Annotated in this window: 102 protein-coding genes (2 of these 102 cut by a window edge); 40 read left to right on the forward strand and 62 right to left on the reverse strand. The window is 41.1% G+C overall.

What is annotated here, in order from left to right:
• The 4 genes from PROVRUST_RS16200 to rbsK all read right to left on the reverse strand — a co-directional run.
• On the reverse strand, positions 1-906 hold the 5' portion of the coding sequence (locus tag PROVRUST_RS16200; protein ID WP_006815975.1) for a mechanosensitive ion channel family protein. 108 nt of this gene lie to the left of the window's left edge; 906 of the gene's 1,014 nt are visible here — the first part of the coding sequence; it begins with the start codon at positions 904-906; its stop codon lies off the left edge, out of view.
• Positions 907-1,133: 227 nt separating this feature from the next.
• A complete protein-coding gene (locus tag PROVRUST_RS16205; protein ID WP_039855794.1) occupies positions 1,134-2,150 on the reverse strand; it encodes an aldose 1-epimerase family protein in 1,017 nt (338 codons plus the stop codon).
• Between the two features lie 63 nt (positions 2,151-2,213).
• Positions 2,214-3,521: an L-fucose:H+ symporter permease gene (fucP, locus tag PROVRUST_RS16210; protein ID WP_006815977.1), complete on the reverse strand. Its 1,308-nt coding sequence runs from the start codon at positions 3,519-3,521 to the stop codon at positions 2,214-2,216.
• A gap of 162 nt (positions 3,522-3,683) precedes the next feature.
• Entirely contained in the window at positions 3,684-4,604 is a 921-nt protein-coding gene (gene rbsK / locus PROVRUST_RS16215; protein WP_039855726.1) for a ribokinase, read from the reverse strand.
• A gap of 183 nt (positions 4,605-4,787) precedes the next feature.
• Between rbsK and deoC the strand changes: the two genes are divergently transcribed.
• Together deoC and PROVRUST_RS16225 are read left to right on the forward strand one after the other, a co-directional pair.
• Entirely contained in the window at positions 4,788-5,456 is a 669-nt protein-coding gene (gene deoC / locus PROVRUST_RS16220; protein ID WP_006815981.1) for a deoxyribose-phosphate aldolase, read from the forward strand.
• A 46-nt stretch (positions 5,457-5,502) separates the two neighbouring features.
• Positions 5,503-6,285, forward strand: a complete 783-nt coding sequence (locus PROVRUST_RS16225; RefSeq protein ID WP_039855728.1) for a DeoR family transcriptional regulator — start codon at positions 5,503-5,505, stop codon at positions 6,283-6,285.
• A 50-nt stretch (positions 6,286-6,335) separates the two neighbouring features.
• Here the strand turns inward: PROVRUST_RS16225 and rnz are convergent, their stop codons facing one another.
• Together rnz and PROVRUST_RS16235 are read right to left on the reverse strand one after the other, a co-directional pair.
• Positions 6,336-7,250 carry a ribonuclease Z gene (gene rnz, locus PROVRUST_RS16230; protein ID WP_039855730.1) on the reverse strand — a complete coding sequence of 305 codons (915 nt, stop codon included), beginning with the start codon at positions 7,248-7,250 and terminating at the stop codon, positions 6,336-6,338.
• Between the two features lie 173 nt (positions 7,251-7,423).
• The gene (locus PROVRUST_RS16235; RefSeq protein WP_006815984.1) at positions 7,424-7,846 is read right to left on the reverse strand and encodes a DoxX family protein; all 423 of its coding nucleotides are present in this window, start codon (positions 7,844-7,846) and stop codon (positions 7,424-7,426) included.
• Positions 7,847-8,548: 702 nt separating this feature from the next.
• On the opposite strand from PROVRUST_RS16235, the gene PROVRUST_RS16240 reads away from it, so the two are divergent.
• From PROVRUST_RS16240 to PROVRUST_RS16265, 6 genes are all read left to right on the forward strand, one after another.
• A complete protein-coding gene (locus PROVRUST_RS16240) occupies positions 8,549-9,142 on the forward strand; it encodes a fimbrial protein (RefSeq protein ID WP_006815985.1) in 594 nt (197 codons plus the stop codon).
• Between the two features lie 54 nt (positions 9,143-9,196).
• Positions 9,197-9,889, forward strand: a complete 693-nt coding sequence (locus PROVRUST_RS16245) for a fimbrial biogenesis chaperone (RefSeq protein ID WP_006815986.1) — start codon at positions 9,197-9,199, stop codon at positions 9,887-9,889.
• 14 nt (positions 9,890-9,903) lie between these two features.
• Positions 9,904-12,408, forward strand: a complete 2,505-nt coding sequence (locus PROVRUST_RS16250) for a fimbria/pilus outer membrane usher protein (RefSeq protein ID WP_006815987.1) — start codon at positions 9,904-9,906, stop codon at positions 12,406-12,408.
• A gap of 11 nt (positions 12,409-12,419) precedes the next feature.
• Entirely contained in the window at positions 12,420-13,496 is a 1,077-nt protein-coding gene (locus PROVRUST_RS16255) for a fimbrial protein (protein ID WP_039855733.1), read from the forward strand.
• An 11-nt stretch (positions 13,497-13,507) separates the two neighbouring features.
• Positions 13,508-14,215, forward strand: a complete 708-nt coding sequence (locus PROVRUST_RS16260) for a fimbrial biogenesis chaperone (protein ID WP_006815989.1) — start codon at positions 13,508-13,510, stop codon at positions 14,213-14,215.
• A gap of 119 nt (positions 14,216-14,334) precedes the next feature.
• The gene (locus PROVRUST_RS16265; protein WP_039855796.1) at positions 14,335-15,132 is read left to right on the forward strand and encodes an AraC family transcriptional regulator; all 798 of its coding nucleotides are present in this window, start codon (positions 14,335-14,337) and stop codon (positions 15,130-15,132) included.
• Here PROVRUST_RS16265 and PROVRUST_RS16270 read toward each other — a convergent pair.
• From PROVRUST_RS16270 to PROVRUST_RS16310, 9 genes are all read right to left on the reverse strand, one after another.
• Positions 15,112-16,176, reverse strand: a complete 1,065-nt coding sequence (locus PROVRUST_RS16270) for a hypothetical protein (RefSeq protein ID WP_006815991.1) — start codon at positions 16,174-16,176, stop codon at positions 15,112-15,114. The genes PROVRUST_RS16265 and PROVRUST_RS16270 overlap by 21 nt on opposite strands.
• Positions 16,177-16,189: 13 nt before the next feature.
• Entirely contained in the window at positions 16,190-16,723 is a 534-nt protein-coding gene (locus tag PROVRUST_RS16275) for a fimbrial protein (protein WP_006815992.1), read from the reverse strand.
• Positions 16,723-17,256 (reverse strand): fimbrial protein, encoded by a 534-nt coding sequence (locus PROVRUST_RS16280; protein ID WP_006815993.1) that lies wholly within the window; start codon positions 17,254-17,256, stop codon positions 16,723-16,725. The genes PROVRUST_RS16275 and PROVRUST_RS16280 overlap by 1 nt, the downstream gene beginning before the upstream one ends.
• A complete protein-coding gene (locus PROVRUST_RS16285) occupies positions 17,249-17,656 on the reverse strand; it encodes a hypothetical protein (protein WP_039855736.1) in 408 nt (135 codons plus the stop codon). The genes PROVRUST_RS16280 and PROVRUST_RS16285 overlap by 8 nt, the downstream gene beginning before the upstream one ends.
• A 17-nt stretch (positions 17,657-17,673) precedes the next feature.
• Positions 17,674-18,393 carry a fimbrial biogenesis chaperone gene (locus tag PROVRUST_RS16290; protein ID WP_039855738.1) on the reverse strand — a complete coding sequence of 240 codons (720 nt, stop codon included), beginning with the start codon at positions 18,391-18,393 and terminating at the stop codon, positions 17,674-17,676.
• Between the two features lie 35 nt (positions 18,394-18,428).
• Positions 18,429-20,930 carry a fimbria/pilus outer membrane usher protein gene (locus tag PROVRUST_RS16295; protein ID WP_006815996.1) on the reverse strand — a complete coding sequence of 834 codons (2,502 nt, stop codon included), beginning with the start codon at positions 20,928-20,930 and terminating at the stop codon, positions 18,429-18,431.
• A gap of 72 nt (positions 20,931-21,002) precedes the next feature.
• Positions 21,003-21,623 (reverse strand): fimbrial protein, encoded by a 621-nt coding sequence (locus PROVRUST_RS16300; protein ID WP_006815997.1) that lies wholly within the window; start codon positions 21,621-21,623, stop codon positions 21,003-21,005.
• A 24-nt stretch (positions 21,624-21,647) separates the two neighbouring features.
• Positions 21,648-22,199 carry a fimbrial protein gene (locus PROVRUST_RS16305; RefSeq protein ID WP_006815998.1) on the reverse strand — a complete coding sequence of 184 codons (552 nt, stop codon included), beginning with the start codon at positions 22,197-22,199 and terminating at the stop codon, positions 21,648-21,650.
• Positions 22,200-22,319: 120 nt separating this feature from the next.
• Positions 22,320-22,664 (reverse strand): helix-turn-helix domain-containing protein, encoded by a 345-nt coding sequence (locus tag PROVRUST_RS16310; protein WP_006815999.1) that lies wholly within the window; start codon positions 22,662-22,664, stop codon positions 22,320-22,322.
• A gap of 752 nt (positions 22,665-23,416) precedes the next feature.
• Between PROVRUST_RS16310 and PROVRUST_RS16315 the strand changes: the two genes are divergently transcribed.
• From PROVRUST_RS16315 to PROVRUST_RS16325, 3 genes are all read left to right on the forward strand, one after another.
• On the forward strand, positions 23,417-24,037 hold the full coding sequence (locus tag PROVRUST_RS16315) for a flavin reductase family protein (RefSeq protein ID WP_006816000.1): 621 nt from the start codon (positions 23,417-23,419) through the stop codon (positions 24,035-24,037).
• A 190-nt stretch (positions 24,038-24,227) separates the two neighbouring features.
• Entirely contained in the window at positions 24,228-24,689 is a 462-nt protein-coding gene (locus tag PROVRUST_RS16320; RefSeq protein WP_006816001.1) for a helix-turn-helix domain-containing protein, read from the forward strand.
• 200 nt (positions 24,690-24,889) lie between these two features.
• Positions 24,890-25,264 carry a VapC50 family PIN domain-containing toxin gene (locus tag PROVRUST_RS16325; RefSeq protein WP_006816003.1) on the forward strand — a complete coding sequence of 125 codons (375 nt, stop codon included), beginning with the start codon at positions 24,890-24,892 and terminating at the stop codon, positions 25,262-25,264.
• Positions 25,265-25,266: 2 nt separating this feature from the next.
• Here PROVRUST_RS16325 and PROVRUST_RS16330 read toward each other — a convergent pair whose 3' ends face one another.
• The 10 genes from PROVRUST_RS16330 to PROVRUST_RS16375 form a co-directional block, all read right to left on the reverse strand.
• The gene (locus tag PROVRUST_RS16330; protein WP_006816004.1) at positions 25,267-26,913 is read right to left on the reverse strand and encodes a Na+/H+ antiporter; all 1,647 of its coding nucleotides are present in this window, start codon (positions 26,911-26,913) and stop codon (positions 25,267-25,269) included.
• A gap of 276 nt (positions 26,914-27,189) precedes the next feature.
• A complete protein-coding gene (locus PROVRUST_RS16335) occupies positions 27,190-27,642 on the reverse strand; it encodes a MarR family winged helix-turn-helix transcriptional regulator (protein WP_039855745.1) in 453 nt (150 codons plus the stop codon).
• 85 nt (positions 27,643-27,727) lie between these two features.
• Positions 27,728-28,483 carry a maleate cis-trans isomerase family protein gene (locus PROVRUST_RS16340; protein WP_006816006.1) on the reverse strand — a complete coding sequence of 252 codons (756 nt, stop codon included), beginning with the start codon at positions 28,481-28,483 and terminating at the stop codon, positions 27,728-27,730.
• On the reverse strand, positions 28,480-29,511 hold the full coding sequence (locus PROVRUST_RS16345) for a carbon-nitrogen hydrolase family protein (protein WP_006816007.1): 1,032 nt from the start codon (positions 29,509-29,511) through the stop codon (positions 28,480-28,482). The genes PROVRUST_RS16340 and PROVRUST_RS16345 overlap by 4 nt, the downstream gene beginning before the upstream one ends.
• A gap of 18 nt (positions 29,512-29,529) precedes the next feature.
• Positions 29,530-30,441: a fumarylacetoacetate hydrolase family protein gene (locus PROVRUST_RS16350; protein ID WP_006816008.1), complete on the reverse strand. Its 912-nt coding sequence runs from the start codon at positions 30,439-30,441 to the stop codon at positions 29,530-29,532.
• A gap of 68 nt (positions 30,442-30,509) precedes the next feature.
• Positions 30,510-31,637: a cupin domain-containing protein gene (locus tag PROVRUST_RS16355; protein ID WP_006816009.1), complete on the reverse strand. Its 1,128-nt coding sequence runs from the start codon at positions 31,635-31,637 to the stop codon at positions 30,510-30,512.
• A 29-nt stretch (positions 31,638-31,666) separates the two neighbouring features.
• Complete coding sequence (locus PROVRUST_RS16360; protein ID WP_006816010.1) at positions 31,667-33,982, reverse strand: bifunctional salicylyl-CoA 5-hydroxylase/oxidoreductase; 2,316 nt, start codon at positions 33,980-33,982, stop codon at positions 31,667-31,669.
• Positions 33,983-34,011: 29 nt separating this feature from the next.
• Entirely contained in the window at positions 34,012-34,434 is a 423-nt protein-coding gene (locus PROVRUST_RS16365; protein ID WP_039855749.1) for an acyl-CoA thioesterase, read from the reverse strand.
• Between the two features lie 10 nt (positions 34,435-34,444).
• Entirely contained in the window at positions 34,445-35,953 is a 1,509-nt protein-coding gene (locus PROVRUST_RS16370; RefSeq protein WP_006816012.1) for an indolepyruvate oxidoreductase subunit beta family protein, read from the reverse strand.
• A 10-nt stretch (positions 35,954-35,963) separates the two neighbouring features.
• Complete coding sequence (locus PROVRUST_RS16375; RefSeq protein ID WP_006816013.1) at positions 35,964-38,162, reverse strand: thiamine pyrophosphate-dependent enzyme; 2,199 nt, start codon at positions 38,160-38,162, stop codon at positions 35,964-35,966.
• Between the two features lie 721 nt (positions 38,163-38,883).
• Between PROVRUST_RS16375 and PROVRUST_RS16380 the strand changes: the two genes are divergently transcribed.
• Positions 38,884-39,891 carry an AraC family transcriptional regulator gene (locus PROVRUST_RS16380; RefSeq protein ID WP_039855752.1) on the forward strand — a complete coding sequence of 336 codons (1,008 nt, stop codon included), beginning with the start codon at positions 38,884-38,886 and terminating at the stop codon, positions 39,889-39,891.
• Positions 39,892-39,957: 66 nt separating this feature from the next.
• Here the strand turns inward: PROVRUST_RS16380 and PROVRUST_RS16385 are convergent, their stop codons facing one another.
• The 8 genes from PROVRUST_RS16385 to soxR form a co-directional block, all read right to left on the reverse strand.
• The gene (locus PROVRUST_RS16385; RefSeq protein WP_039855755.1) at positions 39,958-40,257 is read right to left on the reverse strand and encodes a helix-turn-helix domain-containing protein; all 300 of its coding nucleotides are present in this window, start codon (positions 40,255-40,257) and stop codon (positions 39,958-39,960) included.
• A 119-nt stretch (positions 40,258-40,376) separates the two neighbouring features.
• The gene (locus PROVRUST_RS16390) at positions 40,377-41,273 is read right to left on the reverse strand and encodes a SphA family protein (RefSeq protein WP_006816016.1); all 897 of its coding nucleotides are present in this window, start codon (positions 41,271-41,273) and stop codon (positions 40,377-40,379) included.
• A gap of 93 nt (positions 41,274-41,366) precedes the next feature.
• Positions 41,367-42,980 carry a phytoene desaturase family protein gene (locus PROVRUST_RS16395; protein ID WP_006816017.1) on the reverse strand — a complete coding sequence of 538 codons (1,614 nt, stop codon included), beginning with the start codon at positions 42,978-42,980 and terminating at the stop codon, positions 41,367-41,369.
• 3 nt (positions 42,981-42,983) lie between these two features.
• Complete coding sequence (locus tag PROVRUST_RS20585) at positions 42,984-43,766, reverse strand: cyclase family protein (RefSeq protein ID WP_006816018.1); 783 nt, start codon at positions 43,764-43,766, stop codon at positions 42,984-42,986.
• A gap of 14 nt (positions 43,767-43,780) precedes the next feature.
• A complete protein-coding gene (locus PROVRUST_RS16405) occupies positions 43,781-44,317 on the reverse strand; it encodes a flavin reductase family protein (protein WP_223844753.1) in 537 nt (178 codons plus the stop codon).
• A gap of 10 nt (positions 44,318-44,327) precedes the next feature.
• Positions 44,328-45,575, reverse strand: a complete 1,248-nt coding sequence (locus tag PROVRUST_RS16410; protein WP_006816020.1) for a styrene monooxygenase/indole monooxygenase family protein — start codon at positions 45,573-45,575, stop codon at positions 44,328-44,330.
• A gap of 35 nt (positions 45,576-45,610) precedes the next feature.
• Positions 45,611-46,396 carry an SDR family oxidoreductase gene (locus PROVRUST_RS16415; RefSeq protein WP_039855798.1) on the reverse strand — a complete coding sequence of 262 codons (786 nt, stop codon included), beginning with the start codon at positions 46,394-46,396 and terminating at the stop codon, positions 45,611-45,613.
• Positions 46,397-46,591: 195 nt separating this feature from the next.
• On the reverse strand, positions 46,592-47,089 hold the full coding sequence (gene soxR, locus PROVRUST_RS16420) for a redox-sensitive transcriptional activator SoxR (RefSeq protein ID WP_006816022.1): 498 nt from the start codon (positions 47,087-47,089) through the stop codon (positions 46,592-46,594).
• 84 nt (positions 47,090-47,173) lie between these two features.
• Here soxR and PROVRUST_RS16425 point away from each other — a divergent pair, with 84 nt between their 5' ends.
• From PROVRUST_RS16425 to PROVRUST_RS16435, 3 genes are read left to right on the forward strand one after another with little or no spacing between them, the layout of a single operon-like run.
• Entirely contained in the window at positions 47,174-48,283 is a 1,110-nt protein-coding gene (locus tag PROVRUST_RS16425; RefSeq protein WP_039855799.1) for an efflux RND transporter periplasmic adaptor subunit, read from the forward strand.
• 11 nt (positions 48,284-48,294) lie between these two features.
• Entirely contained in the window at positions 48,295-51,393 is a 3,099-nt protein-coding gene (locus PROVRUST_RS16430) for a MexW/MexI family multidrug efflux RND transporter permease subunit (protein WP_006816024.1), read from the forward strand.
• On the forward strand, positions 51,390-51,575 hold the full coding sequence (locus tag PROVRUST_RS16435) for a hypothetical protein (RefSeq protein ID WP_006816025.1): 186 nt from the start codon (positions 51,390-51,392) through the stop codon (positions 51,573-51,575). The genes PROVRUST_RS16430 and PROVRUST_RS16435 overlap by 4 nt, the downstream gene beginning before the upstream one ends.
• A gap of 63 nt (positions 51,576-51,638) precedes the next feature.
• Here the strand turns inward: PROVRUST_RS16435 and arnT are convergent, their stop codons facing one another.
• The 7 genes from arnT to PROVRUST_RS16470 all read right to left on the reverse strand — a co-directional run bounded on the left by arnT (position 51,639) and on the right by PROVRUST_RS16470 (position 61,966).
• On the reverse strand, positions 51,639-53,285 hold the full coding sequence (gene arnT / locus PROVRUST_RS16440) for a lipid IV(A) 4-amino-4-deoxy-L-arabinosyltransferase (RefSeq protein WP_006816026.1): 1,647 nt from the start codon (positions 53,283-53,285) through the stop codon (positions 51,639-51,641).
• A 418-nt stretch (positions 53,286-53,703) separates the two neighbouring features.
• Positions 53,704-54,978: a bifunctional O-acetylhomoserine aminocarboxypropyltransferase/cysteine synthase gene (locus PROVRUST_RS16445; RefSeq protein WP_006816027.1), complete on the reverse strand. Its 1,275-nt coding sequence runs from the start codon at positions 54,976-54,978 to the stop codon at positions 53,704-53,706.
• A gap of 228 nt (positions 54,979-55,206) precedes the next feature.
• Positions 55,207-56,466: an aromatic amino acid transport family protein gene (locus PROVRUST_RS16450; protein ID WP_006816028.1), complete on the reverse strand. Its 1,260-nt coding sequence runs from the start codon at positions 56,464-56,466 to the stop codon at positions 55,207-55,209.
• A 312-nt stretch (positions 56,467-56,778) separates the two neighbouring features.
• Positions 56,779-58,137, reverse strand: coding sequence for an anaerobic C4-dicarboxylate transporter DcuC (gene dcuC, locus PROVRUST_RS16455; RefSeq protein WP_006816029.1), 1,359 nt, complete (start codon positions 58,135-58,137; stop codon positions 56,779-56,781).
• Between the two features lie 213 nt (positions 58,138-58,350).
• On the reverse strand, positions 58,351-59,769 hold the full coding sequence (locus tag PROVRUST_RS16460) for a carbohydrate porin (protein WP_006816030.1): 1,419 nt from the start codon (positions 59,767-59,769) through the stop codon (positions 58,351-58,353).
• A 236-nt stretch (positions 59,770-60,005) separates the two neighbouring features.
• Positions 60,006-60,461 (reverse strand): regulatory protein RecX, encoded by a 456-nt coding sequence (locus PROVRUST_RS16465; RefSeq protein ID WP_006816031.1) that lies wholly within the window; start codon positions 60,459-60,461, stop codon positions 60,006-60,008.
• 53 nt (positions 60,462-60,514) lie between these two features.
• A complete protein-coding gene (locus tag PROVRUST_RS16470) occupies positions 60,515-61,966 on the reverse strand; it encodes a DUF4026 domain-containing protein (protein ID WP_006816032.1) in 1,452 nt (483 codons plus the stop codon).
• 253 nt (positions 61,967-62,219) lie between these two features.
• Between PROVRUST_RS16470 and PROVRUST_RS16475 the strand changes: the two genes are divergently transcribed.
• The 8 genes from PROVRUST_RS16475 (at position 62,220) to PROVRUST_RS16510 (ending at position 71,362) form a co-directional block, all read left to right on the forward strand.
• Entirely contained in the window at positions 62,220-62,402 is a 183-nt protein-coding gene (locus PROVRUST_RS16475; protein ID WP_006816033.1) for a hypothetical protein, read from the forward strand.
• A 243-nt stretch (positions 62,403-62,645) separates the two neighbouring features.
• Positions 62,646-63,632 carry a hypothetical protein gene (locus PROVRUST_RS16480; RefSeq protein WP_039855757.1) on the forward strand — a complete coding sequence of 329 codons (987 nt, stop codon included), beginning with the start codon at positions 62,646-62,648 and terminating at the stop codon, positions 63,630-63,632.
• Complete coding sequence (locus tag PROVRUST_RS16485; RefSeq protein ID WP_006816035.1) at positions 63,632-64,777, forward strand: BamA/TamA family outer membrane protein; 1,146 nt, start codon at positions 63,632-63,634, stop codon at positions 64,775-64,777. Before PROVRUST_RS16480 ends, PROVRUST_RS16485 begins: the two co-directional genes overlap by 1 nt.
• Complete coding sequence (locus tag PROVRUST_RS16490; protein WP_006816036.1) at positions 64,777-65,928, forward strand: DUF4056 domain-containing protein; 1,152 nt, start codon at positions 64,777-64,779, stop codon at positions 65,926-65,928. The genes PROVRUST_RS16485 and PROVRUST_RS16490 overlap by 1 nt, the downstream gene beginning before the upstream one ends.
• Positions 65,929-66,399: 471 nt before the next feature.
• Positions 66,400-67,206 (forward strand): protein bax, encoded by an 807-nt coding sequence (locus PROVRUST_RS16495; protein WP_039855758.1) that lies wholly within the window; start codon positions 66,400-66,402, stop codon positions 67,204-67,206.
• A gap of 389 nt (positions 67,207-67,595) precedes the next feature.
• Positions 67,596-69,014, forward strand: a complete 1,419-nt coding sequence (locus tag PROVRUST_RS16500; protein WP_006816039.1) for an MBOAT family O-acyltransferase — start codon at positions 67,596-67,598, stop codon at positions 69,012-69,014.
• Positions 69,001-70,185, forward strand: a complete 1,185-nt coding sequence (locus PROVRUST_RS16505; protein ID WP_039855800.1) for an SGNH/GDSL hydrolase family protein — start codon at positions 69,001-69,003, stop codon at positions 70,183-70,185. Before PROVRUST_RS16500 ends, PROVRUST_RS16505 begins: the two co-directional genes overlap by 14 nt.
• On the forward strand, positions 70,136-71,362 hold the full coding sequence (locus tag PROVRUST_RS16510) for an SGNH/GDSL hydrolase family protein (protein ID WP_039855759.1): 1,227 nt from the start codon (positions 70,136-70,138) through the stop codon (positions 71,360-71,362). The genes PROVRUST_RS16505 and PROVRUST_RS16510 overlap by 50 nt, the downstream gene beginning before the upstream one ends.
• A gap of 100 nt (positions 71,363-71,462) precedes the next feature.
• Here PROVRUST_RS16510 and gntU read toward each other — a convergent pair whose 3' ends face one another.
• The 3 genes from gntU to gntR all read right to left on the reverse strand — a co-directional run bounded on the left by gntU (position 71,463) and on the right by gntR (position 74,544).
• Positions 71,463-72,821: a gluconate transporter gene (gene gntU, locus PROVRUST_RS16515; RefSeq protein WP_006816042.1), complete on the reverse strand. Its 1,359-nt coding sequence runs from the start codon at positions 72,819-72,821 to the stop codon at positions 71,463-71,465.
• Entirely contained in the window at positions 72,818-73,360 is a 543-nt protein-coding gene (gene gntK, locus PROVRUST_RS16520; protein ID WP_006816043.1) for a gluconokinase, read from the reverse strand. Before gntK ends, gntU begins: the two co-directional genes overlap by 4 nt.
• A 188-nt stretch (positions 73,361-73,548) precedes the next feature.
• Positions 73,549-74,544, reverse strand: a complete 996-nt coding sequence (gene gntR, locus PROVRUST_RS16525) for a gluconate operon transcriptional repressor GntR (RefSeq protein ID WP_039855762.1) — start codon at positions 74,542-74,544, stop codon at positions 73,549-73,551.
• 193 nt (positions 74,545-74,737) lie between these two features.
• Between gntR and PROVRUST_RS16530 the strand changes: the two genes are divergently transcribed.
• The 8 genes from PROVRUST_RS16530 to PROVRUST_RS16565 all read left to right on the forward strand — a co-directional run bounded on the left by PROVRUST_RS16530 (position 74,738) and on the right by PROVRUST_RS16565 (position 83,253).
• The gene (locus tag PROVRUST_RS16530) at positions 74,738-75,769 is read left to right on the forward strand and encodes an ABC transporter substrate-binding protein (RefSeq protein WP_006816045.1); all 1,032 of its coding nucleotides are present in this window, start codon (positions 74,738-74,740) and stop codon (positions 75,767-75,769) included.
• Positions 75,766-76,770, forward strand: coding sequence for a FecCD family ABC transporter permease (locus tag PROVRUST_RS16535; protein ID WP_006816046.1), 1,005 nt, complete (start codon positions 75,766-75,768; stop codon positions 76,768-76,770). Before PROVRUST_RS16530 ends, PROVRUST_RS16535 begins: the two co-directional genes overlap by 4 nt.
• A complete protein-coding gene (locus tag PROVRUST_RS16540) occupies positions 76,767-77,534 on the forward strand; it encodes an ABC transporter ATP-binding protein (protein ID WP_006816047.1) in 768 nt (255 codons plus the stop codon). The genes PROVRUST_RS16535 and PROVRUST_RS16540 overlap by 4 nt, the downstream gene beginning before the upstream one ends.
• An 11-nt stretch (positions 77,535-77,545) precedes the next feature.
• Positions 77,546-78,364, forward strand: coding sequence for a class I SAM-dependent methyltransferase (locus PROVRUST_RS16545; protein ID WP_006816048.1), 819 nt, complete (start codon positions 77,546-77,548; stop codon positions 78,362-78,364).
• Positions 78,361-79,206, forward strand: a complete 846-nt coding sequence (modD, locus tag PROVRUST_RS16550) for a ModD protein (RefSeq protein WP_006816049.1) — start codon at positions 78,361-78,363, stop codon at positions 79,204-79,206. Before PROVRUST_RS16545 ends, modD begins: the two co-directional genes overlap by 4 nt.
• Positions 79,207-79,344: 138 nt before the next feature.
• A complete protein-coding gene (locus PROVRUST_RS16555) occupies positions 79,345-81,357 on the forward strand; it encodes a TonB-dependent receptor plug domain-containing protein (protein ID WP_039855765.1) in 2,013 nt (670 codons plus the stop codon).
• A gap of 450 nt (positions 81,358-81,807) precedes the next feature.
• On the forward strand, positions 81,808-82,776 hold the full coding sequence (locus PROVRUST_RS16560; protein WP_006816051.1) for a winged helix-turn-helix domain-containing protein: 969 nt from the start codon (positions 81,808-81,810) through the stop codon (positions 82,774-82,776).
• Positions 82,777-83,253 carry a FidL-like protein gene (locus PROVRUST_RS16565; protein WP_006816052.1) on the forward strand — a complete coding sequence of 159 codons (477 nt, stop codon included), beginning with the start codon at positions 82,777-82,779 and terminating at the stop codon, positions 83,251-83,253. It begins immediately after the preceding gene.
• A gap of 123 nt (positions 83,254-83,376) precedes the next feature.
• Here the strand turns inward: PROVRUST_RS16565 and PROVRUST_RS16570 are convergent, their stop codons facing one another.
• The 9 genes from PROVRUST_RS16570 to PROVRUST_RS16610 form a co-directional block, all read right to left on the reverse strand.
• Positions 83,377-84,438 carry an isoaspartyl peptidase/L-asparaginase family protein gene (locus tag PROVRUST_RS16570; RefSeq protein ID WP_006816053.1) on the reverse strand — a complete coding sequence of 354 codons (1,062 nt, stop codon included), beginning with the start codon at positions 84,436-84,438 and terminating at the stop codon, positions 83,377-83,379.
• A 91-nt stretch (positions 84,439-84,529) separates the two neighbouring features.
• The gene (locus tag PROVRUST_RS16575; RefSeq protein WP_006816054.1) at positions 84,530-85,306 is read right to left on the reverse strand and encodes a fimbrial biogenesis chaperone; all 777 of its coding nucleotides are present in this window, start codon (positions 85,304-85,306) and stop codon (positions 84,530-84,532) included.
• 38 nt (positions 85,307-85,344) lie between these two features.
• Complete coding sequence (locus tag PROVRUST_RS16580) at positions 85,345-86,553, reverse strand: hypothetical protein (protein ID WP_006816055.1); 1,209 nt, start codon at positions 86,551-86,553, stop codon at positions 85,345-85,347.
• A 52-nt stretch (positions 86,554-86,605) separates the two neighbouring features.
• Positions 86,606-89,161, reverse strand: a complete 2,556-nt coding sequence (locus tag PROVRUST_RS16585) for a fimbria/pilus outer membrane usher protein (protein WP_039855768.1) — start codon at positions 89,159-89,161, stop codon at positions 86,606-86,608.
• A 94-nt stretch (positions 89,162-89,255) separates the two neighbouring features.
• A complete protein-coding gene (locus PROVRUST_RS16590; RefSeq protein ID WP_050767651.1) occupies positions 89,256-89,978 on the reverse strand; it encodes a fimbrial biogenesis chaperone in 723 nt (240 codons plus the stop codon).
• Positions 89,979-89,988: 10 nt separating this feature from the next.
• Positions 89,989-90,552 (reverse strand): fimbrial protein, encoded by a 564-nt coding sequence (locus PROVRUST_RS16595; RefSeq protein ID WP_006816058.1) that lies wholly within the window; start codon positions 90,550-90,552, stop codon positions 89,989-89,991.
• Between the two features lie 15 nt (positions 90,553-90,567).
• Positions 90,568-91,146 (reverse strand): fimbrial protein, encoded by a 579-nt coding sequence (locus PROVRUST_RS16600; protein WP_006816059.1) that lies wholly within the window; start codon positions 91,144-91,146, stop codon positions 90,568-90,570.
• Positions 91,121-91,849 (reverse strand): fimbrial biogenesis chaperone, encoded by a 729-nt coding sequence (locus PROVRUST_RS16605; RefSeq protein ID WP_039855769.1) that lies wholly within the window; start codon positions 91,847-91,849, stop codon positions 91,121-91,123. Before PROVRUST_RS16605 ends, PROVRUST_RS16600 begins: the two co-directional genes overlap by 26 nt.
• A gap of 72 nt (positions 91,850-91,921) precedes the next feature.
• Positions 91,922-92,479: a fimbrial protein gene (locus PROVRUST_RS16610; RefSeq protein WP_039855771.1), complete on the reverse strand. Its 558-nt coding sequence runs from the start codon at positions 92,477-92,479 to the stop codon at positions 91,922-91,924.
• A gap of 1,068 nt (positions 92,480-93,547) precedes the next feature.
• On the opposite strand from PROVRUST_RS16610, the gene zur reads away from it, so the two are divergent.
• The gene (zur, locus tag PROVRUST_RS16615; protein ID WP_006816062.1) at positions 93,548-94,063 is read left to right on the forward strand and encodes a zinc uptake transcriptional repressor Zur; all 516 of its coding nucleotides are present in this window, start codon (positions 93,548-93,550) and stop codon (positions 94,061-94,063) included.
• 117 nt (positions 94,064-94,180) lie between these two features.
• Here the strand turns inward: zur and lexA are convergent, their stop codons facing one another.
• Positions 94,181-94,798, reverse strand: a complete 618-nt coding sequence (lexA, locus tag PROVRUST_RS16620; RefSeq protein ID WP_006816063.1) for a transcriptional repressor LexA — start codon at positions 94,796-94,798, stop codon at positions 94,181-94,183.
• Between the two features lie 118 nt (positions 94,799-94,916).
• A complete protein-coding gene (locus tag PROVRUST_RS16625; RefSeq protein WP_006816064.1) occupies positions 94,917-95,291 on the reverse strand; it encodes a diacylglycerol kinase in 375 nt (124 codons plus the stop codon).
• Between the two features lie 125 nt (positions 95,292-95,416).
• On the opposite strand from PROVRUST_RS16625, the gene plsB reads away from it, so the two are divergent.
• Positions 95,417-97,921 carry a glycerol-3-phosphate 1-O-acyltransferase PlsB gene (plsB, locus tag PROVRUST_RS16630; RefSeq protein WP_039855773.1) on the forward strand — a complete coding sequence of 835 codons (2,505 nt, stop codon included), beginning with the start codon at positions 95,417-95,419 and terminating at the stop codon, positions 97,919-97,921.
• Between the two features lie 82 nt (positions 97,922-98,003).
• On the opposite strand, the gene ubiA is transcribed toward plsB, so the two are convergent.
• From ubiA to pgi, 3 genes are all read right to left on the reverse strand, one after another.
• Complete coding sequence (ubiA, locus tag PROVRUST_RS16635; RefSeq protein WP_006816066.1) at positions 98,004-98,858, reverse strand: 4-hydroxybenzoate octaprenyltransferase; 855 nt, start codon at positions 98,856-98,858, stop codon at positions 98,004-98,006.
• 73 nt (positions 98,859-98,931) lie between these two features.
• Complete coding sequence (ubiC, locus tag PROVRUST_RS16640; RefSeq protein WP_006816067.1) at positions 98,932-99,435, reverse strand: chorismate lyase; 504 nt, start codon at positions 99,433-99,435, stop codon at positions 98,932-98,934.
• A 290-nt stretch (positions 99,436-99,725) separates the two neighbouring features.
• Positions 99,726-101,372 carry a glucose-6-phosphate isomerase gene (gene pgi / locus PROVRUST_RS16645; RefSeq protein WP_006816068.1) on the reverse strand — a complete coding sequence of 549 codons (1,647 nt, stop codon included), beginning with the start codon at positions 101,370-101,372 and terminating at the stop codon, positions 99,726-99,728.
• 441 nt (positions 101,373-101,813) lie between these two features.
• Between pgi and lysC the strand changes: the two genes are divergently transcribed.
• A complete protein-coding gene (gene lysC, locus PROVRUST_RS16650; protein WP_006816069.1) occupies positions 101,814-103,181 on the forward strand; it encodes a lysine-sensitive aspartokinase 3 in 1,368 nt (455 codons plus the stop codon).
• An 88-nt stretch (positions 103,182-103,269) separates the two neighbouring features.
• Here lysC and PROVRUST_RS16655 read toward each other — a convergent pair whose 3' ends face one another.
• The 4 genes from PROVRUST_RS16655 to metH form a co-directional block, all read right to left on the reverse strand.
• Positions 103,270-103,503: a hypothetical protein gene (locus PROVRUST_RS16655; RefSeq protein WP_006816070.1), complete on the reverse strand. Its 234-nt coding sequence runs from the start codon at positions 103,501-103,503 to the stop codon at positions 103,270-103,272.
• A gap of 347 nt (positions 103,504-103,850) precedes the next feature.
• The gene (locus PROVRUST_RS16660; protein WP_006816071.1) at positions 103,851-105,413 is read right to left on the reverse strand and encodes an SEL1-like repeat protein; all 1,563 of its coding nucleotides are present in this window, start codon (positions 105,411-105,413) and stop codon (positions 103,851-103,853) included.
• A gap of 194 nt (positions 105,414-105,607) precedes the next feature.
• Positions 105,608-106,198, reverse strand: coding sequence for a hypothetical protein (locus tag PROVRUST_RS16665; RefSeq protein ID WP_006816072.1), 591 nt, complete (start codon positions 106,196-106,198; stop codon positions 105,608-105,610).
• 51 nt (positions 106,199-106,249) lie between these two features.
• Positions 106,250-109,933, reverse strand: coding sequence for a methionine synthase (metH, locus tag PROVRUST_RS16670; RefSeq protein WP_006816073.1), 3,684 nt, complete (start codon positions 109,931-109,933; stop codon positions 106,250-106,252).
• A 256-nt stretch (positions 109,934-110,189) separates the two neighbouring features.
• On the opposite strand from metH, the gene iclR reads away from it, so the two are divergent.
• Positions 110,190-111,020 carry a glyoxylate bypass operon transcriptional repressor IclR gene (gene iclR / locus PROVRUST_RS16675; protein ID WP_006816074.1) on the forward strand — a complete coding sequence of 277 codons (831 nt, stop codon included), beginning with the start codon at positions 110,190-110,192 and terminating at the stop codon, positions 111,018-111,020.
• 104 nt (positions 111,021-111,124) lie between these two features.
• On the opposite strand, the gene PROVRUST_RS16680 is transcribed toward iclR, so the two are convergent.
• Entirely contained in the window at positions 111,125-112,003 is an 879-nt protein-coding gene (locus PROVRUST_RS16680; RefSeq protein WP_006816075.1) for a helix-turn-helix domain-containing protein, read from the reverse strand.
• A gap of 331 nt (positions 112,004-112,334) precedes the next feature.
• On the opposite strand from PROVRUST_RS16680, the gene PROVRUST_RS20380 reads away from it, so the two are divergent.
• From PROVRUST_RS20380 to pefC, 5 genes are all read left to right on the forward strand, one after another.
• Entirely contained in the window at positions 112,335-112,607 is a 273-nt protein-coding gene (locus PROVRUST_RS20380) for a PapB/FocB family fimbrial expression transcriptional regulator (RefSeq protein WP_006816076.1), read from the forward strand.
• A gap of 1,068 nt (positions 112,608-113,675) precedes the next feature.
• On the forward strand, positions 113,676-113,957 hold the full coding sequence (locus tag PROVRUST_RS16690; protein ID WP_006816077.1) for a PapB/FocB family fimbrial expression transcriptional regulator: 282 nt from the start codon (positions 113,676-113,678) through the stop codon (positions 113,955-113,957).
• A gap of 214 nt (positions 113,958-114,171) precedes the next feature.
• Entirely contained in the window at positions 114,172-114,438 is a 267-nt protein-coding gene (locus tag PROVRUST_RS16695; protein WP_006816078.1) for a PapB/FocB family fimbrial expression transcriptional regulator, read from the forward strand.
• A 133-nt stretch (positions 114,439-114,571) separates the two neighbouring features.
• Complete coding sequence (locus tag PROVRUST_RS16700; RefSeq protein WP_039855782.1) at positions 114,572-115,105, forward strand: fimbrial protein; 534 nt, start codon at positions 114,572-114,574, stop codon at positions 115,103-115,105.
• Positions 115,106-115,164: 59 nt separating this feature from the next.
• Positions 115,165-115,343, forward strand: partial view of a PefC/AfrB family outer membrane usher protein gene (gene pefC / locus PROVRUST_RS16705; RefSeq protein WP_039855785.1) — the 5' end (the start) only. It continues 2,173 nt past the right edge of the window; the window shows 179 of its 2,352 coding nt (coding positions 1-179); its start codon is at positions 115,165-115,167; the stop codon falls past the right edge of the window.

Raw genomic sequence — 115,343 nt, forward strand, 5'->3', positions numbered from 1 at the left:
CCACTCAGCCCACACAGTTGTTTTGGTAAAACAGTACACCATAATATTCAATGATGAATCTGCAAAAGCATCAAAATAAACCAATAACGTTTGCCCTGTATCGATATTTTCATCTTGTTTCAGCATCGTGCGGATATCATCCACTATGGCACTAATTTTGTCAGAATCTTCATAGCGTAAACCAATTTCCGTTTTAATTCGTCGGTTGGTCATGCGCCCAGGATTTTCTACGCTAATTGATGAAAATAACGAGTTGGGAATATATAAAGGACGATGGTCAAAAGTGACTATTTTGGTCAACCGCCAGCCAATTTCGACTACTGTACCTTCAATATTTCTATCTGGAGAACTCACCCAGTCCCCAATATTAAAGGGGCGATCAAAGTAGAGCATAATCCCAGAGAAAAAGTTACTCAGGATATCTTTACCCGCCATACCAATCGCGATACCACCTAACCCACCAAATGCCATTAAGCCTGAGAGGCTCATGCCAAAGTGTTCACCAAACAATAGGACGATGATGACAAAAACGGTGGTTTTAAATATACGAGCGATAATTCGTGCTGAAGTTGGGTCACTACCTTTTTTAATTTGTTGTTTTTCAAGGCGGTTTGCTAACTGAAACAGCTTTCGCATAATAATTAATGTAATCGCCGATATCGCCACTAAATTAATTAATGGTGTAGAAATAAAGCTGAGCTCGAAATCACTGGCTGCCATATCCACGGTCTGAGCAATGGCTAAAACAATCACACACAACACAATAGTTTGGATTACATGAACCAGAATACTTTTTCTTTTATGTTTATGTCTTTTATGTAAAATCTCGAAAATTAAATACACAACCAAACAGACGGTAATGATAGTCATACCGACAGCATATTTTTCGAGTAGTGTTTGAATCATGGTTTATTGCCCTAAAATCAACTTGCTGTATGAAAAATAACACTCTAAATTATGAGTGAATAATCGCTAAGATAGCAATTATTCACTTAAGTTTCCTAATAATTATCAATTACTTTTCATATAGTCCAATAATGAATTATTCATGACAAACAATACTGAGTATTGCCGTTATTCAGCAATAAAAAAGGCTACTAATCAGCAGCCTTCACGAAAAGAATAATTAAAAATTACTTTTCTACACCCGTCGTCACTGTAAATTGACGATTTTCCCCCGCATCTAACCAAATCAATGTTTGGTTATTTTTTGCAGCAAGAAACCCCTCAGGACGGCATGTTGCTGGTAGTACAAACGCCCCAACCTTTTGGTCGCCATTATATAAAATCCAGCGAGTCGCATAATTAAGTTCATTTGATTTAAAGCGAGTCACAAAAGTATTACCCGCAGGAGATGTCATTCTAAACTCTGGATTAGCCGTATATTGGCTCAAATTATCCATAAAGAAGACAATTTCCGGGTCGCACATTTGTGGCTGGTTAAGCTGATTCAAGGTGATTTCGCCTGATTTCAATGCTTGATTGAAATCGAGCCATTTTTGGGTTGGATGGACATGTCCAGGAATAGACTCACGTAGCTTGATAGCTTGCTCTGGGATGTTTTGCGTCAGTGTTGCATTATCCACATAGGCATAATTCATATGGCACATATATTGAAGCGGCATTGGCACCGATGCTAAATTCGTCACCGACATATGAATATCAAATAGCGAGCTGCCAGCATGTAATTGCACGGAAGGTGCTGCGCGATAGTGATGACCAAACCCCATCACATACTCATATTCGCCACACACTTTCAGACTATTTTCAGTCAGTTCAAGCCATGCGCTATCCATGGATGCACAAGGCATTTCTCCATGTAATGGATGATTATCCTCTGGTGATGGGCAGCCATTACTGATTAAGCCGGAATGGAATGCAAAACATCCATACGTTTCAATCACGGTGGGGACGGGTTTAGGCTCTGAAAACATATTTTCCATTTTCAGGTTTTGCCCACAAAACTCCGCATCCCAAATCATCTGCCCTAAAAATGGCAAAATTGTCAGGTGACCTTGCTGGTTTTCAACGCGTAAACCTTGAACCCCAGAGTGATAAACAAATGCGGAAACGGAAAACTGGCTATTTTTAACGATTAATGTCGGTTTTTCCGTAAATAAGCTTTTATGTAACGGGATCATTGTGTTCATGGTCATACTCACGGTTTGATAATGAGAATTGGGCAGGCAAGCCTACCCAATATACTTTTTGGTTTATTTAGCGGCTTGTTTTGCTTTGAAGCGGCGTTCACCAACGAAGTAAATACCCACATATACAAAGCACAACATAGAAACTAAGAAAGAAAGCTGGAGTGAATGAGTGAGGTCTGCAACATAGCCTTGAATCGCTGGAACCACTGCCGCGCCGACTATCGCCATCACAATCACCGCTCCCGCCATTTCAGTATGTTCGTTATCAACAGTCTCGAGGGTTCCTGCATAGATAGTTGCCCAACATGGTCCGAACAAAATACTCACTAATACAGCAGCGTAAACAGCGGTAAAGCTTGGCATAAAGGCGACATACACTAAGAACAGCACGCCGATAATAGAATAGATAATTAGCACTTTATCTGCATTGAAACGGGTCATCAGAATGTTGGCAATAAATTTACCAATAAAGAAGCAAGCGAAGCTGTACACCATAAAGTTAGAGGCATCACGCTCGTTGATATCGCCCATTTCAAGCGCTAAACGAATGGTGAATGACCAAACCGCAACTTGCATCCCCACATATAAGAACTGAGCGATAATGCCTTTTCTGAAACGACTGTTTTTCGCTAAGTATTTCAGAGTATCCATCGCTGATGGACGTTTATGTTCCACCGTTTCAGCCACTTTACATTTTGGAAATTTAGTCACTAAAAACAGAATCATTACCACGACCAACACCATAATCATATAACGGTAAGGTTCGAGGGTATTTTCTAACATTGCCAGACGGAATTCATGAAGCTGCGTCGCATCCATACCCGCCATTTGATTTTGTAAGCTTTCACCTTCTGAGAACACTAAATATTTACCCAGCAAGATCCCGCCAGCGGCACCGATTGGGTAGAAAGTTTGGCTGATGTTCAAACGCAAGGTCGCATACTGTTTTGGACCAATCATCGAACTGTAGGTATTCGCTGCGGTTTCCAAGAAGCTTAGACCGATTGCGATCGCAAAGATCGCCGCTAAGAACATGGTGTAGGTTGCCATGTGTGAAGCTGGGAAGAACATGGTGCAACCCACGATATACAAGATCAATCCAATCATGATCGCATATTTATAGCTGGTTTTTTTGATCACGAGTGAAGCCGGGATCGCAATCAAAAAGTAGCCACCATAGAACGCACTTTGCACTAATGCTGACGCAAAGTTACTGAGTTCAAAAACGCTTTTAAACTGTGTGATTAAAATGTCATTAAGTGCAGCTGCACATCCCCATAACGGGAATAAGCAGGAAAGTAGGATAAATTGAAATAGAGGTGTCTTATTCAGGTACCCATCAGGTAACTGAGTGATGTTCTTAATGTTCATGGTAACCCTTAATAATTTTTATAATATTTTTAACCGGTTAAACGTTGCTTTATCGCTCTATTGGCGGCATTCATTTCAACCGGTCATGCTCAACATCATTCAAATTCAGAGCAAATATTGCGGGTACAGGCAATGCATCTGGTGCTTGAAAGACGATAAGGACTAATTACTTAACTGAACAAATTCACTAAATTGCTCAATACTCGGATAAGAGGATTGAGTACCTTTGCCTGTTACGCTAAATGCAGAAAACAGAACGGCTTTTTTCATTGCTTCTTCGATATTTCCGGTGTGAACATAGTAATGGGAGAAGCAACCGATGAAGGCATCACCTGCACCGCTGGTGTCGATAGCATTCACTTTGATTGCAGGGATTAACAACTCACTGTCACGAGTCATCCATAGCGCGCCTTTATCACCTAATGTAACAATCAGGTTTTTCAGTCCCTTATCTAATAAAGATTGGGCTGCGCGACGAACATTATCCAAGGTATCTACTGGCATATTGGTGAGAATTTCCAGCTCCGTTTCGTTCGGTACAAAGAAGTCACAACGACACGCAAAATCTAAGTCCAATGAACGCTGAGCTGGGGCTGGGTTAAGCAACACAGGAATGTTATGCTTATTCCCGAATGCAATTGCGTGATACACCGTTTCCAGCTGTACTTCTAATTGCAGTACGATCAACTTACATTTTTTCAGATCTTCAGCAGCGCGATCGATATCTTCTGGAGATAAGAATTTATTCGCACCTTTGACGATCAAAATACTGTTAGAGGAGTTTTGATTCACAAAAATTGGCGCAACCCCACTGGATGTACAAGGCACTTTTTCTACATAACGGGTATTGATGCCATAAGACTCAAGATTACGAATGGTATTATCAGCAAAGATATCGTCACCGACTTTGGTTAACATAATCACTTTTGAGTTCAGTTTTGCCGCCGCGACCGCTTGGTTAGCACCTTTACCGCCACAACCAATTTTGAACGCTGGCGCTTCGAGGGTTTCCCCCTCTTTTGGCATTTGATCGATGTAAGTGATCAAATCGACCATATTTGAACCTATAACTGCTATATCCATAATGTCCCTCGTGTTAAATAAATCACATAATGATATAATACTAACATTATCATGTTGCAAAAATATCATTTGTGATTAGGATCTCGAATAACGAATGATCAAGTGTTATATCTGCCACATTTCCTCATTCTTTGTTACCTAACCCACGTTTATCCTAATTCACATCATATAGGAAGGTTTAAAATGCAAGATTTAGCGAAATATATTGATCACACCTTACTCGCAGCAAACGCAACTGTTAATGATATCAAAACGTTATGTGCAGAAGCTGCACAATATCACTTTGCCTCTGTTTGTGTTAATACAGGCTATGTGCCTCTTGCAAGTGAATGCCTAAAAGACAGTGATGTAAAAGTTTGCTGTGTGGTAGGCTTTCCTTTAGGCGCATGCTTAACAGAAGCAAAAGCATTTGAAGCAGCAGAAGCTGTTCGCCGTGGTGCCGATGAAGTCGATATGGTTATCAACGTTGGTATGCTTAAAAGTGGTGATTTAGAATTCGTTCGCCGTGATATTGAAGCTGTATTTGCCGCTTGCGGAAATGCCACTTTGAAAGTTATTTTAGAGAATTGCCTGTTAACTGATGAAGAAATCACACAAGTTTGTGAAATTTGCCGCACAATGAAAGTTGGTTTTGTGAAAACTTCAACAGGATTCAGTACAATGGGTGCAACTGAGCATCATGTCGCATTGATGCGTAAAGTCGTTGGTAACGAAATCGGCGTCAAAGCCTCTGGCGGTGTTCGTACTCGTGAAACAGCGATTAAAATGATTGAAGCCGGTGCTAACCGTGTTGGCGCAAGCGCAAGTGTCTCAATTGTGACTGGAGATGAAACCACTCCAAGTGAGTACTAAACAACGGGGCGCGGTTCGTCCGCGCCATTATAAAAAGGATTGTAGGGTGATAGAAACTAAACAAAAAGAACGCCTTCGCCGCTTAAGTGAATGTATCAAACGTTCAGGACGCATTCATCTCAAAGAAGCCGCTAGAATACTTGAAGTCTCTGAAATGACCATTCGCCGAGATCTCAATGCGGATACTGAAGGCCCGATCCCTATGTCACTGCTTGGTGGCTACATTGTTTCTGTCACTCAACCTACTTCCCACCTATCACCAACCGAACACCACGCTGATATTTTCACGCCCGATCAAACAGAAGAACTCTACATCCCTAATCTCGCCGCCAGTATGGTCAGTGAAGACGATGTGATCTTTTTTGATAATGGGATCGAAATGGCAACCTTGATTTCCCTAATCCCCGAAGAGATCAGTTTCACCGGAATTTGTTATTCCCATAACGTTTTTCTTGCTCTGAGCCAGAAAAAAAATGCTACTGCACTGCTCTGTGGTGGGGAATATCGTCCTAAAAGTGACTCTTTTTATAGCCCAACACTGCCTTCATTACTGGATTCGATTAATCCCAAAAAAGCCTTTATGTCCGCCACTGGAGTCCACAGCACCTATGGCGTGACTTGCTACAATATCGATGATTTGCCGATGAAAAAGAAAGGAATGGAAAAATCTATCCGGAAGATTTTGTTGGCGCCTTATAATTTGTTCGATGAAGTTGCGACAGCCAATATGGGGGAGTTATCCCAGTTTGATGTGATTGTGACTAATCGACAACTTACTGATGAGTATGAAACGTATTGCCGAAATGGGTTTGTGAAGGTGATTTATTAAAATGGGATTTCCTTATGTGTCGATTTTGATAACAAAAATCGACACTTTTTTCAGATTTTAATCGTCAGATAATCTTCCGCTATTTCTGTCGCCGGAAATTCAGCTTGGCATTCGGCTAATAATCTGGGGATGTCTTGAGGCCCATAACGTGCACTTATATGGGTGGCGATAAAGCGTTTTACTCCTGCCTGCCTAGCAAGCAATGCTGCTTGGCGAGTTGTTGAATGCCCACGCTCATTGGCTTTATCTTCAAATTCAGCCTCTAAGGTTGTTTCATGGACCATGACATCCGCATCTTTGGCCAACAGTAAGGCATTCGGCGTTGGGATAGTATCTCCAAAAATGGCAACGACTTTACCTTTTCTTGGTTCCTCCAGATAATCGGTGCCATTAACCTCTCGCCCATCATCTAATTGAATCTGCTTCCCTTGCTTCAACGCCAGCATCCATGGCCCTCGGGGGATATTATCTCGAGCCAGTTTGTCAGCATTTAGAGCTCCTAGTTTCGCGTATTCCTCAATGCGATAGCCATAACATTCCACCCGATGATCGAGAGAATATGCCGTCACAATCAGTTTTCCATCATCAAATAACTGCCCCTCTTCGATTTCAATAATCTCAAGAGGATAAGTCATATAGGAGCTACTGAGCGACAATGCGGTTTCTATATACTGTTTCAATCCTTTAGGCCCATAAATCGTCAATGGGTCAGTTGATCCCCCCATAGAGCGACTGCATAGCAACCCCGGTAGCCCAAAAATATGGTCACCATGTAAGTGTGTAATAAAGATTTTTTCAATTTTTGAGGGTTTAAATGGACTGTTTAAAATTCGGTACTGAGTTCCTTCCCCACAATCAAATACCCAATAATTTTTGCGAATTCCAATCAAATCCAGCAGCATGCTGGTGACATTTCGATCTTTTGTCGGTACACCCGCGCTGGTTCCTAGAAACGTTAATTCCATTCCCATTCCTTATTTATATTGTTCTTTTTATTAGATATGCCCCCAATCTAACCCGAACTTCACCAACTAGTTACGTAATCGATCAGCATCATTAGGCTGTCTTTACGGCTGCCGAGAAACAGTAAAATAGGGCATCAAGATTGATGCCCTATGCATTCTTTATCGATCAATGCCTACCGCCAGCATTCATTTTTCATAACAGAATATTTTCCTGCCCCCATTAGTGCGATAGCAATCGCACTAACAAAGAAATACACAATACTTTCAATTGCCCATGCACCCGTTTTATCGAGTATAAACGTTTTATCTAGCCCAATCATTAGCCATGCAATAAACATTGTGAATGCGACCAGCAAAGCAGAAGGTCGGGTCAGAATCCCTAAAATAATAAAAATAGGCGCAATAACTTCACCGACAATTGTGCCGTAGGCAATGAATTCGGGCAAACCGTATGAGGCTAACAATCCTTTGATACCACTAGCCCCCGTTAATAGCTTACTCATTCCGTGAAATAGCATTAATCCACCCACAGCTAAGCGCAATAGCAATTTTCCTGCATCTTCATGTGACAAACAACGGTTGAATAGTCCGATCATTTTATACCCGCCCTATTAAGTTACGTTATTTATCATTATGACCGAGAAGTTCAAAATGAGAATTATTTTAATTTAGATTTACCACATCTATATCAAGGTTATTTCAATAATAAAAAAATCATAACCACTTATTCAAAAATAGCGTTTATTAATTCGATATATAAACAAAAAAACTGAACAAGTCTCAATTTTTAAAATTATCACTAAAAACTAATAAGCAATTTTATCCTTAAATTTAAATATTCAGTATTAAATTGCACTATATTGGTGCCTTTAAAATGTTTTTCATGAAACTGTAACGTTAGTTAAATTAGATCTGATGAAATCATTTTCATGATAATTAATGTTATTAATCGTTTTGATTATTATTTTAATTTTAAATTAATTTATTCTAAAAATAGAAATAGCGGCAGTTTAAAAAACAAGCAGCGGAGGTGAATATTTTTCATAAACAATATAAAACTTATATCTTAATAATTTTATTTATTATTTTTATCTTTACTAGATATACCTGACAATATCACTAGCATCTTTAATCTTTTATTCTTTTACTCCCTTTTTTATTGGATAAATATTCTATTAAATTAAATAAGATTAATCTTGAAGTTCTTAATTCATTAACTACGCTTAACAAAGCTAAGTAATTCTACTAGCTAAATCGCATCTGTATTTTACTAATACATAACCTCAATGGGATTAATTATGCCTAGACATATACTTTCTCTGTCGATATTTTCTTTATCTATGATATCGGGTTCAGTACTTGCAGCAACGAATAGCCCTGGAGGCATTATTTCTTTCTCAGGTGCTATTAGTGATACTACCTGCACGATTAATGGTGGTAATAGTGCTGACATGGCGATCGCATTAGATCCAATTGTCCCAGCTGATGCTGGTACATCGGCTAATACGGTGATAACTAAAAACCAAAAAACGTTTGCTCTTACATTTTCAAATTGCGCACTTGTTGGTGCAGGAACACCAACTGGCACATTAAAACTGCATTTCTCATCAAGTACTATTTCTCCCTCTGGTTTGTATTTAATGAATACAACCGCAAATGAAAACGACCCATCAGTCGCACGAAACGTTGGTTTCAGCCTGTCACAAACAACGACACCAACCGTTGCGATTCCATTAAATTCAACCTTTGACACTCAGTTAACCGCTGCAAATACAACATCAGCCGCGGGTTCAACCTTAAGCTTAATCGCTAGCTACTACAAAACAAATGCTACTGCTGCCCAAGTTGGAGCTTTGCAATCAAACGTAATTTATACCGTTTCATATCTATAACAACTAATGAATAAAGCTAGGCTCTCTGAGCCTAGCTTTTAGTGAGAAATTACGATGAAAATAATACTCTTATTCTTACTTGCTTTATCATTTCCATTAAAAACATTTTCAAATGTAATTATCACGGGTACTCGAGTTATATATCCAGAAGCAGCTGATAGCATGGTAGTTCAATTAACCAATAACAGTACATCACCTTCATTAATTCAGTCATGGATTGATAGTGGAGATATAAATTCAACACCAGAAAATTCAAATGCCCCTTTTTATCTTTATCCTCCCATAGTCAAAGTAGATGGTTTACAAGGGCAGCAATTGAAAATTAAAAAAACTGATATAAAACTTCCTAATAATGTTGAAAGCGTTTTCTATTTAAATATTTTAGATATTCCTAAAACACCTGATTCAATGATAGGAAAAAATACGATTCAATTAGCTACACGTTCAAGAATTAAAATATTTTATCGTCCAAAAGCCTTAACTGAAAGATCCGAAGATATTACGGAAAAAATCAGTTATCAAATAAATAGCAATAATGTATTAGTTAAAAACAACTCACAATACCATTTTACTATTGTGACGATAACAACACCTGAAGATAAAAACCTAGCTCTTGTTGATTCAGAAATGATCCCGCCTTTATCATCAAAAGAGTTACCTTTAAAAGGAAAGTTAAAAAATCACAATCTCATACTCAGCTATGTTGACGACTATGGTGTTTTCAGATCTAAAAATATTCAGCCTTAATAGAAGAAATCATCATGAAAAGAGAAAACTATTTCTACATCCTGATCTTAATAGGGCTACAAACATATTCAAAAAACTCACTTTCAGATGAATTTGATACCTCTTTATTGGTGGGTGAATCTGGAAAAGGGGATATTTCTCGATTCTACGCTGAAGGGAAAATACCATCAGGAAAACAATTGGCAGATGTCTATGTTAATCAGGTTTGGCGAGGGCAATTTGAAATTGGCATCGAAGATAATGGTAAAAAAATCAGTATTCCACAAAGCGATATCACCAAATTAGGCTTGAAACCATCACCGAGAAACATTGAGCCAGTACAAGATAATCACTATGTATTAATTGATTCACTCGCATCTAATATTCATTACAAATTCAAAATCAACGAATTACGTTTAGATATGATGGTTCCACAAGCATCGCTCAAACAATCTGAATCAGGTTACGTTGACCCTAGCTTATGGAACTACGGTGTTCCTGCTATTATTTTTTCTTATAATACAAACTATTACAGCTATAAAGAAAAACAAAATGAGAAGCGTAATAATGACAGTTTTTATGCAACATTAAACTCGGGCATCAACTTAGGTGCATGGCAATTTCGTGATGAATCCAGCTATCGCTATACTTCCCACAGCGCTCAAAAATGGACAAATAACACTCGCTATGGCTATCGCCCCATCAGCCAAATTAATTCGGGCTTGAAAGTGGGTGACTTCTATACCCCCAGTGCTTTATTTAACAGTATTCGCATTCGAGGCATGATGTTAGCAACTGAAATGGGGATGCTCCCCAATTCCAGCCAGAATTTTGTGCCGATTATTCGAGGAGTGGCGCAGACTAACGCCCTCGTTACCGTTTACCAAAATGGCTATTTAGTCTTTCAGGAAAATGTTCCTCCTGGTGAATTTTCATTTAATGATATTCAACCCAGTGCAGGGAGCGGTGATTTATTGGTGGTTATTCAAGAAGCTAATGGCAGAAAAGAGACTTTTACAGTCCCATACTCAACGGTACCAAATATGCTCAAAGAGGGGATTTACAATTACAACCTTTTAGCTGGGCAATCAAAAATTGATAATACATCCTATCAACCTAAATTTGTGCAAGGTGAAATTAACTACGGGCTAAATAATCTTGTCACTCTCTATTCCGGTATTTTGTTTAGTGAAAAGTATCGTTCTGCTGTGATCGGCAGTGGATGGAATTTTCGTTTTGGGGCTATCTCTGCGGATATTACCCATGCAAATACCACTCTCGATAGTGGCGATAAAAGTGGGCAAAGCTATCGGCTAACCTATAGTAAATTTATTAATTCAACCTCAACCAATTTAACCCTTGCCACTTATCGTTATTCAACCAGTGGCTATTATAGCTTTACTGATTCTATTTATTCCCATGATAACTACCAAGCATGGAAAAGATATCAAGATGAAAACTCAAATCAAATTGGTAATAACAATAATTCAGATATCTCATTAAGTACGTTCGATGCACTACGTGGTTCCCGAGCTAAAAATACCTTTACCATAAACTTGAATCAGCAACTGGGTGAAAATTTTGGCTCCATTTTCGTCTCCGGTACCCATCGCGATTACTGGAATACCAACGGTAATAGCCGCGAGTATCAAGTCGGTTATTCAAACAACTATCATGATATTTCCTACAGTGTCTCCGTATCACGTATTCGTAATTATGATAACAATGAAGAAACTCGCTTATACATGAATGTTAGCGTCCCTATTCAGTTATTTGAAAAACGCGCAAACATCAGTATGGGCAGTTACTTTACCGATTCACGCTATCAACAAGCCACACTGAGTGTTAGTGGTATTGCAGGGGAAAATAATCAAACTAATTATACTGTTAATGGTACCAATCAATCTGGTGGTAATAATTTAATCGGTGGAAATGTCAGCTATAAACACCCTGATACAACCCTGTCCGGATCTTATACCGAAGCCAATGATTATCGCCAAGCTGGATTAGGTATGAGAGGCACGATTGTGGCAATCCCCGGACATATTGCCTTATCCGGCGATACCGGGCAGACCTACACCATCATTGATGCCCCAATGGCGAATAATATGATGGTTAACTCGGATAAAACAGCGCTAACTAATCAACAAGGTGTAGTCCTGCTGACTAACACCACGCCATACAGAGCAAATACTTATACCCTATCTGATACCGAAAAAACCTCTGGAGCTGAAGTCATTGGTAATATGGCCAATATCAGTCCATACCAAGGCGCCGTTAATTATATCCAGCTAGAAACGGATACTCGACAAACCTTTATTTTACGCGGTGAACTCGCAGATGGAAAAAATCTACCGTTCGGCACTGAAATTATGGAGGCACAACAACAAAGCATTGGCTATGTCGGGCAATCAGGTGTGCTGTACCTAAAAAGCGATCAATTCCCATCGGCTATCTATATCAAACTTAAAGGGAATAAAACATGTGTTATCCACCATCCAGTGAATACGATGGATAAAAACAAAAATCTCTGCCGATAAAGGAAAAAATGATGAAAACAACGAAATTGGCATTATTGCTTTCAGCCTTACTAGCAACAAGTCAATATGCATCTGCAAATTGTCGGCAGGCCTCAACCGTGACAGCACCTGCGATTTCTTTTGATTTATCAACGGAACTAACCAGCACATCTACGCCTATATCGAAAGCGACTCGCACGACATATCCGGGTAATTTTACGTGTACCCCACGTGGCGTTTTCCCAAATACCGTTGGGATAGCATCACCGTTTCAAAACCGAACGGCAACCGTAGGGTTCAATGGCGGAAAGCAGTTTGTGTCTATTACAGTAACCGCTTTGGAAAAAAATAATGTGTCTAATATTACTACGGGGTCACATCCTGCGTCAGATCTTGATGCTAATTTTACGATGCAATTTACTTTAGTTGATAGCAAGCCTGCGACAAATTATATTGAAGTGCCAGGTAGTACCACCACAATTACCCCTGTCGTTTTTGCTTCTGATGCTTCAACACTCGGGCTCGTTGAATGGCTCATTGACGTTGTTGCAAGGCTTCTTGCATTTTTACTGGGATTTGTATGGACAACCCAACCCGATGATATTTTCTTACAACCTGTCCAAATTACCTATAATCCCATACTAACCACCTGTAATTTTTCTAACCAAGGTTTGGTTGTGTCTCTTCCTCCAGTTAGTATCAATACAGTAAAAAATACCCCTCGAGCGGGTTATACCCCATTCAATCTTAACTTTGCCTGCAAAGATTTCCTTGCGGGTGGTAATGCCTCACGGGATATTTCTATATTTTTATCCAGTAATAGCTTACTCGCGGGCGATAAAACAGTATTAAATAACACAGCAAATCAAGGTGCGGCGGGTGTTGGTTTTAGGCTCGTTACAGCAAGCAATATCAATACACCATTAACCTTGTCTAATAGTACCTCAGCTCAAAGTAATGCCACTTCAATTTTTAGTGTGAACAAAGGCAACCCAATAGCCCCTTCATTTTCCATCAACATGGGGGCTTATTATTATCCTTATAACGCGAACAGCGTCACTCAAGGCGCCGTTTCTAGCACTGCGACTGTTGTCATGTCATATAATTGAGGGTTAACATCATGAGGCATATCCAGAAAATCATCTACAGCTTAGTGCTACTCTTGTTGAGCCATCAAACCCACGCAAGTTTAATCTTAAAAGGCACTCGAATTATTTATCCAGGCGACAAGGAACGGATTAGCATTCAAACGGTTAATGATAGCGAGCAAGCCAGTTTGATTCAGAGTTGGATTGATGAAGGCGATATTCATTCAACACCAGAAACAACAAAAGCGCCGTTTATTGTCACCCCACCCGTTGCCAAGATTGCGGCCAATGAAGGGGCTCAACTGCGCATTCAATATATTGGAGAAGATCTCCCGCAAGATAGGGAGTCCGTATTTTACTTGAACGTTCTCGATATTTCTCCCAAACCCCAAAATAAACAGGGTATGAATCTGATACAGCTCGCATTACAAATACGCATTAAACTTTTTTACCGCCCCACAATACTCTCGGGTAACATTGAATCTGTTATTGACCTCGTGAAACTTTCATCTTCTGATAAACAACTCATTATTGAAAATCCAACGCCTTATTTTTTAAATATTTCAGAAGTTTATTATGAAAAAAATCAACAGAACCCAATAGCAAAAAGCGTTATGGTTGCACCATTTTCGGAACAAAATATCCATGAAAATAACGAATACAAACAAGATATTGTGGTTGTATTTATTAATGACCAAGGAAACCTTATTAGCCATAAAATAAAAAGAGCGTCTCTCTGATAAACTTTGCCGTCCGTAAAACCTGTGAATTATGTTGATCTAATATTAAGAACGGCCCTGAATTGCCAAACTTCAAAAAATAGATAATGATGTTTGAATCTCAGCCAAGTAGAACCCACATGCGAAATATTTCACTGAACACAATTGATGCTGTGCCTCGTGATGTTTTAGCCATCGGTACAGATTACCCCCCGAATGTGCTATTAAGTGCTCACGAACATCGCAGAGCGCAATTTTTATATGGGGCTACTGGGCTTATAGAGGTCAGTACTGCTGATGGAGAATGGGTTATTCCCCCTGATTGTGGCGTGTGGATACCGGCTCAAACACTCCATGAAACACGTATGCTCAACGTCAGTACTCGCAGCTTATATATTGAACCTACTGTCGCACCTCGCCAAAGCCGTAAGTGTGAAGTTCTGCGGGTTTCTAGGCTACTGCGTCAATTATTGCTGGAAGCTGTCGATATTCCTTTGGAATACGACCTTCATGGGCGAGAAGGAATTTTAATTCAGTTAATATTACATGAGGTAGCACGAGCCAAACCGCTGCCTTTCTTTGCTCCCATTCCCCGTGATACGCATTTAGCAACACTGTGTCGTGAGTTTTTAACGGCTCCGCATATCACGTCCCTTCCCCAAGAATGGGCAAAAAAACTGCATAAAAGTGAGCGCTCATTTAGCCGTTTTTTTAGCGCGCAGACAGGCTTATCTTTCTCCAATTGGCGACAGCAAGCCTGCCTATTAAACGCCATTACAAATATATCTGCGGGCAAATCAATAACCGAAGTCGCCTTTGATCTCGGTTATTGTAACGTGGGTTCGTTCTCAACCATGTTCAAAAAATGGTTAGGACAACCCCCATCAAGCTTTATCCAGCAAATTGATGAGTCATCCCTACTCATAGGTTGCAATTAACCACGCAGACCCATGATAATCACCGGCTGCGGCATTTTCCCCTTGTAGGTGGCTAATAATTTCAAATGTTTTGTTGGCATAAATTTCTGTCCTTAACTCTTGACCCGATTGACCGGTCTCCTGATCTATAATCGTGAGCGCGCTATAAATTTTATCATTGGCATTATTGGTCATTGGTAGCCGCTTTTGAGGATCTTCATCTGAAGCATAATCTAGGCGCAAACGCACTTTCGTTGAGGAGCTAAATAAGCAACTGTAAGTCACTTGTCCGTTAGTTCGACTGTCATAATTCAAACTGTTTAATTGCCCATGACGTAAGTTCAATACCGCTTTATCACCCGAGCTAGTACTGGTTGAGCACATGGCTCCCACATTGATTTGTGATGTTGCTAATCGCAGTGGCACTGAAACTTCATTCAGCGGCCAGCTATTAAAGGGTGGCGTCGACAAGGGATCGGTAAATGCACGCACATACCCCGCGAGATCCATACCATAAATCATCAACTGACCATCAATAATTCGCTCATTAATATAGAAAGTCATCGTAATGGGGAACTGACTATTAAACATAGGAACTTCGTACTTGGTATCTTCATAAGCCAGAGAACAAACCCCCGCACCTCGATTTGTCCACTGCATAATATCCGCTTCAACGGTCATCACTACGTTACTGTTAATGCGGTAAGTCTCTTTTCCACCAATGGAAATGCCAGTGGTTGGGACATACATAAATAATCGATGAAACGAATTGGTGGATAGAATTTGTGTACTGTTCCCCCCCCAGCGTCTCCCGACACATTTAACCATTCCCGACGCTTGAGCGGAGGTGCTATCTAAGGTAATTGGGTCTCCCACCTGATAATAATTTTGACCATCACTGCCTTTGTAGGGAGTCGGATCTACCGTACTATTGTTATCGACTTTAAGCACATACCCTGAGCTCGGATCAATAATCTGAGCGGCATAATCCGCATGTACCGTCATAGGTAATAATAGGCTCCCAGCTAAGTAAAATACTTTAGCTATGGGTTTAATCTTCAACATACCGGTGTTCTCACTAGTTGTAAGTGACTGAAATCATCATCGCAGATGTGAATTTCCCTACAGATAACTGGCTGACAGGCAAGGTATTAACCAACTGAGCCTGTAGATTAATTCGGTGCTCTGTCTCACTAATTAGCTCCGGATTGATCGGCTGAAGCTGATTAAGCCCCAGAGAATCTGTTTTTCCCCCAGTGACATCATAGAGATTAACGCCAAGCCCTTTTGTACTGGTGGATAGGATCTGCTTGCCACTGTATTCTTGAGTTCCATACCCTTTAGGATTTAGCAATATCGATAACCCCTTTCCACCATTGCACCCGCTGATATACACCGGAAAATCTTTTGCCAATGAAATTTCATTTAGATTGTGGGTCTCGATGGTTCCAAAATGGATTTGTAATGGAGAATTGCCGTCCTCACCACGGAGATTACAAGCCGGATCAACCATCGTAGCTGTCACATCCACCAGCACATCCCCGTATATCGCTGGGGAGTTCAGTAATAAAAAACCCCAGAGATATAGACTTATTCTATTGATTCTTTTCACTATTCATACTCCAGAGCAAAAGTCACCCAACCAGAAAAATCACCTTCTTTGACTAAACCAGATTGTGGTTTACGAGCAAATACACCAAAGAAAAGTTCTTGTTCACAATCCGCTTCGGTCACTTTTCCCACCTCCATCGGGGTATTCCACTCGATGGGTTTTTCGTCATGGGTCAATAGCCCTAAAACAACTCCACTTTCCCCTTGAGTCGCCACATAATCGTGCCCATCAATATTCACTAGCTGGGAACTGTGCCATGTCATTTTGATTAGCTTGTCCAAATCACTAGGCTGGCAATTATCGATGCCAATAGAAAAAGACGTAATTTCGCTACGGTCTTCTTGATTAAGAGTCTGTAACCGTAAGTTTTCTAAACGAACTTCTTTATTCACGGATGTCGAACTCACCCGGCAAGATAAATTGATCAGTTCTCCACCGAACTCGACATCAAGAACCTGAGCATTTGCTTCTCTTGAAAAGATCCACAAAATAGCCATCAACAAAGTGCTACAGAGGGTAAGCGACTTATTCATAGCTAACCTCCAATCTGAATTGATGGGATCTTTCGCTGATATTTGGCAGCTGAATAAGGTTATTGCCATTCATTAATGCCATTGGATAACGCACTACTTTTTGCCCAGTAGAAAGATCGACTACTTGCAAAATAATGGGAGTTTTAGCTGTATGGTTAAATGTTCCAACCTCACTAAAACTGGTACCAGCACCACAATTAGTCAGCATTAACTTTCCCGCCAACTGCAAATCACAGGGTGCATTAAATACCGTCGCATTGACCAATAACCATCCCGTTTGCGATGATTCATAGCGGGGTTCATTGATGGGTACGCTTCCCACAAACTCATCACCCACCACATTTACACTGGCTACTAGATTTATTGCGACTAACCCTAACCACAATGAGATATTTTTCATGTGCTTTCCCCTATCACTCACTGTTCCCCAGAAACGGTGCAAGTATCCCCTTGGCAACGAAATTCCAGTGTGGGTTTACCGCCATAGTCATTGATGTAGGTAAGATGGGGGGTATTAAGTGGATTTGATTTAATATCCAGCGTCGACTTCGGCGCAATCATCACCACCTCAAACGCACTCTCTTCAGACTGTTTACGATTATTTCCCACCCCAATAATCGTGAGATTAAATGGGGTAACATTGTTTAAACGATAGCCTTTTGGTGTTTTGACCAACGTGACTTTATGCGCCCATTTCGTTTCGGATTCGCCGATAATTTTAGCGGGACGATAAAACAGCTTTACACGGGATTGGAGGGCAATTTGTAGTGTATTTTCTTCCGTCGACTTCGGCGGAACTTCACGTAGATTAAAATAAAAAACTGATTCCCTATCATCGGGTAACTGACTAAATAAAGGCGTTTTACTCAGACGGACTAAACTGTGGCTATTAGGTTCAATACGCTGCAATGGTGGCGTTGCTAAAATGGCCCCTTTGGTTAATTTATTCCCCTGTAAATCCTCAATCCAGCTTTGGGCTAGATAGGCTTCTTCTGGATTATCATTGGATATGCGAATATTGATTGAATTCTCATTACCCGGAAAGATAATCCGAGTTCTATCCAGTGTTACTGCGCTATAAGATGCAAATGAAGTGATGGCAAGTAGCCCCATCAGTGATCTGCGAAAATTAGACATAATCAACCTCATAGAATGATTTATTGACGAAAAGATTATTGGCCACATGGCAGTAACAGCATGGAAGAAGAGGCATTCGGAGTGTCTGGCAGCATCAACTGACACTGTTTTTGATTACGCCAATACACCCACAAAGGCTCTTTTCCAGAAACGCCAACTAACCAAGTCACCCCATCTTCCCCAACGATCCCCAACTCTTGGTTAGCTTCATTACGAACGCTGGCACCAAATGGCGGTGTTTTACCTCCTTTCAGGGTGATCACGGCAAACACTTTTTCCCCTTTCATCACAGGGAAGCTGCGATAACCAATGGCACCTTTTGTCAGCGTGATATCACTGGTTGAACTCAACGCTTCAATATTTTCAGGTAACTTACTGGTATTGATAGTGGCTGTTGATTTTCGATAGCTATTCACATTCGGGATCACTGCGAGCCCAAATGCGTTAGTTTTGGTCACACCGTTATTCAAGGGAACGCCACCAATATCGGAGGTTTCTACCATTAAGCGCGTATCGCCATTCGCGGAACGGTGTAATGCAGCACCTTTACCCGTGACAGTAATACCGCTATTAATAGATGCCCCCACACTGCGATATTGATGAGGTACATAACTACCGTTGAATGAAACATTGGCATCCGAGAGATCGCGGGAATAGAAACCACTGAAACTGGTTTGGCTATCCATAGCCTGCCCATGGTTGTAACCCATAGTTAAGCTATAGCTATCATTATCTCCATAGCCGTTATAACCCACGTTATGGTTATATTGATTCTTTTTGGCTGACCGCGAATAAAGCTCGGAGAATGTCAGACTATGTCCGCTATACAGTGGAATCGTTAAGTACAAATTGATGGAATCATCTTCATAGCCGTTACTGCGCTCTGTACGTGTCGCGGATAACGCAATATTTCCGTTGTATTGAGAGAGAGATGGAAAACTCAAATTAGTATTGGCATATAAACCATATTGAGTTTGAGGATCATCCTGCCAATACGTACTGTATTGGTAATTGAGCGACACATTAAAATTATCAAAATACTTATTAAGGTAAACTTGGTAGTTTTCTTTGGTCGCTCTTGGCGTGGCGCCCGTTCTATCTTCATCCATATATTGCGTCAAAGTGCGGTACTCTTTATCCGCAAACCGATAGCCAGCAAAGGTAATATCTGTGCGTAAATCATCAAATGATTTAGCATAATTGACGCGATAAGAGCGCCCTTGTAAGCGGTCTTTATCATCTGAATAATCAGCAAAAGATTGAGTGACATCCACAGAAATCGCCCCGAGAGAAAACAGGTCTCGCCCAATACCGAGTGCTGCGCTTTGATAATAGGCATTGAGCTGAGCCCCCCCATAAAGCGACCATGCATTGGAGACACCGTATGACAATTCACCACTAATAACCGGCTCCCCCGTTAAATGTCGATTGTCATAACGTGTTTTACCTACTGCTGTCTTATAAACGACTCTTCCAGGACGCGTTAAATACGGTAATGAAGCGGTACTAAGGCTAAATTTATTCTCTTCACCATTTTCCTCTCGCACGATCACATCTAAAAGGCCTCGAACGCCACTATCTAACGTCTGGATACGAAATGGCCCCGGTGGCACTGAGGTTTCTGAAATGATCCGATCTTGACTGCGCACGATCACAATCGCATTCGTTTTAGCCACCCCAATAATTTCTGGTGCATAACCAACTAACTTAGGAGGCAACATGCGATCATCGCTTTCAATCGAGATCCCCGTGTATTGCCACGATTCAAAAACATCCGAATAAAAGTTATTTTCACCAAGAGTTAAGATCGCCGCAGAATCTTTTAGGGAACGAAAGGCATATAACCGACTGAAATCAAAATTATGCTTTTCTTGGTCATAATCCCCACCATGCTGCTTTTGATACGTGCCATTAAAATCACCACGTAAGCGCCATGCACCAATATTCACACCAGAAGTTCCATTGCCGGATAAATAGATACGCTTATTGCCTTCGCTTTCTTTAGTCGCCGAAATATTTGCGTTGTAATCTACAAATACTCCGTTGATACCGTCTTCCCATAACTTCGGAGGCACCCAATAAGGGTCCCGGTATTCCATCCACATCTGTGGAATGGTCATTTTGAGGGACATTGAGGGTAAATCGACTTTACTTTGTACCCCCGCAAGTGCTGAGAAATTTAAACATTTCCCATCATGAGATAAGGTTATTTTTTCTATTGATGATGGCTTAAAACCCATCAAATCCAGTAATTCCGGTGCGATACACACGAATTGAGACTGTATTTTCTGTACACTTTTATCTTCATAAACAGCCACATCTCGAGGTGCTCCTAAGCGCAGACCATTGACAAAAACGGTGAGAATATAATCGCCGGGAGGAACATACCCAGCAACGGAGAATTGGCTCATATCAATATTATTAATATCGCTAGCATCTAATACATCGGTATTAAATTCAGCGGCATACACATTTCCTATGCCCATACTCAGCGCTAACAAAACTGCCTGTCTTAGTTTGCTATGTTTGAACACCATGCTCTATACCATCCCAAATGCGACAAGTGTGCCCCTCTCGAAAATGATTTCGAGAGCATATATATTTGCAACCTATTGATAATCGATAAAAAACCGAATCAGCCCTTGATAACTACCCGCCTGAATCGGCTGTCCTGTCAGCTCTAACCGTAAGAAATAACGTAAGAAAAGTGCTTTTTCTGATTTGTCTTGTCGTAAGACATTATCTGACAAGAGGTAGTATTGACCCGGTATCAGCGTGTTTAAGTGATTATCGAGTACGGAAACAGCAAGCCCTTGAGATGCTCCCTGTAATACAAAGGCATCAATATGCTCAGCGGCTTGACCGACAAAACGAATTGACCAGGTTTTAGGATCGAGAGAAGAGTGCAAACTGCCACAATCACGAAGCTCAATAACAAAAGGTTGATTATGCTGCTCTCGCTGAATTTTAGTTCCTAGCATCGTTAATGCTAATGGAGAAAAATCAATAGATTGGAAACGATTCTCTATCACCACAGAACAAGGAGTAGCGACAACGATCCCTTTGAAGGTTGTACTCGCGTTAAGCTCAATTTTTTTATTACTGGTGGCACTCGATATCACAGGACACAGCAAAATCACTGTGGTTATCAATCGTGTTAATTGGCGAGCTAGCCGTTGATAAACAATCACAATTCCCTCCCTCAATTCGATCAGTGATACCGCCAGCACACTGCTGACGGTATCTCCACACTCTTATTGATAAGTAATTCGGAAATTCGTGATGGCGCTGAATTTACCTTCAGTGACATCTTTAGTTGTATCAATAGCCTTAGCTAGTGCTTTGAATGATAAAGTATTATCGCCTTTTTTATTGATGATACGTGACAAGATATCTTTGGCTTTACCAAATTCAAAGCCATCAATTGCAATACCTACATTATTGAGATTACCTGGCGAAGTTGAAAGTAATGTGTTCGTTGCATCGGCATAATTTTGCCCTGTAAACACAAGCTCCATTGATTTCACCACAGCAGGAGTACCGGCATCATCTTTAGTAAAGTCAGAAAAATCACAGCCCGTAAATTCAATATTAAAATCCACTTCGGCAGAGCGGCCATTTTCTAGCCCTCGACGAGATAGTTGCCCAAAATCTACGGTTTGTTTCAGTGATGATTGCCCAATATTACATGGCGACGTTACTACGGTTCCGATGAAATTAATTGTGCCTGTATTTTCTGCCATCACACCAAAAGATGTGACTGAGGCAGCCATAATTGTGGCTAATGCCAATGTATTTAGTTTCATAATATGACTTTCCTTTAATTTAAAAAATGAGGGAAACAAATATCACCATTAAAATAATTAATGGCATAAACAACATCTTAATAAAATAATTCAAGACATAACTGTTGAATAAAAAGCAAATTAAAATTCACTTATTGATCTTAATTTTAATTTTTCATAGTAAGAATATTTTGATTTTTTATCTTGAAATAAAAAATTATCCTGTCGCTTTATCTCTGCTATTTCATCAGAGTAATTAGCAATAACTTTAAAGAAAAATTCAGACCAATCTTTACCTAGCATATTTAGTAAAGCATCAAGATTTTCAATACTAATACTGGTGATCCCTCTTTCATATCGAGATACTTGCTGCTGGCTAATATGAAGCATTTTACCCAATTGCTCGCCCGTTAAAGAACTATTTACTCTAGCATCTCGTAAAAACAAACCCACTTCTTTACGTAATAAAATTTTATTTTTAATCATATTAAAACCAACGTTAGATAGCTTTAATTTTATTTATTCACAGAGAGTCCATAACAATGAATAAACAGCTCAATAAAAAATGGATATATCCGAATTGCAGGAAACATAATTTATTAAAATATAGATACAAGGAATAACACTGTAAATACGTTTATATCGATCGAATTTATATAATTCAATAGCTAATACCTATCGAATTAATTTATTTGTTTTCTATTGATTGATTTGAAAAAGAAAATATTCATTAATTACATATAATTAAATAGATTTCATGAAAACATATAATTAGCTAATTATGATTAATATCACGCACTATAAATTAAAAAATGAATAAAAATAACCTTATTTTTTTATTATTGAATTGAAACTATATTAAATCAAAAGAATAATATAATTAAATATAAAAAATTAATTAAACCAAAAAAAATAAAATAATAAAAACTATAAACCTTGTATTAGCCTAAAATTATCAATCAGTCTTAAATAACACACTTTAAGAGTATGCTAAAATTTCATTCGTAATTTTAAAAATAAATAGAATTAAACCTTAAAAATGAATTATCCATTTTAGTAGAGATCAAAAACTCATCAAAAATAGGTATTTAATAGTTACCAATAAAAATCATCATCCTTTTAAAATAATTCTTTTCTATCCATATCACGCTGAGATTATACAAATACTGCATTTTTCATTTGCTTACCTTACACCGAGAATATTTATCCGCTAGGATAGTGCTAAAAAGGAGCTAATTATGAAAAACCAGTTCTACAGCTACCAACCAAAACAAGGTCATGGACTTCCCCATGATCCAATCCCATCATTAATTGGTCCACGCCCAATTGGCTGGATTTCTACTTGTGATAAACAAGGAAGAACCAACCTCGCACCTTATAGCTTTTTTAATATTTTTAATTACTCGCCCCCAATTTTAGTATTTTCCAGTGTTGGAAAAAAAGACTCCGTCACCAATGCCATTGAAACCGGAGAATTTGTCTACAACCTCGCCACTCTCGATTTGGGAGAGCAAGTTAATTTGAGTAGCGCGACTTTAGCCTATGGAGAAAGCGAATTCGATTTAACGGCATTGTCTACCACGCCATCCACCTTAATAAAGCCACCGCGAATTGCACAAACCCCCGTCGCTATGGAGTGCATCGTCACTGAATATCAGCAATTAAAACGCGCTGATGGCACGCTATTGGATACATGGATGGTTATGGGCGAAGTTGTGATGGTGCATATTGCGGAGGAGACACTAGAAAATGGCTTATACAATAGTGCTCGACAAAAACCGCTGATGCGCGCAGGGGGACCTGCCGATTACTATTGGATAGAAGAGCAACAAAAACTGGAAATGTATCGTCCTAAATAACCTTTCTTTCAGTTAGCCTACGATAATAGTAGGCTATATCTCCACATTGAGTTTCGTTTATTTCGAATATTGAACATTTCGTTTATTTCGTTTACACTTATTAAAGCAGTGCAGGCGAATGTTTATGACTGCCAGTAATGAGCTGAAATGCTGAAAATAAAGTAATCAACCTTAATAGATAGGAACAGCAATGACATACTCAATTCTTAAAGGTATGAGCCTCCCGGCTCCAAAGGAGATTGAGGCGGCAGTTAAAGGACAAAGGGAACTTGCAACTTACTTGTCCACCAAATTAGAAACTCAAAAAATATCGATTAAAGATGCAGATAATAAAGTTCATCAAATTGAATTACCTACATCAGCATTAACATTACTCATGGCAATTTTAGGTGAGCTTGCCGCAGGTAATGCGGTACAAATTGTTCCAGTGCATGCTGAATTAACAACGCAGGAAGCGGCTAATATTCTTAATGTATCTCGCCCTCACTTGGTGAAACTTTTAGAAGCAGGCAGACTTCCTTTTCATAAAACAGGTCGTCATCGTCGTATTCTTTTCGCTGATTTAATGCAGTTCAAAGCTCAAAGAGAAGAAGAAAGTTTGCAAGCCATGCAAGCGTTGGCAGACCAAAGTCAGGAGCTTGGTCTTTACTGATGATCCATTCCCCTTTTCCTGTTGTATTAGATGCATGTGTTTTATACCCATCGCTTCTACGAGATTTACTCATGCATCTAGCAATAGCAGGTTTGTATCAAGCAAAATGGACAGATGTAATTCATAATGAATGACAACGTAATCTTCTAATTAATAGACCTGATTTATCTACAAGCCAATTAAATCGAACCAGTGCATTAATGAATATTGCTTTGCCCGATGCCAAAGTTGAACAATATGAACCATTGATTGATGGACTCGAATTACCAGACTTAGATGACCGACATGTTGTAGCGGCGGCAATAAAGAGCAATGCAAAAATTATCGTTACATTGAATTTGAAAGATTTTCCGAAAAAATATTTAAAGCGCCTAGATATGGAAGCGCTTCATCCTGATGAATTTATCTCAGATTTATTCGATTTAAATCATGCTCTAGCTTTATCAGCAGTTCGTAAACAACGAATCAACCTAAAAAAACCAAAGATAAATACTCGCGAGTACTTTGATGCATTACTACGGCAAGGGCTACCAATGACAGTCAAAGCACTCGAAAAATATCAATGTATGATTTAAAGCTAATGCTTCGAACTCTTATTATGGTTAAGGGTTTCTTCTTTAAGATCAAGCTCATCACGTAAACGGTGATACACTCGCTCATTAATATTCTTCCCTTTACGCATCTGATATAACGCATCTCGTTTCGCTTTCAATGCAGAGCCCGACATTGAGCGCTCCATCTCAATCATTCTATGTAAATCAAATACATCAGATTCAGTTTCATCAGAGTTATCTAAACGTCGACCATAAATCTCTAATAACTGAGCTCCCACTTCTGTACGCATCGCAATTTCATCAACATCTTCTGAAGGGTGGTTCATTAGCTCCCGAATATGTGCCATTGCGGCTTCATTCAGTGCCAGACGAGCACGAATTTCATCATTATCATAGGGTAAATCTTGCACTAAACCTTTAGTTAAAATCGGCAACGCAATGCTGGCAATAAGCAATGAACATAGAATAACCCCCATCGCAATGAAAATTGCCACGTCACGGTTAGGGAATATTGAGCCATTCGGCATCAATAATGGCAATGTCAAAATACCCGCTAGCGTAATCGCACCACGCACGCCTGCCGTTGCCATCACTGCCATCATACGAATACGAACTTCATCCGCCTGCTTACCACGACGACGATTATGGAATACCGTTAACGTCATCGAAATCCATACCCACGCAAAACGCAACGCGCCTAATGCCACGGTAATAATACCGACATAGACAAATAGCATCCACGGATGACTGGCTCCTGCCGCTTCTGCAACCTCCGGCATATTAGTCCACATTCCCGGTAGCTGCTCACCTAATAGAATAAAGATCATCCCATTTAAACCGGTTTGTACCGTATCCCATACTGCCTTGCTCTGCATCCGAGTTGCCGCTTGCATACGTCCTGCAATTTTCTCGTAGTGCATTGCAATACCCGCAACAACAGCAGCAAGAATACCGGAAACATGCAAATGTTCCGCTAACAAGTAAGCCGTAAATGGCATTAACAAGCTGATCATAATCTGAATCGAGGGTTCTTCACCGGTCCGTTTCACCAAAAATTGGTTAATCCAGCCAATCACCCATGCCACCAGTAAGCCAATCGCGATCCCGCCAAATGCCACCAAAACAAATTGCCCAGCGGCGGATGTCAGTGAAAATTCCCCTGTCAGCGCCGCAACAACTGCAAAACTAAAGCACACTAAACCCGTTGCATCGTTAAGCAGTGATTCACCTTCTAGAATATGCGCCATACGCGATGGTAAAGGTGAATTCACGGTCATTGCAGAAACCGATACGGGGTCTGTTGGCGATAAAATTGCTGCCAGCGCAAACGCCACCGCTAACGAAAATGTCGGAATTAACCAATGAATAAAGAAGCCCATCCCAATAACGGTGACGACGACTAACCCAATAGCTAGCGATATAATCGGTTTAATTTCTTGAAATAAGGCTTCTTTGGGAATTCGCCAGCCATCAAGAAATAGTAAAGGAGGAATAAATAGAAATAAGAATAAATGCGGTTCGAACTCTACCGTAAACCCATAAAACGATAAGGCTGCACCTAACGCTATTTGAATAATAGGTAACGGAATAATATCTTTAAGTAAGCGTGAAACAAAAACGCTCACTACCACTGCAAGTAAAAAAACGAGTACAAGTGTCACTACTGACATTGAGTGCTCCAGTATGGTTTATCTATTAGTTTTCTGTCTTGCAGTAAATAGATAAATCAAATCAATGTAAAGTAGCAATTTATAATCTTTTAAAAATAACCAGAAAATCAAAAACAACCATATCAATCATTGTGTTACAGGATATTACTCAATTTAAAATACGTCATAGAAATAATGAATATCTCAATGTTTTATAAGGCTTAAATAATAGCTTTACTGGCAAACGATTAAAACACATCAAAAACAGATAAATCCTACCATTTCATGGTGATTTACTTATTTAACTTCAGGGCTGTGTCTATCAATAAGCTCCTGCAAAATCTGTTTTAACATTTTACTTTTTCGTGTACCTAAAGGTGCTAATACTAATTTTTCATGCTCTTCAGCCGCCACTAATAATCCTTCCACTAAAGCAACTCCGCTTGATGTCACACTGACTAGTGTAACCCGGCGATCGCTGCCTGTATGGTTATTATGACGGATAACATGCCCCTGCTGTTCCAATCGTTGCAGCACTCGTGTGATAGTCGGTTGCTTACTGACAGTTTTTTGGGAAAGTTCAGTTATCCCCATCGACCCATTATTCGCCAACGTCGACAATACTCGCCACTCCAATACTGATAGCCCATGGGCTTCGACCACCGCATGAAATTCAGATGATACAAGCATCCACGCCTGCCCCAATAGGGCAGGCAGATAATTATCCACGAAAACTTTTGATTCAGGCATCAGTTCCTCATGTTTAGCTTCAAGTTTAATCACACTGGAAGCTAGCAGAGTAGCAGAAGGAAACCTAACTCTTAACATAATTTAACTAAAACTTTCCGCTAAGTAATGAACCGAAACCATCCACGCGGGTATCCAGCCCCAGCTTCTTCAACATCATGTAAGTGGTTGCTACCGATGATGATAAAACAGGTAGCCCGACTCTATCTTCAATTAATTGAATTGACGGCAAAGAGGGCATTTGGACACAAGCTGAGGCAACGATGACATCCACATTGGTATTGAGTTTTTTAGTGATCTCCACTGGCGCTAATGGATTTTGTCTTCCCACTTCAAGATTGTCAGGAATTTCGAGAGAAATACTGTCAACAACCTCAATACCTTCACTTTCAATGTAATCAATCACCAACTGAGTTAACGGCTTCATATATGGCGTTAGGATAGAGACTTTTTTCGCCCCAATCGCATGTAGCCCATCAACCAATGCCCCTGCACTGGTGACAACCGGAGCTGGATGACCATTATCGATGGTACGTTCGTGAAGGCGCTTTTCCGATATACGGTGATAACCTTTTCCCATACTCATGATCGCAACTAAGCAAGCGTAGCCTAAAACATCAACATCTGCATCAGAGAGCTCAATCGCACAGCGGTCACTGTCAAAATCCATTTTTGCCAGCTCATCTTTGGTCACTTTTTGCATACGCATACGACTGGAATGAAATGTAAAACGTTCGGCAAACATCGCTTCACGGGCACGTAAAATCGCCGGAATCTCTGTTTCCATTGTCGTGTTGGATGAAGGCACTATCTGCCCAATACGAAAAGTGCGCGCTAAAGTCATAGTCCTTTCTCCAAAGATTGCTCATCTGCTTCGGCAAATTGGTTCAATTCATCCACATTCTGCCCACTATCATGAAAACGAGCTGCAGTCAGTGGGCGACGATTAACCTGTAAATCAAAGATATCAAAGCGGTTATAATGCCCCGTAATATCGTGCATCTGACGTGGCTGAATACAGCGATTTAAATCAATTTCACCATAAACAATCCCTTCTTTATCTATCAGTGGTTCACCCACTACGCGTCCATCTGGACCGATAATGCCGGAAAATGCACTATTAGGACGCGCGAGCAATTCACGAGATTCCGGATGAGAATCTGCCATCGCCTCAATAATTTCATCAGAAACTGTTGAACAAGAAACAACGGTGAACACTTTCCCTTCAAAGCAGTGTGCCGACGCTCGTAGGCGAATGGCCTCTGCCATGTCGTAATCTTTTGGCGCAACGGGTAAAGCGATATAACTCGCGATATGCACCAACTCCCCTTGAGCCAATAATGAGAAACGTGCCAACGTATTGGTATTCTCCCCACAAGCCAGCGCGCCCAAAGGACCAATACTGGTTTGGTGGACTTTTAGTGACGACGCATCCCCATTTGCCCACGTTAATTTCTCAGCCCAAGTCGGAACTAATTTACGGTGGCGACCGAGAATTCGCCCTTCATCCGAGATAGTCACAAGGGTGTTGTACAAAGTAGCAATTCCGTTGGGATTACGTTCATTCACCCCAATCACCACATTAATATGGTGACGAGCCGCAGCTTGCGCAATGCGCTTAATTTCTGGCCCCGGAACTTCAATCGCTGATTTGCACAGTTTTTCAAACCATGGACTACCATCGATAGGGTTCATCACCCAGCTCCAATAAGGGTAACCAGAAACAAAAACCTCGGGAAATGCCACTAACTTAGCCCCGTTATCTGCCGCTTCTTCGATTAACCGGCACACTTTGTCAACCGTTGCATTGGTATCGAGGAAAACAGGCGCGGCTTGTACCGCCGCCGCCTTAAACTGAGGTAGATTTAACATACTTTTATCTCCCTTGGGTTATACCGCAACCACTGGATGACGTAGCTCACCAATTTTTTCCACGTAAGCTTCAATCACATCTCCTGGCCATACCCACTCTTGTGGAGAACGCCCAGCACCAACACCCTCAGGAGTTCCCGTAGCAATGATATCTCCCGGCTCTAACGTGATACCTTTGCTGATATCTGCAATTAATGCGTTAACATTGAACAGCATATGACGAGTATTGGAATCTTGTTTAGTCACGCCATTCACTTTCAGACTCAAATTAAGGGAATGAGGATCGGGAATTTCATCTGCGGTGACAATGCAAGGGCCAAACGGCGCATAGGTATCTTGCCCTTTCGAGTAAATCCATTGGCCTGCACGGCGGCAATCACGCGCACTCATATCGATCATGAGGCTATAACCAAACACATAATTCAGTGCGTCTGCTTCAGAAACCCCTTTTGCACGCGTTCCCATAATCACCGCTAATTCCACTTCCCAATCTAATTGCTGCGTGATCTGGCTGTTATGCTCAATCGCATCACCCGGCCCAATCACCGTTGTTGGCGGCTTAGAGAAAATAACAGGCTCTTTAGGTAATTCTTTCGAGGTATCCAAAGTACGGCTAGACTCAGCAACGTGTTCAACATAGTTCAGGCCGATCCCGAAAATATTTTTTCTTGGACGTGGAATTGGCGCTAAAATTTTTACGTTCTGTACTGGCCATGCAGTTCCCGCAGGGAATTGACCTTTATGTGCGTTTAATAATTCAGTACCTGCACGGATCCCTTGAGGGCCTAAATCAATAAATTCCAACATATTGTCTGGTAAATATTGGCCGTTTTCTTCAGCAAGTCTGGCTAAATCAACTACTTGGTTATCAACGATCGCACCTAAACGTGCTGCTGCGGTAACATCTGAACGGTAAGTAATAAGACGCATAATTCTTCTCCTTGTGTCAGGTCGATATGCCTGACTGAAATCTTCACGTAAATAGTTAGAATAAATAATTAGCCAATAACTTTTTGGTGCCCGTCATTTTCCACTAATGCCTCTTCATAATAGAGGCCAAGGGAGTTCATCACTGGCAGGTCGTTAAAACAGAATAAGCAAGCATCCTCACTTTGCGAGGTATTCACATGCTCATGGAACATCCATGACGGCACACAGAAAATATCCCGCTCTTGCCAGTCAAAGCGTTGCCCATTGATAACCGAATAACCCTTTCCTTTCGCTACTTGGTAAATAAAGCTGCCTGTATGGCGATGGGCTTTACCCACAAAACCTGGGCGCAGCAGCTGCATACTCGCCCCAATCGTTGGCATCACTGGTCCCCCGGTTAGCGGATTGGTGTAGTGCATCAGCACATCATCAAAGGGTGAGCCCTCACTAACTTTTACTGCACGTTGTAGCGCTTCATAAGTCGGTCCCCATTGATACTTGAACAGGGGTGAATAAGGCTTATCCCAACCAATATGCTGTGGGCGCAATGCCGTTCCGCCCCACATACCCACTGGGTAATCAACCGGACGAGTCTGTACTTGGTTTAAATCTGGATGCACTTTATAAAAGCCGGCTTCCATCGCATTGACTAGTGGAATGTCGAGCCCATCTTGCCAAATACACGGTAAGCCATCCTCTGCAACACCATGCTCATGCCAAGTTCCATTCGGTGTCAGCACAAAATCATTGGCTTCTAGCATCATTTTTTGCCCTTCCACAATGGTATAAGCTCCACGCCCTTCCATAATGAAACGCAATGCTGATGAAGAATGCGCATGTGCTGAGGCCGCTTCTCCTGGATGCATAACTTGTAATCCGGAATACAACCAACCCACCGCTGCCGCGACATCTTGACGACCAGGATTATTGAGATAGATAACCCGGCGGCCAGCTTTTTCTGGCGTCACTAAATCCACTGAACGTAAAACATGTTCCCGTAAATCTTGGTAGCGCCATAACACGGGCATCGACTGGGATTTTGGCTGCCATGGCTCAATCTTGTTAGCAACCGTCCATAACGCGCCGGTTTTTAATTCATCTAATTGCTTGTAATACGCCAACAATTCAGGAGTGTCGGCCACATCTGCGCGTCCTGCGACATTTTCTCTATACTGTTCATGGGACTGAGTTGTCATCGGTTTTAGCTCCTATATAGCTAGCGCAATTAGCGACTTTTCGATTGTTGGATCAATTGCTGGCGACCATATTCATATGGCGCAGGCCAATTTACGGTATTCCATCCAAAGCGAGCACATTCATGAAGTAACCAAGCAGGGTCAGCAAGCAATGGACGAGATAGAGCACAAAGGTCTGCACGCCCTGAAGCGATAATGCTGTTGACCTGATCCGCATCAGTGATTGCACCAACAGCAATCACTGGAACCGAACCTTCATTACGAATTCGATCTGCTATTGGAGTTTGGTACATGCGCCCATAAACAGGTTGTTGCAGAGGCGAAACTTCGCCCGACGAACAGTCAATGATGTCAGCACCAGCTTGGTGTAAAGCTTTCCCAATCAAGACCGCTTCATCAACCGTGGTGCCGCCCTCAACCCAATCGGTTGCAGAAATACGTACTGAAAGCGGCTTACCCTCTGGCCATACTTTTCTTACTGCACTCACCACTGCCAATGGGAAACGTAAGCGATTTTCCAATGAGCCACCGAAACCATCGGTACGTTGGTTCGTCAATGGCGAAATAAAGCTGGATAATAGATAACCGTGCCCTGCTTGCAGTTCCAACCAGTCAAATCCAGCCTGATCCGCGCGCTTTGCCGCCGCAACAAATTGGTCAATTATTATTGCCATTTGCGCTTCAGTCAGTTCCGCAGGCGTATCTGAAATGTTCGGTAAGTAAGGTAATGGTGAGGCAGAAACCAGTGGCCAATTACCGTGTTTCATTGGATGATTTTCTTGTTCCCAGCCACGTTGAGTGGAACCTCTACGCCCTGCATGACCGAGTTGAATTCCAATTTTTGCATCCGTTTTTTGATGCACAAACTGAGTCACATTTTTCCATGCAGCCACTTGCTCATCGTTCCAAATTCCTGGGCATCCCGTTGTCACCCGAGCCTCTGGAGAAATTGCAGTCATTTCAGTCATGATCAGGCTCGCACCGCCAAGAGCACGGCTCCCGATATGGACTAAATGGAAGTCACTGACAACCCCATCGGTTGCGCAATACAATAATGTTGGTGAGGCAATCACACGATTTTTCAATTCCAAATCACGCAAACGATAAGGCGTTAACATCGGGGCGATTTTTTGGTTAGTGACATTCGTAGGTAATCCTGATTTTTCGGCAAACCAGTTTTCGTAATCCGTTAACCAACTGCCATCGCGAACGCGTAAATTTTCGTGGGAAATACGCTGAGAGCGGGTCAATAATGAATAAGCAAATTGCTCTGGGTCGAGGTTTTCATAGCGCTGAACATTTTCAAACCACTCAGTTGAGTTACGTGCCGCATTTTGGATTTTCAATACTTCAACACTACGAACTTTTTGGTAATGCTCTAAGCCTTTGCGCAAATCACCCTGAGTGGTTTTTAAACTTTCACACAACTCGATAGCGTCTTCCAATGCAAGCTTAGTTCCTGAACCAATTGAGAAATGTGCGGTATGGGCAGCATCTCCCATCAGTACGACAGGTACGTCTTTGTTTTCAGCTGGTTGAGTCCAATGCACCCACTTATCACAAATAACACGAGGAAAACGGATCCAAATGGCGGCACCACGCAGATGAGCAGCATTAGCCATCAATTTTTCCCCATCAAGCCATGGCGCAAACAGTTTTTCACAGTAAGCGACGCCATCCTCTTGGGACATTTGGTCAATACCGGCTTTTAACCACGTTTCTTCCGTCGTTTCTACGATAAATGTAGAAAGTCCATCTTGGAATTGATAAGCATGAACTTGGAACCAACCATGTTCATTTTCAGCAAAAATAAAGGTAAATGCGTCGAAAATCTTTTTAGTTCCTAACCAAACAAAACGGCAACGACGCTGATCGATATCCGGTTTAAAGATATTTTCATAACGAGTGCGTACCGCGCTGTTGATCCCATCTGAAGCAATGACTAAATCGGCGTTATATTGGCGAGCAATTTCTTGGTCATCTGTCACTTGAGTTTCGAACACCAGTTCTACGCCCACTTCAAGACAACGATCTTGCAAAATATTGAGTAATTTTTTACGCCCGATCCCGATAAAACCGTGTCCACCACTGCGATTACAGCTACCTTTAAAATGAATGTCGATATCATCCCAATGGCTAAACTCTGCGCTGATAGTTTCTGCTGAAACAGGGTCTGCTTTGCGTAAATTGCTTAATGTGGCATCCGAGAACACCACACCCCAACCAAAGGTGTCATAAGGGCGGTTACGTTCAACCACCACAACACGATTTTCTGAGTTCTGTAATTTCATCAGCAACCCGAAGTAAAGCCCTGCGGGACCGCCGCCGATACAAACGATATTCATGGAATTTCTCCTTTAATGACGTTTTGCCATTACACAGGTTGCTGCTGGGTTAAGGCGCTATACAGTGCATCAGGAATAGGGATCGCCTGATGCGTGATAAGAGATGTCGTGACATAGGTTTGAGTCACTTGCATACGTAATTCACCGTCGAGGCTGATACAACGTTGGCACAGAGTCAGTGATTTACTTCCTATACGCTCAACTTGTAGCTCTAGCTGGACATCATCCCCCATACGGCTAATCGCTTTAAAATCGGCTTCTAAATGAACGGTTGGTAAACCAAAACGCTGGTCGAGAATGTAACCTGCAAATCCTTCAGGAAGCAGCTCATCGAACCAACGTTCAATCAAGTTGTTAAACATCACGAAATATTGTGGGTAAAACACGATCCCTGCGGGGTCACATTCTGAAAAATGAATCCGATGTTCCCGTGAAAATTTCAGTAAGCTCATGATGTTGTCCTTATTCCATCGCCAAACGCTGGCGACATTTTTGCAACTCTTTTCCGTGCTCATCCGCTAATGCGGCCTCACGTAATTCGCGCAGATTAATCGGGGCTAACTGGCTGCCTTGGCGCTCTACAATGTCCATCAATACTTGGAAGTTGCGCAATCCACGGGCATGAGTATCGCTGTAGCCCTTAACCACCCGCTGACATTGCGCAATTTCAGTCGCAAGAGCGGGATTATTTTTCGCCGCATCAACCACTGCCGCTAACCATTTTTCAATACGATTATTTTCAAGTTGATAACGTAATGTTGTGCGTCTTCCCCGTCGCCATGCTGCAAGCACGTATAACTGTAAGAAGCCCCATAAAGAACTGGTAGTGATCGTGCGCCCCTTTTGGGCAAATTTGCGAACGGCTTTGTGAACCCAATGTGGCTTCATCAACCAGTTACCTAAATTTTTGGGAAGCGTTTCGCAAATCTCTTCAATTCTCGGATGCATAAATTCATTGATGTCTAACAGTTGGCTATCTTTGGCTTGCACTTCATTGCGAACCCGAGCAAAGCGGCTATCACGGATTTTGAGATCTGCCACACGGATGGTGTCTTCATAAGACATCCATAACGCTAAGTGGCGTACCAAGGCACGTTGTAAGCGTGGGTCATCACCGCCTTTTTGCGCAAACAAACTCTCGAGCCGATCTAAATACTGCTCAGCATATGCAGGGTCTTGGTAGTCAATAAGGCGACGAACGCCTTCAGTTGCTAAGTAATGAACATGCTCAGGGAATTGGTTATCAATACGGGAAAGGAGTTCTATAACATGCTTATTTTGGGGTGTTTTTACTACATTTTCAGCCACTTCAGCTTGGTAAGCTTCTTCGGGCTGTGCAGCTTTTTCTGCCCCCAGAGAAAATGCCCGCAAGCTAGGTTTAACACCGACGCCGCCTCGCATAATGGTTTCTTCAAATTGTTCACGGCTAAATGGCAACACGCCGGAACCGAACAGGGCACCAAACAGAACTGCACTGATCACACTGCCACTGTCTTGAGCGGCTTGAGCCATATCAAAATGAATAAATTGGCGCGCTGCTTGCCCTGTATGGCGTATCAATGCTTGGCTATCAACACGTCCATCTCCCATTGCCGATTTTTCTGCAATGGAGTAAACCCGATGGGTCGAGCTCACCAACGTGGTGCGTTCAGGAGTCACAAAACCACGCTGTACCGCACGCCCCGCTTCCATCAATTCAGATGCTAAAACGATATCGACATCTCCCGGCATTGGCATTAATGCCAACACGGGCGCCGGAGTTTCTGGGTTATCAGCCCCGGGAAATAGCTCCACATAATAGATTGTTGCCCCTGTACGTTGAGCGACACCAGGGACCGACGTCGTTTGCGCAAAATAGCCGTTTTCTTCGCCAAGATTAACAATCCAATCGGCTAGAACGCCGCCACCTTCGCCACCCATGGCGAGAATGGCGATTTTTATCGGCTGTAATGCCATTAAAGGTTGTGTCATTTGCTGCCCCTTAGAAACTCAGTTGTTCACGGCGGCGTGCATCACGACGCTGTAAGAAGCCAATAAACCAGCCGCGAACACGGTGGCGCAATTTGTCCCAACCATTTGGATTGGTAATAATTTGAGCTTTGAAGAATGATGGACACAACACTGCGGCGTGGGAAACTTCACCGCACAAACCACACCCTACACAACTGTCCATCACCGTTGCGACAGGATCGGTACGCAGTGGATCTGGATTTGGCTTGATCGATAATGATGGGCAGCCCGATAAACGAATGCAGGAATGATCCCCAGTGCAGGTATCAGGATCAATGCCGAAACGTTCACGGACAACACGTTTACCCGTAGAAATATCATGACGAACTTTTTTCTTTTCACGACGCTGTTTATTCAACATACATTCGCTTTGCGCAATCAGAACTTTGGGGCCTTTTTCTGTAGTCGTCAGCGCTTCACGCAACGTCTTCGTCATCGTCTTTAAGTCATAGGTATGCTTAATCGTTTTTACCCAACTGACCCCCACACCTTTCACCGCATTTTCAATTTCATGACCTGTGCTACGCGTTGGATTCAGGGCTGTTGAAGAGAGAATATCTTGCCCACCCGTTGCTGACGTGTAGTTATTATCAATCACGATAGTTAAGTTATCGCTGCGGTTGAAAACACTATTGGCAATCCCGCTGGTTAAACCGTTATGCCAAAAACCACCATCGCCCATCACTGCAATTGCACGCTTTCCTGCATTGGCATTTAATGCAGCAGTTCCCGCACCACCTAAACCGTAGCCCATCGTAGTGTTGCCGAGATTAAATGGAGGAAGAATAGAGAACAGATGGCAGCCAATATCAGCGCTAATGTGATGTTCCCCTAATTCACGCTCAACCAGCTTCATGGCAGTAAAAATTGGTCGTTCAGGGCAACCCGTACAAAATCCGGGTGGGCGCGCATGTACAGTTTCATTTAAAGTGGGTTCTGCTGCGTTAATATATTCAGGCAAATCATCGTCAGCTTTTACTGCGGCCACATTAATGGTTGGAATACGAATTTGGTTTGTCGCAGCTTTAACTTGTGGTTCAATTTTTCCGTAGCGTTCAAAGAAGGAGCGCAGTCCCGCTAATACCGTCGCGGTATTGTATTCGCCCGCCAAAGGCAGCATATCTTTGCCATGAAGTGCGATATCAATATTCCGCTGGCGTAAGATGTTCGCCACATTCTGCTCAACAAAGTTTGGTTGCCCCTCTTCCAAAACTAAAATAGCTTTTTTATTGCGGCAAAAACGTTCGAATTCTTCGTCGACTAGTGGGTATGCCACATTCATGACATATAAGGGAATTTTGCTATTGCCAAACACATCAGCTAGTCCAACCTTATTCAGCGCACGAATTAAGGTGTTATAGCATCCTCCTTGCAAGGCGATGCCGACATCATCAGCACCTTCAGCAAAAAATTCATTAAGTTTACGATCTTGGATAAATTTAATCGCAGCTGGCCAACGCGCCTCTATCTTCTCTTTTTCATGCAAGAAACTGGCGGGAGGCAGTACGATACGGCTCACATCTCTGGTCGGATTTTCCAACGCATCCTTTATCGTAAATTTAGGATATTGGTTTTCTGAGCATGTAAATTGTCCGTGGACATGGCAAGAACGAATGCGCATTTGTAGCATAACGGGGGTGTTGCTGGCTTCAGACAGATCAAAACCATCTTTTACCGCCTGAACAATCGACGGTAAATTAGGGCGAGGATCGAGTAACCACATTTGGGATTTCATGGCAAAAGCATGACTGCGCTCTTGCATAATGGAGGAGCCTTCGCCGTAATCTTCACCGACGATGATCAAAGCCCCGCCTAGCACACCACCAGACGCTAAGTTTGCTAACGCATCGGAAGCGACGTTTGTCCCAACCGTGGCTTTGAACGTCACAGCACCGCGTAATGGGTAGTTAACTGAAGCCGCTAACGTTGCCGCTGCGGTTGCTTCACTGGCACTGTTTTCAAAACGGATGCCATATTCGGATAAAATATCTTGGGCGTCCGCAAGCACGTCCATTAGATGGGAAATCGGCGATCCTTGATATCCAGCAACGTAGGAAACACCAGATTCAAGTAATGCTTTAGTGACAGCAAGGATCCCTTCGCCACTGAAGATTTCACCTTCCCCTTGCCGTAATTTTTGAACTTCTTGAACAAACGAGCGCTCAGCCATTTTAACCTCACCAGTCAACGTCAGACCGTTTTTATCTTTTTTGTGTTTCTTTCTTGTATCCCATTTGTTAATAATTGGTCAATGCATGATTAATCATGGATATTAGATTTTTGCAGAGAGTGGATAGGAGATGCATGTAATGGACAAAATCATTGTAAAACAATGAAAAAATTATACACATGTCCCCAATTAACGGTGATTTAAGGCTAGATATAGCTGTTTAAATGAAAATTGAAAATTCGCATTTACTCTCAATAAATCCTTACAATGCAAGTGGATTTAGAGAATTATGCCAATAAAAAACGCAATAACCAGATAGAAATTGTCATGACTAACAAATAAGCAGATAAATACAGATAACAATATGAAAGATCATATATTTAGAGCTGAAATCAAAATAAAATCACTTTATTTTTTATATTGTTATGGAAATCACAATCAGTAAACTCTTTATAATTTTTTGCATTATCTGGATAGTTTTTGCACAAATATACCTAGGTAAGCCATTTTCTTTATGCTATGTTCGAAACACAATTAGTTACAGATAGTTTAATAAAATGTTAACAAATCGACCCGTATAAGAAGGTCGGAAATCATGAAAACAATAAGATATTTAAATATCCCGTAGATACCCTCACAAAGCACCATGAAATCGGTTAGTCCACACCGCCAATAACATGGTCAACCAAGGGTACTGTGTTTACTTTGGAGGCACCTCCTTATGTTGAGCAACTCATGGCCTTATACACCGGCACCTCAGATAGAGAATCAACTCTGCTCTTCTGAACGATTATTGTTTAGTTCTACGGATCCTGAAGAAATTAAATCTATGGTGGGAAGAGTGATGAAACCCCATGATTTTAAATTACTTAATCAACATCAAAGGCTTGATGCCCGAATGCATTACATTCCGATGGGGGATATTTCTCTCAGTCGGTTACGTTATGGTGCCGATGTCGCTATCACTCCGGGGCAACTCGAAGATTTTTTTCTCGTGCAAATGCCGCTATCCGGTAGTGCCACGATCGAAAGTGGCGGGAAAAGTATCGAATCTACGCCACACATGGCTTCTTTGCTCAGTCCTGAAGAGTCAACGGTGATGCGCTGGAATGGGGATAACGACCAGTTTATGTTGCGTATTTCGCGTTCTTTACTTGAACGTAGTTTAGTTGGCCAGCTTGGGCATACGTTAGATAAGCCTTTAGTTTTTGAATTGGGATTTGCGTGGCAATCTTGCATTGCGTGGCGCACCTTGATGAATTATCTGATTGAGTGCGCAACGAGAACCCCTGATTTGCTGCAACATAAATTGATTACCACCCAGGTTGAGCAGTTAGTTTCCGTGACCTTATTATCGACCCATCAACATAACTATCTAGAAGATTCTGGTATGCGCCGAGCCACGATCCGCCCACGTCATGTGCGCCGTGTTCAGGAATATTTAGAAGCACATGCTCATGAGCCCATTACGGTTGAGCAACTCGCTCATATTGCCGGTGTGAGTTTGCGCAGTTTATACGCTGGCTTTAAAGAGTTTTTGGATATCAGCCCAATGCAATATTTACGGGATTTGCGCATGGAGCGAGTCCGTTCTGAATTGATGTCAGGGGAAGCCACCAGCGTGACTGGCGTTGCGTTGCGTTGGGGATTTGCGCATATGGGCCGTTTTAGTGCGGAATATAAACAACGCTATGGGGAAACACCGAGCCAAAGTATGAAAAAGGCTTAGTGAACAACTATCATACACAGTCATTAAATCGACAGCGCTGGTTGTCTGCGCCCAGCGCTTTACTTTTCAGATATGAAAAACTCGGTCATCTCCAGTGGGTGGCTCTATCGTTAAACTCACTTTTCCCCCCATCGCTTCAATATAGCGCTTCAACGTTGAGAGTTTAATATCATTCCCTCTTTGCTCTATTTGCGTGATCGCAGGTTGAGACACGCCAAGATTATTTGCTAACGTTTTCTGTGAAATATTTAGCTCTTCCCTTAAAAGCTGTAATCCCGTCTCTAACATCAATGTATCAGTAAGATTTTTGATTCTGTCCTGACTTTCTTGAGAACGCTCAGCAATGGCTTGTTTTAACTTTTTCATTATTACCCTCATATAAGTTTTAGCTTATATGTCAAATTCAAAATGATAAAAAACGAATTTATAAGCTCGAACAACTCAAAAATCAGCAGCCTTTCGGCTGCCAATTAAAGATTGAGGGATTAAAACGGAATGGAGGCTTTGAGGTAAATCTGTGAACCTTCAGGGCGGTTTTCAACTGCAAAATCTTTTTCCCACTTGGCAGTAAATAACCAACCTTGTGGATTTGCGTAGCGAATTGACGGTCCGACGGCAAAGGCTTGTGCCTTGCCTTGTGCCGAGTTTGGCCCGCTATCATTGGTAGTTTGCATAAAACCATATCCACCAATCCCCGCGACCCAGCCATTACCGAACCCCCAGCCTAGGGCATAATCCGCATGGAAAGCTTGCCCCGAACGTGTATCCGTATCGTTATTGCGGAAGTTAAAGTCATACATCATTTTTAAATCCGCATTCACACCCACAGGTGGAATATAGCTAATCGCCCACACCGGCTGTAATGCCCAGTAATTCTTACCTAAACTTGATGGGTCAGTTTTACTGTATTTTCCTGTTGGCGCATAGGCATCCAATCCCACCACATAATGTAAGTCAGCAGAAGGATGAAAACCTAAAGCGGGACCGAATGTGATATCCCCTAATCCTCGGCTAGTTTCTTTATTTCCAGCGGCTTTTGCCGTGACATCCAGTAAAGGAATAATGGTATGAAAGGCAAGATCGCCACCAAACACTTTTTGATCGGTAACCCAGATAAGGCGTGGTGCTAATACGTTAACATTGACGCTAAATCCGGGAATAGGAATTTTGTCACCTTTATTATCACGAACGCTGTCGTAATGGGCATTTCCACCGTACATCAGGACATGCACACCCTGCGGTGGCAGCGCCCCTGACATAAAGTTTTCCAACCCATCAGGGTAGATCCCAAGACCGCCCCCTTCCGTTGCGACAGCACCAAATGACAGTGCACCTAAGCACGAGCCGACGAGAAGCTTATTGACCATTTCTTTATTCATCATGTTACCTGCCGCTATTGTTGTTTTTATGGTAGTTATTTTTATGGTTAAAAATGTATTACTGTGTTTGTCTTGCCAATGATGTTGTAACGCCCATTACCGCTTTTTTTTCGCTGCTAATTTCTCAGCAACTAAATACCCTGAACCCCCGCCAAGGCCGGGACCCGGATGCGTTGAAGCTCCAATATGGAATAAGTTTTTGACCGCGGTTTGATGGGCTTTGGTTTGCCCTGATGCCGCAAAAGGTCGTAACCAGAAGAATTGGTCAGGGGAACAGGTTCCTGAATAAGGATCACCACCAACCAAGTTACAGTTGTAATTTTCCAGATCCGCAGGGGAAATTGCCTTGCGACCGATAATTAATTGAGAAAAACCTGGCATCACCGTTTCCAGACGTCGCTGAATACGATCGGCTACTGCCTCACGAACCGTTTCATTCCAACGCCCATCTTCCGGAATTTCGATCTCTCCCGCTGCATCACCTTTTAAGCGACGTGGAAGTTCCTGCATTTGTATCCACAGAATCCATCCACCTTCAGGTGCGCGGCTCGGATCTAACGTTGTCGGCTGACCAATACCAAATGTCGGTTTATTGGGTAGATAGCCATTGTTGGCTTGAGTGACCGATAAGCAGACTTGCTCCATGCTTTCGGTAAAGTGAACTAATGGAACGTTGAGTAGTTCAGGGTTGCACCATGGTGGAGGCGCACTCAGCGCAAAATGAATTTGCATTCCGCCACGTCCATAGCGGTAGCCTTTCGCCCGTTGCTGAACTTGCGGAGAAACCTCATCGAGTAAAGATCCATATAATTGAGTCGGAGTCACATTGCACACCACACTTTCGTTGGCATGGATCACTTGCCCATTAACGCTAACACCGACAGCGCGGCTATTTTTGCCACTACCTTGGGTGATAATTTTTTCAACATGGGTTCCTGTGCGCAACTCTCCGCCATGTTGTTCAATGACCTTGGCAAAGGCTTCGACAATGCGATAGCTGCCGCCTTTCACCACCGGCATTCCACCAGCGACCACTGCCGCAAATGTCAGTTTGCCAATTAATGCGGAGCTGGCTTCATCAGGCCCTAATCCCGTATGTAATACCCATGGGGACATTAATGCGCGACTAAAATCATGTTGAAGTTCACGCTCAGACCAACGCCGAAAACTTTCCACACCCGATTTTGCGAAATCAAGCAGCCCATCGACCCCCCGTTTACGCCACTCAGAAAACAGTAATTTGAACATTCCACCGCTGTACGGGTTTTGTCCGAGTAAACCAAACGTCAGTGCCGCATCTTCGCTAAACAGTTTTTCTGCCATTTTGCGAAACACTAAACCGTCACCGGGAGCAATAGCATCCAGCTGTTTTGCGGCTTCGCCAATATCCCGTTTTAAGGCAATAGACTGACCATCTGGCTGCACTAATCCTGTGGAATAGTCACATTGTGCAAATTCCAGTCCATGGGGTTTTAAATATGGTTCTAACTCTTGATAACCCGGGCTACCAACAAACAGTGAATACCAACAGGAAAGGAGGTCGTGGGTATAACCGGCAAACAGTTCTTCGGTACGAATACAGCCGCCAAGGCGGTCATTACGTTCCAGTACCAATACTGATTTTCCGCGCACCGCTAATAAAGCGGCACACATCAGCGAATTCATCCCACTACCCACGACAATCACTTGGGGGTTAGATAAGGTTGCCATACCTCACCCCACCAGCGCTAGCACACGCAATGGGCTACCCGAACCACCTTCAATTTTCAGTGGTGCCGCGACAATCACGACCCCAGTGGCTGGTAATTTATCGAGATTTTTTAAGCATTGCAGACCATATTTATTATTACCATGCATCAAGGTGTGGCATGGATAGGGAATTGGCCAGCCATACGATTGACCAGCATCCGTATTGATTGTTTCAACGCCAAAACCTTTAACATTACGCTGATGAATCAGCCATTCCACCGCCTCTTGTGAAGGACCCGGAGTATGGGCACCATCTTCACGCATGTTCACATAGGCTTCTGGATTGTCAGATTTTTTAGACCAATCCGTGCGTAATAGTACCCATGCCGCTTGGGGAATTTTGCCGTGTTTTTCTTCCCACTTTTGTAAAAAATCCACCGTCAGTACCCAGTCTGGGTTTTGTGCCACTTCTTTACTCGCATCCACCACCACAGCAGGAGCGATGAAGTTTTTTAGCGGAATGGTATCTACCGTATTATTGGGTTGGTCTTTGCCACTAACCCAGTGAATAGGCGCATCAAAGTGGGTCCCAGTATGCTCTCCACAGCTAAAATTGTTCCAATACCAACCCGGACCATTTTCATCGTAGCGTGAGATTTGCTCCATCTTAAATGACCATACTTGCCCAAACTCAGCAGGTAGCTGTAACGCAGGAAATGAAGGCGATAAGGTTTGCGTCAGGTCAATAATTTGAATATTGCCTTTTTGTAACTCACTGGCGAATGACATCAAAGTTTGCTGTTCCATACTCTCTCCTGCGCTTATTGCGCTTCATGTAGAGCGGTAAATGAACCGCTGTGGAAAACTAAAGGCTTACCGGTTTCACTACCGATGCGACGAACATGACCCACCATCAATAAATGATCTCCGATATGATCTTGTTTGTGGTTTTCACAAACTAAGGTCACTAATGCCCCATGTAATGCGGGAATACCCTCTGGAGTGATGTGGATTGCCACATCGTCAAACTTGTTTTCAATGCGCGGGTTAGCAAAACGCATTGCAAGCTCTTGGTGATCTTTCCCCAAAATATTGATGGTGAAATGCTGGCAATCACGAAATACCGCAAGGTTTGGAGAGTGATTGACTAAGCTCCATAGCACCAACGGTGGATCCAAAGAGAGTGATGCAAATGAGTTGATGGTTAGCCCCACATCACGCCCGTCTGCCGTGCGCGTGGTTACAATTGCGACCCCAGTTGGGTAGCAACCCAATAAATTGCGTAAGGTTTTTGATTCAAATTCGGTATGACCCCATTCGCTATCACACATGAGCGTATCCTCTGCAATCATCGACATACTGATTCTCCTACGAAGCGCGAACTTCTTCTTGCATCAACGATTGAATATAAGTATCGCAGGCATGGGCATCGTGCCACCATGGCGCAAGTACGGGTGGGTAGTTAAAGGCGTTTGCGACAGTGTGAGCTAAAGCTGGTAATTGTTGCGCTGCACCTAACACGTTAAGAACATGGGGCTCTGGTGGTGCTAACAGTGCATTTGTCCACTCCACCACATGGCGACCGTATTTCCAGAATTGTTCGAATGTTTCGTTCATCCACTGTGCGGTATATGGCTTGTCGCCGTGGGCGAGTATCGCGTCATAGTAAACTTTGCAGGCTTTAGTGGCGTTGTTAGAACCTTGGCCCGTTAATGGATCATTGGTGACTAATGCATCGCCGAGTCCAAACACAATTTTGCCTGATGGCAGAGTCAATACGGGCTTGCGTACCGTTGGAGCAAAGCGTCCGGCTAAGATGCCATTTTCATCGGTTAATTCCACATGCTTGCAACGTTCAGCTTCCCACGGTAAATAGGTTTCAATGATCTTTTTGCTGTATGCCAGATGCTCTTGCGGTGTACGCGCCTCGCCCCATTGATCCATCGGTCCACCCGGTACACCTTCAAATACCATGATGTGACAATCGCCGCTGTTGGTCAGAGATGGGAAGACAAAGTATTCGCCAACACCTGGGATCAAGTTGAAGGAAACTTGGGAATATTCAGGGGTTGGCAACATGCCGTGAACATAGGTCAGAGCCAGAGCACGTTGGGGTTTATCATATGGCGAGCGAGAAGGATCGCGCTCTAGTAGCTTCACAATTTCCCCTTTACCACCCGCAAGGATCACCAAATCGTGGGTTTCTGCTAAACGTTCTAATTCGGCAACGCCAACATCTTCGATACGCAAATCACCGCCACGGGCAGCAAACAGCTCCATCCAATACGGCATTTTGATGCGCTGATCCACCGCTTGCGCATAGTTATCTAAACGGGAGCGCCAAGTAATGGCTTTTTCACCCGGTTTTTCTGGATGGGGAACCGTAAAACCAATCCCTTCGACAGGTGGACATTTGTCTTCCCAGAAGTTGATCCCTAAATCGCGCTCAAATTGTAGCGAGATATCAAACATGCATTGGCTGGACATCACGCGGCCATTTTTGACATCATCTGGGGTTCGATTGGTGGCAACAGTAACTTCATAGCCTTTATCTAATAGCCCTAATGCCAATGGCATACCCGCCTGACCACCACCTACGATTGCTATACGACGCATAGTTGTTTCCTCGATGAGATTAAAATAACGGTGTCTTATTCAGCAAGACGGGGAATTGCGGGTTTAGCCTGTTCAGGCCCCATAGCGGAATAACCGCCATCGACAGCGTAATCTGCGCCAGTCACGAAACTCGCCAGATCAGAAAGTAGGAATGCGACCACTTGAGCAACCTCTTCAGGGTCGCCAACACGTTGTAAAAGGTGATAATCCGCTGCGACGCGGTCAGTTTTTTGGCGGTCGCCGCCCGTAATTTCATCCATCACGCGAGACCATGTCCAGCCCGGAGAAACTGAGTTCACTCGGATGCCATCTGGCGCATAGTCCATGGCTTGGCTGCGAGTGACTTCCAACATGGTGGCTTTCGATGCGGGATAGAGCCAACGACCTGTTTGCGCAACCGATGAGGAGATACTGGTAAAGTTAACAATGGCGCCTTTTTCAGCATTGGCTAAATGCGGTTTAGCAAACTGCGCGGCCATTACTGCACTGACCACATTGATATTTAAAGCCGTTAACCAATCTTGACGTGAAGATGCTTGACCGTCATCCAGATAGGTCGCGGCCAGATTAACCAAAAAATCGAGTTGCCCATATTTTTGCGCAACGCGGTCAATTCCTTGTTTGAGCTGCTGATCATCGGTGATATCTACCGGTAAGAAATCGATATTAGGCTCTGACTGAGCCACCTTTTCACCGTTAACCTTATCGATATCGAAAATGGTAACTTTGACGCCATAAGAACATAATATTTTTGCCACTGTTGCGCCGATTTTAGTTGCGCCACCCGTGACAATGGCAATTTTGTTATTCAAACCTTTCATCGCTGTGCCCTCTTTGCTCACAATGCATTCACAAAAAATTAACATGAAGCATCATTACGCAAAACCAGCAAAAAGCTGTAGCCTATATGCGCAAAGATTATCCGCTCAGCGCGGCAATTTGAATAATAAGGTAATGATAATATTGGAGAAATAGCCACATTTTGCAGTGACTATCCAGATAATGAAAAGTGTGATTTAAGGACGTTCTAGGATCTGAGCTCCTGAGCCTTTATTGCCGAAGACATCTTCAGGGTTGCGCAAAGGGCAGTCACTAAGGGAAAGGCAGCCACAACCAATGCAGTGATCTAACTCATTGCGTAACCGAGTTAACTGTTTGATTCGCCTATCTAATGAACTTTTCCATTCTGTCGACATTCCTTTCCATTCCTCTGACGTTAACTTGCTATTCGCTGGGAATTTGCCTAATGCATCTTGGATCTCTTTGAGAGGGATTCCGGTGCTTTGTGCCACTTTTATAATTGCAATATAGCGTAAAACGACAGGCGGAAAACGGCGCTGATTTCCTTGAGTTCGAGCACTTTGAATCAGCCCTTTTGACTCGTAAAAATGCACCGTAGAGACCGGGACTCCTGAGCGTTTAGCGACCTCTCCCACCGTTAATGCGCGCGTAAAATCTATTTGTTCTTGTTTGATTTTACCCGTTTTTATCGTTTTCGTGCCTTTATCCGCCATTTTCACTTGTCCCTATTGACCTCAACTTAACTTAAGGTTTTATAGTGCCCGCCACAGTTTGTCAATTTAAGATGCTCAATGATAATGAATAAAAGACACCTCACTCTGCTATGTGCTGCGCTCATTGCAGTTGGCGGCGGCGCAGTGATTTACTCGACTTACGCCAACACTGATAATAAGCCACAGGCCGCTTATCAATATCCACCCGTGAAAGTGGCTCTAGCCCCTGTCACCCTCGATAATGCACCACGAACGTTTTATGGCGTCGGAGAATTAGAAGCCGGAAGCCAAGTGTTTGTAGCTGCGGAAACCAGCGGGAGGATCACTAAAATTGGTTTTGAATCTGGGCAACAGGTTAAAAAAGGGCAATTACTGGTTCAGCTCAATGACGCCGTAGAGCGTGCCGATCTCGCCCGTTATCAAGCCCAATACCGCAATGCATCTCGGTTGCATGAGCGAACACGCTCATTATCTACCCAACATTTAGTGGCTGAAGCGCAAGTGGACAGTACCCGTGCCGAACGAGATATGGCTCAAGGATTGATCCAACAGACTCAAGCGTTAATTGCCCAAAAAGCCATTCATGCACCCTTCGATGGCACCATTGGTATCCGTCAAGTCCATGAGGGCCAATATTTGAGTCCGGGAGAAGCTATCGCCAGCCTTGTCGATACGCAAACTCTGAAACTCAATTTCTCATTGGATGAGCAAGCATCCCCGGAATTACATCAAGGACAAGAGGTCGATATTACCGTCGACGCTTATCCTGACACCCCATTCCCTGCACGGATCACCGCGATTGATCCGTTGATTGGTAAATCCCGAACCGTCGCCTTGCAAGCCACTCTCGATAACAGCAATGGTCAGCTTAAAGCGGGTATGTATGCCAACGTTAATGTGGTGCGCCAAGCCAATAACCAAGTGCTGACCATTCCTGAAACTGCCGTCACTTATACCGCTTATGGCGATACTGTTTTTATCGCTGAAGGCAGCGGTGAAGCGATGACCGCCAAACGTATTTCTGTGAAAACGGGTCAACGGTTTGATGGGAAAATTGAAATTGAGCACGGTTTAAATACTGGCGATCAGGTGGTCACATCCGGTCAATTGCGCCTAAATAATGGCTCAGCGATTACGCCAATTTCCCAAGATACATTGGCTAAATCTACGTTAGATACCGCTCAAGGGTCATAAGGAAGGACGCTATGAAATTCACGGATCTGTTTGTACGTCGACCTGTTCTCGCGCTGGTGGTAAGTGCCTTGATCGTATTAGTCGGTTTATTTGCGCTGAGTAAATTACCTATTCGCCAATACCCACAGTTAGAAAGTGCCACCATCACGATTAGTACTCAATACCCCGGAGCCTCTGCCAAGTTGATGCAAGGCTTTGTGACCCAACCTATTGCACAAGCGGTTTCTTCTGTAGAAGGTGTGGATTATTTATCCTCTTCTTCCGTTCAAGGTAGTAGCCTTGTTACCGTCAGGATGGAGTTAAACCGCGATTCAACTCAAGCCCTTACCCAAGTCATGGCAAAGGTAAATCAGGTGCGTTATAAGCTACCAAAAGAAGCCTATGACCCCGTGATTGAGCTTTCTTCGGGGGAATCCACTGCGGTTGCTTATATTGGATTCGCCAGCACCGAATTATCAATACCCGCCCTAACTGACTATATTTCTCGGGTCGTTGAGCCGATGTATTCATCAATCGATGGCGTCGCAAAAGTGCAAGTTTTTGGTGGGCAGCAACTTGCCATGCGCCTATGGTTAGATGCGGATAAACTTGCGGGACGGGGTATTTCTGCCGCTGAAGTTGCGCAAGCCGTACGCCAAAATAACTACCAAGCCGCCCCCGGTAAGGTAAAAGGTGAATATGTTATTTCCAACGTGTATGTGAATACCGATTTAACCAACGTAGAAGAGTTCCGTGATTTAGTGATCCGTAACGATGGAAATGGATTAGTTCGCCTGAAAGATGTTGGAACCGTGGAACTCGGCGCATCTTCCACTGAAACCAGCGGCTTGATGAATGGTGAACCAGCAATCTATTTAGGTCTGTTCGCAACCCCCACAGGAAACCCACTGGTGATTGTCGATGGTATGAACGCCTTAATGCCTGATATCGTCAAAACCCTGCCGCCGGGAGTCAAGATCGAGATGGCGTTTGAAACCTCTCGTTTTATCAAAGCCTCCATTGATCAAGTAATTAATACCTTAGTCGAAGCATTACTGATCGTGATCGCGGTGATCTATTTATGCTTAGGATCCATCCGCAGTGTGATCATTCCCATTCTCGCCATTCCCTTATCCATGTTGGGTGCCGCTGCGCTGATGATGGCATTTGGTTTTAGCATCAATTTATTGACGCTATTAGCCATGGTTCTGGCGATTGGCTTGGTCGTCGATGATGCCATTGTGGTGGTAGAAAACGTCCATCGACATATTGAAGAGGGAAAATCGCCCGTACTTGCTGCATTAATTGGTGCTCGTGAAGTGGCAGGCCCTGTTATCGCCATGACCATCACGCTAGCGGCAGTGTATGCGCCCATTGGATTGATGTCTGGGCTAACTGGGGCATTATTTAAAGAATTTGCGTTAACATTAGCAGGTGCAGTGATCGTTTCAGGCGTCGTCGCCCTGACCCTCTCGCCGGTCATGAGTTCGTTTATGCTGAACTCAAAACAAAATGAAGGGCGTATGGCGCGCATGGCGGAAACCTTTTTTAATACCCTCGCCAACTACTACACCGCCGTTTTAAATTTCTCCCTGAAAAACCGTTGGATCACGGGCATTTTAGCGTTGGGCGTGGTGATTAGCTTGCCTATGCTGTATCAATCAGCCCCTCGTGAATTAGCCCCTGTTGAAGACCAATCCAGTGTTTTAACAGCGATTAAGTCTCCACAACATGCCAATCTTGAGTATGTGGAGCGTTTTTCTCGCAAGTTACACGATGTATTTATGGATCTACCAGAAACTGAAAGTACGTGGATAATTAACGGGACAGATGGGCCTTCCGCCAGTTTTGGGGGAACCAATCTCTCTTCTTGGGAGCAACGCAATCGCCCAGCCTCCGAAATTCAATCCGACTTACAAGCGCGAGTCGGCGAGGTAGAAGGCAACAGTATTTTTGTGTTCCAACTCCCTGCATTACCGGGTTCTACGGGTGGATTGCCCGTTCAAATGGTGATAAAAAGCCCGCAAGATTACCCTGTCCTGTATCGCACCATGGAAGAGATCAAACAAAAATCCCGTGAAAGTGGATTGTTTATGGTGGTGGATAGCGATCTTGACTACAACAACCCCGTCGTTGAAGTGCGAATTAACCGCTCTAAAGCGAACAGTTTGGGGATCCGTATGCAGGATATTGGGGAATCCCTGACCTTGTTAGTCGGTGAAAACTACATTAACCGCTTTGGGATGGATGGCCGTTCCTACGATGTAATCCCTCAAAGTTTGCGCAATCAGCGTTTAACGCCGGAAGCACTCTCTCGCCACTATGTGAAAGCACAAGATAGCAGCATGATCCCGCTATCAACGGTGGTTGAGATTTCAACCCAAGTTGAACCTAATAAACTGACGCAATTTAACCAACAAAATGCGGCTATTTTCCAAGCTATTCCGGCACCGGGGGTGACATTAGGGCAAGCGGTCGCCTACTTAGATGAGATTGCGAGCGAATTACCCGCGGGCTTTAGCCATGACTGGCAATCAGATTCTCGCCAATATAAGCAAGAAGGCAATACGCTCGCCTTTGCCTTTATGGCTGCGTTGGTCATTATTTATCTGGTATTAGCGGCACAATATGAAAGCCTTGTTGATCCATTGATTATTTTAATCACCGTTCCGTTATCTATCTGCGGCGCCTTGATCCCACTCGCATTGGGCTATGCCACCTTGAATATTTATACCCAAATAGGCTTAGTCACCTTGATTGGTTTGATCAGTAAACATGGGATCTTGATGGTGGAATTTGCCAATGAACTGCAAGCTAATGAAGGGCTTGATAAACGCCAAGCAATTTTGAAAGCGGCACAAATTCGTCTGCGTCCTATCTTGATGACCACTGCCGCCATGGTGATTGGCTTGGTTCCATTGCTGTTCGCCACGGGCGCTGGCGCCAATAGCCGCTTTGGATTGGGGCTGGTTATTGTCACAGGAATGCTGATTGGTACCCTGTTTACTTTATTTGTACTGCCAACAATTTATTCATTATTGGCTCGTAACCATAGCGCAAATGCATTGACCCCAAGACGCTATGAACTCGCAGAAGCGGATCGTCTAATTAAAGAGGAAGATGCAAAATGAATTATTCTTCATTAAACCCTATTTCATTAACCACCAATCGCAAAGATAAACGCGGTAACCGTGAAGATAAGCAGCAAGCGTTTTCAGGTAACCCAATGAGTAATAGCGCAATGATGATGATTTACCACTGTTACCCCGCGCGTTCTGAGCAAAAAAGTGCAGAAAGCTCATGCTATAAATAGCCCCATAAAAAGAGCCGCATCATCAATGTGCGGCTCATTTTCACTATTTATTTGACTTACTGGTTATTGGCCTTCGTAGAAAGCCATTACTAACTTGCCTTCTTTAATAATAATCGGGTTACCGGGTAAGGCGTCTAACACCTCATTTTGTGATGCATCAACCACCACCGCAACATTTCGATTTCCCTGACTCGCCAGCAGGCTTGGCAATTGCTCTAAACGGTAGAATCGATTTTCTGCATCAGGGTAATTAAGCCCATAACCCAGTTCACCGGTTTGATACAACATCGTAATGTCGCTGCGCTTAAGCACCCAAGCCAATGATGTCCCTAAGCCTACATTGTTAGTTAACAATATTGCACGGTTTTGCAGTTGATCTTTATATTTTGTCAGCACGCCCTGTGGCGTATTGTTGCTTTCAATATATTTAGGGATCACATGCCCAATTGATAAGCTCAGCACCAGCGTACAAGCGGCAGCAAGAGACCAATATTTCCGTTTGAAGGAGACAACTCCCATTAATGCCCAGAATGAGAAAGCCCCAGCCGCAAGCCAGATCTTATAGCTCTCATCCCCTTGATACAGGTTCATTTTAGGAAAATAAGGGGAGACGATAAATGCACCCGCAGCAGCAACGCCAATCGTGATATTAATTAAGGCATTCAGGCGAATAATCGCCACTTTATTACTTTCTAAAACTTGATTCAGATAGGACGCCATAATAATGGCGAGTGGAGCAATACAAGGCAGAATATAGGTTAGTAATTTACCTTTAGTAATACTGAAAAATAAGAAGGGTAAAACTGCCCACAGTAAGAAATAGAGATTCATGCCTTTTGTACGTATGGCATGCACAATTGCACCAAACAGGTAGCCTAACCATGGGATCACTGCCACTAATAGAATAGGGACATAGAACCAGAATGGGGATTTATTTTGGGCGTTATCTGCCATAAAACGTTGAATATGTTCAACCCAAAAGAAATAATTCCAGAAATCGGCTTCATGACTCGCAATGGCTAATCCCCAGGGTAAACACACCAGCACCGAGGTCACAATGGATAAACACGCGAGCACACAAACTTCTTTAAAACGTTTAAAGTAAATGGCGCTAACAGAGCAAACCAGTACCGGTAACACCAGTACTAAAAAGCCTTTTGTCATCACCCCTAAACCACATGCAACGCCAATCAGAATATATGCATATAATTTGTGGGTGAAGTTTGTAGTCGTAATACCCCATTGGAAAAAGAAGATAATCATCGTAATAAATGCGGTGACTATCGGGTCTAAAATATTGTAAGTTCCAATAGTTAACACGATGAACATGGAGAGATAGATTAATACCGCATTAAATGCGATATCCGATTTTTTCCATGCCATTTTTGCGCTGAGATAAACAAATAGCCCGCTAATTAAGGTGCTAAAAACCACACCTAGCCGCACGGAAACATTATTTTCGCCGAATAACAATTGGAAGAAGGAGCCTACCCAGTAGCCAAAGATAGGTTTTTCAAAATAGCGAATACCTAGCAGCTCAGGCACACTCCAATGACTACTCAGAATTAGTTCGCGGCTAATTTCAGCATAGCGCAGTTCATCAGGTTGCCAAAGTAAGCGCCCATTGAGTGGAAGGAAATAAGTTACAAGCACAAAACCGAATAACAAGCACCACTTAAAGTAGGCAACTTTATTATTTGCCATCATCATTTAATCTCAACCATTCTTGTAATAAATATTTAATAATTATCTATTTTTAATCATCGGACTAACGTTCATTAATCTTCAATTGGCTTTATTATCATGTTATTAGCTAAACCCAACATAAACCAATGAACGTTTTTAATTTCTCAACCGCTGCCCTAGATAAATAATCGATAAATGAGACTATCTTTTTTAGCTTAATATATAAAAATCAATCGAAAGTTAAGACTAGATTAAAAAACAATAGTTCAGCATTTTCCATTTATTTTTAACAATTTAATATGTAAATGAAACATTCTGTAGCTTTGAGAATAGTTATTAATTCTAGAAAGGCAAAATTGAGAAAAGTTTAATAATAAATTTGAGACTAAAGGCAGCTATTGATGAATCGACTTATCAAAAACTACCTCTAGTTTATCGGTTTTTACTTAGCCGCATCCAATGCTTGGGTTAAGTCCTCTAAAATATCATCAATATGTTCAATTCCGATAGATAAGCGGATCATATCCCGAGAAACGCCAGCCTGAGCCAATTCAGCATCATTCAATTGACGATGGGTAGTTGAAGCTGGGTGACACGCTAAGGATTTAGCATCACCAATATTAACTAAACGAACAATCAACTTCAGCGCATCAATAAAACGAGCGCCAGCCTCCAGTCCACCTTTGATACCAAATGACATAATACTGGCAGGTTTACCATTCATGTATTTCTGTGCCAGTTTGTGTTCTGGATTCGTTGGTAGCCCTGCATATTTAACCCATGCCACTTGCGGATGGGACTCTAAATATTGTGCAACTTTTAACGCATTTTCAGTATGGCGATCCATTCTTAATGCCAAGGTTTCTAGGCCCTGTAGAATTAAAAATGCGTTAAATGGTGATAGTGCCGCGCCAGTACCACGCAGCGGAGCAACTCGGCAACGAGCAATAAATGCCGCAGCGCCAAAATGTTCGGTATAGCTGACACCATGGTATGCCACATCCGGCTCCACCAGCAGCGAGAAACGCTCAGGGTGTTCTGCCCACGGGAACTTACCTGAGTCGATCACCATCCCCCCAAGTGACGTTCCGTGCCCACCAATATACTTAGTCAATGAGTGAACCACGATATCCGCACCATGTTCAAAGGGTCGACAGAGATAAGGAGTCGCAACGGTATTGTCGACAATCAGTGGTACACCATGGCGATGAGCCACTTGTGCAAGTGCAGCAATATCCACAATAAAACCTGCGGGATTAGAAATCGACTCACAAAAAACAGCTTTGGTTTTGTCATCAATCAGGGCTTCAAGAGCGGCTAAATCATCGTGTTCAGCAAAACGGGTTTGAATTCCAAGACGCGGGAGAGCGTGAGCCAGTAAGTTATAGGTTCCACCATATAACTTGGCAACCGAAACGATATTATCGCCAACTTGAGCTAAAGTTTGGATAGCGTAAGTAATCGCCGCCATACCTGATGCGACAGCCAAGCCCGCAACGCCGCCTTCAAGCGCTGCCACCCGTTGCTCAAGAACATCATTGGTAGGGTTCATAATGCGCGTATAAATATTGCCCGCGACTTTTAGGTCAAACAGATCAGCGCCGTGCTGTGTGTCATCAAAAGCATAAGATGTCGTTTGATAAATAGGAACAGCAACAGACTTGGTTGTAGGGTCTGGAGAGTAGCCAGCGTGGATCGATAATGTTTCTAATTTCATTGTTTTATCCTTGTTATAATGCACTACACCCGCACTGCTAGATTCAAGGGTTTGTTTTTGTTATCTCACTGTTACGCCAATAAATATCCCCCAAGTAGAGTTATCAAACAACCGGATTAACTTGAAATTATTTCATTCAACATAATCTATCGATCTATTTTCCAACCTATAGATATAAAAAAACCCATACTGCCGAAGCAATATGGGTTCCGTTACGACTGAATTTAATTACGCAAATGCGCCATAAATAACAGAGGTAATCGACCCTAAACCACAAATCATCGTAAAGATTTGCGCTGCTTTAGAGGTACTAAATGGTTTCATCGCAGGGATCATACGCATTGCAACAACAGGCAGAATAAACAGGATTGCCGCAATCATTGGCGCACCCATGGTTTCAATCATACCCAAGATACTTGGGTTAATGATTGCGACAATCCACGTTGTGATAACAATGAATAGCAGAGAAATGAGTTCAATCTTCTTCACAGAAACAGAAGAGCGAGATTTTATTAACCCAACCAGACCTTCATGAGCTCCTAAGAAGTGGCCAAAGTAGCTCGAAACGATAGCAGCAAATGCCACGATTGGACCTAAGTAAGACAGGATTGGAGATGGGTTGGTGTTTGCAATATGAGATAACACGCTGATGTTTTCTTTTTTCGCAATTTCTAATTCCGCTGGGCTTAAAGACAGCACGACAGAGAAGACAAAGAACATGACAAAACCGGTCAACATGAATGCTGCGCCACCGGTGATCATGTCAGTTTTAATCACTGCTTGGTCACCAAACTGTTGACGTTGGTCTTTCGCAAATTGGCTGATAATTGGGCTGTGGTTAAAAGAGAACACGATAATAGGAATTGCCATCCATACCACAATCGGCATTGCGCTCCAGTCTGGTGCAACTTCTAACATCGAAGTATTCCACTCAGGAATCAAATACAGAGACAGTGCTAGCAGAATCAAGACTAATGGATAAACCATCATTGAAGTCAGTTTTAGCATTAAATCCCTACCAAACACGACCCCAGCCGTCATCGCAGCAATTAAAACGCCCGACAGTAACCAACGAGGAATAGGATCCATACCGATTTGGTTCACTAAGAATGAATCGACGGTATTGGTGATACCCACACCGTAAATTAATACGATAGGATAAATAGCAAAGAAATAAGCAAACGTGATGATGTTTGCACCTACTTTACCAAAATGTTCTTCAACGGTATCAGTAATATCCGCATCCGGTTTTTTGGCTGACAGTACGAAACGCGCAAGTCCTTTATGGGCTAACCAAATCATTGGTGTTGCAATTAAAGCCAGTACCACTAATGGCCAGAAACCACCTGCACCTGCTTTAATTGGAAGAAAAAGAACACCAGCACCTACTGCGGTACCGAAAAGGGATAACACCCAAGTGAAGTCCTTGTAGGTCCACTTATTAGCAGATTTTTCCGTTGTGCTTACTGCGGTTTTTATTGTGCTCATATTGTCGCTTAATGATTATAAAAAGGGATAAAAAAGATGGGCGAATTCTGCATGAAATGATGAAGAGCACCTAGCTTAATTTTTAGAATCTTTCTGGCTTTTTGGTGTAGATCTCATTACTGAACGTTAAATAATGACAATTTGTTAATATTCGCAAATAAAAGTTTATCAATTGATTAAAAATAAAAATTTCATGCCATTAAAATGAATTCATATTTATTTACTTTTCACTCAAATTATCATCAAAAATAAACATCCATAAAAAATGGCTAGCATTATTTTGCTAGCCATTTTTTTATTTAAAAGGCGAATTTAAAGATAAACAGGGACTAAAATTTCTGTTGCTATTACGACGACCACTAAACCAACTAATACAGGAACGGAAGTTCTCTTCACCACTTCAAACGGTGAAATTTTTGCCATCCCTGAAACGGCTACCACCACCCCAGAAACCGGGGATAATGTACGACCTAAGTTGGAAGCCTGTAGCATAGGAATCACTAAGTAAGCTGGGTTGACTCCCATTTGCTTCGCTAAGTGTGGGATCAATTCGACGAAAGCATAGAACGGTGCGTTACCTGAGCCAGTTGTCATCGCTGCCAGCATCGTAATCACGACCAGAGCAATCATCATGATAATGGCACCAGAACCGAAAGATTGGGCTAAATCGATGAGGCCACGAATAAAACCAATGGTACTCAAGCCTTGAGCAAATATACCCGCAGCGACTAACAGCATCACCACCGTCGCAAATGCATCAGCCATTCCTCGGTAACAAACATCTAAGCCACTATAGACATGCTTAGCGCTGAAACTACGAAGGAACTCAATCACTGCCGCCAGAATGATACAGCCGACAATAATCGTGACGATGTGTAATTCTGGTGCCCATTTACCGTCAAAAACGAGAACGCCGATAATTGGCGTGAAAGGTAAGATTGCATAGAAGCTTGGCGCATGAGTTTTGATCTCATTTACATCCAGCATTTCAGTCTTAACATGCTCTTTTCTATCTAAGTAACGTTGCCAGAAGAAATGTGCGATAGACATCGCCACAATGGCTGCAATCGAGATAGGCAAGGTCGTTTTAAAAGCAAAATCGATTAATGGCATTTCTGCTGCTTTCGCCGCTAAAATAACGTCACCGGATGTTGGCGCTAGAATAATCGCCGCCGGAGAAGCACAGATTGCCGCAGCAGCTCCACGACTGATCCCGACATTGACCATCACAGGGAACAGCGTCGCCATTAATAGCACACCAAGCCCCGTAGCCGAGGAAACGGCAAGTGACATCAAGCAGGCAACAATATAAGCCGCAACCATCAGTAAGTAAGGGGAGTTGATCATTTTCAGTGGCTTAGACGCAATTTTCACCACCACGTCGTTAGCACCAATGTGGGTCATATAAGACGCAAAACCACATAGCACCATGATCATCATGCCAAGGTCGCCACCTCGGCTCATTAATAGGAACTTAATGTATTCCAGAATATCAGTAACGCGCCATCCCGTAGGCTTTACTGAATCGGGTAAAATACTTTTTCCCATTAAGGCAGAAATGATTAAAAGTAAGATACCGCCGGTCAATAATACCCCTGTCGCAGAGTAGCCTTTTATTATATAGCGCCCGACACCAATGGCGACTATCACGCCGATTAAAAGCTCAATCATTTATTTTTCCTGCCCGTCTCATTTTGTAATTATTGAAGGTACTCTGCCTAAAAAAAAAGCGAAATACTCTGATAATGATCATGTTGGACAATATTTTTAATCTAGAAATAGATAAAAAGACAAGCTAAAAATTAATAATTATTTTTTCGATTTAACTTAAGCCAAATTCCCTCTATTGCTCAAAAGAATAGAGGGAATTAACGGGTTTTATTTTTAGAATAAATATTTGAAGCGGGCACGAACACCATAACGATCATCATCGTGATGATTAATCATGTTATTATCATCAGCGTTAATTTTTGAGTAATATGCCCCTAAATAGATTTTATAATTGTCTAAGTCTAAAATCTGAGGTAATTCATAAGAGGTGTATACTGTATGAATATCGTATTTACCGGGTGCTCTATTTAACACTGAATTCGGATCATTCGATATTTTATCTGCATTAAAATCTTGAATATCATTATGTGCATAGATATAGCCTAATTGCAGACGCTTCCAAAGCCCATATCCACCAATGGATAAATCTTTTTCCGATGAAGCATCTAAATAGGCAGTACTGAATGTTAATTGTAATCCCTCGTCAGGATCTTTCTCTAGGCTATTCCATTCCATCGTCATGCCATAGCCATTGCGTTTTGACATATTTTGCCATTTGTCATCCACATTAGCCCCATAAGCATTATTGATAACTTGGGACTCCATTGCCACCGCCACTTTAAATTCATTGGGTTTCCAAGCAATGACCGGCCTAACATAAATAACATTTTTTTTATTATCTAATTGATACCCATGATATGAGCCACTATCAAATAATGCAGTACCATCTTCCACCAACGCATTCACTTCAAAATACCAATCATTTAATGATTTAGATAATTGAATACTCCCACCATCCCCTGAGCGCCCCCGCCCTTCTTTCATCATATAAATATAACCGAAACCGTCCGCATATAAATCGTTGGCCGTATTCCCCGAATACTGAACGAAGGTGTCTTGCCCTAACGGGAACATGTCATAAGCTTCATAACGCCCAACTTTGGCTTGCCAGCTATTTTGTTGACCAAAATAAAACGCCGCGTCATCCAGATTCATTTTTCCCGTCATATCCGCCAATGGCTGTACAGAGAAACCTGCGTAATTACCATTTTCATTAATGCGCTTTCCATCCAGTCCAATCAAGATCCGCCCATTAATATCCCAGTTATCAGATTTATTGGGTTCTTTATCTTTACCTAATGCGGTGCGAACTGAGGTAATTTGTCCTTTTCGGCTTGCGCTATCAAGGTTAAATTCCACATCTCCATAAAGTTTTAATTCACCATATTCATGATTATATTGAATACCCGGCGCATTCTTACTTGGTGTATTGACCAGAGCAGGTGGTTCCGAGTTTGATAGCGCAACTTGCTGGGTGGGAGGTAAGGCAGGGGAACTATTCGCCATCATAATTTGCTCAAGCTTTTCCGCTTTACGTTCCGCTACATTTGCCCGTTGCTCAGCCTGCTCCGCTCTTTTTTCTAATGCTTGAAGCCGAGCTTCTATTTTACTCAAATCAGTTTCTGCCTGACTATGAGTAGGAGAAATGGCAGCGAATCCCACCGCAATCGCTGATAAATAAAATTTTTTCATTTTTTATCCTGTTGAATTAAACCGAAGCAAAGCAACTAAGTATTTTTTAATCGTTAAAGGTGCGTTTAGAGCAGATGCTCAAATTAAGTACTGTCGCAGTATATCCCCACACAATGTTAACGTTAACAAAATATTCTTTAAAAGGATAAAAGCGTCACACTTTATGAACATCATTTAGAAAACAATGGGAGGTGAACGATGAGAGGATTTATTCATCATTGAGAGCCTGAAAGGCGTTATTTGAAGAGTTCAAACACCATATCCCCAAAAAAGCCTCGATATTGCAAATAACGAATTTGCTTACTTTTTTCTTTAAAATCTTTTGGAATTTCATCGCCAAATTTTTTACAGCGAACCTCTGAAGCGATATCAAACCAGTCTACGTCTAGTTGCGAAAAGTGGTGGTCCACTAAGGTTTCTGCAAAGCCTTTTTGGCGCATTTCTTGTTTAATTCGCAAAGGACCATAGCCTTTGCGAACATAGCCTTGCATTAATAACCCCACCACACGGTTATCATCTAAAAAATGTTGCTCATTGAGTTTATCGAGTACGCCTTCAATCAACGCCTCATCAACAATTCCGTCATTTTTTTCATACATTCGGCGCTTCATTCTGGCGAATAGCTCTGCCTTTCCATAATCACGTCGGGAAAGTAGAAATAGAGCGTACTGATAGAGTTCGGGCTGTGTCATTATCTACTCGTTGGTCATTAAAATTGGGCACTGACTAACGTGCCCAATCTATATTAATGAACTTGGGCACCGCTTAAGAGTTTATAGATTGTATCAGGTGTATAGCTACCATCTTGGTAATAAATAGTCCAATCGGTGATATCTTCACGAGTAAGCGGGTAAGTTTCCCCTTCCTGCATGGTTTGCACATAGAAAGGGTGGTTGATTAAGCGGCCTTCAAACTGGTCACCCTTCCATGAAATTGGCTCAAACCACATGTGTTCATGCCCTTCATCACCGTCTTCATCCTGATAACTAATGCCACATTTCACAAGGAAGCGCCATTCTGAATCCGTTTCGTCTTCTTTTTTTCCGAGCAGCTTGGCAAACAATCCTTTCTTCGGCGCGACGGGTTTTGGACCGTAGTTATCCAGCATGTGGGTAAAATACTCCCAACGTAGTCTAGCTTTACGAGACATATCCGCGGTTTCTTCATCAGTACGCATAAACATCATCGCATTTTGATCTTCAAAACCTTCAAAGAAGCTTTCTAATGTTGGATTTTCTTGGGTCACGCGAAATAGCATCACGGATGGATGTTGGTGAGATTCGTCACGATCATGCCAATCGCCCATAAAACGCTCTGAACTGGCATCACCAAATTCAAAATTCATCTCTTCCAATGGTTTTAAGTTATCAACAGGGGTTGATTGCCCCACATGGCGTAGTCCTTCTTCAAATGGGACTGCCACCAAATATTCATAACCTGTTTGGGTTTGACCAATGAAAATCGGCTCATTGAAGTCAATTTTTCCTTGGGTAATGCTGTTATTCACAAAACTCCAGAATAGCTCAGGGATCCCATAATAAGACGCAATCGGGTGTGGGATAATAATTTCTGCTTCGGATAGCCCGCAACGCGCTAAACCATGAGTATGGAACCAATACATGGTCGGTGCAGAATCTTCGCCTGCGTCTTTATCGTGGTCATAAATAGCATGCACTACATATAAAGAATCAATACTTGGCATCAAATCATCCAGCAATTGGAAGTTTAGCCATTCACGTGTAAAGACTTTACCCGCCGCCGAAATATCCAATCCTAATAATAAGTCAGGGACTAAAATTTGGATGATTTTCAGTTGCTGTAAGTAATTGACGAGTGGTTGGTCTTGGAATAAACATTCAACGACCACCGCTTGGGGTGCAGCAGTCGCTTCTGCGTATAGCTCTTGGCTAATCGGATCAGTGGCAAAATAAGGGTTAATTGTATATTCCGGATCGCTTTCTACGAGAGAGATATAAAAGCGTAAATCTTGTTCATCTTTTTTGCAGGTGAAGAAAAAACCGCCACCATCTTCTTCAGATACATAATCAATATCACCGTCAGTAAAATAGGTTTGTTCTTCTAATCGTTGCTCAAGTTGTAGTGAAGTCAGTTCAGAAGCAGGGATAGCCACCATCATCGAGGCTTCTCTTTCCCCTTCGCCTTTTGCAATATCAAGGTATTGTTGTTTATTACTCATTATTTTGCCCTGTAATTTATTATCTTTATCGAGGATATCAGCTTATATTCCGTAAGAATATTGTGAATATTCTTAACCAATTCAGATAGTGATTTAATCCGCCTCATTTTTGCTAAGTTAATCAATCCTCATTATTCTGCGGTTGGTTATTCTACTTTTCATCCGTTATCCTCTGAGGCACAATGAGAATGACATTTCTGCCATGTTGGGTTGGCAGTGAAACACATTCTTTCTTATATATAGGTTATGAAATATGACTGATTTAACCGAAAAGCAAAAACAATACGTTGACGACCTCGCCATGCAACAAGTCTTTGATATGAATAATGATGATGTACTGGTTAACGCGTTAGAGCAGAAAATTCATAATCTGGAAGCCCATTTAAAAAATTATTTCCATGAACGTGTCCAATTTCACAAAAATAATAAGAAATAATATTTAACTTGTCCCTCTGCCGATGTCTTCTTGGGCCTCGGCATTTTTGCCTGCATATTTTCCTACCTTTATTATATCGATAATAAGAATCATTTGATTTAAAACATAATCTTTTTAGAATCGCATTATGGAACATATTAAAATTCGCAATATATGCTAAAATTTTGGCGTTTATTGTAAGTTTTATTCTTTCGTTTTATTTATCATTCACGCCTTTATATTTATTAGATAATTGAGTCCACTATGACACGCAATCAACTCAGCACAGTGCTGCTTCTTTCATCTTGCTTGGTAATTCCAACTAGTTTTGCCGATAGCGATACGCCCCTATTCTCTGTCAGTATGACGGAATCGGGTGTTCCAAAAAATAATGCTGAAGGTGGCGTGACTCGCTCATCCAGCACGGAATCCCGAGTGTTACCCATTTGGGGAGATGAGGCACGCGCCCAAGGTTACGATATTCCAGAACCTTTTGGGGTGAGCTATGGCTACATGAACCTGCGTCAAGATGTCGTAGTGGATAAAATTGGTTTTAGTTCCAACTCTGGCTTAGATTTAGGTAAAATTCTAACTATTGAAACTGGCCATACTCGCAGTAAAAACCAATCCCATATGTTAAAACTCGATACTTGGGTATTTCCTTTTATGAATGTCTATGGTGTATATGGAAAAACGAAAGGTTCATCAACCACCAACTTAACTAACGTAGAAGCGAAATTAGGTCCTTTTAAACTTCCAATTGGAAAAAATCTTCCATTCGAATTAGATTATGAAGGTAAATCTTATGGTGGTGGAGTCACTTTTGCAGGTGGCTATAACCAATTTTTCAGTACATTAGATATGAATTACACACGAACAAGCCTTGATATCCTAGATGGTGATATTACTGCTTTTGTTGTAACACCGCGTATTGGTTATGAATTTATATTTGAACCATTGATTGCAGGGCAAGGTAATACCAAAATTCAGGTTTGGACTGGAGCCATGTACCAAGATATTACCCAACGCTTTAAAGGTGATGTAAGCAAATTAGATCTACCTCCAGAATTAAATAAATGGATGGCATTAGCACCTCCTGACACTAAATTCGACGTCGAACAACATCTCGCCCATAAATGGAATAATACCGTCGGCGCCCGAGTGGAATTAACTCGCAACTTTAACGTCCTCACAGAAATCGGTTTTAACAACCGTAATAGCTTCTTTATTTCTGGGGAATTCCGTTTTTAATGCTGCGACATCACTGTCTAGAAAGGCTGATATTACTCAGCCTTTTTATTTCTTTCGCCCCACAGGCTCAAATACTTCCCGAGCGTAACACCATCGATGGCTGGTTAAGCGAGCTTGGCGGTGAAAATAGCTTTGATGAGAGCAAAACTATCGACTGGGGTGTATTACCCGGACCATTTTATACGCCTGAAATGGGTATCGGTATTGGTACTGCTCTCGTTGGCTTATACCGTATCGACAAACAAGACACATTGACTCAGCCATCCTCTATTGGCGTGAGTGGCTTTGCATCCTCAACCGGTGCCTTTGGTGTTAACTTTACCAATTATAATTTCATTGATAACGACCAATGGCGCCTGTTTGTTTCCGGCACTATCAATAATATTCCGACCTATTATTGGGGCAAAGGTTATGCCGCGGGCAAAAAAGACAGCAATAAAGAAAAGTATCATTCCCAAGAGTTTCAGATTACCCCCCGCGCCCTGTATAAGTTGGGTGATTCCGCCTATGTTGGCCTAGGTTGGAATTTTTCATCAATTAATGCCAGCGATCCCGATGACGGCGCAAAAGAATACTTTTCCCAATCCACTGGGGGGCGCTCTACCATTAATTCGGGCGTGAGTGCTTATTACAGTTATGACACGCGTGATTTCTTACCTAATGCACATAATGGCCAAGCTCTCGAAGTTATCTATACTTATTTTGCACCGAGTTTGGGTAGTGATACGCGTTTTCAAACCACACAATTGCAATATGCCTATTACCATGAACTTTCTGAAAAAACGGTCATTGCTATTGATAACTATGCCCGTTTCTCAACAGGTGAAGTACCATGGAACCAGCTATCTTTATTAGGTAATAGTAACCGCATGCGTGGCTATTACGAAGGACGATATCGAGACAATAATATTTTGACGAGCCAAGTCGAGTTGCGGCATAAATTAGATTGGCGCCATGGTGTTGTAGGTTGGCTAGGAACAGGCACCATGAGTAACTCGCCATCAGAACTCGGCAGTGGTCACTGGCTCCCCACGGCGGGAGTGGGTTATCGTTTTGAATTTAAACCACGAATGAATGTTAGGTTAGATTTTGGTGTCGGTCGCAACAGTACCGGATTCTATTTTCAAGTAGGTGAATCTTTCTAATGCTCAAATACATTATTATCTCGTGCATTTTGTTCGCGTTAGTGGCTTGTCAAAACCGCGAACAACTTCAGCTCCCTACCGCGACGACGGACCTTGCCAGTATTCCTATTGAGGAAGCCTCTCAAATTTGGCCAGTTCTTAGTTCTCTAGGTGCCCCTCAAGGGCTAAGAGCTTGTTGTGCATTTGGTTATAATATTCGAGCAGAGATCTCTGGCGTCCCAGTTCCTTTCTATCTTATCGACAATATCGTTGAGGCCAATAAACTTGGTGAGCATCATTATAATGATAGCTACCTTGCCGCAACGGCAGATATTGTCGGGTTAAATAGCGAAAAAGTGGGGCTCGTCTATACCACAGACGGCGGCTTTATTGATATTGCCCACGTACGTGATACCGCTGACTATACTTTATACTTATTCAGCCAAATCTACCCAAATTTGGGTAAAGAATGGACATTAAAACTCAGTGATGAACTGGCTAGCCGGCAAATTCACTTTAACTCGTTTACCCCACCTGAATCGGCGGTAGAACGCTATACGTTGAGTACTTACCTTGCCGCGAAACTGGCTTTTCAATTAGCGGCATGGCATGAAATCGCACAATGGTATGGCTATCAGTCTGTTCCTGGCTTTTCTGAAGGCGTGTCCGCTTTTTCTCCTGAAGATTTATATTCCAACCTCCTTGGGGCTCGCTTAGCCAGTTCATTGATATTACAGGGGCGAGCAGAATCCTTAGCTATCTTCTCACATTCCTTAGAAACGATACTCCCTGTTGCTTTAAATGAGCTTGGCGCATTTAATAAAGAAAAAACTCGAGAAGTTTTTGATCGAGTCGATGGAATATGGTGGGATAGTTCAAAACGCGTTCCAAATAAATTTTTGTTATTAACCCGGGATTATGATGTGGCAGATAGCCGTTACCCATTTTTACCCACACAAACAATCCCTCACAAAGGGTTAAAACTCAGTTTACCTGACGAATATGCGGGATATTCATTAGCAAAATTAGCGCAGTTCCGGTTGGTACCTACGGATAAAATGGCACAACTTCCTGTTCCAGAAAAATATTGGACGATTGATGATTTTTCGACTCTCGCAGAACAAGCTAAAATTGAAGATCAAAAACAACAAACTCGTACTTTGAAAAAGTAAAATTTCCAGTCTAATTTTGTCACATTATTCGTCATCTATGGTCAAAAAAGCCCATATTTTTTGGCCATTTCTAGTCATCATAGTTTGCCTTCATTTGATTTTCATACAAACCATAAGTGTTCATAAAATGCGAAAACGGGTGATTTGAGCTAAAAATAACCACCTTAATGGTTATATTTTAACCATAATAACCTTATAAAAACAAAGTTAATTGATTGTATTTTAAATGAATTTAGCTTAAAACAGATGATTTCATTTTGAAATAAGTAACCAAAAGTGATAAATAAACATTCTAAAATATAAATAAAGAAATTAATCACCCAATTAAAATCAATAAGTTAATAAAAATAAACCATTCAATACAAAATAATACAGAAGTTTAGCTAATGTGAGTCGGATAAAAGTAGCTCGTGAAAAATTATTCTGATACCATTCGCTCGATTTTTGTTCAGAGATACATAGGAGAAGCAAATGCCCTCTCGAACGATGAGGACAAACGCCGTCTTCGCTTTCTTATTTTTACTTTTATTTTCGAGTCTCAGTTTTGGCTCAACCAGTACTAGTACGATGCTGAAAAAAGACTTTGCACTGAAGCAAGCGCAAAGTACAAATCAAGCACAAACACCATTGCCTGATTTGCGTAAATACCCGTCTGGTACTGCACGTAAGAAAGCGTTTTTAAAAACGGTTGTCCCTGTGATTGAAAAAGTCAATCAACAGATCATGGAAGAACGTAACTGGCTACTGTCAGTACGTACAAATGCCAAATGGAGCGCACAAGAACTACGTCGCCTGACTCAGATCTGTGATAGCTATGGCATTAACTGCAGCAACCCAAAACGTATTAATTGGGATAAACTGTTAAGTCGTGTTGATATCATGCCAACACATTTAGTTGCGACACAAGCAGCAACAGAGTCTGGTTGGGGTACATCTCAGCTTGCTCAACAAAATGGAAATTTATTTGGGATGCGCTGTGGTAGCGGCTGTCAGACCAAGAAAGGAAAGATTAAAGGCTATTCAACGTACTCTTCAGTGGAAGAGACAGTAACAGCCTATATGAAGAACATGAATACCCATAATGCGTATGAGTCATTACGTCATTCACGCGCTAAGCAGCGTAAATCGCAAGATGAGCTAGACTCAGTCAAGCTGATTAATGACATGAAAGGGTACTCAGAATTAGGTTCGTCATATAACCGCTATCTGAAAGAGATGTACGCGAGCAACGAAGAATTGATTACACAAGCTCAAAAAAGAGCAGCGACTCGCAGTTAATTTGTATCAACACACCAGGTACAACAATATAAAAATCCACTTTTTCGGAAGTGGATTTTTTTTGCAGTTTTTCTCATCCACTCGAAATATGACAACCCACCCCACCCCAGCTATACTTCTTAGACTTTGAATCTTGAATCTTGAATCTTGAATCGTTTATTTTTCTTTTCATCCTCCGTTTTACTCTAAATAATTCGGATTTTAGGTAGGCGGCAAGAGAAGATATCTCTAGGAGCATACATAAGTATGTGACTAGAGTAGCTGAGCGTAGCCAACACCCCTAGAATTCGAAGTATGACGAGTAAATTGAAATATGACGAAATTCCGATTGCATAGGGGAAAAGAATAAATATTATGGTGCACCATAACAATTAACATCTGAGTCTATTATGAATTTTTTCTCATTTGAGTTTCTTGGCTCGTTTTTGGTTTTTTTTCTTATTTATTGGGGCTGCCAACCCAGCGCAAAATTACAAAATGGGTTGCTAATCACCGCTAGCTATTTTTTTGTTTATTCCTTTAGCCCTGATTTTGCTTATATTCTATTTGGCTACACATTATTTATCTATTTACTAACCAATTGGGCAACCGTTTGGTTATCCAATCGCTGGATTTACACCCTTTTAGGTATTGCCATCATTGGCTGCTTTACCGCATTTAAATACTATTCTTTCTTTCAAGAAACCATACAACAGACTCTCGATAAATTTGGATTCAGTGTTGGGTTACCGATCCTTGAATTATTGGCTCCGTTAGGTCTTTCTTTCTACGCATTCCATTCGGTAAGTTATACGGTGTCTGTGTGCCGTAAAGAAATTGAAAAAGCAGATTTTTTTGATGTGGTACTGTATTTGGCTTTCTTCCCAAGTATTGTGGCGGGTCCAATTAATCGCGCAAAAAACTTTCTACCACAAATTCAGACAGAAAGTCGCAACATCCTTGATTCTCGACGCGCAATTTTGCTGATTAGCTTAGCGTTGGTGAAGCTTTTTCTGTTTAGTTCTTATCTGGCTGAAAATTATGTTAACCCCGTTTTTGATGCCCCAACAGGCTATAGCGCGGGCGAAATATTAATTGCTACCTATGCCTATGCGTGGAATATCTACTTTAACTTTTCCGGTTATACCAATCTGGTCACCGGTATTGCATTACTGTTAGGTTTCAACGTACCTCTAAACTTTAATGCCCCTTATTTAGCCACTAACTTACAAGATTTTTGGAAGCGCTGGCATATTAGTTTATCGACCTTCATTCGCGACTATGTGTATATTCCATTGGGTGGTAACCGTAAGGGATTTACCCGAATGAACATTAACGCATTCTTAGCCATGGTGATTTCGGGTTTATGGCACGGTGCAGCAATGACGTTTGTTGTATGGGGAGCTATTCACGGTTTAGGGATTGTATTCCTGAGTCTTAAGAATTTCTGCATGCAAAAGCTAGGTTGGAATTGGTCGCTACCAAATCAAACATTATCAACTTGGTTATCACGTATTATTACGTTTCATTTTGTCTGTTTTGCTTGGATATTTTTCCGTAGCCCGTCCTTCGATGATGCGATGGTGATGCTGAATCAATTTATTGAACCCGGATTTATCGCCTCGATTAGCGCTAACCTTGGATTACTGATCCCATTTTGGCTATTGTTCCTTGCCTATCCTTATTTTGTTCAAGGCTACCAATATGTTGCCAAAAAACATCAAGATATCGCTTGGTATTATTACCCTATCCCATTAGCCATTGTTCTGACTATTATGTTTATGCTTTCACCTTCAGGCATGCCAGGATTTATCTATGCTAACTTCTGAGTTTAAAAATAACCTGAAAAAAACAGGGAAAGTCCTTTTTATCGTCCTTATTACGGGCTTGCTATTGATTTGGTTGAACCAAAGCTCACTGGAACGATTCTGGCAGCAAAAGTACCATCAAGATACCCCATGGTCGAAAATGATGGGCAATCCCGTTTGGGACTACGGCAGCGCGTTACACGATGGGGTGCAAGAAGCGGGGCTCACTTTTGCCTATCACGCTTCTGGACAAAAAGCCGTAGACGATAAACAAGCCGCTCAAATAGCTGACAGTAATGACGCGTTAAAATTTCCTGATGATTTCCGGGTTGGGCTACACTTTGTTAACGGCTATATCTACCCAGCCGAAAGTTTATCAGTGACGTTTCCAGAATTACTAAAACGGCCACAAGCACGAGCCAAGAATTCAACACGCGCTTTCGCTGGGGTCAATCTGGCGAGTCCAGAAGGACCGATTACCCCAAAACATATCGCTAAGATTACTGCGGGAGATCAAGTGCTATTTGCAGGGGACTCCATGATGCAGGGTATCGCTCCCCATGTTAAAAACATGCTATTGAAAAAGTATAATATAGACAGCATTAACTTGAGTAAGCAGAGTACGGGTCTTGCCTACCCGCGTTTCTTTAACTGGCCAGAAACTATCGCCAAAGCGTTAAATGATAATCCCAATATTAAGGTGTTAGTGGTCTTTTTAGGGCCTAATGACCCATGGGATATGCCGCCGCAGACAGGCTATAAGTATGTGAAGTTCAAGAGTGAAGAGTGGGAGCAAGTGTACCGCTCGCGCATCAATGATATATTAGCCACCGCTCGCCAACATAACGTCGATGTTATTTGGGTCGGTCCGCCGAATATGCGTAAAAATAACCTGTCCGATGGCATGAAGTTCCTACGCAGTCTTTATCAGTCCGAAGTCGAAAAGTATGGCGAAATGTACATTTCTGCCAACGATGTCTTTAAGTATAAAAATGACGACTATTCTGACTATATTGGTGATGGCAGCAATGCTATAAAATTGCGCAGTGGTGATGGGATCCATTTCAGTGGTAAAGGGCAACAAATGATTGCCGAACGTGTATTTTCACTGATCCATTTCGAAGAGGGAGACAAGGAGCCTCATGAAACTGAACAACTTGCGTCAAGCCAAGAGCAAGCTACTCTCGACTAGCGTCGTCACGTTGTTGGCATTAGGTTTAATCTCTTGCCAAACGCCTGACAATCAACGTGGTAAAACCTCACAACCAAAATGGTCTGCATCTACAGAGCAAGGGCAATTGGTGAATAATGGGGAACCCAATCTGGGTCTTTTGGCGTCTAAATTACGCCAAGGTAGCCAACAAGTGCATATCGTTCAAATCGGCGATTCGCACACAGCGGCAGATTTTTTCAGCGGGGAGTTACGCACATTATTTCAGCAACGCTATGGTGATGCGGGGCCAGGATTTGTACCGCCTATTTCGGTACCCGGCCAACGTACTGCCACGATTAATCGGGTGAGTGATAAAGCTGATTGGACACTCGCATCGAGTCGCAAAGATGAGCGATTTGACTACCCTCTGGGTGGGTTGATTGCCGAGCCACACTCCAATAGCAGCAATGTACAGTTAAAACCATTGCAACCAGTACAGAACAGTTACCGTCTACAAGCGCTTTATCAGAGTTCGGCAAATAGCCAGATGAAGGTATCACCGTCGTCGTCATCCATGGTGACATTACCTGCGACCGGTAATAATTGGCAATTTTCGGCACCAGTGAATACACAGTTACCCTCTCAAGTATCAATGAGCCAACAAGGTAACCTGAAAGTCGGTGGATGGTTAGTGCGTTCAAACAAGCCGGGAGTCATGTTATCTGCGGTAGGGTTAAATGGTGCCACCATCAATATGTTGGATAAATGGCAATCTCAATGGAGTGCCACATTAGCTGAAATATCTCCTGACATGGTGATTTTAGCTTTCGGTACCAATGAAGCCTTTAACGATACATTGAACTTGACGGCTTATGAGCAGAGCCTCAGAGAGAAAATTCGTCAAATTCGCCAGCAAATGCCGAATGCGGTGATTATGTTAGTGGGGCCAAGCGACTCAATTAAGTTTAGTAGCGCCGCAGGCTGTACAGCACAAATGCCTGTGAATTTGATGAATGTTATCCGCATTCAAAAAGCGGTTGCAGCTCAAGAGCACACACTATTTTGGGATTGGCAGGCCTACATGGGCGGTCCTTGCTCTATTCGTTCGTGGGCAGCCCAAGGTTTAGCGCGCCCAGACAATGTGCATTTCTCTGCGGATGGCTATAAGAAAAGCGCTCAGGCTCTTTACAGCCAGTTTAATCAGATGTTGAAGTAATGAATAAAGCTCGTATTGTGTGAGCAGCAGTCAAAACTACAAAAGCCAGCTTATCGAAATAAGCTGGCTTTTTCTTTTGAGTGGAGCTGAGGAAGAAAACTTACAGGAAGCTAAAGAAAACCATCCCAACAATGGCACCCGTGGTACCTAGAATAGTTTCCATTACAGACCATGTTTTCAGCGTTTGAGCTTCTGTTGCGCCCGTAAATTTACCGAATAGCCAGAAACCGGAGTCGTTCACATGGCTCAGAATTAATGAACCACCGGAGATACAGATAGATAGCGCTGCCAATTGAGCTCCGGAATAGCCCAGTTCACCGATAACAGGCAAGACTAAGCCAACCGTCGTTAAACATGCCACCGTAGCAGAACCTTGGATCACACGAACCGCACCCGCTAAGACAAAGCACGCAACAGCAATTGGCAAGCCAGCGCCAATCAAAGAGTCGCCTAATGCAGGACCAACACCAGAATCAACCAACACTTGCTTGAATACGCCACCAGCACCGGTCACCAACAGGATAATACCCGCGGGTTGAATTGCCGCAGAACATACCGCCATCACACGCTCTTTATCCATGCCGTAACGGAAACCGAGACCATAAATTGCCAGTAAACAAGCGAGTAATAATGCGGTGAATGGGTGACCAATAAATTCTAACCAATGTTCTACGTTAGAGCCTTTTTCAACAAAGTGGGTACCAATGGTTTTTAATCCCACTAACAGCAGCGGGAACAGCACTAAACTTAAGCTGAATGCAAAGCTTGGTACTTTACCGTTAGCTGCTTGAGGTGCTTCGTAGTCAGCCGGAATATCGATATGGACGAATTTGCTGATAAAGTTACCAAACAGTGGTCCGGCTAAAATCATACCTGGGATAGCTGCACATAAACCAATCAGGATCATCCAACCGTAATCAGCGCCCATTTGTGATGCAACTAGCATCGGTGTAGGACCCGGTAATAAGAATGCTGCCGCAGCGGCAACACCTGCAAATAGAGGAATAGCTAAACGAACCACGTTATGACCAGTACGGTTTGCTACCGCAAAGACCACCCCAATCAACAATACGATCGCAACGTCAAAAAACAGAGGCAATGCACAAATCAAACCTGCCACGCCCACAGCGTAATGCGCTCGCTTTTCACCAAAAGCTGTCAGTAACTTATGTGCCACCTGATCCAACGCACCAGTTTCATGCAAGATTTTCCCGAACATGGCACCTAGAGCGACAACTATCGCTAAGAAACCAAGTGTTCCCGCCATTCCTTTTTGCATAGTTGCGGTGATATCTTGGATTGGCATCCCAGAAAATAATCCAGCGCCAATGGATACAATCATTAATGCCACGAACGCATGTAAGCGGGCATACATTACTAAGAATAATAGTAAGACTACCGAGCCAACAGCGGTCAGTACTAACGTAAGGGTACTTAATGTTTCTACAGGAGCATTCATACCTTATCCCCAGCCATGATTTGACGAATAGTTGAGCACGTATTATCGATGACTACATCCAAAGATGGACGAATATCAATCGCATACGCATCAGTTTCTTGTTCATTTGGTTCTTGTAATGCCTCAAACTGTGATTTCAACATTTCTGGTTTGAAGAAATGACCACGACGCGCTCTCAAACGCTCTTCAATCACTATTGCATCCCCTTTCAAGTAGATGAAATAGAGATTTTTATTATCGTTTCTAAGAATATCGCGGTAGCTTTTTTTCAAAGCAGAACAAACTACTAATGAAATTTGATTCGTTCTTTGCATAGCAAAAATTGCACCGTTCAGTGCTTCTAACCAAGGGCGACGGTCATCATCATTCAGCGCGTGTCCTGATGCCATTTTCATAATATTAGCTTTAGGGTGTAAAAAATCCCCATCAAGAAAAGCAGCTTGTAGCTGCTGAGCAACGCCGCTAGCGACTGCTGATTTGCCGCTACCCGATACCCCCATTAGGACAAATGTATAGTTTTGATTTTGGGTATCACTCATAGGAATCTCCTCGGGTGTTGAAAAGAAATTATCTGAATATTTTATTAAAATTTAGGTTTATGTTACCGGTAACAGGTTACGGGTAACATTATCTGTATTGAGGGTTTTTTAGCAATTAGATCGGTGAAGAAAAAAGCGGAATTGTGATGATACTCGCAATAATATTTAGCTGACTCGATAGCAGCAAACTAGATACTTTCACCTGTCAGTAACTTAAAACCAACATCAAACTGTTTGTGCGCTAATTTTTCTCCACGCATTCTTGCCAGCAGGACTTCAGCCGCCTTACGCCCCATTTGATCTCTAGGGGTTAAAATACTTGCTAATTTTGGCGTCATCACCTGCCCGACATCATGACCATGGAAACCTGAGATAGCTAAATCCGTCGGCACTTTGATCCCTAAACGTTGGCACTCAAAAATAGCGCCTATTGCTAAGTCATCGTTTGTGCAGAATAACCCATCCGCATCAGGGTATTTTTCGCGACACTCTTGAAGTAATTGGGCACCTAGAGAATAAGAGGAGCTTTCCTGAGTCATTAAATTTCGAGGCGTTAATTTGGCATCTAACATTGCCTGTTCGTAGCCTTTTAAGCGGATAATGGTTCGCTCATCCTGCCTAGCTCCCAAGTAGATAACCTTACGACAGCCTCTGGCGATCATCGCTTCGGTCATTTGGCGAGAAGCTTCATAGTTATTGATACCCACCGCCATATCAAGGCAAGGGGAAATACTGTCCATGATTTCCACCACGGGAATACCCGCTGTTTTCAACATACGCAGTGTGCGTTCTGTATGGGTACGCTCGGCCAAAATCACGCCATCAATATTATAAGAAAGTAGCGAGGTTAATCGCTCTTCTTCTTTTTCAGCACGATAACCATAGTGGGCGAGCATGGTTTGATAACCGTGGCGGTCAGTAACTGCTTCAATACCGCGGATCACTTCGGCAAACACTTGGTTGGTCAATGAAGGTAACAATACCCCAATCGCATGACTGGTTGCATTAGAGAGAATATCTGGTGCTTTGTTCGGGATATATCCCAAATCCTCCACCGCATTAGCAATTTTTCCACGCAAAGACTCAGAAACTTGATCCGGGTTGCGTAAAAAGCGGCTCACCGTCATTTTTGTGATACCGACAAGGTCGGCAACGTCTTGCAAAGAGGGTCTTTTATTCTTCATATATCCCATATTTTCAATATGTACGCAGTTATCTTGCGTTATGTTCTGCGATCTGTTGGTGGATAGCAATCCCTTGTTATTGCTTTAAATCACATAAATATCGAGTTTTCCTCAAAGTAGTTGACTCTCTTCCCCGAGTTCGTTAATTTCCGCGTTATATAATTATAAGTATAACGATACTCAATCATCGGCTATGACTATGAATCGACGACGCTTCCTACAATCTTGTGCGGCACTGGCTGTATTTTACTATTTACCTGCATTCAGCCGTGAAAAAATCGCCGAAGCACTATTCGGTCAGTTACCAACCGCTGAAAACCTTCAGCGAGTGATCAGCGCAGGACCACCCGCGGATTTACTCTTATTTGCACTTGCACCTGAGAAAATGGTGGGATTTGCATCGATTTCCCTCAATAAAGGGAAAACTGGATTATTTTCCGAACAATGGCTTTCGCTTCCCATTTATGGTCGTCTTGCTGGGCGAGGAAGTACCTTATCCCTAGAACAGTTGATGGCCTATCACCCCGATTTAATTATAGATACGGGAAATCTCGATGAGACTTATCGCTCTCAAGCAGAAAAAGTGTCTAAACAGACGGGGATCCCCTATTTATTAATGGAAGGGGGGCTTGCCGATGCACCACAGCAGTTGCGCCAATTAGGCAAAATCCTCAATGTCCACCAGCAAGCAGAAAAACTCAGTGCACTAGCAGAACGCTATTTAAAAAATGCCCAACTGTTTGCCCAAAGTCGCCAACAAAATCCCCTAAGTTTTTATCTGGCTCGGGGGGCTAAAGGGTTGCAAACGGGAACAAAAGGCTCGATTCATACTGAAGCTATTGAAATGCTAGGTTTACGTAATGTCGTTGATATCAAAGGATTTCACGGATTAACGGATGTCTCCATGGAGCAACTTTATCAATGGGAGCCAGACATTATTATTACGCAATATGATGAAGCCGTTGAATTAATGACAACCTCACCGTTATGGGAAGGACTCAGCGCCATTACCTCCAATAATTTATTTGTTTTCAGCGGGATGCCTTTTGGTTGGCTAGATGGACCTCCCGGTATTAATCGCTTACTCGGTATGAGAAGGCTACAAAGTCACTTTGATAAGAGTGTCGAGGAAACCATCAAACAGGATATTTTGCAGTTCTTTGAACTGTTTTATCATTCACCATTAAGCCCACAACAGGTTGATATGTTGATGGAAATGTCATGACTCGTGGGCTTCTGAATAACAAAGCTAAGCCTCTGTTGTTGTTAATGATCTTTTTGACCTGCCTATTGATAGCGTTAACCAGTGGTAAATACTCACTAACCTTGGGGGAGCTGTATCGTCTCGTGTTCCAAGATACAACGGGTGACCCTCGCAATAACACGGTATTTTGGCAAATTCGTTTCCCTCGAGTACTTGCTGCGATATTAATCGGTGGTGGATTAGCTGTTGCTGGGGCAGCATATCAAGGCATGTTTCGTAATCCATTAGTCTCTCCCGATATATTGGGCGTTTCTGCAGGGGCAGGCGTAGGGGCGGTATTTGGCATATTTTTTGGGCAATCTTTGGTGTATATCCAGCTATTTGCCTTTGCTGGAGGATTACTGGCTGTCGCCGCCGTGTGTTTGATTGCCAAAATGGCACGCCAACATGATCCTATTTTATCGCTGGTGCTTGTTGGCGTGGCGATTAGTGCGATTTGTGGCTCCGCCATCTCTTTGATGAAAATTCTAGCCGACCCTTATACCCAGCTACCCTCTATCACATTTTGGTTATTAGGAGGGTTATCCTCCATTACCCAGCAGGATTTACTCTCTGTTCTCCCCATTATGGTTATAGGCATTATTCCTTTGCTGCTCCTACGTTGGCGTATGAATTTGCTCAGCCTATCCGATGAGGAAGCCAAAAGCCTCGGTGTCAATGTCAGCTTGAACCGTGGGATTTTTATTATTTGCGCCACATTGATCACCGCAAGTACCGTTTCGATTGCGGGTATTATTGGGTGGATTGGATTGATTGTGCCCCATATCACTAGAATGATAGTGGGCGCTAACTTTCGTCATCAACTTCCGGCATCCATAGCAATTGGTGCAATTTTACTCTTGATCACTGACACACTAGCAAGAACCATTGCGGCTATTGAACTTCCATTGGGTATCCTAACTTCAGCCGTGGGGGCTCCGTTCTTTTTAGCCATTTTGTTGCAAACAAGGCGGGTCAAATGAGTATTTTGACACTCAATAACCTCGCGATTGGTTATCACCATCATGCCATTATTGAACATATTAATTTTTCGCTGCCCGAGGGGGCGATAACGTGTCTGCTTGGTGCCAATGGATGTGGTAAAACCACCTTGATGAGAACATTGTTAGGGTTGCTACCCGCAATACAGGGAGAGATCCTGCTACAGGGTAAATCCCTGAATGGCTTAAAACCAAGAGATATTGCGAAAGTAATTGCTTACGTACCACAAGCCCACGATACGCCCTTCAGTTTCTCGGTGACGGATATGGTGATAATGGGGCTAACTCCCCACCGCTCTGTATTTTCACTTCCAAGAGAAAAAGAACAAATCGCCGCTATGCAACAACTCCAACAGTTAGGTATTGATCACCTCCGAGAGCGCTTATATAGCACCTTGAGTGGTGGTGAAAAACAGTTGGTTCTCATTGCTAGAGCATTAATTCAAAAGCCCAAATTGCTGATTATGGATGAACCGGCTGCTAGCTTAGACTTTGGTAATCAAATTCGTTTATTACAACAAATAGAAAATCTAAAACAGCATGGAATGACGGTTTTAATGTCCACCCACCACCCACAACATGCAGCGGCCATTGCTGACCATGTGGTGTTGTTGGATAGGCAACAGCAAGCCAGACATGGCTCTGCTCAAAGTATGTTAACACTCACTAACTTGGCAGAGCTTTATAATATCGATGAGCCAAGTATCATGGCTCATTTTCAGCTTCCATCCAATTTTACTTGTTAAGGGCAAGCGTCATGCTTATCAATCAACTCGATTTTGCAAAAATGTACCAACAGCATATGCAACAAGCTCAGCGCTCTCGAAAAGAGCCAGAACATTGGGATAAAAAAGCACAACAAATGGCGCAAACCTGTGCCAATCCCAACGATCCTTACTTAGTTGGTTTCCGCCAATTAATGGATTTTACCGGAGCTAAAACATTATTGGATGTTGGCTGTGGCCCGGGATCTATCAGTTTGGCGCTAGCCAATCAATTTGAATCCGTTATCGGTATCGATTATAGCCAAGGCATGCTAGAGATGGCAGAAATTCGCGCAAAAGAGATGAATATCACCAATGCACGTTTCGAACCATTGGCATGGGAAGATAACTGGGATTCGTTACCGAAAGTGGATATCTCGGTGGCTTCTCGCTCTACACTGGTCGATGACTTGAAGGGCGCATTATTGAAGTTGAACCGCCAGACTAATTTACGGGTTTATACCACCCATACCATCAACCCTACTTTTATTGATGAAAAGGTTATCAAGGCGATTGGACGAAACGTTGTTTCTCTACCGACCTATATTTATGCCGTAAATATCCTGCATCAAATGGGGATCAATGCGCGAGTCGATTTTATTAAAAGCCCTAATAAAGGGGGATTTGATAATTTTGCTGCTTTTGCAGATAGCGTGAATTGGTCACTGAAAGATCTCACCGAAGACGAAATTGAAAAACTCCGTCACTACTATGATGAACAAACGGCTTCCGGTAGAGTTCTCCCATTCCCATCAAGAGATTGGGCGATGGTGTCATGGGATGTAGTCGATGAATCGGAACTGATTTTATGATCTACTTACCGGATGCCCTGATTGATCAGTTACTTCTTGACGATATTCAATACGGCGATTTAACAACTCGTGCCCTTGGTTTACAGTCACAACAAGGCACCATGACTTTTACATCAAAACTAGGTGGCTGTGTCAGTGGGTTAAATATCGCCGAGAGAATGCTAACTAAGCTCGGTGTGACTTGTGAATGCTTATTCCATGATGGGGATATTGTCGAACCTCAGAGCTGCTTAATTAAAGCATCCGGTTCCTGCGAAGCCTTACATCAGGGCTGGAAAGCAGTACAAAACGTCCTTGAATGGTGTGGCGGAGTCAGTCATTACACTTACCAGATGGTATCGATATTGAAAAAATATCAACCTGATGGGCAACTCGCCTGTACTCGCAAAACCATCCCAATGACCAAGCCGCTTGCCCTCACGGCAATTTTAGCTGGCGGCGCCATTATTCATCGCGCAGGCAGCGCGGAAACAATCTTGCTGTTTACCAATCATCGCAACTGTTTAGCAAATCCTGATGATTGGCAGTCCCATGTAAAGACTTTGCGTACGGCGGCACCAGAGAAACTCATTATTGTAGAGGCTGATGATGAACAACAAGCGATATTAGCGATTAAAGCTAATGCCGATATTGTTCAGTTGGATAAATTGCCGATTCCGCAAATTCAAGCATTACAGCAATATATCCAACAGCAAAATTCACCCTGCCGGCTTTCTATTGCGGGCGGAGTTAATCTTCAGACCATTGAGGCGTATTCCCAAACGGGCGTGTCGATTTTAGTCACTTCAGCCCCTTATTACGCTGCACCGAGAGATATCAAAGTTCACCTATTTAAATCTTAATCATCTTTAAAATAGAGATTTAAAACCTGTCCTGCGAAAAATAGCGGGATGGTGTTTTATGGCATAAACGACGGCTATCGCTATATAAAAATAAATATAGCGATGATTGTCGTGATAAAAACTAACTGGACATTAATAATGAAAATAAAACAAATACCTTATTTTGTAGGAATGGCATTATTCGCAGCGCAAGGGCAAGCAGCTTCGGTAACCTCAACAGAAACTAACCGTGATGTCATGTCCGTATGGAGTACGCCGCTTGCGGCTGATGCCAATGTGATCACTGAGTCACAAATGAAGCAGCTCAATAAAACCAACGTCGCACAGGCATTAAGCACTTTACCGGGTGTGGCAATTCAAAAATCCGGTAATCGCAATGAAACCCAAGTGAATGTAAGAGGTTTTGATAGCCGTCAGGTGCCTGTTTTCTTCGATGGTATCCCCACTTATGTCCCTTATGATGGCACCCTCGATCTGGGGCGTTTTATGACCAGTGAGCTGGCTAGCGTTGAATTGTCCACGGGATACACTTCATTATTGCAAGGCCCAAACTTGATGGGTGGCGCGATTAACTTAACCACTGCGACGCCGAAAAAGCCCCTTGAAGCCAATATTAGCCTCAATCAAGGTTTCGCTCGTGGGGCTGATAATGCCCATAACATCAGCGCACGCCTTGGAGGGCGTAATGATCTCGGTTTTATCCAAGTCAGTGGGAGCCAGTATAAACAGCGTTTTATGGGATTACCGAGTTCAGAAGATAATAATCCATTGGCAGGAAGCCATGGCCGCCGAACGAACTCGGCCACCGATGATAAACGCTTAATGCTAAAAATGGGCTGGACGCCGCGAGAAACCGATGAGTATGTCCTCACCTATATTAAGCAGGATGGCGACAAAAACAGCGCGCCGAATGTGAATACAGATAAACAACAGATTTGGCAATGGCCAGCCTATGATAAAGAAAGTATTTATTTTAATGGCACGACTCAGATAACCGATGGAATCGCGTTACAAAGCCGTGTGTACCATGACTCATTTAAAAATACGCTGCATCAGTACAAATCTGTCAAAGATTACCAAAAAGGCGATTTTAACTATAGCCGCTATGATGACTACAGTAATGGTGCAGATTTACGTGCTGATTTCACTATACGTGAATTAGATATGCTGTCATTCGCTGCTCACTGGAAAGAAGATATTCATCGTTCTCGTAGCAATAAAACCAATCCATTTGATCGTTATAAAGATCAAACTTGGTCTGTCGCAACAGAATACCAATGGGTCGCCACGGATAAACTCGATATTATCGGCGGGATTGGCTATGACTGGCGTAACAGCGATGAAGGTAAGCGCTATCTTTATAATAAAAAAAGTGGCGCTATGGAGGGGGTCCAACATTACGATGATAATAGCCAACATGCCTTTAACTGGGAAGCCATGGCACGCTATCACTTAGAAAATGAAGATACCGTGCAATTCTCAGTATCAGAAAGAACGCGATTCCCAACCCAAAAAGAGCGTTATACCGAAAATAAAATGAAGAATAATGATTCATTTCTCATTAACCCTCATTTAGATGCTGAACGCGCATTAACCTTTGATTTAACCTATAAAGGTCATTTTACTCCCGCTTGGAACTACACGGCGAGCGCTTACTATAACCAAGTTTCTGATGCCATCATGGCACATCATGTGGGTGTGAATAAAAAAGGTGCCGATTTACTGCAAAACCGTAATAGTGGAAAAGTGGATTATATGGGGATGGACTTAGGTACCACAGGGCAAATTACCGACTGGCTAGAAGCTGGCGTAAACTATAGCTATATTCACGCAGACCCAAAACACTATAGCGTACGCCATGTCGCTGAGTTACCAACTCATAAAGCCTTTGCTTGGCTCAAGTTCACACCGTATGAACCAATGAGTATTACCGTAACCGAAGAGGCCAGAAGCTGGGCATTTAACTATATAGATAGCGAAGATAAGGTTCGCGGCTTTGCCAAAACCGATGTCCGCTTAGATTACGAACTCGGGCATGGCTTATCCGTAAATAGTTCAGTGAATAACCTATTCGACAAATCTTACGAATATACCAATGGATATATAGAGGAAGGTCGTAACTATTGGTTAGGTATTGAATATAAATACTAGTACTTAATTAGGTTAGGTAAGAATTGACGTTCTTACCTAACAATATAAAAAATAATCTATTATATAAATTAGATTTATACATAAATTAAATTAAGCAATTACACCTAAGATAAATCCTATAAATCCAATTAAACCCTCATTTAAAATATAGATTAATTAACTTTTTACACTCAAAATAAGCGACAAAATTATATATTCAGGCTGATAATTTTAATATATACAGGGTAAAACTCCAATGAAGCATTCAAATCAATAATTTTGCTAATTAATCGCAAAAAAGCTCATCGAGCAATACTTGCAGTAATTCATTTCACTATTTAGACTATATACATTATTAAAATTATAAAAATATAAAATACCTAAATAAATTTAACTTAATTTTACTTAGCCAATAAATAATGGTGGCTTAGCTTATTGAATTATTTGAATTTGAGAGAACTGGCGGTAACCATGATCGAAAAACATGATTATACTATTGATGAAAAATTTATTTTTGAGCAACGAAAATGTCTAATTTACCTAAAAGGTGACCTAGATCAATCTGTTGAATTATCAAAACCAGCAGCACGCTTATTTGGGGAGATCCTTTTATTAAATTTTAAAAAAGGGATTGCTACTCGTGATGAATTACTTACCAACGTTTGGGAAGAGTATGGACTTGTTGGTTCAAATAATAATTTAAATACTTATATTAGCGAGATAAGAAAAAAACTCGAGCAAGTCGGTATTGATCCAAAAACTATCGTTACGGTTCCTAAAAAAGGTTTTAGAATTGATAGTCATCTTTCAAAATTTAAGATTGATGATGATGCTGAAATAATATCTAACGAAATTATCACTAAAGATGATTATGACTCTCTTCACCCCTCTTTAGTGCCATCTCATTTTGTATTGGCAGATGATCATAAAAGCATATTTGATTCATCCTCCCAACCTACTGAAGATACATTAATTAATAGCTGTTCATTATTAAATGATAGTACATCTTTAAATACAGAAGAAATCATAGAAAATAAAAATGCCATTTCTCAGGGCTACAATGATAGTAAAAATAAAAAATTAATTAAATTTTCAGTTATCACATTCATTATCGCTATCATCCTTATCTCAATTTATATAATTTCAAATAATAACAAATACATTAATAATCAAGAAAATACATACCATACAGTGAGTACCAGAGAGAATTGTATTATACAAACACCGATAGAGATGAGTGAAAAAACGACTAGCGACACTATCGACTTTGTTAATAAAAAACTTGAAAAATATAATATTTCTTGTGATGAACCCAAACGAATCATCCTATTATCTGATGTCAATTCAGCCTACTCATTTGATAAAAATATTGCTCTAAGTATTTGTAAAGAAAAAAATAACCGATTTGAATGCGTGTCCATTAATGACCAGAGAATTTAAATGAAAAAGTATATAGCTGCCTCGATTCTTCTCGTTGCTATAGTTTCGATTGCGTTTGTATTTACCAATAAAAAAGAAGACGAAATGACAATTTGTCACTCGGAAATCGTGTGGATAAAAGAAAATGGCACGCCTGATGGTATTATTCTTAAATCTAAAATGAGCCTTCAAATTGCAGATAACCATAGTGGGCGTATGAACTTTTATGGCTATATAAAAGAGCAAGATACAGTGTATCGCTTAGATAGAGCAGTATATTTTGAATATAATCCTGTGGATAATAAAGGACATTTTGCGATTAGATTCAAATCATCCTCAATAATGACTTCAGATAATACGCCAAATAATATTTTTTCTACTTTTTTTAATGTAGATAGAGAAAAAATAAACTACTACATTCAAGTGAAAAAAATGGAAGATAATATTTATATCCTTAAAGATGAAGCATATACCTCATTCACTTGTTTTATTGAATAAAAAAATACCTACCAACAATTACGTTTAAGTAGGTAAAAATCGTCAACATGGGAAAATTTGAATAATATAAGCGCAATTAAAGGGTATTAAATCTATAGATATAACATTCAAAGAAAGTATTAATTACTTTTTAGGTCCATAAATTTCGACGAAAGGAACACCATCTTGAGCTATCGTTCCTCTAAACATACCTTTCGTATTGAAATCCATAACATAATTTCCATCTTTATCAATCGCAATCAGTCCACCAGCGCCTCCCATATTATGCACCGTATTAAGGATATTTGTTGATGCTTCAGAAAGCGTGATACCTTTATATTTTATTTGAGCGGCAACATCATAAGCAGCAACAGATCGAATGAACAATTCCCCTAGTCCTGTCGTTGAAATAGCAATAGTGTTGTTATCAGCGTAAGTTCCTGCGCCAATAATAGGAGAGTCACCAATGCGGCCATAATGCTTATTTGTACTTCCGCCCGTGGAGGTCGCAGAAGCTAAATTGCCTTTTTTATCGATTGCAACAGCACCAACTGTACCGTATTTATAATCGAACATCAGAGGATCAACGAATAAAGCAGCATTAATCCCTTTTTCTTGATCTATTTTGTGGCTGATTTCTTTCACTTTTTTAAGCTGTTCTGCTCGTTTTTCAGTGATAAAGTAAGATGGGTCAACAATATCTAACCCTTCTGATTTAGCAAATTGTTCAGCACCAGCTCCCCCCATCATCACATAGGGGCTTTTCGTCATAACACGGTAAGCTGCCATTATTGGGTTTCTGACGTTCGACACTCCAGCGACAGCACCTGCCTTACGAGTTCGCCCATCCATAATCGAAGCATCCAACTCTACCTTATTATCGGTGGTTAATGATGCGCCTTTACCTGCGTTATACAGAGGGGAATCTTCCATCACGATCACCGCAGCTTGAACGGCATCAACACTATCACCACCTTGAGCAAGAATAGTGTATCCAGCTTGAAGTGCTTCTTTTAATTTCTCTTCATGCTCTTTTTGTAATTCAGGAGAAAGCAGCTTTTCAGTAATATCGCCAGCTCCACCATGGATAACTAAACGGAAATTATTTTTTTGTGCAGTTGTTGATGAGGAAAAAATAATTGCAGATAAAAAAATTATACTAAAGGTATATTTGGTTGATTTTATTTTCTTAGCTAGGTTATTCATGATTAACCTTATTTTATGCAATAAGTTTTATTGGCTCGAAGATTTTATTTTTCCCTTAAGCCAATATTTCATTATTTGATAAAAAATAAATTTATTGCAATGTACTCACTTGTTCTTCCATCGGTAATACCAAGTCATCCAAAATAGCCCATTTCACTTGATTACCATTGATATCACTTGGTAATTTAAAGCGTTGCTCACTCAATGGTTTTAGTGGTTTGAATAACTCATTACTGTTTATTTCTTTCCCTCCGACATTCACACTATCAAATGAAAGATAAATCGGAGAATTATTCATAACAATTAACTCATTGCCTTCACGCCTAAAACTTAATTTTTTTTGTGCCTCTTCGAACGTTAAACTTTCTAAGTTCTTAGGGCGGTAATACACTTTAAAGTGTAAAGCTTGAATGGCATCAAACTCAGCACTGTCTTTTTTTTCTTCTGTATTAGGTATTGAAGGTGGAATCGCTCTAAATTTTGCAATATAGACCGTTTCACGGTCACTTGGCATTTTAGCTGTATCACCCACAAACATTACACGCCAATCATAACGCTGACCGGGCTCTAACTTATATAAAGGAGGAGTAATCATAAACGGAAAATTATCGGTACTTTCCAGTGTATTTACCCCTGTGTCTTCATCTAACTTTTCAACACTTGCTTGCATTAAATATGGTGTTTTAGTGGTTGCATTGCGCAAACGAAAGGAAACACTTTTCTCCCCTTCAATAAAGGTTTTACGCTCATAGGGAAAAACAATGGTATCTGAGCTAGCACTCTCGAAATCAGATGCAAACGATGGCATTACACCGAATAATAATGATAGCGTTAAACCCGTTATCAGAATGCTGGCCCATTTTTTCATTGATAAACCTTTATAATTTATTAAATGCTGAGGATAGATTAAATTTTTGTATAAACCGCCACTTCGACACGCGCTCGGTATTTACCAGGATCAACATTATTATTGGCACAAATAGCCCATTTAATATTCAGGCTTTCCTGTTGATTTGCTACTGAGTTTTTACCAATTTCTTGGTCTTCATTATTAAATTTCAATAGCTTAGTATTTGTATCATTGCTACATAACAGAGTTGAATCATCCCCATCTTTGTACGGCAGCGCTAATAACCAAGGCGCTTTAGCATTATTAATTTCCGTTCCATCAACTTTATTAAACCACAATTTTCTTGGGTTACTGGTATCTACACGCCCCTCACGAGAAATTGCGGTAATATAAATAGGTTTATTATCTGCGGTACAGGTGTATTGAAAGCGAGATTCTCGCGTTTCTTGATTGCTTCGCCCCATCACGATATCAAATGTTGATTGGGTAACATTTTTGATTTTACAAATACGTACCACTCGAATATTGGTGATAAATTCAATACGCTCAGAAGAATTCGCACCATTGGGGCTTACACGAGGTCCTTGAGTTATCACACTTACTCTTTTTTGTAATCGGAAGCGCCCGGGTACTAATTGAAAATTAGTATACAGTTCAAATCGAGAACTTGTATTAAACGTAATAAATTTTCTCATGGTGTCATACCCTTCCTGATATGCATTGGGAGGATACATACAGATATCAGCACGACTAAAAGTATCAATGAGTCCGGTAGCTGGCCTAAAAAAAGTTCCGGTATAATTTCGCTCTAATCCACGCCATTGTTTTTTAAAATCAGCATCACTTCCAAGTATGCTTACATTGTAGTTAATAGTCGGAATAATCCAAGCTTGTGATCCTGCAGGTTTACTTCCATCAGGAAGGAAAAAATCTAATGCAAAACCTTTTTTACTTGTGCCGGGTATTGTGACCACAAATCCTGAATTTGCTGATTTGCAATAGCTATCACCATCAGATAAACCAACAAGTGCCCATTCTGAACTCCAGAACCCTCCGTTTCCATAGGTTCCAGAAGTACTTAAAGATGTCGTGCCTGTCAAACGCGCTTCAACTAAATAGGGCTCAGTAGAAGCTACCGGTGTATCTAAGTCCAGCAACCCTTCTAAAACAATATTCATCACTGCATGGGCTTGGCCTGAAAACAACCCCGTCAGAAGCGCAAACATACTGAGTTTACAATAGATTTTAGAATCATTACCTGCCATATTACACCCTTACATGTTTTTTATATTAAACACAGATTTCGCTATTATAAATCTACTGGCAAACTGCCGAAATTGTACGAACTGGCTGTGATGGGCTAACTTGCATAGCATCTAAACCAGAGAAAGTTGCGGTACATTGCTGGCTATCATTGCTACCCCAGCTAATATTTAATTTACCATTTGCCGGTAATCCACTCATGAACACTTGATTATTATCACCGACAATTCCAGTATTCTCTTCTGTTGCATCAGATCCATTCAAAGATGCCACAGCACCGAATGGCACAGGTTTACCTGACGGCGTTTGTAGGTTAATGATGGCCTGTAAACCCAGCTTAGTATTAAACTTCACTTTCACGATCGAACCTGCTGATGGATAAACTGTTTTACTGGTTTCCTTTAAGATCACATCATGAGGTAACGTATTCACATCCATATTAATAATGTTTGCATTATATGGGGACGTATAAGGATAAAGTGCATAACCTGAGTTATTAATGACGGTATCTTTACTTCCCACCTCAGCACCCGTAGCACCATCAGCTTCGATAATTGCCAAACTGCTCCCCATTGGCTTACCTAGCAATACTCCGCCAGAATGAATTAACATCCCACCACTCATACTCGCATTAACACTATTACTGTCCTTACTGTAATTATAGCCTGCGGAGATATCGCCTTTTGAACCGGAGTAACTCGCATTAAGTGACCCATTATTCCCTACACCTTTATTCTCATAACCTTGAGAAATACCATACCCCAGTTTATTGTCTAAGAAGCTACCATTAACTGAGAGCTGATTTGTCATTCTATGTTCATTATCCTGAGTAAATATATAGCTACTACTCATATTTCTAGCCAATTCATGGTTAGAGAAAATACTAAATGGTATGTTCACGTTAATCGAAATTTGGCGGTTTTCAGGCCAGGAAGACTCACCTTTCATTCTGTCGATACTGTAACGAATCGAGTAATTTATCTGATTTAAACTTCCGTTATAACCAAATGCAATCTGACGTACTTCACGGTCAATTTCCCAGTAATCAGAAATGCTTCCAGATAAGAATAAACTACCGTATTTACCTAGTGATTGGCTGATTGAAGTCGTAAAGCTTGCACGCTGACGTTGATTCAGCCATGGCGCCACATCATCTTTTAAACGGCGATCATAGTTATTAAAATCCGCAAAACTAAAGTAAGTACGACTAGAATAACGCAGAGCGGTTAAGTCAACAGATGTCCCTGTTGTGGTCATACTTTTTGAATAACGAATCCGGTAAGATTGACCGGATTTATCCCCAAGGTCTCCACCCATAGCAGCTGTAGCATGAGTAATATCCGCAGAGAGTGCACCAAAAGTACCAAGAGAAATACCTAAACCTGCTGCAGCTGAGGCGTAATCTTTCGCCATCAATAAGCCGCCGTATAGCGTAGTATTTGTTGGTAAACCATAAATAAATGAACCTAAAAAGAAATCAGATTCTTTTGAACTAACCGTATAGCCGCCATTATAACGCCCTACACTGGTTTCATATCTATAACCACCAGGACGAACCATGACAGGTAAAGAGGAATAAGCCACTGTAAACGTTTTTTCAGTACCATTTTCTTCAGTTACTGTTACATCAAGGTCACCCGCGTTTCCTGTTGCATAAACATCTTTAAGTTTAAATGCGCCGGGAGAAACATAGGTTTGATAAACAATATAACCATTTTGTCTGATGGTAACGCGTGCATTCGATGACGCGATTCCATTAATTTCAGGCGCAAAGCCACGCTCACTACTTGGTAGCATTTCCTCATTAGAGGCTAACTTAACCCCTTTAAATGGAATGCTGTCAAAAACGTCACTACCTGTGGTAATTTCACCCATCATCAATGTTGAACGAATAGAGTGTATTGCTCGCATCACATAAGTGTTATTAAATTCTGTCGAAGATTGTGAACCGTAGTCACCACTGCTACGAGAATAAGACATATTCGAACGTAGTCGCCAGGCCCCTATATTTAATCCACTCGCCACAGTTGCAAAAATATTATCTGTTGTATTTGAGCCTGAATAATTGGAATCGTAGCGATTTTTGTTACCACTCACAAAATAGTTAAAAAACAGAGCTGAAACGCCATCATCCAACAATTCGGGACTGATGTATCCCTGAGCTTTTGTTAGCATTGCAATTTGTGGAATTTCAACACGCACGATTAACTTAGACATATCCGTGGTAACAGATGCATCTTTAATATATTCATCAAGATTAAAAATTTTAGTATTTGGATCTAGCGCATTTAAACTTGAAATAGCTTTAACATTCACCCCCCACTCAGCAAGTAACGCAGGAGTAACAACAAGAACAATATCCCCTTGCTTATTAGGTGCGAATGTAAGTAGATTATCGCCTAAGTTATTTCTATTCACTTCAAGTTCAACATGGTATTCCCCTGCTGGAATACTATTCGAGCGACTAAATTGAGAAAGGTCTAACTGGCTAGCATCTACCCCTAGTTGACTCTCTAACATGCTCGGATCAAAATAGTCATCGCCATAAGAATATAGAGATAGACATATCAATGAAGATAATAAGCTGATTTTAAATAATTTGTTGTCCATTTCTATAGCCTTTATTCATCTTTATATTGGTTTCACATCAACAGACTAATTAAAAATTAACTGTTATATATGTACCTAAGTATTAGCTATGACCCTATTTATCCTTAATCTTCGAGTCCTTCACTATTTCAGTTTCTTTTTTTATTACTTGCTTTTCTGTTGTGGTACCAAAGTCATTTAAAAAATACCAACTAACCGTCGATGGATTATTAATATTTTTGCCAATTTCATAGTGGCTAAATGGCTTTAATAACAATGATTCTTGGTTCATTTCCCCATCGATAGTTAATCCCACCAACGTCATATAATATGGAGTTGTATTTTCAAACTGCCATTTGTTATTCTTTTTAACTAAATTGATTTTTTTATAATCATTTAGATTAGGTTCACTAATTATTTCCGGCCGATAAATTAATTTAATTACAAATGCAGTTACAAATACTAAGCTAGGCTTATCTTTCTCTTCTTCTTTTTTTATTGCAGGAATAGCTCTGGCTTTTAAATAAAAAATTGACTCTCTATCTTTTGGCAAATTTGCAATGTTATTGGGTAAAACTCTTGCTGCAAACTCACTTCTTGCATCAACTCTAAAAAGCGGGGGGGTTAAAATAAAATTATCAACAATTTTACCATCAACATCATCTAAAATAGAGGTTTGAACTAAAATTGGTGATGCAGTATCGTTATGAACTTGCATAACCTGACTTTTATCTTTCTGTGAATATATGATACGGCTTTGATTCAAAGACACACCATCCGCATGTGCAATAAATGTCATTGAATATGTAATCAATATTATAAATAATCGAAGTAACATATTATTTCTCTTAATCAGAAACATAAGTCAATGTTAATGTTGCTTTAAAGCCGCCTACGTTGACATCATCTGCACATTCCGTTGTTCCAGTTTTGCACATAACATAAGCATAAAAAGTTTTTGATAACGCTGTTTCTTCTATTTTTGGAAATAATTTATTATTTTGCTCAGTAACAAAATCAGCATCACCTTGAGTTGCATTATTTTTATTCGATATTCTGATGGCAAATGTTTTACCAGCATCATCTAAAAATCCATTTTGCTCTGCTTTATAATTACCCGTAAGGGAAATATATGCACCATCATGATTTTTAGTTTTACAATTTTGAATAGTCACTTTGAATGGTAATTTCAAATTCCCTGTTGGAACGTCACTCTTAAATTTACTAATTGGAATATTACCAAAATCCACTTTATTAGCTGAAGTTCCTTCAATATTAATATCACAAGTATTCTTAGGAACAGTAAGGTTAAATGTAAAGTCGTGCAAACCATCATCCCTAGCTTGAGTACTATTAAATATACTACTGAATAAAAATAAGCTTCCACCGATTAATAAATGTAACGCTTTCATAACTCATTCCTTTTATTATGGTTGAAGCAATGTAATATCAACCGCAGCAACTAACTCTCCAGGCGTTGGTCGACTTGTTCCTAATTGAACAACACTGACTTCAAAATGGCTTTCTAAGCTAGCATTTGCCGTAACTTGAAAAGGAATAACGCCACCACCATTAATGTCTACAATATTACAATTTGCTTTGCTGCTATCACATTTTCTTAAAACAAAAGCAGCTTTTGTATTATTAGTTGTCGGATAAATTTTATTACTAGGATCTACTGAAGTTCCCGTACTTGCTGCAACCTTCATTAAATAAGGAGCACTTCCTGTCGATAAATCAAACTCAGAACAGGTATATCTCAATGAGAATGGCTTCAAAAATGTTTTATCGTTAATATCTTCTTTTACATTAGGAATAAAAATAGGTTTAAACTGTACTTCCATTTTATCGACTGAAACAACGCAAGTTCCTTTAATAACATTACCAATTACTTGCATTTCAGCAGCTTGTGAATTTTGGATTACACCAAAATAACTGACGGATATAAAGAATAAAATATAAATTTTACACATTAATTGTTTAGTTAACTTGCCCGCTATAAACATCTTCGCCTCCCAAATCATTTATCACCGTCCAAGTGGCTATACCTTTACGTCCATTAGCAGGAACTATATAACTAAATGAATTAAATGGAGAAACCATTGTATTATTCTTTTTCAAACTTAATTCGACCTTCACACCATTTATTTTTAATTCATTTAGTGAGATATAGTAAGGTGAATTATTTTCAACAACGACACCGGTTGATGTTGATTTAATAATTAGCTGGCTATAAGCTTCCTGAGGTGAAACTTTTAAATGACTTGGTCTATAAAATAATTTTATTACGTTATTATAACCAATATTTAATGCTGTACGATCTGCCGGTCCATTTGTTGCTGGAATCATAATGCCGCTAAAATAGAAAACAGATTCTCTATCTCTTGGTAATGAATTTTGCTGCGCAAAAACTCGAATATCTTGAGATTTCCCAGCATCAATCTTGATTAACGGTGGCGTAACCGTAAATGGGGCTGGACCAGTGCCATCAGCTTTTTGACTTACAGAAAATTTAGCTAAATAATTTATATCTGTTTTATTTCTTGCACCAATTGATGCACTATTTTCATCCTGTATATAAACTATGCGAGTCGCATTCAGCCCTACACCATTAGAATAAGCAGGAAGAGTCGTTAATGAAAACAATAGAGTTAAACTAACACCTAAAATCTTTGTTGCTGAGATCTTTTTTACATCTTTTGTTTTCATTATCTTATCCATATATCTAAGATTAAATAAGAGGCTTTTAAAAAAGCCTCTTCACAATAAAAACTAAACTAATTAGTTATAAGATACAGTGAAAGTTACTGGTACGTTTAAAGTATCAGTTTGAACACCGATTTGAGTCAGAACTAATTTAGCAGCAACTGGAATCGCAGCTGTACCGTTAGCAGCAATATCGTTAGCCAGTTTCAGTTCGTTATCTGTGTTTGGCAAAATTGGAGTTGCACCAGAAGTTAATTGTACTGCTAATGCATTTGCTGCTGCGTTTGCGAAGAATTCGCTATAACGAGTAGAAGCATCACCGTCTGCACGAACGAAGATGGCAGCATCTTTCGCTGCTGCTTTAGAGCAGTTAGAAAGAACTAAATCAAAGTTTTTAGTAACACCTAACTGATCTTTAGGGTTTTTACCCGTAGTTTGGTCCGCAGTGAAAACACCCCAATCAACAACAGAACCAGCTGCAGATGATTTAACATCACAAGATGCTGCACGTAATTGTGCTTTAAAAGTTACTGTTGTACCTTGTTTGCTTGGCTCATCAGCTGCAAATGCAGAACCAGCGATCATTGAACTTGCTAATACTGCGATTGTTGCTAATTTTTTATTGAATAACATATTAAATACCTCTGTATTCATGTCATGTAGTAGTGAAAGACACAATTTTTTTATTAAGTACCAAGTTCCAAAATATCCTTATATCGTTGTCCCTAAATTCATGCATTGAAGCTTGGTGGATTTTTTGTTGGCTTTCTCAAACCAACATTAGAGAGCATTAAAGATCCTTTTAATCCTCTTTTTTAAAGTCGCCCGTTTTCCATTACTGACTTTAAAAAAGAAACTATTTCTATACCTACACATTAGAGACCAACACCAATATAGAAATAGTTAAATGGACAAAGATTAAAGCATTGGAAAGCATCACGAACTATTTAATAACTTAATTTAATTCTTTAATTCAAACTGACTTTAAATAATAAACTGAGCGTTGCATTAAATTTTTATATCGCTTGTTACTTTCTGTTACTTTCTGCGGTTAATTCTACTCAGGCAATATATATTGTCAAAAATACGCACATACAGCCAATCAATCAGTCGATAATAAATGAAAATCGAAATTCAATAGATTTTAATTTCACATTACGAATCTAATCATATCTTTACATTTGTTTTTTTAAATTATTTATATAAATTCACATCCGACCACTTACATAATTTCTTTAAAAATGACAGTTATCGATTAAATTCAAAAAATATATAATTATGTATTTTACTCTACTGATGACATTAAAAACATAATTAAAGTCATTATCCAGAATTTAATTCTATAAACGGGAAATTGAAAATATTATAATCTACATTGGATTAGTCTAATTAAGATAAGTCTTAATTAAAATTTGAGTTAAAGCCTGTTAGAATAAAGGATTATATGTGTTCATATTGTTAACTTACCTATCTCAAAATAATGGAACTTAAATTAAATTTTCCATTATTTGAGTATTTATACTGATACCCATACTTACATTAAAGTTTATTTTAGATTTTTAGTGACGACAAAAAATAACTTAGCTTTTACATAACCACCTTAAATCTAGTTTCATCCTATGCATTCCCCTCTATCAGTAAAAAATTATGATAAACTAATAAACATTGGACATATTCTTGAGATTAGATGGAGTCAAGTTAATGAAAAAAATGAGTGCAGATATGTTACTTGCAACAGCCAAACGTATTTGTGAGTCCAAAGGCGTTCGTTTGACCCCACAAAGAGAAACGGTATTACGTTTAATTGCTCAGCAGTCTCGAGCTATCAGTGCGTATGACCTACTGGATTTATTACGTGAAATAGAACCGCAAGCAAAGCCACCTACCGTTTATCGTGGTCTTGAATTTCTGATGGAACAAGGCTTTATCCACAAAATTGAATCAACCAACAGCTACATCGTCTGTCATCACGTTGATAATCCAAGCCATACTTCTGTAATGCTAATTTGCGATAACTGTGGGAATGTAACGGAAAGTGACGGCGTGGCAATTGAAGAAGCGATTATGGATTTAGCGGAAAAGCATCATTTTCATCTAAGGCATACCGTTGTTGAAAATCATGGCCTATGCAAAAATTGCTATGAAACTGCAATTTGCCAAGATCACGCACATTGTGGTCACGACCATCAGATACCGATAAATTTAAAAAAGAAGTAATAAAGAAGAGATAAGTGAGAAAAAATAGGAGTAATGTCTTTCTATATAAAGGAAGCTATATAGAAGAAGAGAAATTTAAAAACTATTGAGTCTGCTTCCAGACTCAATCATTCAACATCAATACCAATCACCGTTGCGAATAACCCCAACAGCCAAACCTTCAATGGTAAAATTCTGCTGACGTAAATCAACAACAATAGGTGCAAACTCAGGATTTTCTGCAATCAGCTCAACGCGATTACCCTGCTGCTTAAAGCGTTTTACGGTAACTTCATCTTCAATACGAGCAACAACAACCTGTCCATTATGGACATTCTGAGTTTTGTGTACTGCTAATAAATCACCGTCCATAATTCCAATATCTTTCATTGACATGCCATTCACGCGCAGTAAAAAATCCGCATGTGGTTTAAATAATTCTGGGTCAACGTGATAATGGCTTTCGATATGTTCTTCAGCGAGTAATGGTTCACCGGCAGCAACTCGGCCAATGAGAGGTAACCCAATATCATCATTAGATTCTTCTAAAAGCAGACGAATTCCTCTGGAAGCACCAGAGACAATTTCGATAACCCCTTTACGCGCTAAGGCCTTTAAATGTTCTTCTGCCGCATTAGGCGAACGAAAACCAAGGCTTGCTGCTATTTCAGCGCGAGTCGGTGGCATACCTGTCTGCGAAATGTGGTCACGCACCAGATTGTAAACCTGCTGTTGTCGAGCCGTCAGTGCTTTCATTCCATTCCCCTGTTTGTTTATACAGTCAGACTGTGAGTATATACAGGTAAATAGGGATTGGGAACCGTTAAATCACTCAATATCCGCATTTTTTACTGATATTTCTGTGTTTTCATCATTAAACGGCAAAATAACGTGACCATAAAATGGTTGCCCAAATAAACAGTGCTAAACCTATAGTCACAAAAACCGCTGCTGAACCAATATCTTTTGCCCGCCCAGAGAGTTCATGATATTCAGTCCCCACCCGGTCAACTACCGCTTCAATAGCGCTATTAATTAGCTCGATAATAGCAACAAGCACCACCGAGCCAATCAATAAAATCCGCTCTATTTGGCTAACATCCAAATAAAAAGCTATAATTATCGCTATGATAGCAGCAACTGCTTCCTGTCTAAACGCGGCTTCATTGACCCATGCAGCTTTTAAACCCTTAAGAGAGTATCCAGCTGCTTTAATAACGCGTGTAAATCCCTTGGTTTCACTTGCCATATTTTTTCCTTAAATTTCTAAACAATAATCAACTTTTGCGGTCAAAGTGAATTATCGATAACAGATCTGAACGCTGCTTTCTGGTATGATCACGCAGCATTTTTAACAAGAGGCTATAATCATTTATGTCACTATGGCGTAAAATATATTACAACATGTTGAATTTACCACTAAAATTATTGGTAAAAAGTAAACTAATTCCGTCAGACCCAATCGCAGAGCTGCAGCTTGATACTAACAAGCCAACTCTCTACGTATTGCCATACCATTCAAAGTCTGACTTGCTAACATTACGACACCAATGTTTAGCCATCGGTCTTCCTGATCCGCTGGTCGATAACGACATTAATGGAACAAAACTTCCAGCTTACGTCTTTATTGATGATGGTCCGAGAGTTTTTCGCTACTATTCACCAGATCCACGTAAAGAGTCAGTGAAAGTATTCCATGCGTATCTAGATTTACATAAGAATAACCCAAATCTTGATATCCAGATGCTACCGGCCTCCGTCATGTTCGGTCGTTCACCGGGTCGTGAAGGTCATAAGCCCGCACCACTGAAACTCCTAAATGGTGTTCAAAAATTCTTTGCTATCCTATGGTTAGGTCGTGATAGCTTCGTCCGTTTTTCACCCAGTATCTCATTGGGGAAAATGGCGCAAGAGCATGGTACAGATACGATTATTGCGAATAAACTCGCTCGAGTTGCTCGTATCCACTATTCTCGCCAGCGTCTGGCTGCTGTTGGTCCTAAACTACCTGTTCGCTATGAGCTCTTCAATAAGCTTCTCGCTTCAAAAGCGATTGAAAAAGCCGTTGAAGATGAAGCCCGCAGCAAAAAAATTCCATTACAAAAAGCCCAGCAAAATGCCGTGGCGATGATGGAAGAAATTGCTGCCAACTTTTCTTACGAAGCTGTTCGTCTGAGTGACCGCGTACTTAGCTGGACTTGGAATCGCCTGTATCAAGGCATCAATGTTCAGCATGCAGAGCGCGTTCGCCAATTGGCTCAAGATGGTCATGAAATTGTGTATGTGCCATCTCACCGTAGTCATATGGACTATCTGTTGCTCTCGTATGTTCTGTATCACCAAGGGCTAGTTCCTCCACATATCGCAGCGGGGATCAACCTCAATTTCTGGCCAGCAGGTCCGATATTCCGCCGCCTTGGTGCATTCTTTATTCGCCGAACTTTCAAAGGTAATAAGCTTTACTCGACTATTTTTCGTGAGTATCTCAGTGAGCTATTTGCTCGCGGCTATTCCATTGAATACTTTGTCGAAGGTGGGCGCTCCCGCACAGGTCGCTTACTGCAACCGAAAACCGGTACTTTATCGATGACCTTGCAAGCCATGCTACGCGGGGATTCTCGCCCAATTACCATCGTGCCTGTCTATATTGGCTATGAACATGTTATGGAAGTGGGTACTTACGCCAAAGAATTACGCGGTGCGGAAAAAGAGAAAGAAGGCTTTATCTCGATGATCCGTGGTTTGCGTAAACTTCGTAATTTAGGTCAAGGTTATGTGAATTTTGGGCAACCTATTTCATTACCGCAATACTTAAATAATCGCGTACCTAATTGGCGTGAATCTATCGATCCTATTGAGCCTCAGCGTCCAAGTTGGTTAAACCCAACCGTGAGTAGCTTAGCAGATAACATTATGGTCAATATCAATAATGCTGCCGCAGCTAACGCAATCAACTTATGTGCGACAGCATTATTGGCATCACGTCAGCGCTCACTTACTCGTGAACAGCTGATTGAACAAGTGGATTGCTACCTGCAATTACTGCGCAATGTGCCTTATACCGCAGATGCAACGACGCCAAATAAAACGGCGGAAGAGCTTCTCGAACATGCACTGCAAATGGATAAATTCGAAGTCGAAAAAGACAGCATGGGGGATATTATTATTCTGCCTCGCGAAAATGCCGTCTTGATGACTTACTATCGCAATAATATCCACCACTTACTGGTTCTTCCATCACTGATTTCCAGTATTGTTCTGCATCATGAGCAAATTAGTCGCCAAGAAATCCACCAGCAGGTTGGGCTGATTTACCCATTCCTGAAAGCTGAGCTATTTATGCGTTATGACAATGATGCTCTGGTCAGCACCGTGGACACCTTAATTGACGAGTTAAATAGCCAAAAACTGATCAGCTTGAAAGATGGCGATCGTGTGGCATTAAACCCACACCGTATCCGCCCACTGCAATTATTGGCTGCTGGCGTACGCGAAACCTTACAGCGCTATGCAATTACGCTGTCATTACTCAATGCTAGCCCAGAAGTCAGCCGTAATACTTTAGAAAAAGAGAGTCGCATGCTTGCCCAGCGTCTATCTGTTCTGCATGGTATTAATGCCCCTGAGTTCTTTGATAAAGCGGTCTTCTCAACACTGGTCGATACCCTGAAAGAAGAAGGTTATATCGATAATGATGAGACGGATATTTTTGCGACAAATGCGAAAAAACTGTATGCCGTGCTTGCTCGCTTAATGTCACCAGAGATTCGCTTAACTATTGAAAGTGTGAGCCAAACCGAGGAACTTTCAGCACCAAAGGTAAGTTCAAAAGACACACTCAAAGATACCTCTAGCGAGTCAGACGATAAGCAGGATTAACTGATTGAGTTGATTCTCTAACCGTAACAAAAAGGGGTAATGCCTAAGCATTACCCCTTTTTTATCGCATCTATTTTAGTGATTATAAATAGCTAATCACCATGCCAATAAACAGAATAAAACCCACATAGTTATTGTTCATAAATGCTTTGAAACAGGGTGCACGTTCGCGATTAACCATCAATTGCTGTTGATACACAAACAAGGCTGACGTTAGTACCAGTGCGGCATAATAAACCATACCTAAATTTGCAAGAAACCCAATCACCACCAGTAATCCAACCATCACAACTTGCAGTAAACCAATGATCAGCTTGTCGTAATTTCCAAATAAAATCGCGGTCGATTTGATGCCAATTTTTAAGTCATCATTACGATCAACCATCGCATATTGGGTATCATAAATCACTGACCAAATAATATTAACCAAAAACAGTAACCAGCAAACAAGAGGTAAGGACTCACTTACTGCCGAAAACCCCATTGGAATCGACCACCCAAAAGCAGCACCCAACACAACTTGCGGTAAGTTACTGACTCGTTTAACAAAGGGGTAAATCCACGCTAATGCTAAACCCGCTACGGATAGCCAAATAGTCATCGAATTGAGTGTCAGGACTAATAAGAAGGAGAAGCCCACTAAACAAGCAAATAGGATTTTTGCTTCTTTTTCTGTGACGTCACCACTAGGCAAAGGCCGATGCTTGGTTCTTTCCACATACCCGTCAAAATTACGGTCCGCAAAGTCATTGATTACGCATCCCGCAGCGCGCATCAGGAATACGCCGGCTGTAAAGACGATCAAAAGGTGCAAACTAGGTGTGCCTTGAGCGGCAATCCACAGCGCCCAATACGTCGGCCACAGTAATAATAATGAACCAATGGGTCTATCAATACGCATTAAACGGCTGTATGCATGCCATTTACTTAGCGCCATACTTCCCTCCACGTTTTCGTGCTCCTTTACGCTTCTATTTTACCCATAAATGTCATTTGATTATGTTAGATAGTTATCTATATGCAGGTGATTCAGGTAAAAATATTTCAGTTAATAATAAGGGCTTTTGAGATAATCTCAGCAGAGAACGTCGCACCCAACGATCCGCACTGGTGCCAATATCAATATAATCTCGGGTAAGACTATCATGACTAAAAAGGTAACGCCCTAATGGCACACGACCAATGTCCACCAGCTTTTTATCATCGTTGGTGAGGGTCTCTTCAGGGATCAATGTTCTGCCTATCAACCACGGAATATTATCCCCATACATAATGACTTCTCGCAACCAGTAACGTTGACTTTCGGGTAAACGCTCGGCTTCATCAGCGCTCAGCATCTCTGGAGTGATATAGCGCTCTAAATAGGGAATTACCGTGACTTTTTGGCAATGCTGCTCGAACCGTTTAGTCATTGAACCACGCTCTTGCAGCCAATCTAGTACACTGTTAGGAACTGACTCATCATCCTCGTTTAGCCAATCAATGGGATGATGGGTAAAAATTGTTTCATGCATTCAATCTGATTCCACCATAGAACTTATGGTTACCTACTGCTTGCAATTCAATTGAGTTGAAAAGGTTTCCAGTCGCGTTCATCTTAATTCTTGGGCGATAGAATATCACGTTGTCATAGAGCAAGGTTAAAGATAGATAACAATTTATATAAAAATTCGTGAATTCAACACAATTTGTAAAAAATTTGTAAAAATTATTTTATTTATAATGAGTTAGCGAATTTTCTCTTTTTTATTAGGATCCTAACAGCCTGCTTAACACAGGCTGTTAATGGATTAAAAAACCAACATTAACGCCAGTTTTTATAGCAATTGATCAGCCCATTCGTCGAGCTATCATGACTATTTACTGAATCTCTATTTTCCAATTCAGGTAAAATTCGGCTCGCTAATTGCTTACCTAATTCCACACCCCACTGGTCAAAAGTGAAAATATTTAAGATTGCCCCTTGGGTAAAGATTTTATGCTCATACATCGCAATCAATGCCCCTAAAGAGTATGGTGAAATCTCTTTCAGTAAGATGGAGTTGGTTGGGCGATTACCTTCAAAAACTTTATAAGGTGCAACATATTCCATCTCTTCAGCACTTTTACCTTGAGCGGCAAATTCAGCATCCACAACTTCACGGGTTTTACCAAAAGCTAATGCTTCCGTCTGAGCAAAGAAATTAGACAGTAGTTTGTCGTGATGATCTCCCAATGGGTTATGGGTCACGGCTGGCGCAATAAAATCACATGGGATCATTTTAGTACCTTGGTGGATCAACTGGTAAAATGCATGTTGTCCATTGGTTCCCGGTTCGCCCCAGATAATTGGTCCGGTTTGATAAGTCACCGCCTTGCCATTACGGTCGATGTACTTGCCGTTAGATTCCATATTACCTTGTTGGAAATAGGCAGCAAAACGGTGCATATATTGATCGTATGGCAGAATCGCTTCAGTTTCTGAACCGAAAAAATTGTTATACCAAATGCCAATCAGTGCTAATAATACTGGGATATTTGTTTCCAGTGGCGTTTGGCTGAAATGTTTATCCATCGCATGTGCACCGCTCAGTAACTGAACGAAATTATCATAACCAATAGATAAAATAATCGATAAACCAATTGCAGACCACAGAGAATAACGACCGCCTACCCAGTCCCAGAACTCGAACATATTGTTGGTATCGATACCAAATTTCGCCACTTGCTCACTGTTAGTGGATAACGCAACAAAGTGCTTGGCGATGTGTTTCTCATCTTTGGCAAACGTCATTAACCAATCACGAGCAGAATGCGCATTGGTCATGGTTTCTTGTGTAGTAAATGTTTTTGAAGCGATCAAAAATAGCGTTGTTTCTGGATTCAGCGTTTTCAACGTTTCTGCGATTTGTGTGCCATCAACGTTAGAAACAAAATGCATATTTAAATGGTTTTTATAAGGGCGTAATGCCTCAGTCACCATGAAAGGGCCTAAATCTGAACCACCAATCCCAATATTCACCACATCTGTAATGGCTTTACCGGTATAGCCTTTCCATTCACCACTAATGATGCGGGTACTGAATTGCTTCATTTTTTCCAGTACTGCGTTCACTTCCGGCATCACATCTTTGCCATCGACAAATATCGGTGTGTTATCACGGTTACGCAGTGCGGTATGCAATACGGCACGATCTTCAGTACGGTTAATTTTTTCACCACTGAACAGACTTTTGATTGCATCTTCAAGTTCTGTCTCTTTGGCTAATGCCAAAAGTTTGTCCAATGTTTCTTGTGTAATGCGGTTTTTGGAGAAATCCACTAAGATTTGGTCATCAAATGTGGCTGAAAATTTCGTAAAGCGCTGTGTATCTTGTGCAAACAAATCTCGCATATGCACATCTTTCATTTGTGCAAAATGCTGTTCTAGCGCCCGCCATGCTGCCGTTTGGCTTGGATTGATACTTTTCATGGATAACACTCCCAAAACGATTTCAAATTAAAATAGATTGTAACTCGTCGAGAAAACGAAGCTTATCGGTTTTCTGCGTTCTCATTATCTACTGCTGTTAGGCCTATTCTCCCAAACCTCGCCGCAACTGTCCTCAAAATTATTCATTCTGCAATAATTTAGTCAGATGAATAAGATCGACATTGAAAAAACCGATAATCTATTACTCATCATTAGAATTACTGATTTACCTCGATTCATGTTGGAACCGTAACATTACTCATCATTAGAATTACTGATTTACCTCGATTCATCATTGACGATAAGTGCCAAACTGGATAAATCTATAAGTCCAACATATTTCAAGCTGTTGATGAGCGACTTATTCCGCAAGTTCCACATGAATTATATTGGGATCATAAATTATTTAAGGCAGGCGGTTTAATTAAAGGGATTGGGATCATGAATACAGTAGCTGACAGTCATCAGTTTGTTATCGCGAAATTTGGTGGAACTAGTGTCGCCAACTTTGAGGCTATGAACAAAAGTGCGGATATCGTACTGGCAAATAACCATGTTCGCGTTGTCGTACTCTCAGCCAGTGCGGGAGTGACTAACTTATTGATCGAGCTTGCGGAAGGTTGCGATACCGACAAACGCAACGAGCTACTGCAAAAAGTTAAACAGATCCAATATGACATTATAGATCATCTGCAAACCGCAAATGTGATCCGCGAAGAGATCGATAGATTACTGGAAAATATTGCCCACTTAGCTGATTCCGCATCCTTAGCCACATCCGATGCATTAACGGATGAGATGGTCAGCCACGGCGAAATTATGTCGACGCTACTATTTGTCGAAGTTCTGCGCCAGCGTAATAGCCATTCGCAATGGTTTGATGTGCGTAAAGTCATGAGAACAAATGAACAGTTTGGTCGCGCGGAACCTGATCTCGAACAGCTTAAAGCGCTAGCCCAGCAACACTTACTGCCTCGTTTGCCTGATTCCGTTGTCATCACGCAAGGATTTATTGGTCGTGATGCCAAAGGACGCACCACAACATTAGGTCGTGGCGGTAGTGACTACACCGCTGCACTATTGGCTGAAGTTTTAAATCTATCCCGAGTGGATATCTGGACTGATGTTCCAGGGATTTACTCCACCGACCCTCGTGTCGTGCCAAATGCACAGCGTATTGATGAAATCGCCTTTGATGAGGCCGCTGAAATGGCAACCTTTGGCGCGAAAATTCTGCATCCAGCCACCTTGTTGCCAGCCGTACGTGCGGGCATTCCAGTTTTTGTGGGATCGAGCAAAGCACCTGAAGCCGGTGGAACTATCGTCTGTGACCAAACCGTCAACCCACCACAATTTAGAGCGTTGGCACTGCGCCGCAAACAAACATTACTGACATTGCATAGTCTGAAAATGCTCCATGCCCGTGGTTTCTTAGCCGAGATTTTCACTATCTTATTGCGCCACAATATTTCAGTAGATTTGATTACGACATCAGAAGTCAGTGTGGCGCTAACCTTAGATACTACAGGGTCGACGGGCACCAATGGCAGCTTACTGACCAATGCATTAATGACGGAATTGTCTGCTCTGTGCCGTGTGGAGGTTGAAGAAAATCTCGCTCTAGTCGCGATTATTGGTAACCAGCTATCTCAAGTTAATGGGTTAGGCAAACAAATCTTTGGCGTCTTAGAGTCATTTAATATTCGCATGATCAGTTATGGAGCCAGCAGCCACAATATCTGTTTATTAGTCCCCGGTGACGATGCAGAAGAGATTGTGCGTACTTTACACAGTAATTTATTTGAATAAGACGATGATTTAGGATGGATACGGGCAATGGCGTCATTGCCCGTTAAACATGTAACCGCAAGGGATGCTATTCCTGAAGATAAACTACCTATCGGCTTAAAAACGACGTAATTAGCCCATGAAACACTGACTCGCTGACACTCTGCTCTTCTCCGCTACGAATACTTGCAAAGCGCTTTACCGCAAGCTCTTCCGAATTAGCTTCTAGCTCTTCAAACTGACGTTGATAACCCGCTTGGAGAAGCGCTGAGACCCTCTCGGTATTTCTAACATCTAAAGCCACAACTTCATCGGATTTAGTAAAAAAACAATAAGTGCTCATGTAACACCTCATTTTTCATACTCAGTAACGACTACTTTAATGACATTAATCTAATGGAGACAATTACAATAAATGTTCAACGACTTTCTAGTTTATAAAACTATACTTCATTATGAAAATAAATTTAACGTATATCCTTAAGCCATAATTTATGGATAGTCTTATTTCATCAAAGGTTATTACGGATTTATTCTAAAAAACGCCTCAGAAAATATCAAAGAAAGATATTTACAAATGGCATCAAAATGATATTTATAGGCGGTTAATAAGAAATCAAATAATGAATTTATGGATTGGAAGCCAGCAATTTTAATATTACTGCTGGCTTAGGATGATTATGTTATTGATTAATGAACCAATTGAGTAGATACGGAATTTTTCACACTTTCTGTGTACTGCAACATACTTCCTTTAGTGGCGCTCTCTTCTTGCAATAATTTGAGATTATTTTTGGCCGTGATATTTCCCAACGCATCCGCTCGCTCAAACCACATAATCGCCCGGAAAATATTTTTAGTGCCACCTTCCCCTCTGGCATACATCACCCCAAGGTTATTCTGTGCATCACTATTTTCTTTAAATGCGGCGGTTTCAAGAAGTTCACGCGCTTTTTGACTATCTTGAGCAACCCCATTTCCTGTGAGGTAAAAAATCGCTAACTGATTTTTTGCCTCCATGTTGTCCTTTTCAGTCATTTGTAGCCATTTAACAATCTGCTGAATATCCACATTTTTTAACTGACCAGAAAGGTATAAATCTGCCATTTTTAATTGAGCGGCAGTAATGTCTGATTCTGCCAACTCCATATACCATTGGATAGCTTTAGCCATGTCTTGCTTGACACCGCCTAAGCCTTTTTCATAAAACTCAGCAACTCTCATTGCCGCCTCTGCAGATTCATTATCTGCTGCCAACTGATACCATGCGAAAGCTTCAGCCAAATCTTGCCCGACGCCATCACCTTTTTCATAAGCTTGCCCTAATGCATATTGAGCCCCAAGCTCTCCTTGATTCGCCGCTCGCTTATACCAGTAGACCGCTTGATAGCTATTTTTTTCTATTAATGGATGACCTTTTTGGTAAAAGTCTCCCATGTTTTTTTGAGCTATTGACGACCCCATATTCGCTGCTTCGCGATACAAATAAATGGCAGACTCATCGTCTTTTTCCATACCCTCGCCATTTTCATACATCACGGCAAGGTTATTGACCGCGGAAGCGACTCCATTTTGAGCGCTACGCTCATACCACGTATAGGCTTTAGCATAGTCAACATCGCCCCCTAAGCCATCGTGATAAAATAAACCGATAGCAAACTGAGCATATTCTTGATCTTGTTCTGCGGCTTCAAAATACCACGCCCGCGCCTGCTTATAATCTTTTGGTACACCAAGACCGCGTTCGTACAGGTATCCCATGGCATATTGGCAGTAAGCATCCCCTTTCTCTGCGCACTTACGATACCAATTTGAAGCTTGCTCATAGTCATTTTTACGCTGAGCTAACATACCAATATAATAATCACCATCTGTACTATTTAAATCAGAGGCTTTCTTGAACCAGTAATACGCTTTTTTCTCATCGGCCTCTAGAAACTCTGCACCATCTAAATAAGCCACACCCACATCGATCATCGCGTCGACTTTTCCATTATTCGCTTCTTTAATTCTATTTTGAAAATCAACAGGAAGATGGCTTTGATCTATTTGCTCTGTCACTTTGGGTAATGGTTCAACCACTACAGCATCCGTTTGTGGCGCTAAAACAACAGGTAAGATCGTTGATGAGGAAGGTATTGATGACGATGCCGCTGAGAGTTTCTCATTCGTCATATTTATCTCTACAGATTCTGCATTAACATAGGGAATATAAATAGCGCAGATACCGAATAATAGAGAAGGCAATTTCATGACATTTACTCACAGCTTGGCATTGACCAGAGCTATATAAGATATCATTACCATACAAAAATCATAAGGACTATAAGCAGAAAATAATCAATTGAAGGGTTATTTTAAGAAAATAATTTGGGTGATCATCATCATTGGTCATAAAATGAACTGATCACCCAAAGATTAATAATTGAATTATCTGAACGAGATATTTAATTAACTCTATATCCGCCATGCTTGCTGGCAAATAAATTAAATTTACCCCATTCAATTAATAATAATTCTAATTTTTGATGGCTCATTTTACACAGGGTCGATATTTGAGAAACCACAAAATGGTTTTCACTCACCAACTCCGCAGAAAATACTTCAGCAATTAATGCACACTCTTTTGCTGTCACTAACCAACCATCATTTGTAGCAAATTTATGGACAGGAACCATTCCGTCTTTAGGACTTTCTTGGGACAATAACTTGTCTTCATCCTGCTGAGCTTGATGAAAAGCAGCAATTTCTTCTTCCGAAGGCACCGGCTCGACGCTTTCCTGATTTTCTAAGAAAAGATAAACTTCTTCTGCTCGAGCAGGGGTAAGTTCGCTTTTCAACCAAATCCGATTAAAACAATGTTCCGTCAATGAATCATCAGTATCCAATTTATCCATGATTTGTAAAATACTCATCATGGCGCTCACTGCGTTTTCACTCATCATAAAGGTATCTGGCGCAGCGTTATTTTGGATCTGGTAAGGATAAACTACCGATGACGGCAGTTTTCCTTCAATTATAAATTCATAGCTCATCATTTGCTCCCAATAAATATACTACCTATAAGATGGAGGCGAATGATTTAAAAATCAATCCTCTGGATCATATCCTAAGTTAGGCGCTAACCAACGTTCTAATTCCGTGACACTCATACCCTTACGCTTCGCATAATCTTCGATTTGATCTTTTTGTACCTGAGCAACTGCAAAATATTTACTATCAGGATGGCTAAAATACCAGCCTGATACGGATGCCCCCGGCCACATTGCGTAAGAACTGGTGAGCTGCATACCAATGTTCTCTTCAACGTTCAGTAGTTGCCAGATTTTTTCCTTTTCAGTATGTTCTGGGCAAGCCGCATAACCTGGAGCAGGACGGATCCCTTGATAATTTTCACGGATCAACTCTTCATTACTTAAGCTTTCTTCTTCCGCATAACCCCAATAGTGGATACGCACTTGCTGATGAAGATATTCCGCAAAGGCCTCGGCTAAACGATCCGCCAGCGCTTTGAGCATGATTTTGTTGTAATCATCATGAGCATTTTCATATTGTTCAGCCAACGCATCTTCTTCTAACCCTCCCGTAACCGCGAATGCGCCAATATAGTCCGCTTTTCCGCTCTCTTTTGGTGCAACAAAATCCGATAAACAATAGTTTGGAAAATCAGTTTTTAAGGTTTGTTGGCGTAAATTCAAGGAAACTGCTTTCACTGAATCACGGGCAGATGATGCATAGATCTCTATATCGTCTTGCACTCGGTTCGCAGGGAAAATACCAAAAATACCTCTCGGCGTAAGCAATTTCTGGCGATCGAGTTCATCCAACATGGCATTCGCATCTGCCAAGACTCTGCGCGCCTCTTCACCAACTACCTCATCTTGTAAAATACGTGGGTACTTACCTGCCAGCGACCACGTCATAAAGAATGGTGTCCAATCGATATACTCACGCAACGTCTTAATAGAAGCCGTGACTTCCTGCACACCTAAAAACTTCGGCGTAGGTGGTTGATAGTTTTCCCAATCGATTTTTACACCATTTGCTCGAGCGACTTCTAACTCAACGGGTGGCGTTCTTGGTTTTTTACGTGCATATTGCTGGCGCACGGTTTCATATTCACGGCGGGTACGCGCCACAAATTCCTCTTTTTGGGTATCCGACAGTAAAGCGGCAACAACACCGACGGTGCGCGAGGCGTTTTGTACGTATGTCGTCGGGCCAGAATAGTTTTGCTCAATTTTTACCGCGGTATGCGCTTTTGAGGTTGTCGCGCCACCAATTAATAGTGGCAGCGTAAATCCTTGCCTTTCCATCTCTTTCGCCACATGCACCATTTCATCAAGAGATGGAGTAATTAATCCTGATAATCCAATGATATCCACATTTCTTTCACGGGCTGTTTTTAAGATTGTTTCGCAAGGCACCATCACGCCTAAATCAATGATTTCATAGTTATTACACTGCAGAACCACACCGACAATATTTTTGCCGATATCGTGAACATCGCCTTTAACCGTGGCAAGCAACACTTTTCCAGCACTACTTCCCGACTGTTTTAGCTCTTGAATATAAGGCTCTAGGTAAGCAACCGCCTGTTTCATGACTCGCGCAGATTTCACTACTTGCGGTAAAAACATTTTCCCGTCACTAAACAGATCGCCCACCACATTCATTCCATTCATTAACGGGCCTTCAATGACTTCAATTGGACTCGCGGCACGTTGACGGGTTTCTTCAGTATCCTGAATAATAAATTCGGTGATCCCTTTAACCAAAGAATATTCTAAGCGTTTCTCTACTTCCCAACTGCGCCATTCCGCTTGTTGGACTTGCTGCTCTTGCCCGCCCGTTCCACGGTATTTTTCCGCAAGGTCTAACAGGCGTTCGGTGCCATCCTCTCGACGATTAAGGATCACATCCTCTACCGCATCTTTTAACTCTGCGGGAAGATCATCATAAATCGCTAACTGTCCCGCATTCACAATTCCCATGTCCATCCCATTACGGATCGCATAGTATAAAAATACCGCATGGATCGCTTCGCGCACGGGATCATTTCCGCGAAATGAGAAAGATACATTAGAGACACCACCAGAAATCAGCGCATGAGGAAGCTGCTGTTTGATGTCTTTACACACCTCAATAAAATCAACAGCATAATTATTATGTTCTTCAATTCCGGTTGCGACAGCAAAAATATTTGGATCGAAAATAATATCTTCTGGCGGAAAACCGACCGTTTCAGTGAGGATTTGGTAAGCCCGACGGCAAATTTCGATTTTACGTTCTCGGGTATCTGCCTGACCAACCTCATCAAATGCCATGACTACCATTGCGGCACCGTATTTACGGACTAATTTGGCATGCTCAATAAAGGTATCCACACCTTCTTTCATAGAGATTGAGTTTACGATCCCCTTACCTTGAATACATTTCAGTCCATCTTCAATCACGCTCCATTTCGAGGAGTCGATCATAATCGGCACACGGGCAATATCGGGTTCACCGGCGATCAAATTAAGGAAACGCACCATGGCGGCATGGGAATCTAACATCCCCTCATCCATGTTGATGTCGATAATTTGCGCCCCACTTTCCACTTGCTGGCGCGCAATATCTAACGCTTCTTGGTAGTTTTCTTCTTTAATTAAGCGCTTAAATTTAGCCGAGCCAGTGACGTTTGTGCGTTCGCCTACGTTAACAAACAAAGACTGAGCACCAATATTCAGTGGTTCTAAACCGGAAAGACGACATTCCACGGGTAATTCAGGCAATGGACGAGGTTTGATACCCTCAACGGCTTCCGCCATTTTTTGAATATGAAGAGGCGTTGTCCCACAGCAGCCGCCAACAATATTTAAGAAACCCGCTTCCGCCCATTCACGAATTTGCTGTGCCATGTTTTGTGCATCAAGATCATATTCCCCGAAGGCATTTGGTAGCCCTGCGTTAGGATGAGCACTCACATAGCAATCCGATATTCTCGATAGCTCGGCAATATATTGGCGTAATTCATCGGGACCTAAAGCACAGTTCAAGCCAAAAGATAGCGGCTGAGAGTGACGCAATGAATTATAAAATGCTTCCGTGGTTTGCCCCGATAATGTCCTGCCGGAGGCATCAGTGATCGTCCCTGAGATCATCACAGGCAAATGAGTCCCTAACGCTTCAAATTCCGTTTCTACCGCAAAGATCGCCGCTTTGGCATTCAGTGTGTCAAAAATGGTTTCGATCATGATCAAGTCGGCACCGCCCTTGATCAATGCGCGAGTAGATTCGCGATAAGCTTCCACCAGCCGATCAAATGTCACATTTCGAAATGCGGGATCATTAACATCTGGAGAGATCGATGCAGTACGGTTTGTTGGACCTAAAACACCCGCAACATAACGTGGCTTTTCAGGGGTTTTACGGCTCCATTCATCCGCACATTCTCGGGCAATTCGTGCTGCCACTTCGTTGATTTCAGCAGAAAGGGATTCCATTTTGTAATCCGCCATCGCTATCGTCGTGGAGTTGAATGTGTTGGTTTCGATAATGTCAGCACCCGCCGCAAAATATTGATGATGAATATCGCGAATAATATCAGGCTGGGTAAGGACGAGTAGGTCGTTGTTGCCTTTTACATCACTGGGCCAATCGGCAAAACGTTCCCCACGAAATTGTTCTTCTGTGAGTTTATGGCGTTGGATCATGGTGCCCATTGCGCCGTCTAGGACTAAAATTCGGTTTTTTAATTGTTGTTCTAATTGATTTTTCTTGCTGGACACTGCACTGTCCTCCTGAAAGTTAAAATCCTTCGACTCAATAAGCTCTAGAGTGTCAACGACCTGATGATTAATTGAATTAGAAATAAGTTAAATTTGTATAAATCACATCCTACCATAACTTATTGCCATAAAATGTTTGCTTATGATGAGACTTTTTCAGGTTGTTGCAGATCTAACTTTTCACTGATCCGATGAGTATTTTGCAGTGAAATCATTCATAATAGAAACGAATATTCATTCCTGTCAGGAGACACTAATGGCGGCTTCACCAATTACTAAAAAAATAAAGAAGGCAAAAGGTCCCGCTAGCGGTGCCACGGCAGCCGGACAAGTCCAATCTTTAAGTCGCGGGCTGACACTTTTGGAATATATTTCTGAATCTACTGGGGGGATCGCCTTAACTGACCTCGCATTACAAGCCGGGCTTCCTAACTCAACAACCCACCGTTTGTTAATGACGCTTGAACAGCATGGTTTTGTGCGCCAAACAGGGGATCTCGGTTTGTGGGTCATCGCTTCCCATGCATTTATCATCGGCAGTAGCTTCCTTGAGAGCCGTAATTTATTAGCCTTAGTACACCCGATATTACGCCGATTAATGGATGAATCAGGGGAAACGGTTAATTTAGCGATTTTAGACTACACCGAATACGATGCGGTTATTGTTGATCAAGTACAGTGTAATGCATTAATGCGAATGTCTGCGCCGATTGGTGGGAAATTACCATTGCATGCTTCTGGAGCCGGAAAAGCCTTTATTGCCAATCTTCCTGAAGATCAATTAATTCCATTACTTAGTAAAAAAGGTCTCCATAGCTATACGCCACACACACTGACTAATCCATCTGCGCTCAAAGAGAATCTACAACAAGCTAAAAAACAGGGATTTTCTTATGATGATGAAGAGCATGCACTAGGATTGAGATGCATCGGTGCGTGTATTTATGATGAGCATAAAGAAGCATTTGCTGCGATTTCCATTTCAGGACCGCTATCGCGGATCACTGACGATCGTATTACGGAATTAGGCGCGATGGTGATCAAAGCCGCTAAAGAGATCAGCCATGAGTATGGTGCAAACCGCTAAGGCTGACTAAACAGTGCGGGATCCCCCGCACTCGACATCTTAATCACCTTGCTGATTAGATGAATTATCCGGTTTATTCGACTTCAAAACGTGCATAAATTTTGTCAACATCCAGGAATGGCGGGTAACGAAGATACATCGCAAGGTAAATCAAGTTGATCATTTTCTAAAACAGGAATATAACACTGGAAAGAAAAAGAGGTGCAGGTATTATCCTCCTTAGATATTATCTCTATATCGAATTCATCTCTTTTCGTGAGATTGTAAAAAGGAAGCAAATTCATGTAAATATGGTAAATGAAATGAGAATAACTTTTATGGGAACCAGTAAACAAAAAACCAGCGTATAAACCTGAGTTTATTTCAAATTGTGTATTAACCTGTTCAGAATTAGTCCATATAATGGTCGTTATTAACACTCCATTGTTAAAATCTTTTCCCAAAGAAATTTTATTCGAAAGATAAACCGTTTTTGCACTTATCAACCTTTTATTGATTTCTCTTAACCTTACTTTTGATTGCTCTCCAGTATACGGAAGTTTTTCCTTATGCTTAAACAGAAAACCATCTATAGTTTTTTTATCTATATGGTAAAGCTTAGGATATGGAAATAAATCATTAGTATCGCGATGTCCAATCATACCTTGGAATGTCAATAACTTATTATTTCTATATTGAAGAGGTGTGTAACCCGTATTTTTTTTAAACTCTCGAGTAAACGTTTGTTGTGAATCATAACATAGCCTTGTTGATATACTAGATAATGATAAGCTTGTTAATCTAAGAAGAACAGCTGCTCTGCTGATTCTACGTAATTGGATGTACTTACCTATTGAAAAACCTATTTTGTTTTTAAAAATTTTTTGTAAGTATCTTCTGCTATATCCAGAATAAGAGACTAAACCCTCAATATCAATATGCTTTATTTCAATATTTTCTTCTATATATTGAGTTACTGAATTTACAATCAAATTTTTTATCATTACAAAACTAGCCTTAAACCAGTAACTATTATGGATAAGATGAATTGTTATTTAATATCGAATAATCTTTATAGCATACATTGATAGTGCACAATTAGCTAATACAGAAAAAAATCAGAAGATAAAATCCACTTTAAGTAGCCACTTAGATGCATACTAATACGTTCATATTTATTTTAAATAATAATGTCATTTTCTTTAATGTGGAGACATAAAATTAAACCCATAATAACCAGCATGCTACCTAATATAGTAGTATTACAGTCGTTAATAACATACTGGCAACACCGTTTATATTATTTATATGCATTTGATTTTATGAGGATAATTTATGACAATACAATCACTCTCTAATATTTTTAGCTGTGCACATCGCCTAATTCCAGGAAATACAAACCAAGAACATTTAAGATTACTGATAGACATATCTACAATACGAAGTGATAAGATTATTAATGCACTAAATGATTACTTTGTTTTGGGTGAAAGCAGGGCTAATGTGTGCGAAAAATATAATGTCAATCAAGGTTATTTATCATTGAAAATAAGGGAATTACAGGGATTAAGTGCCCAAGTATATAATTTATTTCCTTATTATGCATAATCGTTGATGAATAACTCAATTTAGAATGTCGAAGTAAAGAGGGCTAAATATAGCGGTCAAATCCCAGACTAGTACCAATTAAAGGTCCCTTAATCACATAGCCCTCTCTCCTTTTCCCCCAATACAAGCAAGAAAAAAGCAAAAGGTCGCATGGTTTTTCCGTGAACAATTACTGGACAACTTTCTGTTTCCTTGACAGCTTTCAATCTCATACTGAGATTGCTTCAAATACCTCTCGTCTAATTCCTCTTAGCTGAGCCCCCATCTTTGTTCGATAGTAGAATCTTTGAGTTAGAACGAGTGATTTCTCGTGTTATGTCGATCTATGCCTTAATTTTTCTGCCTTCAAGATACTAAAAAACGCTGTAACCCCATTGTTCCAACAATTTTCTTAGTAAGCGTTATTTACTCTGGTAACGCCAAAGCCATTTCCAGTAAACCTCAGCGAATATAATCACTTCCTTGAACACTATAAGCATGACTTTAGTGGATTATCTTCATGACTAAAAAACCGTTATAAATATCTTACTCATAAGCTGGCTATTGGGTGATCATGGCATGTCTATTTAAGTAGCGAAATTAACTATACCTATATTCAAATAGTATAACAAAGACACTCCGCATTAAATACAAAATAAATAAACACTCTATTTAGATGTTACAGATTTCCACTTTTCTTGATTAGTACAATATTCACTTTAGTATTTTTAGTATTTTTAGTATTTTTAGTATTTTTGGTGTTTTTAGTATTTATTGAGAATTGTTTGTTTTTGATAACAATCCATATATTAATATTTAATTAATTTACGTATAAAAAAAACAATAAACCCAACAAAACCAATAAAATTAAATTTGAACTTTAATTTCAAAAAAAATTAAAATACAATATAACAATCTAAAAATTCAACAAATAACAAAACTAAAAACCAAAAAATACAAAAAGATCAGAAAAACTAAACGCTAAAATATCATTTTTTTATTATTTTGATCTTTATTTTTTTTATTTGAATATTCTATAATTCACTTAACAGAGATGATTAAGTTAATAACATTTCACTTGAGTGACATATGGAACTCTTTAATAAAGATGAGTATTTATTTAGAGAAAAACCTGGTTGGCTTGTAAAAGGAAGGGTTAATAAAGGGCATTTTAAACTACTTATTGAACTGTCACAAATACGAAGCTCTAAGAGTATTTATGCTCTTGAGGAATACCTTGTTAAAGGTAAAGAGTTAAAAGACGTATGCAATGAGTGTGATATAACGCCATCTAAATTTACTAATTCATTACGTAAATTGCAAAAAATCAGTCAGTCTGTTATTTATGCGCTTCCTTACTATAGAGGTTAAACTGAATTTTATATAAAAAATTATTTAGAATAATTAAAACATATTGATATGTGTTTGTTCTAGAAACGGATATTTCATATGAAAATTTCAATCCTATTATCAGACGCTCATCAAACAAGAGAAAAGTTTTAATTATTACTTTTAAAGTTGCTTTAATTGTTAGTGATTGTTAATTTTAAGAATATTAAACCCATGGAATAAATATAAAACAAATATGAGAGAACAATTACTTACTCAGTCGCCTTATCGACTACACCCTGGAAAAGTAGATAAAAAGCACCTTATGCTTCTTATTAATATTTCCTCAATCAGGAGTAATAAGGTAATAAATGCACTCAACGATTATTTTGTAGAGGGAAAAAAAAGAAAAGAAATATGTGAAAAACACAAAATAAACCAAGGCTATCTATCAATAAAGATAAATGAATTACAGGAAACAAGTTTAAAAGTATATAACATTTCCTATTTTATTTTAAAATAAAATAATGTTTTTTAAATAACATGAAAATTCACCTAGTGGAGTAAGCATAAAGCATATTTATTATTAACAGTGAATAAATATGTTTTCTGGTGATTCCACCCAAATAACTAACAATTTTGAAGGAGATTTTTATATGAAAAAAACACTGATTGCTATTATTTTAGGTAGTGGAGCTTTTATGGCAGCTAATGCTTCAGCTAACACGGGTACCATTAATTTTAATGGTAAAGTCACTAGTGCTACTTGTGATTTAGCTCCATCAGTAAATGGAACTCAAGTGTCAGCTATTGATTTAGGAACTGCAACGCTAACAACCGATGCAAATGCAGTAGAGTTTCAACTAAAACCAACCGATTCTAATAGTGACTGCTTGACGAAAACAAGTGCTCGAATTGAATGGTCAGGTCCTATGGATAGCAATGGCTTTACTAACACTGCTCAAACTAATGCCGCACAAGGATTCTATATGAATTTACGTGCAACAAACGCTACAACAGGTAATGGCGCTGCAAATATCAAAGATACATACACTGTAATTGACTATAACCATACAGCAGCAATATCTTCATTTAACTATACAGCGCAGTTGAAAAGAAACACGAGAGCCCAACAAACCCAAGCTGGACTCTTTAATACAGAAGCGTCTTTCGTAGTTACTTATCTGTAAGTTAAATCATTATGCTGGCGAGCATGCTTATGTATGCTCGTCATATTAATAGGTTATATATGAATAAGAAAACACATCAGCTATTTAAAATCTTACTGTTGTGTTTAGTTGGAAGTAATTCTTATACAGCAGAAGAATTAAATCTACAATTTATACGACACAATTTTGGTCAAAACAGACAAGATATTGAAGAATTCTTTAATAACTCAACAATCTTGCCGGGTACCTATACTTTAGA

The sequence above is a fragment of the Providencia rustigianii DSM 4541 genome, from assembly GCF_000156395.1.
GTDB lineage: Bacteria > Pseudomonadota > Gammaproteobacteria > Enterobacterales > Enterobacteriaceae > Providencia > Providencia rustigianii.

Coding starts and splice junctions, on each gene's coding strand:
- PROVRUST_RS16205 (WP_039855794.1), bottom strand. CDS start 2,150: ATGAACACAATGATCCCGTTACATAAAAGCTTATTTACGGAAAAACCG.
- fucP (WP_006815977.1), bottom strand. CDS start 3,521: ATGAACATTAAGAACATCACTCAGTTACCTGATGGGTACCTGAATAAG.
- rbsK (WP_039855726.1), bottom strand. CDS start 4,604: ATGGATATAGCAGTTATAGGTTCAAATATGGTCGATTTGATCACTTAC.
- deoC (WP_006815981.1), top strand. CDS start 4,788: ATGCAAGATTTAGCGAAATATATTGATCACACCTTACTCGCAGCAAAC.
- rnz (WP_039855730.1), bottom strand. CDS start 7,250: ATGGAATTAACGTTTCTAGGAACCAGCGCGGGTGTACCGACAAAAGAT.
- PROVRUST_RS16235 (WP_006815984.1), bottom strand. CDS start 7,846: ATGATCGGACTATTCAACCGTTGTTTGTCACATGAAGATGCAGGAAAA.
- PROVRUST_RS16240 (WP_006815985.1), top strand. CDS start 8,549: ATGCCTAGACATATACTTTCTCTGTCGATATTTTCTTTATCTATGATA.
- PROVRUST_RS16245 (WP_006815986.1), top strand. CDS start 9,197: ATGAAAATAATACTCTTATTCTTACTTGCTTTATCATTTCCATTAAAA.
- PROVRUST_RS16250 (WP_006815987.1), top strand. CDS start 9,904: ATGAAAAGAGAAAACTATTTCTACATCCTGATCTTAATAGGGCTACAA.
- PROVRUST_RS16255 (WP_039855733.1), top strand. CDS start 12,420: ATGAAAACAACGAAATTGGCATTATTGCTTTCAGCCTTACTAGCAACA.
- PROVRUST_RS16260 (WP_006815989.1), top strand. CDS start 13,508: ATGAGGCATATCCAGAAAATCATCTACAGCTTAGTGCTACTCTTGTTG.
- PROVRUST_RS16265 (WP_039855796.1), top strand. CDS start 14,335: ATGCGAAATATTTCACTGAACACAATTGATGCTGTGCCTCGTGATGTT.
- PROVRUST_RS16270 (WP_006815991.1), bottom strand. CDS start 16,176: ATGTTGAAGATTAAACCCATAGCTAAAGTATTTTACTTAGCTGGGAGC.
- PROVRUST_RS16280 (WP_006815993.1), bottom strand. CDS start 17,256: ATGAATAAGTCGCTTACCCTCTGTAGCACTTTGTTGATGGCTATTTTG.
- PROVRUST_RS16285 (WP_039855736.1), bottom strand. CDS start 17,656: ATGAAAAATATCTCATTGTGGTTAGGGTTAGTCGCAATAAATCTAGTA.
- PROVRUST_RS16290 (WP_039855738.1), bottom strand. CDS start 18,393: ATGTCTAATTTTCGCAGATCACTGATGGGGCTACTTGCCATCACTTCA.
- PROVRUST_RS16295 (WP_006815996.1), bottom strand. CDS start 20,930: ATGGTGTTCAAACATAGCAAACTAAGACAGGCAGTTTTGTTAGCGCTG.
- PROVRUST_RS16305 (WP_006815998.1), bottom strand. CDS start 22,199: ATGAAACTAAATACATTGGCATTAGCCACAATTATGGCTGCCTCAGTC.
- PROVRUST_RS16310 (WP_006815999.1), bottom strand. CDS start 22,664: ATGATTAAAAATAAAATTTTATTACGTAAAGAAGTGGGTTTGTTTTTA.
- PROVRUST_RS16315 (WP_006816000.1), top strand. CDS start 23,417: ATGAAAAACCAGTTCTACAGCTACCAACCAAAACAAGGTCATGGACTT.
- PROVRUST_RS16320 (WP_006816001.1), top strand. CDS start 24,228: ATGACATACTCAATTCTTAAAGGTATGAGCCTCCCGGCTCCAAAGGAG.
- PROVRUST_RS16325 (WP_006816003.1), top strand. CDS start 24,890: ATGAATATTGCTTTGCCCGATGCCAAAGTTGAACAATATGAACCATTG.
- PROVRUST_RS16330 (WP_006816004.1), bottom strand. CDS start 26,913: ATGTCAGTAGTGACACTTGTACTCGTTTTTTTACTTGCAGTGGTAGTG.
- PROVRUST_RS16335 (WP_039855745.1), bottom strand. CDS start 27,642: ATGCCTGAATCAAAAGTTTTCGTGGATAATTATCTGCCTGCCCTATTG.
- PROVRUST_RS16340 (WP_006816006.1), bottom strand. CDS start 28,483: ATGACTTTAGCGCGCACTTTTCGTATTGGGCAGATAGTGCCTTCATCC.
- PROVRUST_RS16345 (WP_006816007.1), bottom strand. CDS start 29,511: ATGTTAAATCTACCTCAGTTTAAGGCGGCGGCGGTACAAGCCGCGCCT.
- PROVRUST_RS16350 (WP_006816008.1), bottom strand. CDS start 30,441: ATGCGTCTTATTACTTACCGTTCAGATGTTACCGCAGCAGCACGTTTA.
- PROVRUST_RS16355 (WP_006816009.1), bottom strand. CDS start 31,637: ATGACAACTCAGTCCCATGAACAGTATAGAGAAAATGTCGCAGGACGC.
- PROVRUST_RS16360 (WP_006816010.1), bottom strand. CDS start 33,982: ATGAATATCGTTTGTATCGGCGGCGGTCCCGCAGGGCTTTACTTCGGG.
- PROVRUST_RS16365 (WP_039855749.1), bottom strand. CDS start 34,434: ATGAGCTTACTGAAATTTTCACGGGAACATCGGATTCATTTTTCAGAA.
- PROVRUST_RS16370 (WP_006816012.1), bottom strand. CDS start 35,953: ATGACACAACCTTTAATGGCATTACAGCCGATAAAAATCGCCATTCTC.
- PROVRUST_RS16375 (WP_006816013.1), bottom strand. CDS start 38,162: ATGGCTGAGCGCTCGTTTGTTCAAGAAGTTCAAAAATTACGGCAAGGG.
- PROVRUST_RS16380 (WP_039855752.1), top strand. CDS start 38,884: ATGTTGAGCAACTCATGGCCTTATACACCGGCACCTCAGATAGAGAAT.
- PROVRUST_RS16385 (WP_039855755.1), bottom strand. CDS start 40,257: ATGAAAAAGTTAAAACAAGCCATTGCTGAGCGTTCTCAAGAAAGTCAG.
- PROVRUST_RS16390 (WP_006816016.1), bottom strand. CDS start 41,273: ATGATGAATAAAGAAATGGTCAATAAGCTTCTCGTCGGCTCGTGCTTA.
- PROVRUST_RS16395 (WP_006816017.1), bottom strand. CDS start 42,980: ATGGCAACCTTATCTAACCCCCAAGTGATTGTCGTGGGTAGTGGGATG.
- PROVRUST_RS20585 (WP_006816018.1), bottom strand. CDS start 43,766: ATGGAACAGCAAACTTTGATGTCATTCGCCAGTGAGTTACAAAAAGGC.
- PROVRUST_RS16405 (WP_223844753.1), bottom strand. CDS start 44,317: ATGTCGATGATTGCAGAGGATACGCTCATGTGTGATAGCGAATGGGGT.
- PROVRUST_RS16410 (WP_006816020.1), bottom strand. CDS start 45,575: ATGCGTCGTATAGCAATCGTAGGTGGTGGTCAGGCGGGTATGCCATTG.
- PROVRUST_RS16415 (WP_039855798.1), bottom strand. CDS start 46,396: ATGAAAGGTTTGAATAACAAAATTGCCATTGTCACGGGTGGCGCAACT.
- soxR (WP_006816022.1), bottom strand. CDS start 47,089: ATGGCGGATAAAGGCACGAAAACGATAAAAACGGGTAAAATCAAACAA.
- PROVRUST_RS16425 (WP_039855799.1), top strand. CDS start 47,174: ATGAATAAAAGACACCTCACTCTGCTATGTGCTGCGCTCATTGCAGTT.
- PROVRUST_RS16430 (WP_006816024.1), top strand. CDS start 48,295: ATGAAATTCACGGATCTGTTTGTACGTCGACCTGTTCTCGCGCTGGTG.
- PROVRUST_RS16435 (WP_006816025.1), top strand. CDS start 51,390: ATGAATTATTCTTCATTAAACCCTATTTCATTAACCACCAATCGCAAA.
- arnT (WP_006816026.1), bottom strand. CDS start 53,285: ATGATGATGGCAAATAATAAAGTTGCCTACTTTAAGTGGTGCTTGTTA.
- PROVRUST_RS16445 (WP_006816027.1), bottom strand. CDS start 54,978: ATGAAATTAGAAACATTATCGATCCACGCTGGCTACTCTCCAGACCCT.
- PROVRUST_RS16450 (WP_006816028.1), bottom strand. CDS start 56,466: ATGAGCACAATAAAAACCGCAGTAAGCACAACGGAAAAATCTGCTAAT.
- dcuC (WP_006816029.1), bottom strand. CDS start 58,137: ATGATTGAGCTTTTAATCGGCGTGATAGTCGCCATTGGTGTCGGGCGC.
- PROVRUST_RS16460 (WP_006816030.1), bottom strand. CDS start 59,769: ATGAAAAAATTTTATTTATCAGCGATTGCGGTGGGATTCGCTGCCATT.
- PROVRUST_RS16465 (WP_006816031.1), bottom strand. CDS start 60,461: ATGACACAGCCCGAACTCTATCAGTACGCTCTATTTCTACTTTCCCGA.
- PROVRUST_RS16470 (WP_006816032.1), bottom strand. CDS start 61,966: ATGAGTAATAAACAACAATACCTTGATATTGCAAAAGGCGAAGGGGAA.
- PROVRUST_RS16475 (WP_006816033.1), top strand. CDS start 62,220: ATGACTGATTTAACCGAAAAGCAAAAACAATACGTTGACGACCTCGCC.
- PROVRUST_RS16480 (WP_039855757.1), top strand. CDS start 62,646: ATGACACGCAATCAACTCAGCACAGTGCTGCTTCTTTCATCTTGCTTG.
- PROVRUST_RS16485 (WP_006816035.1), top strand. CDS start 63,632: ATGCTGCGACATCACTGTCTAGAAAGGCTGATATTACTCAGCCTTTTT.
- PROVRUST_RS16490 (WP_006816036.1), top strand. CDS start 64,777: ATGCTCAAATACATTATTATCTCGTGCATTTTGTTCGCGTTAGTGGCT.
- PROVRUST_RS16495 (WP_039855758.1), top strand. CDS start 66,400: ATGCCCTCTCGAACGATGAGGACAAACGCCGTCTTCGCTTTCTTATTT.
- PROVRUST_RS16500 (WP_006816039.1), top strand. CDS start 67,596: ATGAATTTTTTCTCATTTGAGTTTCTTGGCTCGTTTTTGGTTTTTTTT.
- PROVRUST_RS16505 (WP_039855800.1), top strand. CDS start 69,001: ATGCTAACTTCTGAGTTTAAAAATAACCTGAAAAAAACAGGGAAAGTC.
- PROVRUST_RS16510 (WP_039855759.1), top strand. CDS start 70,136: ATGAAACTGAACAACTTGCGTCAAGCCAAGAGCAAGCTACTCTCGACT.
- gntU (WP_006816042.1), bottom strand. CDS start 72,821: ATGAATGCTCCTGTAGAAACATTAAGTACCCTTACGTTAGTACTGACC.
- gntK (WP_006816043.1), bottom strand. CDS start 73,360: ATGAGTGATACCCAAAATCAAAACTATACATTTGTCCTAATGGGGGTA.
- gntR (WP_039855762.1), bottom strand. CDS start 74,544: ATGAAGAATAAAAGACCCTCTTTGCAAGACGTTGCCGACCTTGTCGGT.
- PROVRUST_RS16530 (WP_006816045.1), top strand. CDS start 74,738: ATGACTATGAATCGACGACGCTTCCTACAATCTTGTGCGGCACTGGCT.
- PROVRUST_RS16535 (WP_006816046.1), top strand. CDS start 75,766: ATGACTCGTGGGCTTCTGAATAACAAAGCTAAGCCTCTGTTGTTGTTA.
- PROVRUST_RS16540 (WP_006816047.1), top strand. CDS start 76,767: ATGAGTATTTTGACACTCAATAACCTCGCGATTGGTTATCACCATCAT.
- PROVRUST_RS16545 (WP_006816048.1), top strand. CDS start 77,546: ATGCTTATCAATCAACTCGATTTTGCAAAAATGTACCAACAGCATATG.
- modD (WP_006816049.1), top strand. CDS start 78,361: ATGATCTACTTACCGGATGCCCTGATTGATCAGTTACTTCTTGACGAT.
- PROVRUST_RS16555 (WP_039855765.1), top strand. CDS start 79,345: ATGAAAATAAAACAAATACCTTATTTTGTAGGAATGGCATTATTCGCA.
- PROVRUST_RS16560 (WP_006816051.1), top strand. CDS start 81,808: ATGATCGAAAAACATGATTATACTATTGATGAAAAATTTATTTTTGAG.
- PROVRUST_RS16565 (WP_006816052.1), top strand. CDS start 82,777: ATGAAAAAGTATATAGCTGCCTCGATTCTTCTCGTTGCTATAGTTTCG.
- PROVRUST_RS16570 (WP_006816053.1), bottom strand. CDS start 84,438: ATGAATAACCTAGCTAAGAAAATAAAATCAACCAAATATACCTTTAGT.
- PROVRUST_RS16575 (WP_006816054.1), bottom strand. CDS start 85,306: ATGAAAAAATGGGCCAGCATTCTGATAACGGGTTTAACGCTATCATTA.
- PROVRUST_RS16580 (WP_006816055.1), bottom strand. CDS start 86,553: ATGGCAGGTAATGATTCTAAAATCTATTGTAAACTCAGTATGTTTGCG.
- PROVRUST_RS16585 (WP_039855768.1), bottom strand. CDS start 89,161: ATGGACAACAAATTATTTAAAATCAGCTTATTATCTTCATTGATATGT.
- PROVRUST_RS16590 (WP_050767651.1), bottom strand. CDS start 89,978: ATGTTACTTCGATTATTTATAATATTGATTACATATTCAATGACATTT.
- PROVRUST_RS16595 (WP_006816058.1), bottom strand. CDS start 90,552: ATGAAAGCGTTACATTTATTAATCGGTGGAAGCTTATTTTTATTCAGT.
- PROVRUST_RS16600 (WP_006816059.1), bottom strand. CDS start 91,146: ATGTTTATAGCGGGCAAGTTAACTAAACAATTAATGTGTAAAATTTAT.
- PROVRUST_RS16605 (WP_039855769.1), bottom strand. CDS start 91,849: ATGAAAACAAAAGATGTAAAAAAGATCTCAGCAACAAAGATTTTAGGT.
- PROVRUST_RS16610 (WP_039855771.1), bottom strand. CDS start 92,479: ATGTTATTCAATAAAAAATTAGCAACAATCGCAGTATTAGCAAGTTCA.
- zur (WP_006816062.1), top strand. CDS start 93,548: ATGAAAAAAATGAGTGCAGATATGTTACTTGCAACAGCCAAACGTATT.
- lexA (WP_006816063.1), bottom strand. CDS start 94,798: ATGAAAGCACTGACGGCTCGACAACAGCAGGTTTACAATCTGGTGCGT.
- PROVRUST_RS16625 (WP_006816064.1), bottom strand. CDS start 95,291: ATGGCAAGTGAAACCAAGGGATTTACACGCGTTATTAAAGCAGCTGGA.
- plsB (WP_039855773.1), top strand. CDS start 95,417: ATGTCACTATGGCGTAAAATATATTACAACATGTTGAATTTACCACTA.
- ubiA (WP_006816066.1), bottom strand. CDS start 98,858: ATGGCGCTAAGTAAATGGCATGCATACAGCCGTTTAATGCGTATTGAT.
- ubiC (WP_006816067.1), bottom strand. CDS start 99,435: ATGCATGAAACAATTTTTACCCATCATCCCATTGATTGGCTAAACGAG.
- pgi (WP_006816068.1), bottom strand. CDS start 101,372: ATGAAAAGTATCAATCCAAGCCAAACGGCAGCATGGCGGGCGCTAGAA.
- lysC (WP_006816069.1), top strand. CDS start 101,814: ATGAATACAGTAGCTGACAGTCATCAGTTTGTTATCGCGAAATTTGGT.
- PROVRUST_RS16655 (WP_006816070.1), bottom strand. CDS start 103,503: ATGAGCACTTATTGTTTTTTTACTAAATCCGATGAAGTTGTGGCTTTA.
- PROVRUST_RS16660 (WP_006816071.1), bottom strand. CDS start 105,413: ATGAAATTGCCTTCTCTATTATTCGGTATCTGCGCTATTTATATTCCC.
- PROVRUST_RS16665 (WP_006816072.1), bottom strand. CDS start 106,198: ATGATGAGCTATGAATTTATAATTGAAGGAAAACTGCCGTCATCGGTA.
- iclR (WP_006816074.1), top strand. CDS start 110,190: ATGGCGGCTTCACCAATTACTAAAAAAATAAAGAAGGCAAAAGGTCCC.
- PROVRUST_RS16680 (WP_006816075.1), bottom strand. CDS start 112,003: ATGATAAAAAATTTGATTGTAAATTCAGTAACTCAATATATAGAAGAA.
- PROVRUST_RS20380 (WP_006816076.1), top strand. CDS start 112,335: ATGACAATACAATCACTCTCTAATATTTTTAGCTGTGCACATCGCCTA.
- PROVRUST_RS16690 (WP_006816077.1), top strand. CDS start 113,676: ATGGAACTCTTTAATAAAGATGAGTATTTATTTAGAGAAAAACCTGGT.
- PROVRUST_RS16695 (WP_006816078.1), top strand. CDS start 114,172: ATGAGAGAACAATTACTTACTCAGTCGCCTTATCGACTACACCCTGGA.
- PROVRUST_RS16700 (WP_039855782.1), top strand. CDS start 114,572: ATGAAAAAAACACTGATTGCTATTATTTTAGGTAGTGGAGCTTTTATG.